Annotated in this window: 94 protein-coding genes and 2 pseudogenes (2 of these 96 cut by a window edge); 43 read left to right on the top strand and 53 right to left on the bottom strand. The window is 70.9% G+C overall.

Annotated features, from left to right (window positions below):
* The 3 genes and pseudogenes from ACFY0U_RS19660 to ACFY0U_RS19650 all read left to right on the top strand — a co-directional run.
* Positions 1–950: the 3' portion of a glycosyltransferase family 4 protein gene (locus tag ACFY0U_RS19660; RefSeq protein WP_388637049.1), read on the top strand. It extends 241 nt beyond the left edge of the window; only the last 950 of its 1,191 coding nucleotides appear in the window; its start codon lies off the left edge, out of view; it ends in the stop codon at positions 948–950.
* On the top strand, positions 947–1,987 hold the full coding sequence (locus ACFY0U_RS19655) for a class I SAM-dependent methyltransferase (RefSeq protein WP_388637046.1): 1,041 nt from the start codon (positions 947–949) through the stop codon (positions 1,985–1,987). The genes ACFY0U_RS19660 and ACFY0U_RS19655 overlap by 4 nt, the downstream gene beginning before the upstream one ends.
* Positions 1,984–3,180 (top strand): annotated as a pseudogene (locus ACFY0U_RS19650) (lysylphosphatidylglycerol synthase transmembrane domain-containing protein); the annotation flags it as partial. The gene ACFY0U_RS19655 and the pseudogene ACFY0U_RS19650, both read left to right, overlap by 4 nt.
* A gap of 86 nt (positions 3,181–3,266) precedes the next feature.
* On the opposite strand, the gene ACFY0U_RS19645 reads toward ACFY0U_RS19650, so the two are convergent.
* The gene (locus tag ACFY0U_RS19645) at positions 3,267–4,037 is read right to left on the bottom strand and encodes a creatininase family protein (protein WP_388637043.1); all 771 of its coding nucleotides are present in this window, start codon (positions 4,035–4,037) and stop codon (positions 3,267–3,269) included.
* A gap of 41 nt (positions 4,038–4,078) precedes the next feature.
* Here ACFY0U_RS19645 and ribA point away from each other — a divergent pair, with 41 nt between their 5' ends.
* The 4 genes from ribA (at position 4,079) to ACFY0U_RS19625 (ending at position 8,153) form a co-directional block, all read left to right on the top strand.
* Complete coding sequence (gene ribA / locus ACFY0U_RS19640) at positions 4,079–4,738, top strand: GTP cyclohydrolase II (RefSeq protein WP_365411134.1); 660 nt, start codon at positions 4,079–4,081, stop codon at positions 4,736–4,738.
* A 64-nt stretch (positions 4,739–4,802) separates the two neighbouring features.
* A complete protein-coding gene (locus tag ACFY0U_RS19635) occupies positions 4,803–5,948 on the top strand; it encodes an NAD(P)/FAD-dependent oxidoreductase (RefSeq protein ID WP_388637039.1) in 1,146 nt (381 codons plus the stop codon).
* On the top strand, positions 5,945–7,006 hold the full coding sequence (locus ACFY0U_RS19630; RefSeq protein WP_388637036.1) for a saccharopine dehydrogenase: 1,062 nt from the start codon (positions 5,945–5,947) through the stop codon (positions 7,004–7,006). Before ACFY0U_RS19635 ends, ACFY0U_RS19630 begins: the two co-directional genes overlap by 4 nt.
* Positions 6,999–8,153 (top strand): saccharopine dehydrogenase family protein, encoded by a 1,155-nt coding sequence (locus ACFY0U_RS19625; protein WP_388637033.1) that lies wholly within the window; start codon positions 6,999–7,001, stop codon positions 8,151–8,153. Before ACFY0U_RS19630 ends, ACFY0U_RS19625 begins: the two co-directional genes overlap by 8 nt.
* Here the strand turns inward: ACFY0U_RS19625 and ACFY0U_RS19620 are convergent, their stop codons facing one another.
* Entirely contained in the window at positions 8,154–9,380 is a 1,227-nt protein-coding gene (locus ACFY0U_RS19620) for a serine hydrolase domain-containing protein (protein ID WP_388637030.1), read from the bottom strand. It abuts the gene before it with no gap.
* Between the two features lie 482 nt (positions 9,381–9,862).
* On the opposite strand from ACFY0U_RS19620, the gene ACFY0U_RS19615 reads away from it, so the two are divergent.
* On the top strand, positions 9,863–10,312 hold the full coding sequence (locus ACFY0U_RS19615; RefSeq protein WP_388637028.1) for a PPOX class F420-dependent oxidoreductase: 450 nt from the start codon (positions 9,863–9,865) through the stop codon (positions 10,310–10,312).
* A 70-nt stretch (positions 10,313–10,382) separates the two neighbouring features.
* On the opposite strand, the gene ACFY0U_RS19610 is transcribed toward ACFY0U_RS19615, so the two are convergent.
* The gene (locus ACFY0U_RS19610; RefSeq protein WP_388637025.1) at positions 10,383–11,573 is read right to left on the bottom strand and encodes an MFS transporter; all 1,191 of its coding nucleotides are present in this window, start codon (positions 11,571–11,573) and stop codon (positions 10,383–10,385) included.
* A gap of 318 nt (positions 11,574–11,891) precedes the next feature.
* Here ACFY0U_RS19610 and ACFY0U_RS19605 point away from each other — a divergent pair, with 318 nt between their 5' ends.
* Positions 11,892–12,302 carry a VOC family protein gene (locus ACFY0U_RS19605; RefSeq protein WP_388637022.1) on the top strand — a complete coding sequence of 137 codons (411 nt, stop codon included), beginning with the start codon at positions 11,892–11,894 and terminating at the stop codon, positions 12,300–12,302.
* A gap of 69 nt (positions 12,303–12,371) precedes the next feature.
* Here the strand turns inward: ACFY0U_RS19605 and ACFY0U_RS19600 are convergent, their stop codons facing one another.
* From ACFY0U_RS19600 to ACFY0U_RS19585, 4 genes are all read right to left on the bottom strand, one after another.
* Positions 12,372–14,759, bottom strand: a complete 2,388-nt coding sequence (locus ACFY0U_RS19600; protein ID WP_388637019.1) for an ATP-binding cassette domain-containing protein — start codon at positions 14,757–14,759, stop codon at positions 12,372–12,374.
* A 100-nt stretch (positions 14,760–14,859) separates the two neighbouring features.
* Entirely contained in the window at positions 14,860–15,267 is a 408-nt protein-coding gene (locus ACFY0U_RS19595; protein WP_388637016.1) for a VOC family protein, read from the bottom strand.
* A 264-nt stretch (positions 15,268–15,531) separates the two neighbouring features.
* Positions 15,532–16,872 (bottom strand): MFS transporter, encoded by a 1,341-nt coding sequence (locus tag ACFY0U_RS19590; RefSeq protein ID WP_388637013.1) that lies wholly within the window; start codon positions 16,870–16,872, stop codon positions 15,532–15,534.
* Positions 16,873–17,070: 198 nt separating this feature from the next.
* Positions 17,071–17,736, bottom strand: a complete 666-nt coding sequence (locus ACFY0U_RS19585) for a TetR/AcrR family transcriptional regulator (protein ID WP_388637010.1) — start codon at positions 17,734–17,736, stop codon at positions 17,071–17,073.
* A gap of 146 nt (positions 17,737–17,882) precedes the next feature.
* On the opposite strand from ACFY0U_RS19585, the gene ACFY0U_RS19580 reads away from it, so the two are divergent.
* A complete protein-coding gene (locus ACFY0U_RS19580; RefSeq protein ID WP_388637008.1) occupies positions 17,883–18,758 on the top strand; it encodes a shikimate dehydrogenase in 876 nt (291 codons plus the stop codon).
* 14 nt (positions 18,759–18,772) lie between these two features.
* Entirely contained in the window at positions 18,773–20,557 is a 1,785-nt protein-coding gene (locus ACFY0U_RS19575; protein WP_388637005.1) for a bifunctional sugar phosphate isomerase/epimerase/4-hydroxyphenylpyruvate dioxygenase family protein, read from the top strand.
* Here ACFY0U_RS19575 and ACFY0U_RS19570 read toward each other — a convergent pair.
* The 8 genes and pseudogenes from ACFY0U_RS19570 to tkt all read right to left on the bottom strand — a co-directional run.
* Positions 20,544–21,440 (bottom strand): annotated as a pseudogene (locus ACFY0U_RS19570) (membrane-associated oxidoreductase); the annotation flags it as partial. The gene ACFY0U_RS19575 and the pseudogene ACFY0U_RS19570 overlap by 14 nt on opposite strands.
* Before the next feature lie 64 nt (positions 21,441–21,504).
* Positions 21,505–22,092 carry a histidine phosphatase family protein gene (locus tag ACFY0U_RS19565; protein ID WP_388637002.1) on the bottom strand — a complete coding sequence of 196 codons (588 nt, stop codon included), beginning with the start codon at positions 22,090–22,092 and terminating at the stop codon, positions 21,505–21,507.
* 6 nt (positions 22,093–22,098) lie between these two features.
* Positions 22,099–22,977: a phosphogluconate dehydrogenase (NAD(+)-dependent, decarboxylating) gene (gene gnd / locus ACFY0U_RS19560; protein WP_388636999.1), complete on the bottom strand. Its 879-nt coding sequence runs from the start codon at positions 22,975–22,977 to the stop codon at positions 22,099–22,101.
* A 1-nt stretch (position 22,978) separates the two neighbouring features.
* Positions 22,979–24,625 carry a glucose-6-phosphate isomerase gene (pgi, locus tag ACFY0U_RS19555; RefSeq protein WP_388636996.1) on the bottom strand — a complete coding sequence of 549 codons (1,647 nt, stop codon included), beginning with the start codon at positions 24,623–24,625 and terminating at the stop codon, positions 22,979–22,981.
* Positions 24,625–25,551 (bottom strand): glucose-6-phosphate dehydrogenase assembly protein OpcA, encoded by a 927-nt coding sequence (gene opcA, locus ACFY0U_RS19550; protein WP_388636993.1) that lies wholly within the window; start codon positions 25,549–25,551, stop codon positions 24,625–24,627. Before opcA ends, pgi begins: the two co-directional genes overlap by 1 nt.
* On the bottom strand, positions 25,548–27,188 hold the full coding sequence (gene zwf / locus ACFY0U_RS19545) for a glucose-6-phosphate dehydrogenase (RefSeq protein ID WP_388636990.1): 1,641 nt from the start codon (positions 27,186–27,188) through the stop codon (positions 25,548–25,550). Before zwf ends, opcA begins: the two co-directional genes overlap by 4 nt.
* Positions 27,185–28,330: a transaldolase gene (gene tal / locus ACFY0U_RS19540; RefSeq protein WP_388636987.1), complete on the bottom strand. Its 1,146-nt coding sequence runs from the start codon at positions 28,328–28,330 to the stop codon at positions 27,185–27,187. The genes zwf and tal overlap by 4 nt, the downstream gene beginning before the upstream one ends.
* Before the next feature lie 19 nt (positions 28,331–28,349).
* Positions 28,350–30,425 (bottom strand): transketolase, encoded by a 2,076-nt coding sequence (gene tkt / locus ACFY0U_RS19535; RefSeq protein WP_388636984.1) that lies wholly within the window; start codon positions 30,423–30,425, stop codon positions 28,350–28,352.
* A 146-nt stretch (positions 30,426–30,571) separates the two neighbouring features.
* Here tkt and ACFY0U_RS19530 point away from each other — a divergent pair, with 146 nt between their 5' ends.
* On the top strand, positions 30,572–31,465 hold the full coding sequence (locus ACFY0U_RS19530; RefSeq protein ID WP_388636981.1) for a helix-turn-helix domain-containing protein: 894 nt from the start codon (positions 30,572–30,574) through the stop codon (positions 31,463–31,465).
* Positions 31,466–31,504: 39 nt separating this feature from the next.
* Here ACFY0U_RS19530 and ACFY0U_RS19525 read toward each other — a convergent pair whose 3' ends face one another.
* The 3 genes from ACFY0U_RS19525 to ACFY0U_RS19515 all read right to left on the bottom strand — a co-directional run bounded on the left by ACFY0U_RS19525 (position 31,505) and on the right by ACFY0U_RS19515 (position 36,811).
* Positions 31,505–32,890 carry a glycoside hydrolase family 16 protein gene (locus ACFY0U_RS19525; protein WP_388636978.1) on the bottom strand — a complete coding sequence of 462 codons (1,386 nt, stop codon included), beginning with the start codon at positions 32,888–32,890 and terminating at the stop codon, positions 31,505–31,507.
* Between the two features lie 229 nt (positions 32,891–33,119).
* Positions 33,120–34,355, bottom strand: a complete 1,236-nt coding sequence (locus ACFY0U_RS19520; RefSeq protein ID WP_388636975.1) for an Ig-like domain-containing protein — start codon at positions 34,353–34,355, stop codon at positions 33,120–33,122.
* A 353-nt stretch (positions 34,356–34,708) separates the two neighbouring features.
* Positions 34,709–36,811 carry an MMPL family transporter gene (locus tag ACFY0U_RS19515; RefSeq protein WP_388637211.1) on the bottom strand — a complete coding sequence of 701 codons (2,103 nt, stop codon included), beginning with the start codon at positions 36,809–36,811 and terminating at the stop codon, positions 34,709–34,711.
* Between the two features lie 199 nt (positions 36,812–37,010).
* On the opposite strand from ACFY0U_RS19515, the gene ACFY0U_RS19510 reads away from it, so the two are divergent.
* Complete coding sequence (locus ACFY0U_RS19510; RefSeq protein ID WP_365397296.1) at positions 37,011–37,421, top strand: VOC family protein; 411 nt, start codon at positions 37,011–37,013, stop codon at positions 37,419–37,421.
* Here ACFY0U_RS19510 and ACFY0U_RS19505 read toward each other — a convergent pair.
* The 5 genes from ACFY0U_RS19505 to ACFY0U_RS19485 form a co-directional block, all read right to left on the bottom strand.
* Complete coding sequence (locus ACFY0U_RS19505; protein ID WP_388636972.1) at positions 37,418–38,086, bottom strand: response regulator; 669 nt, start codon at positions 38,084–38,086, stop codon at positions 37,418–37,420. The genes ACFY0U_RS19510 and ACFY0U_RS19505 overlap by 4 nt on opposite strands.
* Positions 38,083–39,264 carry a sensor histidine kinase gene (locus ACFY0U_RS19500; RefSeq protein WP_388636969.1) on the bottom strand — a complete coding sequence of 394 codons (1,182 nt, stop codon included), beginning with the start codon at positions 39,262–39,264 and terminating at the stop codon, positions 38,083–38,085. Before ACFY0U_RS19500 ends, ACFY0U_RS19505 begins: the two co-directional genes overlap by 4 nt.
* 115 nt (positions 39,265–39,379) lie before the next feature.
* Complete coding sequence (locus tag ACFY0U_RS19495; RefSeq protein WP_388636966.1) at positions 39,380–40,138, bottom strand: IclR family transcriptional regulator; 759 nt, start codon at positions 40,136–40,138, stop codon at positions 39,380–39,382.
* Positions 40,135–41,508 carry an alpha/beta hydrolase family protein gene (locus ACFY0U_RS19490; RefSeq protein ID WP_388636963.1) on the bottom strand — a complete coding sequence of 458 codons (1,374 nt, stop codon included), beginning with the start codon at positions 41,506–41,508 and terminating at the stop codon, positions 40,135–40,137. The genes ACFY0U_RS19495 and ACFY0U_RS19490 overlap by 4 nt, the downstream gene beginning before the upstream one ends.
* 89 nt (positions 41,509–41,597) lie before the next feature.
* Positions 41,598–42,023 (bottom strand): MarR family winged helix-turn-helix transcriptional regulator, encoded by a 426-nt coding sequence (locus ACFY0U_RS19485; protein ID WP_388636961.1) that lies wholly within the window; start codon positions 42,021–42,023, stop codon positions 41,598–41,600.
* 219 nt (positions 42,024–42,242) lie between these two features.
* Here ACFY0U_RS19485 and ACFY0U_RS19480 point away from each other — a divergent pair, with 219 nt between their 5' ends.
* Genes ACFY0U_RS19480 through ACFY0U_RS19465 form a run of 4 tightly spaced genes read left to right on the top strand, consistent with a single transcriptional unit; the run spans position 42,243 to position 46,024 of the window.
* Positions 42,243–43,160: an SDR family NAD(P)-dependent oxidoreductase gene (locus tag ACFY0U_RS19480; protein ID WP_388636958.1), complete on the top strand. Its 918-nt coding sequence runs from the start codon at positions 42,243–42,245 to the stop codon at positions 43,158–43,160.
* A 2-nt stretch (positions 43,161–43,162) separates the two neighbouring features.
* Positions 43,163–44,047, top strand: a complete 885-nt coding sequence (locus ACFY0U_RS19475; RefSeq protein ID WP_388636955.1) for an amidohydrolase family protein — start codon at positions 43,163–43,165, stop codon at positions 44,045–44,047.
* 10 nt (positions 44,048–44,057) lie between these two features.
* The gene (locus ACFY0U_RS19470; protein WP_388636952.1) at positions 44,058–45,572 is read left to right on the top strand and encodes a long-chain fatty acid--CoA ligase; all 1,515 of its coding nucleotides are present in this window, start codon (positions 44,058–44,060) and stop codon (positions 45,570–45,572) included.
* Positions 45,569–46,024, top strand: a complete 456-nt coding sequence (locus ACFY0U_RS19465; protein ID WP_388636949.1) for a MaoC family dehydratase — start codon at positions 45,569–45,571, stop codon at positions 46,022–46,024. The genes ACFY0U_RS19470 and ACFY0U_RS19465 overlap by 4 nt, the downstream gene beginning before the upstream one ends.
* On the opposite strand, the gene ACFY0U_RS19460 is transcribed toward ACFY0U_RS19465, so the two are convergent.
* Genes ACFY0U_RS19460 through ACFY0U_RS19420 form a run of 9 tightly spaced genes read right to left on the bottom strand, consistent with a single transcriptional unit; the run spans position 46,015 to position 58,383 of the window.
* A complete protein-coding gene (locus ACFY0U_RS19460; protein WP_388636946.1) occupies positions 46,015–46,845 on the bottom strand; it encodes a PaaX family transcriptional regulator C-terminal domain-containing protein in 831 nt (276 codons plus the stop codon). The genes ACFY0U_RS19465 and ACFY0U_RS19460 overlap by 10 nt on opposite strands.
* A gap of 23 nt (positions 46,846–46,868) precedes the next feature.
* Complete coding sequence (locus ACFY0U_RS19455; RefSeq protein ID WP_388636943.1) at positions 46,869–47,720, bottom strand: hypothetical protein; 852 nt, start codon at positions 47,718–47,720, stop codon at positions 46,869–46,871.
* The gene (locus ACFY0U_RS19450) at positions 47,720–49,396 is read right to left on the bottom strand and encodes a PHP domain-containing protein (RefSeq protein WP_388636940.1); all 1,677 of its coding nucleotides are present in this window, start codon (positions 49,394–49,396) and stop codon (positions 47,720–47,722) included. Before ACFY0U_RS19450 ends, ACFY0U_RS19455 begins: the two co-directional genes overlap by 1 nt.
* A 20-nt stretch (positions 49,397–49,416) precedes the next feature.
* A complete protein-coding gene (locus ACFY0U_RS19445; protein WP_388636937.1) occupies positions 49,417–51,240 on the bottom strand; it encodes a LamG-like jellyroll fold domain-containing protein in 1,824 nt (607 codons plus the stop codon).
* A 35-nt stretch (positions 51,241–51,275) separates the two neighbouring features.
* Positions 51,276–54,200, bottom strand: coding sequence for a glycoside hydrolase family 2 TIM barrel-domain containing protein (locus ACFY0U_RS19440; protein WP_388636935.1), 2,925 nt, complete (start codon positions 54,198–54,200; stop codon positions 51,276–51,278).
* Positions 54,197–55,036, bottom strand: coding sequence for a carbohydrate ABC transporter permease (locus ACFY0U_RS19435; protein WP_388636931.1), 840 nt, complete (start codon positions 55,034–55,036; stop codon positions 54,197–54,199). Before ACFY0U_RS19435 ends, ACFY0U_RS19440 begins: the two co-directional genes overlap by 4 nt.
* A gap of 12 nt (positions 55,037–55,048) precedes the next feature.
* Positions 55,049–55,999 carry a carbohydrate ABC transporter permease gene (locus tag ACFY0U_RS19430; RefSeq protein WP_388636928.1) on the bottom strand — a complete coding sequence of 317 codons (951 nt, stop codon included), beginning with the start codon at positions 55,997–55,999 and terminating at the stop codon, positions 55,049–55,051.
* On the bottom strand, positions 55,999–57,285 hold the full coding sequence (locus ACFY0U_RS19425) for an extracellular solute-binding protein (protein ID WP_388636926.1): 1,287 nt from the start codon (positions 57,283–57,285) through the stop codon (positions 55,999–56,001). Before ACFY0U_RS19425 ends, ACFY0U_RS19430 begins: the two co-directional genes overlap by 1 nt.
* Before the next feature lie 51 nt (positions 57,286–57,336).
* Positions 57,337–58,383 carry a carbohydrate kinase family protein gene (locus ACFY0U_RS19420; protein ID WP_388636923.1) on the bottom strand — a complete coding sequence of 349 codons (1,047 nt, stop codon included), beginning with the start codon at positions 58,381–58,383 and terminating at the stop codon, positions 57,337–57,339.
* Positions 58,384–58,534: 151 nt separating this feature from the next.
* Here ACFY0U_RS19420 and ACFY0U_RS19415 point away from each other — a divergent pair, with 151 nt between their 5' ends.
* From ACFY0U_RS19415 to ACFY0U_RS19400, 4 genes are all read left to right on the top strand, one after another.
* Entirely contained in the window at positions 58,535–59,299 is a 765-nt protein-coding gene (locus tag ACFY0U_RS19415; RefSeq protein WP_388636920.1) for a DeoR/GlpR family DNA-binding transcription regulator, read from the top strand.
* Complete coding sequence (locus ACFY0U_RS19410; RefSeq protein WP_388636917.1) at positions 59,296–60,633, top strand: 6-phospho-beta-glucosidase; 1,338 nt, start codon at positions 59,296–59,298, stop codon at positions 60,631–60,633. Before ACFY0U_RS19415 ends, ACFY0U_RS19410 begins: the two co-directional genes overlap by 4 nt.
* A 94-nt stretch (positions 60,634–60,727) precedes the next feature.
* Positions 60,728–63,781 carry an alpha-mannosidase gene (locus tag ACFY0U_RS19405; protein WP_388636914.1) on the top strand — a complete coding sequence of 1,018 codons (3,054 nt, stop codon included), beginning with the start codon at positions 60,728–60,730 and terminating at the stop codon, positions 63,779–63,781.
* Between the two features lie 3 nt (positions 63,782–63,784).
* Entirely contained in the window at positions 63,785–65,035 is a 1,251-nt protein-coding gene (locus tag ACFY0U_RS19400) for an alpha-L-fucosidase (protein ID WP_388636911.1), read from the top strand.
* 193 nt (positions 65,036–65,228) lie between these two features.
* Here ACFY0U_RS19400 and ACFY0U_RS19395 read toward each other — a convergent pair whose 3' ends face one another.
* A complete protein-coding gene (locus tag ACFY0U_RS19395; RefSeq protein WP_388636908.1) occupies positions 65,229–66,908 on the bottom strand; it encodes a carbohydrate binding domain-containing protein in 1,680 nt (559 codons plus the stop codon).
* A 135-nt stretch (positions 66,909–67,043) separates the two neighbouring features.
* Positions 67,044–68,177 (bottom strand): ATP-grasp domain-containing protein, encoded by a 1,134-nt coding sequence (locus ACFY0U_RS19390; RefSeq protein ID WP_388636905.1) that lies wholly within the window; start codon positions 68,175–68,177, stop codon positions 67,044–67,046.
* Between the two features lie 269 nt (positions 68,178–68,446).
* Here ACFY0U_RS19390 and ACFY0U_RS19385 point away from each other — a divergent pair, with 269 nt between their 5' ends.
* On the top strand, positions 68,447–69,355 hold the full coding sequence (locus tag ACFY0U_RS19385) for a metallophosphoesterase family protein (RefSeq protein ID WP_388636902.1): 909 nt from the start codon (positions 68,447–68,449) through the stop codon (positions 69,353–69,355).
* Positions 69,303–69,977 carry a 4'-phosphopantetheinyl transferase gene (locus ACFY0U_RS19380; protein WP_388636899.1) on the top strand — a complete coding sequence of 225 codons (675 nt, stop codon included), beginning with the start codon at positions 69,303–69,305 and terminating at the stop codon, positions 69,975–69,977. The genes ACFY0U_RS19385 and ACFY0U_RS19380 overlap by 53 nt, the downstream gene beginning before the upstream one ends.
* A 9-nt stretch (positions 69,978–69,986) precedes the next feature.
* Here the strand turns inward: ACFY0U_RS19380 and ACFY0U_RS19375 are convergent, their stop codons facing one another.
* A complete protein-coding gene (locus ACFY0U_RS19375) occupies positions 69,987–70,214 on the bottom strand; it encodes a hypothetical protein (protein ID WP_388637208.1) in 228 nt (75 codons plus the stop codon).
* Positions 70,215–70,434: 220 nt separating this feature from the next.
* Between ACFY0U_RS19375 and ACFY0U_RS19370 the strand changes: the two genes are divergently transcribed.
* Positions 70,435–71,457 (top strand): alpha/beta fold hydrolase, encoded by a 1,023-nt coding sequence (locus ACFY0U_RS19370; protein WP_388636897.1) that lies wholly within the window; start codon positions 70,435–70,437, stop codon positions 71,455–71,457.
* Positions 71,458–71,467: 10 nt separating this feature from the next.
* On the opposite strand, the gene ACFY0U_RS19365 is transcribed toward ACFY0U_RS19370, so the two are convergent.
* Both ACFY0U_RS19365 and ACFY0U_RS19360 read right to left on the bottom strand, forming a co-directional pair.
* Complete coding sequence (locus tag ACFY0U_RS19365; RefSeq protein ID WP_388637205.1) at positions 71,468–71,998, bottom strand: toxin-antitoxin system, toxin component; 531 nt, start codon at positions 71,996–71,998, stop codon at positions 71,468–71,470.
* A gap of 32 nt (positions 71,999–72,030) precedes the next feature.
* The gene (locus ACFY0U_RS19360; protein WP_388636894.1) at positions 72,031–72,687 is read right to left on the bottom strand and encodes a helix-turn-helix domain-containing protein; all 657 of its coding nucleotides are present in this window, start codon (positions 72,685–72,687) and stop codon (positions 72,031–72,033) included.
* 237 nt (positions 72,688–72,924) lie between these two features.
* Here ACFY0U_RS19360 and ACFY0U_RS19355 point away from each other — a divergent pair, with 237 nt between their 5' ends.
* The 13 genes from ACFY0U_RS19355 (at position 72,925) to ACFY0U_RS19295 (ending at position 87,659) form a co-directional block, all read left to right on the top strand.
* Positions 72,925–73,584, top strand: a complete 660-nt coding sequence (locus ACFY0U_RS19355; RefSeq protein ID WP_388636891.1) for a hypothetical protein — start codon at positions 72,925–72,927, stop codon at positions 73,582–73,584.
* Positions 73,585–73,734: 150 nt separating this feature from the next.
* Positions 73,735–74,895 carry an NAD(P)/FAD-dependent oxidoreductase gene (locus ACFY0U_RS19350; protein ID WP_388636888.1) on the top strand — a complete coding sequence of 387 codons (1,161 nt, stop codon included), beginning with the start codon at positions 73,735–73,737 and terminating at the stop codon, positions 74,893–74,895.
* A complete protein-coding gene (locus ACFY0U_RS19345; protein WP_388636886.1) occupies positions 74,892–75,194 on the top strand; it encodes a (2Fe-2S)-binding protein in 303 nt (100 codons plus the stop codon). The genes ACFY0U_RS19350 and ACFY0U_RS19345 overlap by 4 nt, the downstream gene beginning before the upstream one ends.
* Positions 75,187–76,578 (top strand): FAD-dependent oxidoreductase, encoded by a 1,392-nt coding sequence (locus ACFY0U_RS19340; RefSeq protein ID WP_388636883.1) that lies wholly within the window; start codon positions 75,187–75,189, stop codon positions 76,576–76,578. Before ACFY0U_RS19345 ends, ACFY0U_RS19340 begins: the two co-directional genes overlap by 8 nt.
* 71 nt (positions 76,579–76,649) lie before the next feature.
* Positions 76,650–77,555 carry a dihydrodipicolinate synthase family protein gene (locus ACFY0U_RS19335; protein WP_388636880.1) on the top strand — a complete coding sequence of 302 codons (906 nt, stop codon included), beginning with the start codon at positions 76,650–76,652 and terminating at the stop codon, positions 77,553–77,555.
* A 36-nt stretch (positions 77,556–77,591) separates the two neighbouring features.
* Positions 77,592–78,593 (top strand): proline racemase family protein, encoded by a 1,002-nt coding sequence (locus ACFY0U_RS19330; protein WP_388636877.1) that lies wholly within the window; start codon positions 77,592–77,594, stop codon positions 78,591–78,593.
* A 105-nt stretch (positions 78,594–78,698) separates the two neighbouring features.
* Entirely contained in the window at positions 78,699–79,394 is a 696-nt protein-coding gene (locus tag ACFY0U_RS19325) for a GntR family transcriptional regulator (RefSeq protein ID WP_388636874.1), read from the top strand.
* Positions 79,395–79,545: 151 nt separating this feature from the next.
* Positions 79,546–80,541 (top strand): LacI family DNA-binding transcriptional regulator, encoded by a 996-nt coding sequence (locus tag ACFY0U_RS19320; protein WP_388636871.1) that lies wholly within the window; start codon positions 79,546–79,548, stop codon positions 80,539–80,541.
* A 110-nt stretch (positions 80,542–80,651) separates the two neighbouring features.
* A complete protein-coding gene (locus ACFY0U_RS19315; RefSeq protein ID WP_388636868.1) occupies positions 80,652–81,998 on the top strand; it encodes an ABC transporter substrate-binding protein in 1,347 nt (448 codons plus the stop codon).
* Positions 81,999–82,003: 5 nt separating this feature from the next.
* A complete protein-coding gene (locus ACFY0U_RS19310; protein ID WP_388636865.1) occupies positions 82,004–82,963 on the top strand; it encodes a carbohydrate ABC transporter permease in 960 nt (319 codons plus the stop codon).
* Positions 82,960–83,820: a carbohydrate ABC transporter permease gene (locus ACFY0U_RS19305; protein WP_388636862.1), complete on the top strand. Its 861-nt coding sequence runs from the start codon at positions 82,960–82,962 to the stop codon at positions 83,818–83,820. The genes ACFY0U_RS19310 and ACFY0U_RS19305 overlap by 4 nt, the downstream gene beginning before the upstream one ends.
* A 33-nt stretch (positions 83,821–83,853) precedes the next feature.
* A complete protein-coding gene (locus ACFY0U_RS19300) occupies positions 83,854–85,437 on the top strand; it encodes a glycoside hydrolase family 13 protein (RefSeq protein WP_388636859.1) in 1,584 nt (527 codons plus the stop codon).
* Positions 85,438–85,517: 80 nt separating this feature from the next.
* Positions 85,518–87,659: a discoidin domain-containing protein gene (locus ACFY0U_RS19295; RefSeq protein WP_388636856.1), complete on the top strand. Its 2,142-nt coding sequence runs from the start codon at positions 85,518–85,520 to the stop codon at positions 87,657–87,659.
* Here ACFY0U_RS19295 and ACFY0U_RS19290 read toward each other — a convergent pair.
* From ACFY0U_RS19290 to ACFY0U_RS19275, 4 genes are read right to left on the bottom strand one after another with little or no spacing between them, the layout of a single operon-like run.
* Positions 87,628–88,440 carry an ABC transporter ATP-binding protein gene (locus ACFY0U_RS19290; RefSeq protein WP_388636853.1) on the bottom strand — a complete coding sequence of 271 codons (813 nt, stop codon included), beginning with the start codon at positions 88,438–88,440 and terminating at the stop codon, positions 87,628–87,630. The genes ACFY0U_RS19295 and ACFY0U_RS19290 overlap by 32 nt on opposite strands.
* 20 nt (positions 88,441–88,460) lie before the next feature.
* On the bottom strand, positions 88,461–89,240 hold the full coding sequence (locus tag ACFY0U_RS19285; protein ID WP_388636850.1) for an ABC transporter permease: 780 nt from the start codon (positions 89,238–89,240) through the stop codon (positions 88,461–88,463).
* Positions 89,237–90,010 (bottom strand): ABC transporter permease, encoded by a 774-nt coding sequence (locus ACFY0U_RS19280; protein ID WP_388636847.1) that lies wholly within the window; start codon positions 90,008–90,010, stop codon positions 89,237–89,239. The genes ACFY0U_RS19285 and ACFY0U_RS19280 overlap by 4 nt, the downstream gene beginning before the upstream one ends.
* The gene (locus tag ACFY0U_RS19275) at positions 90,007–90,978 is read right to left on the bottom strand and encodes an ABC transporter substrate-binding protein (RefSeq protein ID WP_388636844.1); all 972 of its coding nucleotides are present in this window, start codon (positions 90,976–90,978) and stop codon (positions 90,007–90,009) included. The genes ACFY0U_RS19280 and ACFY0U_RS19275 overlap by 4 nt, the downstream gene beginning before the upstream one ends.
* 146 nt (positions 90,979–91,124) lie before the next feature.
* On the opposite strand from ACFY0U_RS19275, the gene ACFY0U_RS19270 reads away from it, so the two are divergent.
* On the top strand, positions 91,125–91,979 hold the full coding sequence (locus ACFY0U_RS19270; RefSeq protein WP_388636841.1) for an IclR family transcriptional regulator C-terminal domain-containing protein: 855 nt from the start codon (positions 91,125–91,127) through the stop codon (positions 91,977–91,979).
* On the opposite strand, the gene ACFY0U_RS19265 is transcribed toward ACFY0U_RS19270, so the two are convergent.
* The 4 genes from ACFY0U_RS19265 to ACFY0U_RS19250 all read right to left on the bottom strand — a co-directional run bounded on the left by ACFY0U_RS19265 (position 91,894) and on the right by ACFY0U_RS19250 (position 97,242).
* Complete coding sequence (locus ACFY0U_RS19265) at positions 91,894–92,832, bottom strand: PDR/VanB family oxidoreductase (RefSeq protein WP_388636838.1); 939 nt, start codon at positions 92,830–92,832, stop codon at positions 91,894–91,896. The genes ACFY0U_RS19270 and ACFY0U_RS19265 overlap by 86 nt on opposite strands.
* Positions 92,829–92,999, bottom strand: a complete 171-nt coding sequence (locus tag ACFY0U_RS19260) for a hypothetical protein (RefSeq protein ID WP_388636835.1) — start codon at positions 92,997–92,999, stop codon at positions 92,829–92,831. Before ACFY0U_RS19260 ends, ACFY0U_RS19265 begins: the two co-directional genes overlap by 4 nt.
* Positions 92,996–94,069, bottom strand: a complete 1,074-nt coding sequence (locus ACFY0U_RS19255; protein WP_388636832.1) for a Rieske 2Fe-2S domain-containing protein — start codon at positions 94,067–94,069, stop codon at positions 92,996–92,998. Before ACFY0U_RS19255 ends, ACFY0U_RS19260 begins: the two co-directional genes overlap by 4 nt.
* A gap of 185 nt (positions 94,070–94,254) precedes the next feature.
* Entirely contained in the window at positions 94,255–97,242 is a 2,988-nt protein-coding gene (locus ACFY0U_RS19250; RefSeq protein ID WP_388636830.1) for an AAA family ATPase, read from the bottom strand.
* A gap of 513 nt (positions 97,243–97,755) precedes the next feature.
* Here ACFY0U_RS19250 and ACFY0U_RS19245 point away from each other — a divergent pair.
* The 3 genes from ACFY0U_RS19245 to ACFY0U_RS19235 all read left to right on the top strand — a co-directional run bounded on the left by ACFY0U_RS19245 (position 97,756) and on the right by ACFY0U_RS19235 (position 103,766).
* Positions 97,756–99,438 carry a heme peroxidase family protein gene (locus ACFY0U_RS19245; protein ID WP_388636827.1) on the top strand — a complete coding sequence of 561 codons (1,683 nt, stop codon included), beginning with the start codon at positions 97,756–97,758 and terminating at the stop codon, positions 99,436–99,438.
* Positions 99,439–99,576: 138 nt separating this feature from the next.
* Positions 99,577–101,550: a trypsin-like serine peptidase gene (locus ACFY0U_RS19240; protein WP_388636824.1), complete on the top strand. Its 1,974-nt coding sequence runs from the start codon at positions 99,577–99,579 to the stop codon at positions 101,548–101,550.
* A 164-nt stretch (positions 101,551–101,714) separates the two neighbouring features.
* Positions 101,715–103,766: a phosphocholine-specific phospholipase C gene (locus ACFY0U_RS19235; protein WP_388636821.1), complete on the top strand. Its 2,052-nt coding sequence runs from the start codon at positions 101,715–101,717 to the stop codon at positions 103,764–103,766.
* A gap of 18 nt (positions 103,767–103,784) precedes the next feature.
* Here the strand turns inward: ACFY0U_RS19235 and ACFY0U_RS19230 are convergent, their stop codons facing one another.
* Together ACFY0U_RS19230 and ACFY0U_RS19225 are read right to left on the bottom strand one after the other, a co-directional pair.
* The gene (locus ACFY0U_RS19230) at positions 103,785–104,819 is read right to left on the bottom strand and encodes a hypothetical protein (protein WP_388636818.1); all 1,035 of its coding nucleotides are present in this window, start codon (positions 104,817–104,819) and stop codon (positions 103,785–103,787) included.
* Positions 104,816–105,622: a phosphatase PAP2 family protein gene (locus ACFY0U_RS19225; protein WP_388636814.1), complete on the bottom strand. Its 807-nt coding sequence runs from the start codon at positions 105,620–105,622 to the stop codon at positions 104,816–104,818. The genes ACFY0U_RS19230 and ACFY0U_RS19225 overlap by 4 nt, the downstream gene beginning before the upstream one ends.
* 223 nt (positions 105,623–105,845) lie before the next feature.
* On the opposite strand from ACFY0U_RS19225, the gene ACFY0U_RS19220 reads away from it, so the two are divergent.
* Entirely contained in the window at positions 105,846–106,460 is a 615-nt protein-coding gene (locus tag ACFY0U_RS19220; protein ID WP_388636812.1) for a TetR/AcrR family transcriptional regulator C-terminal ligand-binding domain-containing protein, read from the top strand.
* A 147-nt stretch (positions 106,461–106,607) separates the two neighbouring features.
* On the opposite strand, the gene ACFY0U_RS19215 is transcribed toward ACFY0U_RS19220, so the two are convergent.
* The 3 genes from ACFY0U_RS19215 to ACFY0U_RS19205 are packed head-to-tail and all read right to left on the bottom strand — an operon-like array spanning position 106,608 to position 110,104.
* Positions 106,608–107,597, bottom strand: a complete 990-nt coding sequence (locus ACFY0U_RS19215) for a DUF2510 domain-containing protein (protein ID WP_388636810.1) — start codon at positions 107,595–107,597, stop codon at positions 106,608–106,610.
* 58 nt (positions 107,598–107,655) lie between these two features.
* Positions 107,656–108,810, bottom strand: coding sequence for an anhydro-N-acetylmuramic acid kinase (locus ACFY0U_RS19210; RefSeq protein ID WP_388636807.1), 1,155 nt, complete (start codon positions 108,808–108,810; stop codon positions 107,656–107,658).
* Positions 108,811–108,814: 4 nt separating this feature from the next.
* Positions 108,815–110,104, bottom strand: a complete 1,290-nt coding sequence (locus ACFY0U_RS19205; protein ID WP_388636804.1) for an MFS transporter — start codon at positions 110,102–110,104, stop codon at positions 108,815–108,817.
* A 165-nt stretch (positions 110,105–110,269) separates the two neighbouring features.
* Here ACFY0U_RS19205 and ACFY0U_RS19200 point away from each other — a divergent pair, with 165 nt between their 5' ends.
* The gene (locus ACFY0U_RS19200) at positions 110,270–112,954 is read left to right on the top strand and encodes an ATP-binding protein (RefSeq protein ID WP_388636801.1); all 2,685 of its coding nucleotides are present in this window, start codon (positions 110,270–110,272) and stop codon (positions 112,952–112,954) included.
* A gap of 81 nt (positions 112,955–113,035) precedes the next feature.
* Here ACFY0U_RS19200 and ACFY0U_RS19195 read toward each other — a convergent pair whose 3' ends face one another.
* From ACFY0U_RS19195 to pcaB, 3 genes are all read right to left on the bottom strand, one after another.
* Positions 113,036–113,827 carry an SDR family NAD(P)-dependent oxidoreductase gene (locus ACFY0U_RS19195; RefSeq protein ID WP_388636798.1) on the bottom strand — a complete coding sequence of 264 codons (792 nt, stop codon included), beginning with the start codon at positions 113,825–113,827 and terminating at the stop codon, positions 113,036–113,038.
* A gap of 64 nt (positions 113,828–113,891) precedes the next feature.
* Positions 113,892–115,010, bottom strand: coding sequence for a 3-oxoadipate enol-lactonase (pcaD, locus tag ACFY0U_RS19190; protein ID WP_388636795.1), 1,119 nt, complete (start codon positions 115,008–115,010; stop codon positions 113,892–113,894).
* On the bottom strand, positions 115,007–115,343 hold the final stretch of the coding sequence (pcaB, locus tag ACFY0U_RS19185; protein WP_388636792.1) for a 3-carboxy-cis,cis-muconate cycloisomerase. 995 nt of this gene lie beyond the right edge of the window; the window shows 337 of its 1,332 coding nt (coding positions 996–1,332); its start codon lies off the right edge, out of view; it ends in the stop codon at positions 115,007–115,009. Before pcaB ends, pcaD begins: the two co-directional genes overlap by 4 nt.

The raw sequence follows: 115,343 nt of genomic DNA, 5'->3' as shown, positions 1-115,343 counted from the left end.
GGCCCCGGCCGGGCGCCGCGGCCCGCGCGGAACTGGCGAGCGTGCTGCGGGGGTTGCCGGACGACACCGTGGTCCTCATGGACGGCCTGGTCGCCTGCGGCGTCCCGGAGATCGTCGTCCCGGAGGCGGAACGGCTGCGGCTCGTGGTCCTCGTCCACCTCCCGCTCGGTGACGAGACCGGCCTCGAACCGGTCCTGGCCGCAGAGCTGGACGCCAAGGAGCGCGCGGTGCTCCGCGCGGTCCCCGCGGTCGTCGCCACCAGCGACTGGGCGGTCCGCCGCCTGGTCTCCCATCACGGCCTCGCCCCCGACCGGGTCCATGTCGCCGCCCCCGGCGCCGACATCGCCCCCCTCGCCTCCGGCACCGACGGCCTCTCCCGGCTGCTGTGCGTCGCCGCGGTGACACCCCGCAAGGGACAGCACCGCCTGGTGGAGGCGCTGGCGGCGGTCCGGGACCTGCCGTGGAGCTGCGTGTGCGTCGGCGGCCTCGGCCACGACCCCGAGTACGTGGCCGACCTGCGGTCCCTGATCGCGAAGTACGGCCTGGAACACCGGCTGCACCTGGCCGGACCGCAGGCCGGCGCCGAACTCGACGCCAGCTACGCCGCCGCCGACCTGATGGTCCTCACCTCCTACGCCGAGACCTACGGCATGGCGGTCACCGAGGCCCTCGCCCGCGGCATCCCCGTGCTGGCCACCGACGTCGGCGGCCTGCCCGAGGCGGTCGGCCGCGCCCCCGACGGCGGTGTGCCCGGCATCCTCGTCCCGCCGGAGGACCCCGCCGCCCTCGCCGCCGAGCTGCGCGGCTGGTTCGGCGAGGCGGACGTACGACGCCGGCTCAAGGCGGCTGCCCGGGGCCGGCGGGCCGCCCTGGACGGCTGGGCGACCACGGCCCGCAGCCTGGCCGGAGTACTGGGCCGACTGCCGAGCGAACCCAGGAGGGCGGCATGAGGAAGACGGCTACGACGACACAGCGCGGGGGAAAGATCCCGGCGCAGGCGGGACCGCGGGACGTGGCAGGGATGGAGCCCAAGACGGCCGGGGAGACCCCGGCGTCCTCGAAGTCCGCCGACGCGGAGTCCGTGATCCCCGGCGCCGGCCCCGCCGTACGTCCCGGTGAGCGGCCCACCGTACGGCTGCGCGAGGACGGGCCCGAGGAGCAGCCCCGGTACGCGCCCGAGTGGCTGGAGCTGCGGGAACCCGCGGACGCGGGCGCGCGGTCGCTGGATCTGCTCGACCCGTTGCGGATCCGGCTCGCCAACCTGCCCGGCAAGGCCGGGGTGGTCGTGCACGACCTCGGGTGCGGTACCGGGTCGATGGGCCGCTGGCTCGCGCCCCGGCTCGACGGCCCCCAGCACTGGGTGCTGCACGACCGCGACCCCTACCTCCTGCACTTCGCGGCCGTCGCCTCCCCGCGGGTCGCCGCGGACGGCAGCCGGGTCACCGTGGAGACCCGGCGCGGCGACGTCGGCCGGCTGACTCCGGACGCCCTCGCGGGCGCGTCCCTGGTGACGGCCTCCGCGCTCCTGGACGTCCTCACCCGCGAGGAGATCGAGACCCTCGCCGCCGCCTGCACCGGTGCCGGCTGCCCGGCCCTGCTCACGCTCTCGGTGGCAGGCCGTGTCGACTTCACCCCGTCCGACCCGATGGACGCCGAGATCGCCGAGGCGTTCAACGCCCACCAGCGGCGCTCGGGCCTGCTCGGCCCGGACGCGATCACGGTGGCCTGCGAGGCCTTCTCCGAACTGGGCGCGACGGTACGGCTGAACCCGAGCCCCTGGCGCCTGGGCCCCGCCGAGGCCGCGCTCACGGCCCAGTGGCTGCGCGGCTGGGTCGGCGCCGCGGTGGAACAGCGCCCGGAGCTGCGCGAGCGCGCGGACCGGTACCTCCGGGCCCGTCTGGAGGCCTGCGAGGCGGGCGAGCTGAGCGTGGTCGTCCACCACACCGACCTGCTGGCACTGTCCCGGCCGACGGGCGGGGCGGCATGAGCGTGGAGACGGTACGGGCGGCCCACGCGGGCCTGCGGGGGCCGGGCCGGCGCAGGCGGTGGGCCGGGCGGGCCGCGGTGATCCGGGGGCGCGGCCGCGTCGCGGTGACGCCGGTGGACGCGACCGTGTCCGTGACGGGCGTGGCCGACTTCCCGGCCCGTACGTCGGTGGAGGAGCGGTACGCCGACACGGTGACCGGCGGGGCGCCCGCCGGGGCCGGCGCCGCCACCGTCGCCCTCCCGCCCGTCAAGGCCGTCCCGCCGCCGCCCGTCGCCGTCTCCGAGGACCGCATCGGCGTGATCGTCGCCGCGCCCCGGCCCGACACCGCTCCGGCCGCCCCCGGCGTCTCCAGCGACCCCGGCGTCTCCTGGTGGCGAAACGTTCTCGCCCGTCTCAAGTCCCCCGCCGTGCGCACCCACGTGGGCAGCGCCGTCGGCGTGGTCATCCTCGCCGTCCTGCTGTGGCGGCTCGGCACCGGCGTCTTCCTCGACGGGTTGCGCCGGATCGACGGGGCGACCCTGCTCGCCGCGCTCGGGATCGGCGTGGTCACCACCGTCTTCAGCGCCTGGCGCTGGCAGCTGGTCGCCCGGGGCCTGAGGATCCGGCTGCCGCTCGGTGCGGCCGTGGCCTCCTACTACCGGGCCCTGTTCCTCAACGCCGCCCTGCCCGGCGGCGTGCTCGGCGATGTGCACCGGGCGGTGCGGCACGGGCGCAGCACCCAGGAGCTCGGGCGCTGTGTGCGGGCCGTCGTCCTCGAACGGGTCGCCGGACAGGTCGCGTTGGCCGTCATCGGCGCCGCGGTGCTGCTGACCATGCCGTCACCGGTGCTCTCCCAGGCCCGCCATCTCGCGCCGCTGCTCATCCTCGCCACGCTGGGCGCGCTGGCCGTCGTACTCGCCCTGCGGATGAACCGGGCGCCCTCACGGGCCGGCAAGGCGCTGCGCGAGGCCCGCGAAGGTCTGCTGTCGCGGCGGAACGGGCCCGGTGTCGCGCTGTCCTCCGTCGTCGTCCTCGCCGGGCATCTCGCGATGTTCGTGCTCGCCGCCCGCGTCGCCGGTTCCGCCGCCTCCGTCGCCGTCCTGCTGCCCATCGCGGTGCTCGCCCTGCTCGCCATGGGCCTGCCGCTCAACGTCGGCGGCTGGGGTCCCCGCGAGGGCGTCACCGCCTGGGCGTTCGGCGCCGCCGGGCTGGGCGCCGGCAGCGGGCTGGCCGTCGCCGTCGTCTACGGGGTGCTCTCGCTCGCGGCCAGCCTGCCGGGCCTCGTCGTCCTGCTCGCCCGCTATCCGCGCGTCGAATCGCCGTCGGAGGTGAGCAGTGAGAAATACGCGCCGAAGGAATCCGCAAGGCTCGCGAGCAGCGCCTTGCCCTTTTCCGCCGAACCCAGCGAAGGACGGCCGATGACACCGGAATCGGTATAGGCGGACATACCGAGGGTGAGCAGATGACGTCGGTCGTCGGCGATGAAATCGGAGGTCTCATAACCGGGTCGGACGAATTCGGGATGAGCGTGCAGAAGGATGGAGGTCTCGATTTCCCCCGCATGCATGTCGGTGAGCAGCGAGGTGACCACCCCCGCCCGCTCCCGGGCCGCCTCCCAGTCCTCCGGGGCCGGGAACAGGGCCATTCGCTCACCGCGGGCGGAGGATTCCTGAACGACGTTGCCCAGTACGTAGTTTCCGCCGTGCCCGTTGACCACGACCAGGGTCTCGACGCCGGAGCGGCGGAGCGAAGACGCTATGTCCCGTATCACCGAGTGAAGGGTCACCGAGGAGATGCTGACGGTTCCCGCCCACGCCGCGTGCTCGTGCGAGCAGGAGATCGTCACGGGAGGGAGCAGGTGTACCGGGTACGCCGCGGCGATCTCCCGGGCGACGGCGCAGGCGACGAGCGTGTCGGTCGCCAGCGGAAGGAACGGGCCGTGCTGCTCGAAACTTCCGACGGGAAGGACGGCGATCTGTCGTGAGACACCCGCGCCCCGCGTCCGTACGTCTTCCGTGGTGTCCGCCGGCAACGTAGCGTGCTCCGCCGACCGCGTTTGCGAACCACTCATTCTTTCACGGCCTTTCGTCTCTTCTTAGGAACTCGAGAATCATGACAGAAAAAGTTGGCGTACTCGGCAAGAAGACTCCACAGCGCACGGGCGTGGAACGCGTTGTGAATGCTCCGCTGCCCACCGTGTACGGTGAATTCAGGGCGGTCGGTTACCTCGACCACGATCGCGGTGACGAGCAAGTCGCCCTGGTCTACGGCGAGATCGGCACGGACGAGGTCCTCACCCGGCTGCACTCGGAATGCCTGACCGGTGACGCCTTCGGTTCGAGGCACTGCGAGTGCGGCGAACAACTCGACTCGGCGCTGCGGGCCGTCGTCGCCGAGGGCAGCGGCATCGTCGTCTACCTGAGGGGCCACGAGGGCCGCGGCATCGGACTGCTCGCCAAGCTGCGCGCCATGGCCTTGCAGGCGGAGGGCCTGGACACCGTCGAGGCGAACCTCGCCCTCGGTCTGCCGGTGGACGCCCGCGACTACGGGGTCGCCGCCGGGATGCTGCACGACCTGGGCGTGCGCTCGGTGCGGCTGATGTCCAACAACCCGGACAAGCGCGAGGCGTTGGTGCGCCACGGCATCGAGGTCGCCGAGACCGTGCCGCTGCTGATAGCGCCCTGCGAGAGCAACATCACCTATCTGCGCACCAAGCGCGAACGGCTGGACCACCACCTGCCGCATCTGGACGCGGTGGCCCACCTGTCCTGATTACGGGCACCGGAGCCCGGACAGGAAGAGGGGACCGGCCCCGACACCCCTGGGAGGCTCGCCCGTGCAGACGCAGGCAAACGCCGTTGTGATCGGCGGCGGAGTGATGGGCGCGAGCATCGCCTACCACCTCGCCGCCGCCGGTGTCCGCGACGTCGTCCTCGTCGAACGCGACGAACTGGCCTCCGGGTCCACCTCGAAGGCGGCCGGAGGGGTGCGGGCCCAGTTCTCCGACAGCCTCAACGTGCAGCTCGGCGCGCGCAGCCTGGAGGCGTTCGGCCGGTTCCGGGAGGAGATCGGCCACGACATCGGCCTGCACCGCGTCGGCTATCTCTTCCTGCTGTCGACGCCCGAGGACGTGGCCTCCTTCGAGGCGGGGGTACGGCTCCAGAACTCCCTCGGCGTGCCCAGCCGCATGCTCACCCCGAAGGAGGCCCGCAGGCTCTCCCCGCTGATCGGCACCGACGGGCTGCTGGCCGCCGCGTACTCACCGGACGACGGCCACTGCACCCCCGAGGCCGTCGTCCACGGCTACGCCTCCGCCGCCCGCGCCCTGGGCGCCCGCGTCCTGCGGCACACCGAGGTCACCGGCATCACCGTGCGGGACGACATCATCAGGGCCGTCGAGACGACGCTCGGCACCATCTCCACCGACACGGTGATCTGCGCGGCCGGCGCCTGGTCGCGCGCGGTCGGGCAGATGGTCGGCGTGGACCTGCCCGTGGAGCCGCTGCGACGCCAGATCGCGGTCACCGAGCCGGTCCAGGGCCTGCCGCCCGACCTGCCGATGACCATCGACTTCAGCAGCACCCTCTACTTCCACCGCGAGGGCCCCGGCCTCCTCCTCGGCATGTCCGACCCCGACGAGCGCCCCGGCTTCGCCACCGACACCCACGACCGCTGGATCCCCCGCCTCGCCGCCGCCATGGAACACCGCGCCCCGTCCCTGCTCGACCTGCGCCGCACCGGCGGCTGGGCGGGCCTGTACGAGGTCACCCCGGACCACAACGCCCTGATCGGCGAGGCGACTTCGGTATCCCGTTTTCTGTATGCGACCGGCTTCTCCGGACATGGCTTCCTCCAGGGCCCGGCCGTCGGCGAGGTCGTCCGTGACCTGTGCCTGGGCCGCGTACCCTTCGTGGACGTCAGCCCGTTGAACGCCGGCCGTTTCGCGGCCGACGCCCCGCGCCCGGAGGCCAACTGCGTATGACCGAGCTCCACCTGTGGCTGCGCCACGAGGACCGACCCACCGAGCGGCGCACACCGGTCGTGCCGTCCGACGCCCGCAGGCTCGTCGAGAGCGGGGTGACCCTGACCGTCGAGGAGTCCCCGCAGCGGATCTTCCCCGTAGAGGCGTACGAGGCGGTCGGCGCCCGGGTCGCGCCCACGGGATCGTGGGTGTCGGCCCCGTCGGAGGCGGTCGTCCTCGGTCTGAAGGAACTCCCCGAAGAACCAGCCGAGTTGAGGCACCGGCACATCTTCTTCGGGCACGCCTACAAGCAGCAGCCGGGCGCCGAGGACCTGCTGCGCCGGTTCGCCGCCGGGGGAGGGGCACTCCTGGACCTGGAGTACCTGGTCGACGACCACGGGCGCCGGCTGGCCGCCTTCGGCTACTGGGCGGGCTATCTGGGCGCGGCTCTGGCGGTGCTCCAGCACCGGGGCCGGCTCGTCGCGCCGCTCACGCCCACCTCGAAGGAGGAGCTCGACGAGATCCTGCGGCCCGTCGCCGGGGACGAGGAGTTCACCGCGCTCGTCATCGGCGCCCTGGGCCGCAGCGGACGCGGCGCCCGCGTCGCCCTTGAGGCCGCCGGGCTCGACCCCACCTGCTGGGACCTGGAGGAGACCCGCGACCTGGACCGCCGGGCCCTGCTGGCGCACGACGCGCTGGTGAACTGCGTCCTCGCCACCACCCCGATCCCGCCGTTCCTCCGCGAGACGGACCTGGACGACCCCGCCCGCCGGTTGCGCACCGTCTCCGACGTCACCTGCGACGTCGGCTCACCCCTGAACGTGCTCCCGGTCTACGACCGCACCACCGAGTGGGACGAGCCGGTACGCCGGCTCCGCAAGGAGCCCCCGCTCGATCTCATCGCCATCGACAACCTGCCGTCCTTGCTGCCGAAGGAGTCCAGCGAGGGCTTCTCGGGGCAACTGCTGCCGTTGCTGCTGGACTTCGGGACCGGCGGCCCGTGGGGACGCTGTCTGGACCGGTTCCATGAGACCTGCCGGGAACTCGGCATCGTAGAAGGGGAGTCGCGGGATGTCTGAGCTGGTTCCGGCGAGCGGCACCGTCCACTGGATCGGCACCGGGCTGTCCACGGGCAGCGGTCTGGCCCGGGTGTGCGGCACGGCCGAGCGGGTGCGGGTGTGGCACCGCACCGAGGAGCGCGCGGCCGAGGCCCTCGACCGGCTGGGCCTCACCGGCCGCGCCGCGCCCCGTGCGTACGGCCTCCCGGCGCTGACGGCCGAACTCGCGCCCGGGGACGTCGTCGTGTCGATGCTGCCCGCCTCCGAGCACGCCGGGATCCTGGCGGCGTGTGTCGCGCAGAAGGCGCACTTCGCGTGCTCCAGTTATGTGTCGGACGCCGTGCTGGAACAGGTGCCCGCGGCCCTCGCGGCCGGGATCGTCGTCCTCACCGAGGCCGGGCTCGACCCGGGCATCGACCACCTCTTCGCGCACAGCCTCGTCGCCCGCGCCCGGGACGCGATCGGCGAGGGCACGGCGGCCTCGTACCGTCTCACCTCCTACTGCGGCGGCATCCCCGCGGTGCCCAACGACTTCCGGTACCGCTTCAGCTGGGCACCTCTCGGAGTCCTCAACGCCCTGCGCTCGCCCGCCCGTTACATCGAGGACGGTGCCGAGACCACCGCCGCACGTCCGTGGGAGGCGACCCGGCGGCATGTCGTCGACGGGGAGGGCTTCGAGGTCTATCCGAACCGCGACAGCGTGCCGTTCGTCGAGCAGTACGGGATGCCGCCCGCCTGGAAGGCGCGGTCCTTCGTGCGGGGCACCCTGCGACTGGAGGGGTGGCTGCGGGCCTGGGAGTCGGTGTTCGAGGAGCTCAAGGGCGGTGACGACGCCCGGATCGCCGCGCTGGCACGGGAGCTGGCGGCGACCTATCCGACCACGGACACCGACCGGGACCGGGTCGTCCTCGCCGTGTCGCTGGATGTGCACGGACCGGCGGGGCAGGCGTGGTCGGGCAGCTATCTGCTGGACCTGGTGGGGGACGAGGAGGAGAGCGCGATGGCCCGCTGCGTCTCGCGCACCCTCGCCCTCGGTGTGGGCCACGTCCTGGACGGCTCGCTGCCGCCCGGCCTCAACCGGGCCGCGGAGACGGCGGCCCGGTCGGAGGAATGGCTGCGCGAACTCGCTCTGGAGGGCGTGGAGTTCACACTGCGCGTCGACGCCTGATCAGTCGACCACGGCCTCGTGCACCAGCCGCCTGAGGTCCGGGTTGAGCCTCAGGGTCTTCGGCCGTACCTGGGTGTAGAACTGCACGGTCAGGTCGCGGCTCGGATCGACCCAGAAGGTCGTGGAGGCGGCTCCGCTCCAGCCGAACGTGCCCGCGCTCGTGGGCGCGAGCGTGCGGGCGGGGTCGATCACCACGGAGACGCTGAGACCGAAGCCGACCCCGTCGTTGTTGGGCTCGTCATGGGCCGGTCTGCTGCCGAAGGCGCGCAGGTCGGCGCCGCCGGGAAGGTGGTTCCTGGTCATCAGGTCCACCGTCCCGGGGGCGAGCAGACGGGTGCCGTCGAGTTCGCCGCGGCGGCGCAGCATCTCCATGAAGCGGTGCATGTCGTGCGCGGAGGCCGCCATGCCGCCGCTGCCGGAGAGGAACCGGGGCCGGCCGCGCAGCGGGAGTCCGGGGATCGGCTCGATGCCGCCGTCGTCCTTCTCGCCGTACAACTCGGAGAGTCTGACCGCCTGTTCGTCCGTGACGCTCAGGCCGGCGTCGGTCATGCCGAGCGGTCCGAAGACCCGCTCGGCGAAGAAGGCGTCCAGCGGCTGCCCGGACACCACCTCGATGACCCGGCCGAGCACATTGGAGGCGACCGAGTAGTTCCACTGCGTGCCCGGCTCGAACTGGAGCGGCAGGCTCGCGTACACGTCGACCGTCTCGGCCAGGGTGGAGCCCGGCACCACGGACGACTCCAGATCGGCCTCGCGGTACAGGGCGTCGACCGGGTGGCAGTGGTAGAAGGCGAAGGTCAGGCCTGCCGTGTGGGTCATCAAGTGCCGTATCAGCAGGGGATGTTCGGCCGGGCGAGTGACCATGTCGGCGCCCGAGCCGCTCTCGTACACCCGTGCGTCGGCGAAGGCGGGCAGATGCCGGGCGACCGGGTCGTCCAGCGACAGCTTCCCCTCCTCCATCAGGATCAGCGCGGCCACCGCGGTGACGGGCTTGGTCATCGAGTAGATCCGCCACAGGGTGTCCGCCTCGACGGGGAGCCCGGCGGCCAGGTCACGGTGACCGTGGGCCGTGAGGTGGGCGACGCGGCCGCCGCGGGCGACGGCCACGAGGAAGCCGGGCACGCGTCCCTCGTCGACGTAGTGGGCGAAGTGCTGGTCGAGGCGGTCCAGCGCCTTCACGTCCAGCCCGACCTCACCCGGGTCGACTTCCTGCCGCAGCTGTGCCATCGCTCTCCTCCGCTCGCGTTCGTCGAGGTGCGATCCGGCATACCCCGCCGCGACGACCTCAGACCTCATCGTCGCGCAGGAACCCGCGAACGATCGCCCGGTCGACCTTGATCGGTGATCGTGGCACGGAAACCCGCCGCCGGCACCGCACCCGCCTGCGCGATCACGGCGAACGTGACGAGGGACACCTCCGCGGCGGCGAGGGCCCACCCCGTGATGCTGCTCCACTGGACCTGGGCGAGGGAGGCGTCCAAGTCCCGTTGCAGGGTGGGCTGGGCGATGGTGAGGACCGTGCCGTGCAGATTCGCCTACAAGGACCCGGCGCCGAGACGGGCGTCCGCGTCCGGGCGGGCCAGGGCGACCAGCTCCACCAGGCGGCCGAAGAGCAGCAGGCTGGACGCTGTCTACCGAGCAGGAGCAGACAGCGTCCACCCGTTCCCGGTCCGGGAATGCGCGCGCCCCGGGGGCCGGTTGACCCAGGCATGACTCAGGACGCGACTCAGAACGCACTGCTCGGGCTCCTCTCCGAGGGCCACGGCGGGGTGCTGGTCACCCTCAAGCGCGACGGCCGGCCCCAGCTGTCGAACGTCAGCCACGCGTACTACCCCGACGAGCGGATCATCCGGGTCTCGATCACGGACGACCGCGCCAAGACCCGCAATCTGCGCCGCGATCCGCGGGCGTCCTACCACGTGACCGCCCCGGACCGATGGGCCTACACGGTCGCCGAGGGGACGGCCGAGCTCACTCCGGTCGCGCAGGACCCGTACGACGAGACGGTCGAGGAACTCGTCCGGCTGTACCGCGACGTCCTGGGCGAGCACCCCGACTGGGACGACTTCCGGGCCGCGATGGTCCGAGACCGGCGGGTGGTGCTGCGGCTGAAGGTGGAACGGGCGTACGGGATCCCGGCGGGGACCAACCGGGGCTGAGGCCCCGGGGTCGCGACCGGCTCGGCGTCTTGACGGCGGTCCTGCCCTCGTGGGTGGGGCAGGCTGCCCCTCACTTGCCGCCGCGCCGGTCCGAGAACCCGTGCGCACGCGCCCCCAGCACGACCGCGAACACCGGCACGAGCAGCACCAGCACGCTCCACGGGAACGCCGTCGCGCCGAACAGCCCGAGCAGCACCCCGCCGAGCGCCCCGCCGCCCGCCATCGCCGCGTTCCACAGGGTGACCAGCATCGCCTGGGCGGCGTCGGCCTGCTCACCGCCCGCGTCGGCCACCGCGGTCTGGAGCAGCGTGGGCGCGCCGCCCCAGCCCAGGCCCCACAGGGCGGCGGCGACATACACGAAGGCCTGGCTGTCGGCGAGACCGGCCAGCAGTGCGGCCGCCGCGCCGACCAGCAGGGTGCTCGCCACCGTCAGCGCCCGCAGCCGGCGGTCGATGTGCGCGCCGACGATCCAGATGCTCACCAGCGAGGCACCGCCGAACACCAGCAGCACCAGGTCCGTCGAGCCGCCGAGGCCGAACCGGTCCAGAAACGTGGCGATGTAGGCGTACAGCACCGTGTGCGCGAGCACGAACACCAGCGTCACGAAGAGGACCGGCACGACACCCGGCACCGCGAGGACCCGCGCCGTCGGGACCCGGCGGCCGGGCTCCTGGCCCGGCCGGTCCGGCACCAGCAGCGCGATCCAGCCGAGCAGCACCACGGCGATCACGCTCATCAGCGCGAACGCCGTCCGCCAGCCCAGCGCCCCGCCCAGATACGTCCCCGCGGGCACCCCCACCGACAGCGCCACCGGCACGCCGGTCATCACGACCGCGACGGCCCTGCCCTGGAGCCGGTCGGGGACGAGCCGGCGGGCGTAGCCGGCCAGCAGGGCCCAGGCGAGCCCCGCGGCCACGCCCGCGACGAACCGGGCCGCCATGGTGAGGGCGTAGTGCGCGGAGAGGGCCGTGACGGTGTTGGCCACGGCGAAGCCCGCCATCGCCGTGAGCAGCAGCCGCCTGCGCCGCCAGCCGGCCGTCGCCGCGGACAGCGGGATCGCCGTGAGCGCGGTGCCGACCGCGTAGACGGTCACCGCCTGCCCCGCCGCCGACTCGCTCACCCCGAGGTCCCCGCTCATCGCGGGCAGCAGACCCGCGGGGAGCGTCTCGGTGAGGCTGGTGACGAAGACGGCGGTGGTGAGGGCGAGGAGAGCGGGCAGCGGGAGGGACTCCGCGCGGGGGGTCGTGTCGGTGGTCGTCATGGAGCGAGGGTCGGTCCTGACACTGGTGTCAGGTTCAAGTGCGGTCCCTCGACGGGCCGTTGTCCCCGCGCGTACCGGCCGCCCCTGAATCCGGCCGGTACGCGCGGAGCCCTCCCCCCGGACCGGCTGCGCGTGACGAGAGTCTGTTCTTTTCTGCTCGTTCCGGCCGATGTTCTTGCCGAAAACGTCAACTGTCAACGGGGTGGAGCGGTTCGCACGGTCCTAGGACCCGGGGCGCAGGGCGGACGACCGATGGTTTCGCGATCACGCGGTGCCTAGGCTGGCGGAGGAGAAGCCGCAGCTCAGGAAGAGGTCACGATGCCGGTCGACGGCCGCAGCCACATCCGTATCGCCCGCCCGTCCCGCGACCTCGCCGCGGCCGAGCGATTCTGGGCCGACGGGCTCGGCCTGGCCGTCGTATGGCGGGCCCAGGGCGGCACCGAACCGGGCCACCACGACCTGCTCATGCTCGGCTGGCCCGACGCCCACTGGCACCTGGAACTCGTCCACGAGCCCGCGCATCCCGTCGCACCCCGGCCCACCGAGGAGGACCTCCTGGTCGTCTACGTCGACGGTCCCGTGCCCCAGGACCTGGTCACCCGACTCGAACAGCACGGCGGCAAGCGGGTCCCCTCGCCCAACCCCTACTGGAACGAGTGGGGCGTGACGATCGAGGACCCGGACGGATACCGGCTGGTGCTGTGCGAGCGGGCGTGGTCCAACTCGTAGGGCGACGGGACCCGCTCGTGGCGGGACCGGCCCGGTTCGAAGCGGGCCGGTCCTCACTCGTGGGCCCGGTCAGGCCCCGACATACTCCGCGAGATGCTGGCCCGTGAGCGTGGAGCGGTCCGCGACCAGCTCTGTCGGGGTGCCCTCGAAGACGATGCGGCCGCCGTCGTGGCCGGCGCCGGGGCCGAGGTCGATGATCCAGTCGGCGTGGGCCATGACCGCCTGGTGGTGCTCGATGACGATGACGGACTTGCCGGAGTCGACCAGCCGGTCCAGCAGGCCCAACAGCTGCTCCACGTCGGCGAGATGGAGTCCGGTCGTCGGCTCGTCGAGGATGTAGACCCCGCCCTTCTCGCCCATGTGCGTGGCCAGCTTCAGCCGCTGCCGCTCACCGCCGGAGAGGGTGGTCAGCGGCTGGCCGAGGGTGAGGTAGCCCAGCCCGACGTCCGCGAGCCGCTCCAGGATCTTGTGCGCGGCCGGCGTACGGGCCTCGCCCGCGCCGAAGAACTCCTCCGCCTCGGACACCGGCATCGCGAGCACCTCGCTGATGTCCCGGCCGCCGAGGTGGTACTCCAGCACGGCCGCCTGGAACCGCTTCCCCTCGCACTCCTCGCACGTGGACGCCACCCCGGCCATCATGGCCAGGTCCGTGTAGATGACGCCCGCGCCGTTGCAAGTGGGGCAGGCGCCCTCGGAGTTGGCGGAGAACAGGGCCGGCTTCACCCCGTTGGCCTTGGCGAACGCCTTGCGGATCGGCTCCAACAGCCCGGTGTACGTCGCCGGGTTGCTGCGCCGCGAGCCGCGGATCCCCGTCTGGTCGACCGTGACCACACCGTCCTGCCCGGACACCGAGCCATGGATCAGCGAGCTCTTGCCGGAACCGGCGACCCCGGTGACGACGACCAGCGCGCCCAGCGGGATGTCGACGTCGACGTCCCGGAGGTTGTTCGTGCCCGCGCCGCGCACCTCCAGCACCCCCGACGGCTCCCGCACCGAGGGCTTCAGCGAGGCCCGGTCGTCCAGGTGCCGTCCGGTGAGCGTGTCGCTGGACCGCAGCCCCTCGACGGTGCCCTCGAAGACCACCTCGCCGCCCGCGGTGCCGGCGCGCGGACCGAGGTCCACGACATGGTCGGCGATCTCGATCGCCTCCGGCTTGTGCTCCACGACCAGCACGGTGTTGCCCTTGTCGCGCAGTTGCAGCAGCAGTTCGTTCATCCGGCGGATGTCGTGCGGGTGCAGACCGATCGTCGGCTCGTCGAAGACGTACGTCACATCGGTGAGCGAGGACCCGAGGTGGCGGATCATCTTGGTGCGCTGCGCCTCACCGCCGGACAGGGTGCCCGAGGGGCGGTCGAGGCTGAGATAGCCGAGCCCGATCTCGACGAACGAGTCCAGCGAATGCCCCAGCGCGGCCAGTAGCGGAGCCACCGACGGCTCCTTCAACTCCCGGACCCAGTCGGCCAGATCGTCGATCTGCATCGCGCAGACGTCGGCGATGTTCTTCCGCTTGATCTTCGACGCCCTGGCCTCCGCGCTGAGCCGGGTGCCGTCGCACTCGGGACAGGTCTGGAAGGTCACCGCGCGCTCCACGAAGGCACGGATGTGCGGCTGGAGGGCGTCGACGTCCTTCGACAGGAAGGACTTCTGGATCTTCGGGATCAGCCCTTCGTACGTCAGGTTGATCCCCTCGACCTTGATCTTGGTCGGCTCCTTGTGGAGCAGGTCGTGCAGTTCGCGCTTGTTGTACCTGCGGATCGGCTTGTCCGGGTCGAAGAAGCCGCAGCCCCGGTAGATACGGCCGTACCAGCCGTCCATGCTGTAGCCGGGGATCGTCAGCGCGCCCTCGTTGAGCGAGAGACTGTCGTCGTACAGCGCCGACAGGTCGAAGTCACTGACCGAGCCCATGCCCTCGCAGCGCGGACACATGCCGCCCAGCCGGTGGAAGGTCGCCTTCTCCGCCTTGGTCTTGCCGCCGCGCTCCACGGTGATCGCACCGCTCGCCGACACCGAGGGCACGTTGAACGAGTACGCGTTGGGCGGGCCGATGTGCGGCTTGCCGAGCCGGCTGAAGAGGATGCGCAGCATCGCGTTGACATCGGTGACCGTGCCGACGGTCGAGCGGGCGTTGGCGCCCATCCGCTCCTGGTCGACGATGATCGCGGTCGTCAGCCCGTCCAGGACGTCGACCTCGGGCCGCGCCAGCGTCGGCATGAAGCCCTGGACGAAGGCGCTGTACGTCTCGTTGATCAGCCGCTGCGACTCCGCGGCGATGGTGTCGAACACCAGCGAGCTCTTGCCCGACCCGGAGACGCCGGTGAACACCGTCAGCCTGCGTTTGGGGATCTCGATGCTGACGTCCTTGAGATTGTTCTCGCGCGCGCCGTGCACGCGGATCAGATCGTGGCTGTCGGCGGGGTGCGACGCGGGCGGCTGGGGGGTCGTCCTCTTGGTGGCCATGCTGACTGTTCTCCATCGTTCGGCTCGATCTCACCGGCTCCGAGCATGAGAGGCTGATTCTGCTGCGGGAACCAAGCGTTCCGCGTCGTTTCGAGTCCGTTCAGTTCCGTTCCTGGATACGGACCAGATTGCCCGCGGGGTCACGGAAGGCGCAGTCACGCACGCCCCACGGCTGCTTGATCGGCTCCTGGACCACATCGGCGCTCGCCTGCAACCGGTCGAACACGGCGTCGAGGTCGGCGGTGGCCAGGACGACGCTCGCGTACGTGCCCTTGGCCATCATCGCGAAGATCGTGCGGTGCTCGTCCTCGGTGAGGTCGGCATCGACGCCGGGCGGGTGCAGGACGACCGACGTGTCGGGCTGACCGACGGGACCGACCGTGATCCAGCGCATCGAGCCCTTGCCGACATCGCCGCGCACCTCGAAACCGAGGAGATCACGGTAGAAGGCCAGCGCGGCGTCCGGGTCGTCCTGCGGGAGGAAGCTCGCGTGAAGGGTGAGGTCCATGCCCCTCACGCTAGGCGCGGTCCCGGGACGGGCGCTTCTCGAAAACTGACGGGCCGGTGGCGGTCTGGTCGTGGCGGAGTCGGAGGAGGGCTACGGCTGGTGCGGGCCGGAGCTGTCGAACGACCTGTGGTGCCGAGGCGCGCCGACCCGGGCACCCTTCCGTCCCACGTCGTCGGCGTGCCCGAGCGGCACCCCGCTCACCGGCATACCGGAGTCCCCGGAGCCCTTACGGCGTCCGGGGACTCGGGAGTCCTGGCGGAGGGATCAGGCGGTCACGGTCTCCCGCTCCGCCGCCTGCTTCGGCGTGCGCTCGCCGAGCCGCTCCGTCGGGATCTTGTGGGTCTCGCGGGCCGTGAGGGCGGCGATGACCGGCGGGACGCACAGGGCGGCGGTGAAGAAGGCGACCGCCGACCAGTCGCTGCCGTCGGGACCGGCGATCTGTGCGGCGAAGGTGACCGCGAAGCCGGCGACGGCGAAGCCGATCTGGGTGCCGATCGCCATGCCGGACAGGCGGACGCGGGTCGAGAACATCTCGCCGTAGAAGGAGGGCCACACCCCGTTCGCGGCGCTGTAGACGACACCGAAGGTGACGATGCCCAGCAGCAGGGTCAGCGGGTAGTTGCCCGTGGAGATCGCCCAGAGGTACAGGAACATCATGACCGCGCTGCCCGCGGCGCCGATCAGATAGACCGGGCGGCGGCCGATGCGGTCCGAGAGCGTGGCCCACGCCGGGATCGCGCCGAGCGCGACCAGGTTGGCCAGCGCGCCCACCCACAGCATCGAGGAACGGCTCATGCCCACCGAGTCGCTGGTGGCGTACGCCAGCGCCCAGACCGTGAAGATCGTCGAGACCGAGGCGATCAGCGCACCCGCGATCACCCGCAGGACGTCCGCCCAGTGGTTGCGGGCCAGGAACGCGAGCGGCATCTTCACGACACCCTCGGAGGCGGTCTGCTGCTCGAAGGCCGGGGTCTCCTCCAGCTTGCGGCGGATGACGTAGCCGACGACGGCGACCGCGATGCTCAGGAAGAACGGGATCCGCCAGCCCCAGGACAGCAGCTGGTCCTCGGGGAGCGCGGCGATCGGGATGAAGGCCAGCGTGGCGAGCAGCTGGCCGCCCTGGGTGCCGCTGAGGGTGAAGCTGGTGAAGAAGCCGCGCCGGTTCGACGGCGCGTGTTCGAGCGTCATGGAGTTGGCGCTCGCCTGCTCACCGGCCGCGGAGATGCCCTGGAGGATCCGGCACAGCACCAGCAGGACCGGTGCGAGCGTGCCGACCTGGTCGCGGGTGGGCAGACAGCCGATGAGGAAGGTCGACAGACCCATCAGGATCAGGGTGAAGACCATGACCTTCTTGCGGCCGACCTTGTCACCGAAGTGGCCCAGGAAGAGCGCGCCGATCGGCCGGGCCGCGTAGGCCACACCGAACGTGGCCAGCGAGAGCAGGGTCGCGGTGGCCGGGTCGGACTTGTCGAAGAAGATCTCCGGGAAGATCAGCGCGGCCGCGCTGCCGTAGATGAAGAAGTCGTAGTACTCCAGCGCGCTGCCGATCCAGGCGGCAGTGGCCGCCTTTTTCGGCTGCCCGACGGCTTCGGCGGGGACGGACACGAGCGTGCTCCTTCGAGGGAACTCCAACGTATGCGGAGTGAGCGGCGGGGGAGAAGTGCCTGAGCCCTGGGGTGCTGGGTCGGCCGCGCTGGGGTCCTCGGGGCTGCGGTTAATTAACCCACTAGGTAGTTAGTAGCGCTTGGGTAGGGATGTTGCGCCCGCGTTTCCCGCGTGTCAAGAGGTCGTGCCAAAGGATCTTCAGTCCGCGATGCGCTCCGCGGTCAGGTACGCGATCACCATGTCGCCCAGCATGTTCCGGTAGTGCTCGCGCTGCGCGGGGTCGACGAGGTCGCGGCCGAACAGGGCACCGAAGGTGTGCCGGTTGGCGACCCGGAAGAAGCAGAACGAGCTGATCATCGCGTGCAGGTCGACGGCGTCCACGTCGGCCGTGAACAGGCCGGACTTCTGGCCCGACTCCAGGATCCGGCGGATCACGTCCAGAGCGGGCGAACTGATCTTGCCGAGCTTCTCGGAGGCGGCGATGTGCTCGGCCTCGTGGATGTTCTCGATGCTGACCAGGCGGATGAAGTCGGGGTGCTGCTCGTGGTGGTCGAAGGTGACCTCGGCGAGCTTGCGGATGGCCGCGACCGGGTCCAGATGCTCGACGTCCAGCTCCTGCTCGGCCTCGCGGATCACGCCGTACGCCCGCTCCAGGACGGCCGTGAACAGCTGCTCCTTGCCGCCGAAGTAGTAATAGATCATCCGCTTCGTGGTGCTGGTGCGGGCGGCGATGTCGTCGACCCTGGCCCCCGCGAAGCCGACCCGGGCGAACTCGCGGGTCGCGACGTCCAGGATCTCGGCCTTGGTGCGCGCGGCGTCACGGGTGCGCCCGTTGGGTCGTGCCGGTTCTTCGACGCTGGTCATCGAGTTCCTTCGGGTGTGCGGCCAGTGCCGCGATTCTAGAAGCCCACCTGCCGCACGGGAGGGGTCAGGGCTTCCCAAGCGCGGTTTCCGGGTGCTATGACTAACTCACTAGTTCGTACATTAGTGAGCCGCTCAGGAGGTCCGCCGTGGCCAAGGACTCGTATCTCGTCGGACTGATCGGTGCGGGCATCGGCCCCTCGCTCAGCCCGGCCCTGCACGAGCGGGAGGCCGACCGCCAGGGTCTGCGCTATCTGTACCGGCTCATCGACATCGACGTCCTCGGCGTCGGTCCGGAGGCGGTCGGCGATCTGCTGCGGTCGGCGCGGGACACGGGCTTCGACGGGCTCAACATCACGCACCCCTGCAAGCAGCTCGTCATCGAGCACCTCGACGCGCTCTCCCCGCAGGCCGAGGCGCTCGGCGCGGTCAACACCGTCGTCTTCGAGGACGGCCGGGCCGTCGGCCACAACACCGACGTGACCGGCTTCGCCGCCTCCTTCGCCCGCGGCCTGCCCGACGTACCGCTGGAGAAGGTCGTCCAGCTGGGCGCGGGCGGCGCGGGCGCGGCCGTCGCACACGCCACGCTCACCCTCGGCGCGGGGCAGGTCACGGTCGTGGACGCGCTGGCCGACCGGGCCGCCGACCTCGCCGCCTCACTGAACCGCCACTTCGGCGACGGCCGCGCTACCCACGCGACCCCCGACCGGCTGCCGGAGCTGCTCGCGAGCGCCGACGGAATCGTCCATGCCACCCCCACCGGCATGGCCGCCCACCCGGGTCTCCCCTTCGCCGCCGAACTCCTGCACCCCGGCCTGTGGATCGCCGAGGTCGTCTACCGCCCGCTGGAGACGGAACTCCTGGGCACCGCCCGCGCGCTCGGCTGCGCCACTCTGGACGGGGGCGGGATGGCCGTCTTCCAGGCCGTGGACGCCTTCCGTCTCTTCACCGGGCGTGAGCCCGACAGCGCTCGCATGCTCGCGGACATCGCCGAGCTGGCCGGTGCCGTGGGAACCCCGAAGTAGAGAGAGGTACCGACGTGCGTACGTCCATCGCCACCGTCTCCCTCAGCGGATCCCTCACCGAGAAGCTCACGGCCGCCTCCCGGGCCGGCTTCGACGGCGTGGAGATCTTCGAGAACGACCTCCTCGCCAGCCCCCTCACCCCCGAGGAGATCCGCAGCCGCTGCGCCGACCTCGGGCTGAGCATCGACCTCTACCAGCCGATGCGGGACATGGAGGCAGTGCCCGAGGAGCAGTTCGCGGCCAATCTGCGCCGGGCCCGGCACAAGTTCGAGCTGATGGGCCGGCTCGGCACCGACACGGTCCTCGTCTGCTCCAGCGTCCACCCCCTCACGGTGGACGACGACGCCCTCGCCGCCGATCAGCTGGGCCGACTGGCCGACCTGGCCCAGGAGTTCGGGATCAAGGTCGCCTACGAGGCACTGGCCTGGGGCCGGCACGTGAGCACGTACGACCACGCCTGGCAGATCGTCCGCGCGGCCGACCACCCGGCGCTCGGCACCTGCCTGGACAGCTTCCACATCCTCTCCCGGGGTTCGGACCCCAAGGGCATCGAGGACATCCCCGGCGAGAAGATCTTCTTCCTCCAGCTCGCCGACGCCCCGCTGCTGGCGATGGACGTCCTGCAGTGGAGCCGCCACTACCGCTGCTTCCCCGGGCAGGGTGGATTCGATGTGGCGGATCTTGTACGCCGTGTATTGCATACCGGCTACAACGGCCCGCTCTCCCTCGAAGTCTTCAACGACGTCTACCGCCAGGCCGAGGCCGGACCGACGGCCGTGGACGCGCACCGCTCGCTGCTGGCGCTCCAGGAGACGGTCGGCGTCGCACCCCTGCCCGAGCCCGTCGTCCCCACCGGCGTGGCGTTCGCCGAGCTGGTCACCCCCGACGCCGGGCCGGTCACGGCGGTGCTCGGTGCGCTGGGCTTCGCCCGCACGGCACGCCATCGCACCAAGCCGGTGGACCTGTGGCAGCAGGGCGAGGCACGACTGCTCGTCAACACCGGCCCGGCCGGCCGCCGCGACGGCACGGGCCTCGCCGCGATCGGACTGGAGTCACCGGACCCGGCGGGCGCGGCCCGTCGCGCGGAGTCCCTCCTGGCCCCCGTGCTGCCGCGCCGGCGCGCCGCCGAGGACGCCCCGCTGGACGCCGTCGCGGCGCCCGACGGCACCGAACTCTTCTTCTGCGCGACCGGCCGTCCCGAACTGCCCAACTGGCGGGCCGACTTCGAGGACGTCGCACACCCGCCGGGTGCGGCGGGCGTGCGGCGCATCGACCATCTGGCGCTCGTCCAGCCCTGGCACCAGTTCGACGAGGCGGCGCTGTTCCACCGCAGCGTGCTCGGGCTGCACGCGCAGGAGAGCGTGGACGTCGCCGACCCGTACGGGCTGATGCGCAGCCGGGCGGTGACGAACCCGGACGGCAGCGTCCGGATCGCGCTGAGCGTCGGCGCGGCACCCACGGACGACACGGTGCACGCCCAGCACATCGCGTTCGCCACGGACGACGTCGTCACCGCGGTACGCCGCTTCCGGGACGCGGGCGGTCGCGTCCTGCCGATCCCCGCGAACTACTACGACGACCTCGCCGCCCGCTTCGACTTCGCCGACGGCGAGCTGGAGACGTACCGCGAGCTCGGCATCCTCTACGACCGGGACGCGTACGGAACCTTCCGCCACTGCTACACCCGCACCGTCGGCCGCGTCTTCTTCGAACTCGTCCAGCGCGACGGCTACCGCGGCTACGGCGCCCAGAACGCGCCGGTGCGGCTGGCCGCGCAGCACGGGGTCACTGGCGGCTGACCGCCCGGGTCACACCGGTCACCACCGTCGTCGCCAGGATCCAGCCGGTGATCACCAGGGTGTAGGCGAGCGCCTGGTACCCGCCCTTCGGGGCGAACGCGCCCTCCTGCCCGAAGGAGATCACCGGCAGGAGCAGGTCCAGGGTGAAGAACACCGGGTTGAAGTCCGGGTGTTCGGAGGCCTTCAGCGGGGGCGGCTCGTGGAGGGCGAACACGAGGGAGCCGACGGCCAGCAGGGAGAGCAGCCAGGCGCAGGCGCGCAGCGGGCGGAAGCCGTAGCCGACGGTGACGTCCTGGAGGTAGCCCCACAGGCGGCCGTGCCAGGCACGGGTGCGTCTGAGCCTGCGCTGCTTGGCCAGTTGGACCTGACGGGCGGCGTAGTCGTCGCCGACGCGCAGGTAGGCGGCGGTCAACTGCTCGTAGGCGTACGGGACATAGCCGTCCACGTCCCGTTCCAGCACGGGCAGCATGCGCTCGGCGGGCACGTGCGGAGACAGCGTGCTGTAGGTCAGGCCGTTCAGCCGCACGACGGAGGGCAGGGTCTCCGGTGCCATGCGCAGGTGCTCGATCTGGGCGCGGCGCAGATTGATCGAACCGTCCAGCGGTTCGGCCCCGTTGAGCCACAACTCCCCGATCGCGGAGCTGCTGGCCTGCAGGGCGGTGTGGCCGGGGTTCGACAGTCTTGTGTGCGACAGATCGAGGAGGCCGGGGACGCGGATGCCACGGAGGTCGACGCGGCCGAGGGCGGTGAGGCGGCGGGCGTGCACGTCGGAGTTCACCGAGAGAGCCTCGGCGTCAATCGCCGTGCCGCCAGGGTTCTCCAGCCGGGCGTCGTTGAGGTCGACTGACGCTGCGATGGTGGCGTCGTTGATCACCATGCGGCCTTAGTCGCCCGGCGACGACGACGGCCCGGGCCACCACGTGGTGACCCGGGCCGTCGTCCGACCGCTACGGTCGGGTGTTCCACTCGGCGATGACCGGGCGGCCGTGTTCCGTGGACAACCGGCTCACCGTGGCCGTCGCCAGTTGGAACAGGCGGCCGTCCGCCGCCGGCAGGCCCAGCCGACGAGCCGTCAGCACCCGCAGGAAGTGGGCGTGCGCCACGAGGACCACGTCCCCGTCCGGGAGGGCCGCGTCCACCCGGGCCAGTACCCGGTCGGCGCGCGCCCCGACCTCGGAGGGTGACTCGCCGGGGTGGCCCTCGGGGCCGGGCGGTACGCCGTCGGTCCACAGGTACCAGTCGGGCCGGGTGCGGTGGATGTCGACGGTGGTGACGCCCTCGTAGGCGCCGTAGTCCCACTCGTGCAGGTCGTCATAGGGCAACACCCCTGACAGACCGGCGAGTTCGGCGGTGCGTATCGCGCGGCCCAGCGGACTGCTGAGCGCGAGAGCGAAGGTCCGTCCGGAGAGGAGCGGGGAGAGGGACTTGGCCTGTTCCTCGCCGTGTGCGGTGAGGGGCAGGTCGGTCCAGCTGGTGTGCTGGCCCGACACGCTCCACTCCGTCTCCCCGTGGCGGACCAGCAGGAGATCCCCCACGGTGCGCTACTCCTTCGACTCGACGGCGTGGCCGCCGAACTGGTTGCGCAGCGCCGCGATCATCTTCATCTGCGGCGAGTCGTCCTGACGGGACGCGAACCGCGCGAACAGGGACGCGGTGATCGCCGGGAGCGGTACCGCGTTGTCGATGGCCGCCTCGACGGTCCAGCGGCCCTCGCCGGAGTCCTCCGCGTAACCGCGCAGCTTGTCCAGGTGCTCGTCCTCGCCCAGGGCGTTGACCGCGAGGTCCAGCAGCCAGGAACGGATGACCGTCCCCTCCTGCCAGGACCGGAACACCTCACGGACGTCCGTGACGGAGTCGACCTTCTCCAGCAGCTCCCAGCCCTCGGCGTAGGCCTGCATCATCGCGTACTCGATGCCGTTGTGGACCATCTTCGCGAAGTGCCCGGCGCCCACCTTGCCCGCGTGGACGAAGCCGAAGTCGCCCTCGGGCTTGAGCGCGTCGAAGACCGGCTGCACCTTCGCGACGTGCTCGGCGTCGCCGCCGACCATGAGCGCGTAGCCGTTCTGAAGGCCCCACACACCGCCCGAGACACCGGCGTCGACGAACCCGATGCCCTTGGCCGCGAGCTCCCCGGCGTGCTTCTCGTCGTCCGTCCAGCGGGAGTTGCCGCCGTCGACGACCGTGTCGCCGGGGGAGAGGAGGTCGCCGAGCTCGTCGACGACGGACTGGGTCGGGGCGCCGGCCGGGACCATCACCCAGACGACGCGCGGGCCTTCGAGCTTGTCGACGAGCTCGGAAAGGCTCGCCACGTCCGAGACCTCGGGGTTGCGGTCGTAGCCGATGACGGTGTGCCCAGCGCGGCGGATCCGCTCGCGCATGTTGCCGCCCATCTTGCCGAGGCCGATGAGTCCGAGCTGCATGTCAGTGCACTTCCTTCAGTTCACGATAAGCGGCCACGAGGGCGGCGGTGGAAGCGTCGAGGCCGGGTACCTCGGCGCCTTCGGTGAGGGCGGGCTCGACCCGCTTGGCGAGCACCTTGCCCAGCTCGACACCCCACTGGTCGAAGGAGTCGATGTTCCAGACGGCGCCCTGGACGAACACCTTGTGCTCGTACAGCGCGATCAGCTGACCGAGGACCGACGGGGTCAGTTCCTTCGCCAGGATCGTCGTGGTGGGGTGGTTGCCCTGGAACGTCTTGTGGGCGACCAGTTCCTCGGGGACACCCTCGGCCCGTACCTCGTCCGGCGTCTTGCCGAACGCGAGCGCCTGCCCCTGCGCGAACAGGTTGGCCATCAACAGGTCGTGCTGCGCCTTGAGTTCGTCGCTCAGCTCGTCCACGGGCTTGGCGAAGCCGATGAAGTCCGCCGGGATCAGCTTGGTGCCCTGGTGGATCAACTGGTAGTACGCGTGCTGCCCGTTGGTACCGGGCGTGCCCCACACCACCGGTCCGGTCTGCCAGTCGACGGGCCGGCCGTCGCGCTGCACCGACTTGCCGTTGGACTCCATGTCGAGCTGCTGGAGATACGCGGTGAACTTCGACAGGTAGTGGCTGTACGGCAGCACCGCGTGCGACTGGGCGCCCAGGAAGTTGCCGTACCAGATGCCCAACAGGCCAAGGAGCAGAGGGGCGTTGTCCTCGGCGGGGGCGCTGCGGAAGTGCTCGTCGACGATACGGAAGCCGTCGAGCATCTCCCGGAAGCGGTCCGGGCCGATGGCGATCATCAGGGAGAGGCCGATCGCCGAGTCGTACGAGTAGCGGCCGCCGACCCAGTCCCAGAACTCGAACATGTTGTCCGGGTCGATACCGAACTCGGTGACCTTGCCGCCGTTCGTCGACAGCGCGACGAAGTGCTTGGCGACCGCCTTCTCGTCGCCGCCGAGGCCGTCGAGCAGCCAGGAGCGCGCCGAGGTGGCGTTGGTGATCGTCTCGATCGTGGTGAAGGTCTTGGAGGCGACGATGAACAGCGTCTCCGCCGGGTCCAGGTCGTGCACGGCCTCGTGGAGGTCGGAGCCGTCGACGTTGGAGACGAACCGGAAGGTCAACTCCCGTGCCGTGAACGCGCGCAGCGCCTCGTACGCCATCGCAGGGCCGAGGTCGGAGCCGCCGATGCCGATGTTGACGACATTGCGGATACGACGGCCGGTGTGGCCGGTCCACTCACCGGAGCGGACCCGGTTCGCGAAGCCGCCCATCTTGTCCAGCACGGCGTGCACCTGCGGCACGACGTTCTCGCCGTCGACCTCGACGACCGCGCCGGCCGGGGCCCGCAGCGCGGTGTGCAGGACCGCCCGGTCCTCGGTGAGGTTGATCTTCTCGCCGCGGAACATGGCGTCACGCAGACCGAACACGTCGGTGGCGGTGGCCAGTTCCTGGAGCAGGGCCAGCGTCTCGTCCGTGATCAGGTGCTTGGAGTAGTCGATGCGCAGATCGCCGACGCGTACGACGTACCGCTCCGCGCGCCCCGGGTCCGTCGCGAACAACTCCCGCAGCTGCGCGAGCCCTTGGGCACGGTGGTCCTCCAGGGCGGTCCACTCGGGCCGCCGGGTGAGGTTCGGGGTGTCGGACATCAGCCGTTCTCCTTGCCGGCCTCGCCCCGCAGGGCGACGGCGTACATCTCGTCCGCGTCGAGGCGCCGCAGCTCCTCGGCGATGAGTTCGGAGGTGGTGCGGACCTTCAGCGCGAGGGTGCGGGAGGGCTGGCCGGGCAGCGACAGCGTGGCCAGCGGGCCCTCGGGGCGGTCGATGACGATCTCGCCGTTCGCGGTGCCCAGGCGGACGGCCGTGACGACCGGTCCGTCGGTGACCACCCGGTCGACGGTGACGCCGAGCCGGGCCTCCAGCCAGCGGGCCAGCAGTTCGGCCGCCGGGTTCTCCTCCTCGGCCTCCACGGCCGCCGAGGTGATCTTCGCGCGGGCCTGGTCGAGGGCGGCGGCCAGCATCGAGCGCCACGGGGTGAGCCGGGTCCAGGCGAGGTCGGTGTCGCCGGGAGCGTAGGAGCGGACCCGGTCCTCCAGCACGCCGAGGGGGTTCTCCACGGCGTACAGGTCGGTGATCCGGCGCTGGGCGAGGGCGCCCAGCGGGTCCTTCGCCGGGTTCTCCGGGGCCTCCACCGGCCACCACACCACGACCGGCGCGTCCGGAAGGAGCAGCGGCAGCACGACGGAGTCGGCGTGGTCGGACACCTCGCCGTAGGTCCGCAGCACGACGGTCTCGCCGGTGCCCGCGTCGGCGCCCACCCTGACCTCGGCGTCCAGCTTGGACGACTGACGGTCGCGCGGGGTGCGGGCGTGCCGCTTGATGACGACCAGGGTGCGCGAGGGGTGCTCGTGCGAGGCCTCCTCGGCCGCCTTGATCGAGTCGTAGGCGTTCTCCTCGTCCGTGACGATGACCATCGTCAGGACCATGCCCACGGCGGGGGTGCCGATGGCGCGGCGCCCCTGCACCAGCGCCTTGTTGATCTTGCTTGCCGTGGTGTCGGTCAGGTCGATCTTCATGGCCTTCGCCAGCTCCGTCCGTCTCGTGCGAGCATCTCGTCGGCTTCCTCGGGTCCCCAGCTGCCCGAGGCGTACTGCGCGGGCCTGCCGTGCCGTGCCCAGTACGCCTCGATCGGGTCGAGGATCTTCCAGGACTCTTCCACTTCCTGGTGACGGGGGAACAGATTGGCGTCGCCCAGGAGGACATCCAGGATGAGCCGCTCGTACGCCTCGGGGCTGGACTCGGTGAACGACTCGCCGTAGGCGAAGTCCATCGACACGTCCCGGATCTCCATCGAGGTGCCCGGCACCTTGGAGCCGAACCGCACCGTCATGCCCTCGTCCGGCTGGACGCGGATGACGATCGCGTTCTGCCCGAGCTCCTCGGTGGCCGTGGAGTCGAAGGGGGAGTGCGGGGCGCGCTTGAAGACGACCGCGATCTCGGTGACCCGGCGGCCCAGCCGCTTGCCCGTGCGCAGGTAGAACGGGATGCCCGCCCAGCGCCGGTTGTCGACCTCCAGCTTGATGGCCGCGTAGGTGTCGGTCTTCGACTGCGGGTCGATGCCCTCCTCCTGGAGGTACCCGGCCACCTTCGCGCCGCCCTGCCAGCCCTCGGCGTACTGCGCCAGCACCGTGTGCTCGCCGATCTTCTCCGGCAGCCGCACCGACTTCAGCACCTTGAGCTTCTCGGTGAGCAGCGACTCGGCGTCGAAGGCGATCGGCTCCTCCATGGCGGTGAGGGCCATGAGCTGGAGGAGGTGGTTCTGGATGACGTCACGGGCGGCGCCGATGCCGTCGTAGTAGCCGGCGCGGCCGCCGATGCCGATGTCCTCGGCCATCGTGATCTGTACGTGGTCCACGTACGACCGGTTCCAGATCGGCTCGTACATCTGGTTGGCGAAGCGCAGCGCCAGGATGTTCTGGACGGTCTCCTTGCCCAGGTAGTGGTCGATCCGGAACACCTGCTCCGGGTCGAACACGTCGTGCACGAGCGCGTTGAGCTCGCGCGCGCTGGCCAGGTCGCTGCCGAACGGCTTCTCGATCACCGCGCGCCGCCAGGAGCCCTCCGGGGCCTTGGCCAGTCCGTGCTTCTTCAGCTGCTGGACGACCTTGGGGAAGAACTTCGGCGGTACGGAGAGATAGAAGGCGTAGTTGCCGCTGGTGCCCCGGGAGGCGTCCAACTCGTCGACCGCGGACCGCAGTTGCTTGAAGGCGGTGTCGTCGTCGAAGTCGCCGGGGATGAACCGCATGCCCTCGGCGAGCTGCTGCCAGACCTCCTCACGGAACTCCGTGCGCGCGTGCTCGCGCACCGAGTCGTGCACGACCTGCGCGAAGTCCTGGTCCTCCCAGTCCCGCCGGGCGAACCCGACGAGGGAGAAGCCCGGCGGCAGCATGCCGCGGTTGGCCAGGTCGTACACGGCCGGCATCAGCTTCTTGCGGGACAGGTCACCGGTGACACCGAAGATGACGAGCCCGGAGGGTCCCGCGATACGGGGGAGCCGACGGTCCTGGGGATGGCGGAGCGGGTTCTCCCACTCGGAAGCCTCGGAAGCCTCGGAAGCACCGGTGGCCGCGGTCGCCTCGGTGGCCGCGACGGTCTCGGCTGCCGCGGCGAGGGCCTCGGCGGGAGAAGTCTCGACGGCGGGAGTCCCGGTCATTCCGCGTCCACCCCCTTGCTGTCCAGCGACTTGGCGACGGCGGTCAGCAGGTCGTTCCACGCCACCTCGAACTTGGCGACGCCCTCGTCCTCCAGCCGCTGCACGACCTCGTCGTACGAGATCCCGAGAGCCTCCACGGCGGCCAGGTCGGCGCGCGCCTGGGCGTAGCCGCCGGTGACGGTGTCGCCGGTGATCTCGCCATGGTCGGCGGTGGCGTCGAGGGTCGCCTCCGGCATGGTGTTGACCGTGCCGGGCGCGACCAGCTCGTCGACGTACAGCGTGTCCTTGTACGCCGGGTCCTTCACGCCGGTCGAGGCCCACAGCGGACGCTGCTTGTTGGCCTTGGCGCCGGCGAGAGCGGTGAACCGCTCACCGGCGAAGACCTCCTCGTACGCCTCGTAGGCGAGCCGGGCGTTGGCGAGCGCTGCCTTGCCCTTGAGGGCGAGGGCCCCGTCCGCGCCGAGGACCGTCAGCCGCTTGTCGATCTCGGAGTCGACGCGGGAGACGAAGAAGGAGGCCACGGAGTGGATGGTGGAGAGGTCGACGCCGTTGGCGGCGGCCTTCTCCAGACCGGCCAGGTAGGCGTCCATGACCTCGCGGTAGCGCTCCAGCGAGAAGATCAGCGTGACGTTGACGCTGATGCCGAGGCCGATGACCTCGGTGATCGCCGGGAGGCCGGCCTTCGTCGCCGGGATCTTGATCATCACGTTGGGGCGGTCGACGAGCCAGGCCAGCTGCTTGGCCTCGGCGATGGTCGCCTGAGTGTTGTGGGCGAGGCGGGGGTCGACCTCGATGGAGACCCGGCCGTCACGGCCGTTCGACGATGTGTATACAGAATCCAGGATATCGGCGGCGGCACGCACATCGGCCGTCGTCAGCATCCGTACGGCCTCGTCGACCGTGACGCCCCGCAGCGCGAGGTCGGTCAGCTGCTCCTCGTAGCCCTCTCCGGAGCCGATGGCGGCCTGGAAGATGGACGGGTTCGTGGTGACACCCACGACGTTCTTGTCCGCGATGAGTTCGGCGAGGTTCCCGGACTCGATCCGCCGTCGCGACAGGTCGTCCAGCCAGATGGAGACGCCCTCGTCGGACAGGCGCTTGAGTGCTCCCGCGGTAGCGGTTGCTTCGGTCACAGTGATCATCTTCTTTCTGGCGATCGGATCAACCGCGCGCGGCGGCAAGGGATTCCCGCGCTGCCGCGGCGACGTTCTCGGCGGTGAAGCCGAACTCGGCGAAGAGGGTCTCGGCATCGGCGGAGGCGCCGAAGTGTTCGAGGGAGACGATGCGTCCGGCGTCACCGACGTAGCGGTACCAGGTCAGCCCGATCCCGGCCTCGACCGCGACACGCGCCTTGACGGCCGGGGGCAGCACGCTCTCGCGGTACTCGCGGGGCTGCTCCTCGAACCACTCCACGGACGGCATCGACACGACCCGCGTGCCGAGCCCCTCGGCCTCCAGCAGCTCGCGGGCGGCCACGGCGAGCTGTACCTCGGAGCCGGTGGCGATCAGCACGACGTCCGCGGTCTCGGTGGACGAGTCCTTCAGCACATACCCGCCCTTCGCCGCGTCGGGGTTCACGGGGAACGTCGGCACGCCCTGACGCGTGAGCGCGAGGCCGTGCGGGGCCGGGTTCGTGGCGTGCCTCTTCAGGATCTCGGCCCAGGCCACGGCCGTCTCGTTGGCGTCCGCCGGGCGGACGACGTTCAGGCCGGGGATGGCCCGCAGCGACGCGAGGTGCTCGACCGGCTGGTGGGTGGGCCCGTCCTCGCCGAGGCCGACGGAGTCGTGCGTCCACACGTACGTCACCGGGAGCTGCATCAGCGCGGACATCCGGACGGCGTTGCGCATGTAGTCGGAGAACACCAGGAAGGTGCCGCCGTAGATCCGCGTGTTGCCGTGCAGCGCGATGCCGTTCATCTCGGCGGCCATCGAGAACTCGCGGATGCCGAAGTGGACCGTACGGCCGTACGGGTTCGCCTCGGGCAGCGGGTTGCCCTCGGGGAGGAAGGAGGAGGTCTTGTCGATGGTGGTGTTGTTCGAGCCGGCCAGGTCGGCGGAGCCGCCCCACAGCTCGGGAAGCACGGCACCGAGCGACTGAAGGACCTTGCCGGACGCGGCCCGGGTGGCGACGGACTTGCCCTCCTCGAAGACCGGGAGCGAGGACTCCCAGCCCTCGGGGAGCTGACCGGCGACCACACGGTCGAAGAGCTCGGCCCGCTCCGGCTGGGCGCCCCGCCACTCGTCGAGCCGCTTGTCCCAGACGGCGTGCGCCTCGGCACCGCGGTCGAGAGCCGTACGGGAGTGGGCGAGGACGTCGGCGTCGACCTGGAACGACTGCTCGGGGTCGAAGCCCAGGACCCGCTTGGTGGCCGCGATCTCGTCGTCGCCGAGGGCGGAGCCGTGCGAGGCCTCGGTGTTCTGCGCGTTCGGGGCGGGCCAGGCGATGATCGTGCGCATCGCGATGATGGAGGGCCGCTCGGTCTCGGCCTGCGCCGCCTTCAGGGCCGCGTACAGGGCGGGTACGTCGATGTCGCCGCTGTCCGAGGGCTCGATGCGCTGGGTGTGCCACCCGTAGGCCTCGTAGCGCCCCAGCACGTCCTCGGAGAACGCGGTCGCGGTGTCGCCCTCGATGGAGATGTGGTTGTCGTCGTAGAGGAAGACCAGGTTGCCGAGCTTCTGGTGGCCCGCGAGGGAGGAGGCCTCGGCGGAGACGCCCTCCTCCAGGTCGCCGTCGGAGACGATCGCCCAGATGGTGTGGTCGAAGGGGGACTCGCCCTGGGGTGCCTCGGGGTCGAAGAGGCCGCGCTCGTAGCGGGCGGCCATGGCCATGCCCACGGCGTTGGCGGCGCCCTGGCCGAGCGGCCCGGTGGTGGTCTCGACGCCGGCGGTGTGCCCGTACTCGGGGTGACCGGGCGTCCTGGAACCCTGGGTCCGGAACGCCTTCAGGTCGTCGAGCTCGATCTCGTACCCGGCCAGGTAGAGCTGGGTGTAGAGGGTGAGCGAGGTGTGGCCGGGGGACAGGACGAACCGGTCACGGCCGGTCCACTCCGGGTCCGCCGGGTCGTGGCGCATCACCTTCTGAAAGAGCGTGTACGCGGCCGGGGCCAGGCTCATCGCGGTGCCCGGGTGTCCGTTCCCGACCTTCTGCACCGCGTCGGCCGCCAGCAGACGGGCGGTGTCGACGGCACGCCGGTCGAGTTCGGTCCATTCGAAGCTGTCCGGTGTCTGCGTGCTCATCTTCAAGAAGTCCTCGGTTGGAGCGGGGGAGCTGCTCTGACGCGTTCAAACTTAAAAGTCTGACTTTTAGGAGGGAAGGTCGTGGTGTGTCAGCCTGTGGTGAAAGTGGGACACGGAGCACTCCGGCTGGGCGGCACGAGAAGGACATGACGGACAGAACCCCTCAAGACGCGGGCGGCGGCGCGATCAGGACGTTCCCCTTCCCGGTCGAGTTGAGCGTCGGCGGCGTCGGCATGCAGGTCGGCCCCATGGGTCCGCACCGCACGTGGCACGCGGACGCCCCGCTGCACCGCGTCCACCGGATCGACTTCCATGTCGTGATGCTCTTCGACAAGGGCCCCGTCCGCCACATGATCGACTTCGCCGAGTACGAGGCGTACGCCGGCGACGTGCTCTGGATCCGTCCGGGCCAGGTCCACCGCTTCTCGAAGTTCAGCGGGTACCGCGGAACGGTCCTCACCATGCAACCGGGCTTTCTGCCGCGGGCGACGGTGGAGGCGACCGGGCTCTACCGCTACGACCTGCCGCCCCTGCTGCACCCCGACGCGGCGCAACTGGCGGGTCTGGGGGCGGCGCTGGCGCAGCTGCGGCGCGAGTACAAGGACACGGCGACCCTCCCCCTGAGCCTGCACACGGCCGTGCTCCGGCACTCCCTGACGGCCTTCCTGCTGCGCCTGGCCCATCTGGCGGCCAGCTCGCAGGAGGCGGCGCGGGGGCAGGCGGACACGACGTTCACCCTGTTCCGGGACGCCGTGGAGAAGGACTTCGCGACGAACCACAGCGTCAGCGCGTACGCCGACGCCCTCGGCTACTCCCGCCGCACCCTGGTCCGCGCGGTACGCGCCGCGACCGGGGAGACCCCCAAGGGCTTCATCGACAAGCGGGTCGTCCTGGAGGCGAAACGCCTCCTCGCCCACACCGACCTGCCGATCGGGCGGGTGGGAGCGGCGGTGGGTTTCCCGGACGCGGCGAACTTCTCGAAGTTCTTCCAACTGCACGCGGGGCAGACGCCGGTGGGGTTCCGGGCGGAACTGCGCTGAGGGGCCCCGCGGCGCGGAGCCCCTCGCTCAACCGATGGATCAGTGACCGAAGTTGAACCAGTTCACGTTCACGAAGTCCGCCGGCTGGCCGCTCGTGAACGTCAGATACACGTCGTGCGTGCCCGTCACCGAGCTCATGTTCGCCGGTACGGTCCGCCAGGTCTGCCAACCTCCCGTACTGGCAAGGGAGAAGCTCCCGATCGGCGCGTTGCCACGGCTGTCCAGACGGACTTCGACCAGCCCGCTCACCCCCGAGGCCGCACCGCTCGCGACCCGGGCCACGAACTGAGTGGCCGCCGTGGAACCGAAGTTGACGTTCTGGTAGAGCGCCCAGTCGCCGTTGGCCAGATGGCCGATGTTCTGGCCGCCGCCGGTGTCGGTGGTGGTCTCGGTGCTCACACCGCTCTGGCTGTTGTACGACTCGGCCTGGATCGCGGAGTAGGCGTCACGCGAGCCCGAAGGCGGCGGCGTGGTGCCGCTGCCGGTGGCCGACAGCACCTGGACGTAGTCGACGGTCATCGGCACACCGGACTGGGTGCCGCTGTCCAGGCCGCCGCCGAACGCGTCCGGGAAGGCGCCGCCCATCGCCACGTTGAGGATGATGAAGAAGCCGTGGTTGGTGGCGTTGGACCAGGTCGTCGCGTCCACCTGGCTCGCGTTGACGGAGTGGAACTGGGTGCCGTCGACGAGGAAGCGGATGGTCTCCGGAGTGACCGATCGGTCCCACTCCATGGTGTACGTGTGGAACGCCGACTGGCATGTCGAGCCCGGACAGGCGGTGTAGTTCCCCAGGCCCGTCGTCTCGTTGCACGGGCCGCCGGGGTTGGTGCCGCAGTGCATCGTGGCCCACACGCGGTTCATGCCCTGGACGTTCTCCATGATGTCCAGCTCGCCGACGCTCGGCCAGTTCTGGTAGTTGCCCCGGTAGGGCGCGCCCAGCATCCAGAACGCCGGCCAGTAGCCCTCGGCCGCCGTGCCGGTGACGTTGGGCATCTGGATGCGAGCCTCGACGCGCAGCTTGCCGCCGGACGGGGGCTGGAAGTCGGTGCGGTTGGTCTCGATACGGCCGGACGTCCACCTGCCGGCTGAGTCGCGGATCGGGGTGATGCGCAGATTGCCGTTGCCGTCGAGCGAGACGTTGGACGTGCTGGACGTCATCGTCTCGACCTCGCCGGTGCCCCAGTTGGCCGGGCCGCCCGGATAGCCGGTGCCGGTCGCGTACTGCCAGTTGGAGGTGTTGACGCCGGTGCCCGCGGTGCCGTTGAAGTCGTCGACGAAGACCTGCGTCCAACCCGTGGGAGGCGTGGGCGCGTTGGCGTTCGCGGGCAGGGTGGCGGCCGTGGCGAGGGTGGCGGCCAGACCGAGGGTGGAGAGGACGGCGATCAGGACGCGCCGGCGTCTGGATGTTCCGGAGGGTGCACTCATGGGGGTGTGCCTCTCGGGTACGGAGTGAGGTGCGCGGGTGATGCGACAGCGCGCCCAGAACCGTCTGAGAGCGCTCTCAAAGTGGGCCCAATGTGCTCTCGGTCACTCGGGTCGTCAAGAGGTGTAACCGTGAAAGTCCTTCGGGGGCGGGGGAGTTCACCCCATGAAGCCGTGAATGTGCCGAGAGGTCGCCTCGCCGGAACCCGAGGCGTCCCCGCTCTCACCGGTGCTACAGCGCGCTGCCCGCCTTCCAGTCCTCCCAGGACAGGTTCCAGCCGTTGAGGCCGTTGGCCGGATCCACGGTCTGCTCGCCGGAGTTCTTCACGATCACGACGTCGCCGAGCATGGAGCTCTCGTAGAACTCGTAGCCCGGGACCGATCTGTCGTTCGCGCCCTTGGCGTCGTGCAGCCCGACACAGCCGTGGCTGGTGTTCTGGCTGCCGAACACCGAGGCGGACGCCCAGTAGTTGCCGTGGACGAAGGTGCCGGAGGTGGTCAGGCGCTGGGCGTGCGGGACGTCGGAGATGTCGTACTCGTCGCCGAGGCCGACCGTGGAGGACTCCATCCGGGTCTCCTTGAAGCGTTCGCTGATCACCATGATCCCGGACCAGGTGGTGTGGTCGGCGTCGCCGCCGGAGACGGGGTAGGTGGCGTGGGTCGCGCCGTCCCGCTTCACCACCATCTCCTTGGCGGCCAGGTCGACCGTGCTGATCTGCTCGCGGCCGATATGGAAGGTGACGTCCTTCGACTGCGTACCGTATACACCATTCTGTCCTTCGACGTCCTTCAACCGCAGACCGAGGGTGATCGTCGTGCCGGCCGCCCAGTACGTCCGCGGCCGGAAGTCGAGCCGGGTGTCGCTGAACCAGTGCCCGACCACCTCCACGGCCGGATCCGCCGTCACCGTGATCGCCTTCTCCACGGCGGCCCGGTCGGACACGGCGTGCGTGAAGTCGATCGACACGGGCATGCCGACGCCGGAGGTCGAGTCCGCCTCGGGCGTGAAGTAGCCGACGAAGGTCTCGCCGGGCGACTTGGTGGTGAAGGTCGCGGTCTCGGCGTCCACGCCCTCGGCCTGCGCCGTGACCGTGTACTTGGTGCCCGAGTACGGGTTCCGCGTCGACGTCCACTTCGTCTTCGCGTCGTTGAACGTCCCGGCCAGCGTGGAGCCGTCGTTGCCGGTGACCTTCACGGAGGCCAGCGTGCCGTCGGTCACGGAGACCTCGACGGGTTCGCCGAACGCGGCCCTCCTGGTGCCGTCCGCGGGGCTCACCGAGACGACCGGCTTCGTCGTCGTGGCGACCTTCGCCGACGCCGACGACTTCGCCCCCTCCGTGGCGTCCGCCGACCCGCCGCACCCGGTCAGCACCGCGGCCGGAACCACGCCCAGCACGGTGAGCACCCCGCGCCGCGACCACCTCCGCGACGCCTGGTCGGACCGGTTCGATATGTGCGAGACGCCCACGGCAGGCCTTCCTGAGATATCCGCCTTTGCCCGTGCATCCTGCGCCGCGCACATGTGCTGATCCTTTGAATCCCCGGGCCGCTTCCTGAGATTCCTGTGAGGACCCGCTCGGGGGAGGCCGCTACCACGAGTCCAGGAACTCCATGACGGCGTTCAGGATCCGGTTTCTGCGGCGGTGGGACTTGCTGCAGTAGCGCCGCCGGCGCCATCGGCTTCTCGGCTGTTCGACCGGTCTGCGGCACCACTTGCACGGCCGCGTCGGCCGGTTCCCCCCGTTGCGCATGGCGGCACTGTAACCGGCGTAAGGGAGGGGACCCGGCCCTCGGGCCAGGTCCCCTGTGCGCCGACTGCTGTCAGACGTTCGTCGGCACATGCGGTGAGGGCGACGCCTCCTCGCTCAGCCCGAACCGGTCGTGCACCCGCCGCAGCGGCTTCGGCGCCCACCACGCCCGACGCCCGAGCAGCGCCATCGTCGCCGGGACGAGCAGCATGCGGACGACGGTGGCGTCGATCAGCACCGCGAGGGTGAGGCCGAGTCCGATCTGGAGGATGGGGGAGAAGCCGCCCGTCATGAAGGCCCCGAAGACCACGGCGAGCAGCAGCGCGGCGCACGTGACCACCCGGCCCGACCGGCGCAGTCCGGTGACCACGGCCTCCTGGTCGTCACCGGTGCGGCGCCGGGCCTCGCGCATCCGGGCCAGGATGAACAGTTCGTAGTCCATGGCGAGCCCGAAGGCGATCGCGATGATCAGCGGCGGCGCCGTCAGACTCAGTGCGCCCAGGCCCTCCGCGCCCAGCAGCCCGGCCAGGTGGCCGTCCTGGAAGACCCACACCACCACACCGAGCGCGGCCCCCAGGCTGAGCAGCGTCGTGGCGATCGTGCGCAGCGGGATCAGCACCGAGCCGGTGAAGGCGAACAGGAGGAGGAAGATCCCGGCCAGGACGGTCACGGCCGCCCAGGGGGCCCGGTCGGCGAGCATCTCGCGGAAGTCGACCAGCCTGGCCGCGGGGCCGGTGACCTGGACGGGCTCGGCGCCCCGGATCTCTCGTACCTGCTTCACCAGGTCCGTGGCCCCGTCGCCGTCCACGCTGCCGGGCGGCGGCAGTTCTACGACGGTGATGCCGCCCGGTACCTCCCGGGACTCGGCGCGAGGGCTGAGCGACTGTATGCGGTCGACGGTCGACCGGTCAGTGCCCGGCTTCAGGACGACCGTCACCGGTGACACCCCGGTGCCCGGCGGAAAATGGGCGTCGACGGTGTCGTACAACTGCCGTGCCTCGGTGCTCGACGGCAGTTGCTGGGCGTCCCCGAGGTTGATGCGCATACCGGTGACCGGCAGGGCGAGCACCAGCAGGGCCGGGACGATCACCGCGAGGACGGCGATCCGGTTGCGGGCGGAGAAGCGGGCCAGACGGGCGAAGACGCGGCCCTCCTCGCCCTCCGGACGGACCTTCGCCGGCGGGATCTTCCCGCCGAAGCGGGCGAGCAGCGCGGGCAGCAGGGTGAGCGCGGCCAGCATGTCGACGACGACCACCGCGGCCACCGCCAGGCCCATGCTGCGCAGGAACACGCTCGGGAAGACCAGCAGCCCGGTCAGACTGACCGCCACGGTGAGCCCGGAGAACAGCACCGTCCGCCCGGCCGCGGCGACCGTGCGGTGCACGGCCTCGGTCACGTCGTCGGTGTTCCTGCGCTCCTCGCGGAAGCGGACCAGCATCAACAGGGCGTAGTCCACGGCCAGTCCGAGGCCCAGCATGGTGGTGACCTGGATCGCGTACACGGAGATGTCCGTGACCTCGCTGAACAGGAACAGCGCGAGGAACGCGCCCGCGATGCCGCTCACCGCGATCACGAGGGGCAGCGCGGCCGAGCGCAGCCCGCCGAACACCACGAGGAGCAGGGCGAGGACGACCGGAAGGGAGATCAACTCGGCGTTCTTCACGTCCTCCTGGGCCTTCTCGCCGATCTGGAGACCGAGCAGCGGGCCGCCGCTGACGTGGACCTCGGGTGCGTCGATCTCCTTGATGCGGTCGGACGCGTCGTTGACCGTCCGTTCCTCGGCGTCGTCGTCCAGACCGCCCTCCAGGGCGACGGGGATGATGAGCGCCCGCCCGTCCTCGGCGAGCAGTCCTGGCGTCCGGTACGGATCCGGTACGGCGGCGACGCCGGCGACCTCCCGGACCTCGGCGACGGCCCGCTCGACCTGGGCGCGAAGTCCCGGGTCGGAGACGGCGGTTCCCTCGACGACGGCCGTGATCGACTCACCGGCGGGGTCGACCCGGTCGAGGTACTGCGCGGCCGCCTCCGACTCGGTGCCGGGGACCTCGGGCACGTTGTCCGACAGGCGCCCGAAGACACCCGTCCCGAGCCCGAAGCCGAGCAGCAGGAAGACCACCCAGAGCGCGATGACGGTGAGCGGACGGCGCGTGGCCGTCCGGGCGAGTGTGGAGAGCACGGTCCCTCCCGGCGGGGCATCGGTTGACATGCCCTCAGGCTCGTGCGGGAGGGGGTGGTGCCGGATCGCCGGAGGGAGCGGTTTCCGGGGCTCCGTCGCACGGGGGAGAGGGCCGTCCCTCTCCCTCCCGGGAGGGAGGAATGAACCGCACCGGTACCGGAGTTGATCACAGCACCATCCGCGATCCCGAGGAGCCGCCATGTCCGACGCACCCGCCGTCCGCGAACTCCGTCTCGTCGTCACGGCCGAGGACTACGACGAGGCCCTGCGCTTCTACCGCGACGTCCTCGGCCTGCCCGAACGCGCCGCGTTCTCCTCGCCCGACGGCCGGGTCACCATCCTGGAGGCCGGCCGGGCCACGCTGGAGATCACCGACCCGAACCACGCCGCGTTCATCGACGAGGTCGAGGTCGGGCGCCGCGTGGCCGGACCCATCCGGGTCGCCTTCGAGGTCGACGACTCCACCGCCACCACGGCGAGACTGGCCCAGGCCGGCGCCGAGGTGATCGCCGAACCGACCCGCACCCCCTGGAACTCCCTCAACTCCCGCCTGGAGGCACCGGGCGCGCTCCAGCTCACCCTCTTCACCGAGCTGGGCGACCAGGCCTAGAGCGCGCCCGGCGTCACCAGGCCGGTCTCGTACGCGCAGATCACCGCCTGCACCCGGTCCCGGAGCCCCAACTTGCTCAGCACATTGCTGACATGGGTCTTCACGGTGTGCTCGCTCACGAACAGGGCCGAAGCGATCTCGGCGTTGGACAGGCCGCGGGCGAGCATCCGCAGCGTCTCCACCTCGCGCGCGGTCAGCACGTCGAGGCGCTGCGGGGTGACGTCGGCCGCGGCCTCCTCCCGGCGCCGCTTCACGATGTCCGCGACCAGCCGCCGGGTCACCGCGGGGGCGAGCAGCGAGTCGCCGGCCGCGACCACCCGGACCGCGTGCACCAGGTCGTCGCGGCGCACGTCCTTGAGCAGGAAGCCGCTGGCACCCGCGTACAGCGCCTCGTACACGTACTCGTCCAGGTCGAAGGTGGTCAGCATGACGACCTTGCACGCGGACTGCGCGCACACCAGCCGGGCCGCATCGAGGCCGTCCATCACGGGCATGCGGATGTCGAGCAGCAGCACGTCGGGCGTGTGCCGCTGCACCGCGGCGACCGCCTCCGCGCCGTCGCCGGCCTCGGCGACCACCTCGATGTCCGCCTGCGCCTCCAGGATCATGCTGAAGCCGCTGCGGACCAGCTCCTGGTCGTCCGCGACGACCACCCGGATGCTCACCCCGGCGCCGCCTGCCGGTCCACCACGGGAAGACGTACGACGACCCGGAAACCCCCCTCGGGGCCCCGCCCGGCGCGCGCGTCACCGCCGCAGGCCGCGGCCCGCTCCCGGATACCGATCAGCCCGTGCCCACCGCCCGGCACCGCGGGACCCCGTCCGTCGTCCGTCACCGTCAGCGTCAAGGCATCCTCCGTCCAGTCGAGTTCGACGGTCGCGCAGGAAGCGTACGCGTGCTTGACCGTGTTGGTGAGGGCCTCCTGGATCACGCGGTAGACGGCGATGTCGCTGTCCGGCGGCAGCGGCCGCGGCGCGCCCTCGGTACTCAACTCGACGCGCAGGCCGGTCGATTCACGGACCTGCCGGACGAGTGCGGGCAGCGCCTTGATGCCCGGCTGGGGTGAAGTGCCGTTGCGCTGCTCTTCCTTGAGGACGCCGAGGATCCGCCGCAGCTGCGACATGGCGTCCCGTCCGGCCGCCGCGATCGCCTCGAAAGCGGCCTCCGCGCGCGCCGGATCACTGCGCACCACGACCGGCCCGGCCTCGGCCTGCACCACCATCAGGCTCACCGCGTGCGCCAGGATGTCGTGCATGTCCCGGGCGATCCGGGCCCGTTCCTGCGCGGTCGCCCGTGCGGTGTCCGCGGCCCGCTCCCGCTCCAACCGCCGGGCCCGGTCCTCCAGTTCGGCGGTGTAGGCGCGCTGGACACGGGCCAGCATCCCGAGGGCGTACGCGCAGGCGACGCTCAGCAGCTGGAAGGCGTACTCGAAGGGCTGTGCGCCCTCCTTGTGGAGCATGGTGACCGAGACGCCGATCGCCCAGCCCACCAGCATGAAGCGCCGCTGCCAGGGCGTACCCCGGGCGGCCATGGTGTAGAGGACGACGAGCCCGCCGTACATCACGTCCGGCGGCGGGGCGTGGTGGACGGCCTGGGCGGGGGTGGCCACCGACACCGCGCACGCCGTCACGAACGGGGCGCGGCTGCGCCACACCAGCGGGAGGGCCGTGGCCGCGCCGAGCAGCCAGCCGAGCGGGGTGAGCCGGTCGTCCCCCTCGTCGGGGAAGATCCATTGCAGCGAGACGGCGAACAGGACGAGCGCGGCGAGCGCCGTGTCGACGACGTACGGATTCGTCGTACGCAGCCGTGCGGCGACCGGCGCGAACCAGGACTGGGCGGACATGAGCGGCTCCTCGGGGCAAGGGCCGTACCAGTATCGCGACGGGTGCCGGGCCCTGCCTCGCCGGTGAGAGGGATATCCGGGGCTGGTCAGCGGAGCACCGTCGGGGCGTTCTCGGTCAACCGCTGAGCGAGGACGGCCGCCACCCCAGCGCCCGCGATATGCCCCGCGCCGCGACCCGCACCGCCGGCACCAGCACCGGCACCTGCGCGTCGACCTGCGGTACCACGACCGACACGGCGGCCACCACCGCCCCGCCCGTCCCGCGTACGGGGGCGGCCACCGACAGTGCGTCGTCGGTGACCTGACGGTCGCTCACCGCCACCCCCGTGCGCCGTACGTCGGCCAGGGCCCGGCGCAACCGTGCCGGGTCGGTGATGGTGTACGGGGTGAAGGAGGCCAACGGGCCCGCGCAGTACCGCTCCTGGAACTCCGGGGTCTCGTGCGCGAGCAGGGCGAGGCCGACACCGGTGGCGTGCAGCGGCCAGCGGGCGCCGACGCGGATGTGCACGCCGACCGCCGAACGGCCCGACAGCCACTCGATGTAGACGACCTCGGCACCGTCCCGCACGGCCAACTGCACGTTCTCGTGGCTGGCTTCGTACAGGTCCTCCAGGTACGGCAGCGCGATCTGGCGCAGCGCGAGCCCGCGCGGGGCGAGCGCCGCGACCTCCCACAGCCGCAGTCCGACGTGGTACACACCGGACTCGTCCCGCTCCAGGGCGCCCCAGTCGGTGAGGGCGCCCACGAGCCGGTGGGCGGTGGTCAGGGTCAGCCCGGCCCGCCGGCTGATGTCCGTCAGGCTCAGTGCCGGGTGTTCGTGGTCGAACGCGGCGAGCACGGACAGCAGTCGGTCGGGCGCGGAGCGGACGGTCATGGCCGGGCGTCTCCCGGGTGGGCGAGGTCGTACGGGCGGGGGTAGGCGGTGGGCCGGTAGCTCACGTATCGGGGTTCCGTCGTGGAATCCTCCTGTGCGGCACGGGTGTTGAGGGCCTGCGGCGAGGCGTCCCAGCGGCCGGTGTCCAGGCGGTCTTCCAGGGTGTGCAGGGCGCCGATCATCTCACCGGTGGTGAAGGTGCAGTGGCCGGGCCCGTCGACGTAGGCCTGGCTGAGCAGCTTGCCCGAGTGCGCCGCCGTGGCCGCCCGTCGGTAGGCGCTCTCGGCCTGGACGGGGATCAGGGCGTCGCCGGTGGTGTGGATGTTCAGCTGGGGGTCGGTGAGCCGGCCCGAGAGCGCGCTGGTCTGCCGCATCCACCGAACGGCCTTGGTGTCGGCGGAGATCCGGGGTGCGCGGTTGAGGGCCTCGAGGTCGGCGCGCAGGGCGAGGCCCGCCTCCTTGTAGAGCTCCGTCACCTCTTTGAACAGCGGGGACCGGGCGAGCATCGCCGAGTAGTCGACGCCGGTGTTCCAGGACATGTTGCCGCCTGCCCGGCTCTCCGCCTCCTGCCGCCAGCTGAAGGCGGGGAGCCTCAACAGGCCGGAGACGGCCGCGTACTGGTTGGCCTGCTGGGCGTTCCAGTCGGTGGGGGCGGGTTCGGTCTGGGAGGGGTCGTTGTAGCCGGGGATGTTGTGCAAGGCGGCGGCCAGCGCGATACGGGCCCGGCCCGCGGGGGTCTGCTGGGCGTCGGTGACCTTCGCGGAGAGCGCGTTCGCGGCACCGACGGCCGCCGACTGGTCGGCGAAACCGGCGAGGGGGATGTCGGCGTCCGGCGCGAGCAGCGTCTTGAGCGCGAACACCGGGTCAAGGGTGCTGTTCCAGTTCGCGACACCGCCCTGCACCAGACCGCACATCGACAGCGAGCCGTCGAACCGGTCGGCGTGCCGCTCGGCGAGCGTCGTCGTGACGAAACCGCCGTACGACGTGCCCCAGGCGATCGTCTCCCGGGCCTTACCGAACTTCTCCGTGAACAGGTCCAACGTGGCCAGTTGGTCCGGCACGGCGTCCGTGATCGCCCAGCCGTTCGCCGCGTACGAGGAGCCGATGAGTGCGTAGCCCTCGTCGAGGAGCTCGGAGAGGGTGGCCGAACTGGGTGCGTTCTGCGCGGAGATGGGGGCCGCGGCGGGGCGGTAGCCGTGGCTGTAGAGCAGCACGGTGCCGTTCCAGTCGGCGGGGACGTCCATCAAGTACTTGGCACCCGAGGGGAGTTGTCCTTCGAGGTGGGTGTCCGTGGCGGTGGCCTGCGCGGGCACGGCGACGGCTGCGCACAGGGTCGCGGTCAGTACGGCGAGAGCGGTGGGGGTTCTCAACACGAGGTCCCTTCCGATGCGGGGGCGGGGGTGTGGGACGCGAGTGAAGTTAGGCAATTCTCATATCGCCGTCAATCATTTGCACAACATCAGTTGAGCCCGTCCTCCGCGATCCGCAGCAGCAGCCCGTGCAGGGCCTCCCGCTCGGTGGCGTCCAGTGGGTCCAGGAGCTCGTTCGTCACCCGCAGGCCCGCCTCGTCGGTGTCGCGCAGGAATCCGCGGCCGTCCTCGGTCAGGACCACGATCCGGCTGCGGCGGTCGTCGGGGGAGGGGCGCCGCTCGGCGAAGCCCAGCTTCTCCAGGTCGTCGACCAGGCCGACGATCGCGCTCGGGTCGTAGCCGAGCCGATTGCTCAGCTCGCGCTGGAGCGCGCCGTCGGCACCGGCGAGGAAGCGCAGCACCGCGTAGTGGCGCAGCCGCAGCCCCGACTCCTGGAGGAACGTGTTGAACAGCTGCCCCGAGCGCAGCCCCAGGCGGTACAGCAGATAGCCGGTGTCGGCGTGCAGCCCGCGCATCCATGGCTCGTCCGCGTCGATCGGGTTCGGGTTCGTGACGTGCTGGCGTGTGATGGCGGGCTCCCTGGGTCGGTCTGTCGTGCAGATTCCAGCATGACCCACCCGTAGGTCATCAACAACTATTGACGTCAACAATTATTGCTCTTAGCTTCGATCTCGGCAGCGGAGCCGCACGGCGGCCTCGCGCCCCCCGCATCAGCTCGTGAAGGGACTTCCCCCGTGCCCAGCATCGATCTCTCCGGCAAGGTCGCCGTCGTCACCGGCAGCGGCCGGGGCCTCGGCCTCGCCTACGCGCACGCCCTCGCCGCCCACGGAGCGTCCGTGGTGATCAACGACGTCGACGAGGCGGTGGCCGAGGCGGCCGTGAAGTCCATCACCGAGGCCGGCGGCACGGCCGTCGCCGAAGTCGTCCCCGTCGGCACCACCGAGGCCGCCGAGCGACTCGTGAACCGGGCCGTCGAGGAGTTCGGACGGATCGACATCCTGGTCACCAACGCCGGCATCCTGCGCGACAAGGTGCTCTGGAAGATGTCCGACGACGACTTCGACGCGGTGATCACCACCCACCTCAAGGGCACCTTCACCTGCGCCCGCGCCGCCGCCGTCCGGATGCGCGAGCAGGGCGAGGGCGGCTCCCTGATCCTGGTCGGCTCCCCGGCCGGACAGCGCGGCAACTTCGGGCAGACGAACTACGCCGCCGCCAAGGCCGGCATCGCCGCCTTCGCCCGCACCTGGTCCATGGAGCTGGGCCGCGTCGGCATCACCGTCAACGCGATCGTGCCGGTCGCCGCGACCGCGATGACCGAGACCATCCCCGCCTTCGCCCCGTACATCGAGGCCATGAAGAACGGCGAGCCGCTCCCCGACTTCCTCCGCAAGGGCGAGGGCTTCGGCACCCCCGAGGACTGCGCGGCCCTCGTCCCCTTCCTCGCCTCCGAGGCCGCCCGCTCCATCACCGGCCAGGCCATCGGCATCGGCGGCGACAAGGTGGCACTCTGGTCCCACCCGCAGGAGATCAAGACGGCCTACGCCGACGGCGGCTGGACCCCCGACACGCTCGCCGACGCCTTCCCGACGTCGGTCGGCGCCGAACTCCAGTCCGTCGGCATCCCGGCGCCGAAGCTTCCGGAGGCGTGACCATGGCGAACCTCAACGTCGAGGAACTCGTCGCGATCGACGTCCACACCCACGCGGAGGTCTCCTCCAAGGGCCACTCCTCCCTGGACGACGACCTGCACGACGCCTCCTCCGCCTACTTCAAGGTCGAGGGCAAGCGGAAGCCGACGCTGGAGGAGACGGCCGCCTACTACCGCGAGCGGAAGATGGCCGCGGTCATCTTCACGGTGGACGCGGAATCCGCGACCGGCACCGCGCCCGTCCCCAACGAGGAGGTGGCGGAGGCGGCGGCCGCCAACTCGGACGTCCTCATCCCCTTCGCCTCCATCGACCCCTTCCGGGGCAAGGCCGGGGTCAAGCAGGCCCGCCGGCTGGTCGAGGAGTACGGGGTGAAGGGCTTCAAGTTCCACCCCAGCATCCAGGGCTTCTTCCCCAACGACCGCTCGGTGGCCTACGACCTGTACGAGGTCATCGAGGAGACGGGCACGATCGCCCTCTTCCACACCGGCCAGACGGGCATCGGCGCGGGCGTGCCGGGCGGCGGCGGGATCCGGCTGAAGTACAGCAACCCCCTCCACGTCGACGACGTGGCCGCCGACTTCCCGCACCTCAAGATCATCCTGGCCCACCCGTCCTTCCCCTGGCAGGACGAGGCGCTCGCCGTCGCCACCCACAAGCCGGGCGTCCACATCGACCTGTCCGGCTGGTCGCCGAAGTACTTCCCGCCGCAGCTCGTGCAGTACGCGAACACCCTGCTCAAGGACAAGGTCCTCTTCGGCTCCGACTTCCCCGTCCTCACCCCCGACCGCTGGCTCGCCGACTTCGAGAAGCTGTCGATCAAGGACGAGGTCAAGCCGAAGATCCTCAAGGAGAACGCCGCCCGTCTGCTCGGGCTGACGAAGCCGTAAGGGGCCCTACATGCGCAACGAGGGACTGGGGTCATGGCCCGCACGCCGGGCCCGCAAGACCCCGCACCGCACGGCTCTGGTCCACGGCGAACAGTCGACCGACTACCGCACATTGCATACACGCACCACGCGCCTGGCCCACGCCCTGCGCGCCAGGGGTGTCCGCCGCGGCGACCGGATCGCCTACCTCGGCCCGAACCACCCCTCCTACCTGGAGACCCTGTTCGCGGCCGGCACCCTCGGCGCGGTCTTCGTCCCGCTCAACACCCGGCTGGCGGGCCCGGAGATCGCCTACCAGCTCGCCGACTCCGGGGCGAAGGCGCTCGTCTACGGCCCGTCGCACGCCGGGCTGGTCGCCGGCCTGCCGGGCAGCACCGACGTACGGACGTACGTCGAGGTCGGCCCCGAGTACGAGGAGGCGCTGGCGGCGGCCTCCGACGAGCCGATCGACGAACCGGTCGCCCCGGACGACACCTGCATCATCATGTACACCTCGGGGACGACCGGACGCCCCAAGGGCGCCATGCTCACCCACGCCAACCTGACCTGGAACGCGATCAACGTCCTCGTCGACACCGACCTGATCGCCGACGAACGCGCCCTGGTCTCCGCCCCGTTGTTCCACACGGCCGGCCTGAACATGCTGACGCTCCCGGTGCTGCTGAAGGGCGGCACCTGTGTCCTGGTCGAGGCCTTCGACCCGGCGGCCACCTTCGACCTGATCGAACGGCACCGGATCACCTTCATGTTCGGGGTGCCGACGATGTTCGAGCAGGTGGCCCGGCATCCGCGCTGGGCCGGCGCCGACCTCACCTCCCTGCGGATCCTGACCTGCGGCGGCTCCCCGGTGTCCACACCGCTGATCGCCGCGTACCAGGAGCGGGGGCTGACCTTCCTCCAGGGCTACGGCATGACGGAGGCGAGCCCCGGCACGCTGTTCCTGGACGCGGAGCACGCGATCAGCAAGGCGGGCTCGGCGGGCGTACCGCACTTCTTCAGCGACGTACGGGTGGTGCGGCCCGACCTCACCCCCGTCGACGTCGGCGAGACCGGCGAGGTCCATGTCCGCGGACCGCATGTCATGCCCGGCTACTGGGGGCTGCCGGAGGAGACCGCCGCCTCCTTCGCGGACGGCTGGTTCCGCAGCGGGGACGCCGCCCGGATCGACGAGGACGGTTACGTGCACATCGTCGACCGCATCAAGGACATGATCATCTCCGGTGGTGAGAACGTCTACCCCGCCGAGATCGAGGACCTGCTCCTCTCCCACCCCGACATCGTCGAGTGCGCGGTCATCGGCGTGCCGGACGACAAGTGGGGCGAGGTGCCGCGCGCGGTCGTCGTGCCCCGCGAGGGTGCCTCGCTCGACGCCGACGAGGTGCTGGCCGCCCTGTCCGGCCGCCTCGCCAAGTACAAGATCCCGAAGTCGGTGGTCATCGCGGACGAACTCCCGCGCACCGCCTCCGGGAAGCTCCTCAAGTCCCGTGTCCGTACCCGGTACGGCAACAGTGAAGGAACCTCATGAGCATCACCGTCAACGGCATCGACGAACTCAAGAAGCTCGCGGGCAGCGACCTCGGCACCAGCGAGTGGATCGAGGTCACCCAGGAGCGCATCAACACCTTCGCCGACGCCACGGGCGACCACCAGTGGATCCACGTGGACCCGGAGAAGGCGGCCGAGGGCCCCTTCGGCGCCCCGATAGCCCACGGCTACCTCACCCTCTCCCTCTTCATCCCGCTCTTCACCGAGCTGCTGGATGTCCAGGGCGTCACGACGAAGGTCAACTACGGCCTGAACAAGGTCCGTTTCCCCTCGCCGGTGAAGGTCGGCTCACGCATCCGCCTGGCCGGGAAGCTGGCCGAGGTCGAGGACGTGGCGGGCGGGGTGCAGATCACCGTCGACGGCACGATCGAGATCGAGGGCGGGGCGAAGCCGGCCGCCGTGCTCCAGAGCCTGTCGCGCTTCTACGCCTGATCAGGGCGTACGGGCACCAGGTCGAGGAGACGTTCCGAGGCGTCCCGCGCCAGCGGGGTGAGCCGCTCGTGCACCGCGCGGAACGTCTTCTCGGCCTGCTCGGCCGGCCAGTCGTCCGGCAGGTGCTTGACCGGCAGCCGGGGGTCGCGGCGGATGACCCGCAGCCACTCCGCCTGGAGGAGCAGCCGCTGGGCCAGGGCCTCGTCGGCCTCCGGTGCCCGGGTCTCCCACGGTTGCCAGCGTCGTACGAACTGCTCGTAGCGCTCGGCCAGTTCGGCCAGCTCCCAGGTCTCCTCGATCATCGCGCCGATGTCCATGCCGATGTCGGCGTGGGCGCGGAAGACCTTCACATGGGCGGACAGGCCCAGGTCGGCGACGAGTTCCGCCACGTCGACCTCGCCGGGCGCGATCCACAGACCGCTGAACAGCGGGCCGAAGCCGCTCCAGGTGAGCTTGGAGCGCAGGTCGTGGCGCTGGCGCTGCCAGGACTCGGGCAGGGAGAAGCCGAGCAGGGTCCAGGTGCCGTCCCACTGCCGGTTGACGGCGCCGGTCTGCCAGATGCGCCGCTCGCCGTCGCGCAGGACGGCCGCCGAGTGCTCGGTCAGCCCGAAGTACATGCGGCGGCCCTCGCGCTGGCGGCGCAGCAGACCGCGGTTCACCATGCGGGTCAGCGTCGAGCGCGTCGCCTGCTCGCCGATCCCGGCGCGGGCGAACACGTCGATGACGCTGCCCGAGTACACGCAGACGTCACGCCCGAGTACCTGGTCGCCCAGGAACGTGAGCATGAGGGACTGGGGCCGCAGCGACTCTTCCGTGGTCACGCGGCCACCGTACCTCGCTCCGATCAGCCTGTGACCTGGCGGTACGAGTACACGGCCGTCGCCAGTGCGCAGGCGCCCGGCGGAATCATCTCCGCTCGGAGCGTGCCGCTGTGCACGTCGTAGTCCACGCCCTCCGTCTCGAAGGTGCCCGTGCACGTGCTGCGCTGCGGCAGCGCGAACAGGCTTTTCACCGCACCCGTGATCGGCTGCCCGTCCAGTTCGCGCGGCAGGTCGACCTGGAGGAGCGGACGGATCTCGGGGAACAGCGCCCCCGTCGCGTCGTTCGAGGCGCACACCAGGCGGGTGTCCGTCACGAAGTCGCAGCCCTGGATGTCGCGCACGGGCTTGTCCAGGGTGATCTGCCAGGCCTCCTTCAGCGCCCCGCCGGTGGGCGGGGTGGCCGGGTTGAGCAGGGGAGCGGGGAAGACCTGGAGTCGGTTCTGGTCGCCCCACTCGCCCGACACCAGCCACTGCCCGTCCGGCGAGACGGTCGCGAAGGAGTTGTTCAGCTTCTCGCCCGGGTTCAGCTGATGGACGTACTCGTAGCGCTTCCTGGCCGGTGTGATGACCGCGAACATCTTCGAGGTGGCCGTGTCCGGGCCCTGGTAGGCGTCGAACGTGTACCCGCGCGCGATGTCCGGGTCACCGACGTGGTTCCAGCCCTTGAGCCTGAGGTCCAGCGGGATGTCGGTGAGCCCGCGGTACAGCAGCGAGCCGTCCGCGCGGCTCGCCAGTCCCTGTCCGCCGCCGAGCGTGTCCGTGTAGGCGGTGCCGGTCTCCACCCAGCGCGGTTCACCGGTCGCCGACGCCGTGCCGGCCGTGCCCAGCACCAGCGACCCCAGTAAGCAGCCCAGGGTGAGGAGATGACGCTTCATCAGGCACCTGCCACGTCGATGAATACGGGGTTGGAATAGAACCACGTATCCGCCCACGGGTCACCGTTCCCGGGCTCGTGCGGGATCGGCCCGTTCGGGTCGACCGAGGCCCCGAGGTAGCCCGCACCATGGCGGTTGCCGTCACTGCCGCGCAGCCGGACGTAGAAGGACTCGTCCCCCGCGGTCAGTGGGATGCGCAGGGTGTACGTCCCCTTGCGGCCGCCGACGTCCTTCGTGTGTACCACCTTGGTGTCAGGTGCCTTCCAGCTGTCCCGGTCGGTGACCGCGCCGCGTACCGCGCCCCGGATCACGTCGACGTGCTGGAGCTCGGGCAGGATGCCCTGTGCGTTGGGGCGGGAGGCGGTCGTGACGGTGACGTACAGGCTGATCCGCTCGCCCTTGCGGACCCTCAGCCGGCCGCCCAGGGTGACGCCACGGCCGGCGTCGCAGTCCCGCTTGACCCGGACGTCCAGCCCGTCGAGCAGATGCCCGTGGTCCAGCCAGACGCGGCCCGCGCGCAGGCCCGCCATGACCGCGCGGTAGCCGTAGCGGGTGACACCGACGTGGGTGCGGCTGAACTGGCCGGGCCAGAAGTCGCTGCCGGGCTGCGGGGTGTCGGTGTTCACCGGGTCGGGGAGCCTGCCGGTGTTGTCGAAGTTCTGGCCGGTCGGCCAGTCGCCGTTCTTCCAGGTGTCGAAGACGGTGCGGTGGTTGTCGGAGTTGGTGGTGATCGAGAACAGCCGGCCCTCGGCCAGCAGCGCGTCCCACAGCCCGCCGACGGTCGCCGTCGCCCAGTCGAAGCCGCCGTAGGTGAGATAGGCGTCCGCCGGATAGCCGGACCAGGACTGGGCGGACGGCTTGTTCTCGTACTCGCCGCGGATCGAGGTCGCGCCGCGCCAGCCGGGGATGGCGGCGCCCTGGGCGCCCGGTGCGCCCTCCATGCCGATCATGATCTCGGGGGCCGCGTCCCGCCAGTTGCGCATCTCGTGCGGGGAGTCGATGCCGAGCCGCAGCGGGTGGTTGGCGAGGACGAGGACGTCGTCGACATAACCCGAACGGCGCTGCTCCGCGAGCCACTTGATCGCCTTGACGGCGTGCGCCTCGTTGCGCGCGGTGTCCGTCGCGCCGGCCGAACCCTCGGTGTAGCCGAGCAGCTTGCCGTCGTAGGCGAGCTCGAACTGCGTGAGGAGATCGACCTCGTGGGGGCCGGGCGCCGCGAACACCGTGCAGTGCTCGGCGGCCGGGATGTACCACTCAAGACCCTGGAAGATCAGCTGACGCGGGTTCTCCGCGCGGGCCTTGAGGATCTCCTGGTGCTCCAGCTTCGCGCCGTAGGAGGCGTGTCCGAAGTTGGAGTGCTCGTTGAACACCATCCAGTCCAGGCCGTACTTGGCGGCCGCCTTCGCCTGCTGGGAGAACGTGTACTTGGCGTCGTGGCTGTAGACGGAGTGGACGTGGTGGTCGCCCACCAGATACGCCAGACGCGGGTCGTCGCCGCCGAAGCGCTGCGGGGAGGCGGCGGAGGCGGTGGCGGGCACGGCGGTCGAGCCGAGGGTGAAGGCGGCGCCGAACAGGCCCGCGCGGCGCAGGAGTCCGCGTCTGGACAGGCCCTGCGGATCGAGTGCGGCGGGCGAGACGGAGGGGTCGGCCCAGTCGGGCAGCTGCTGCTCGGTCATGGTGATCCTCGTGAAGGGGGTCAGTGCGACATGAAGGAGGTGACGGGCAGCGCCCGTTCGACGATGCGGACGTCTCCGAGGCGTCCGTGCAGGATCTGGTCGATCTTCCCGCCGTACTCGTAACCGCCCAGCAGCCAGGGGAGTCCGACGGAGGTGATGCCGATCGAGGTCGCCTTCGGGTTGCGCACCACGGGGCAGCCCTCGACGTAGAGCGTGGTGTGCCTGCCGTCGTTGACGACCGCGAGGTGCCACCAGGTCTCCAGCGGGGTCTCCTGGCCCCAGTTGGTGGCGATGCCCTCCTGGTTGAGCGGGCGCATCGCCCACTGCGGCTCACGGTCGTTGGACAGCGACAGCGTGGCCAGCGGCTCGTCGGGGTCGTCGCCCGTCTTGCCGGCGGCGCCGCCCGTGCCGGTGCGGCTGACGATCCCGGACCAGGCGTGGTGGGAGGGGTCCCAGTCGGCGGGGAGGCGGTAGAAGGCCTCGATGGTGTAACCGGCCTTGAAGGTCGCCGAGTTGAGCGGGGCCCCGTCGACCGTGCGCAGGTAGGCGCCCTTCAGGGGGGACTTGTAGCCCTGGAACTCCAGGCTGCCGTGCCCGGGTTGGTCGGGGTGGTGGTCGGCGGACCAGCCCAGTGTGCCGCCGCCGACGGTGACCAGGGAGAGGTCGTTGCCGCGGCCGGACAGGTCGCGGACGGTGTCCTTCGGCGCCGACTCGAAGCGCCAGTAGGCCACCGTGCCCGGTATCAGCAGCCGCGACACCGGCCGCTCCGCCCGCGCGGGCACCGGCGCGAAGCCGGAGAACCGCTCGGCGAAGTCGACCTCGACCGTGAACCGGTCGGCGTCACCGCTGAGTTCGATCTCCTGCCGCTCCAGCTCGTTGAGGCCCTTGCCGGCCCGGCCCAGGATCCACGGTGAGACCGTCTCGACGTCGATGACGTTCCGGTCGAGGTCGAAACGGTAGAGGCGGATCATCGCCGCTCCGCCGAAGTAGCGGTTCTGGTAGTTCGTCAGATGGAGGTGGACGTCATGTCCCGCCGCGTTCTTGCGGGTTGCCCGGCCGGCGGGCCAGTAGTGGCCGTTGAGGGTGAGGAAGATCTGGTCGTGGTCCTCGATCAGCTGGTCCCACAGCTGCTGACCGTATGCCGACAGGGCGTCGTCCTCGACGACCAGTTCATGGGTGGTGAGGATGACGGGTGTCTTCGGGTGCCGGGCGAGGACGTCCTTGGCCCACGCGTACCCCTTCGCCGACAGCCGCCAGTCCAGCGCCAGGACCATCCACTCGCGGCCCGCGGCCGTGAAGAGGTGGAAGGTGTTGTAACCGTCCGAAGAGGCGCCGCCGTAGGTGGACCTGCCCTTGAACCGGTCCGGCCCGAAGGCCTCCAGGTACGGCGTCGAGCCGCGCTGGTCGTCCGTCGACGACTTCACGTCATGGTTGCCGGCGAGGACGCTGTAGCCGACACCGCGCCGGTCCAGCAGCTTGAACGCCTCGCTGATCGCGGCGACTTCGGCCGCCGCGCCGTTCTGGGTGAGGTCGCCCAGGTGGGACAGGAAGACGAGGTTCTCGTCCTTGCCGTGCTCCAGGAGATAGCGCAAGGACGCCTCCACGGGCGCCTTGTCGATGCTCGGGCCGTCGAAGAGGTACTGCGTGTCGGGCATCACCGCGAGGGTGAAGCGCCGGCTGTCGGTGTCGGGCCGCCAACGGCTCTGCGCGGCGGCCTCGGCCACGCCCGGCAGTGCGACGCCGGCCGTGGCGGCGGCACCGAGCAGCGCGGTGGCCCTCAGGAAACTGCGGCGTCCGGCGCCCGCCTGGGCATGCTCGGACCCGTGCTCATGCGAAGTGCACACGTGTGCTCCGTAAAAGGGGTGAAAACCGGTGGAGTTCAGAGAGTGCGCAGGGTCCAGCTCCAGCGGTGGACACCCGGTGCGACCAGACAGGAGGGGAAGGTGTCGGGGCCGCACGAAGCCGTGCCGAGACCCCGGTGGGCCGCGTCGAGGTGCACCACGCACCCGGCACGCGGCACCAGTTGGTCGTGATGGGTGGCGGAGGTGAGGTCCTCGGCCCGGTAGCGGGTCACCGAGACCTGCCGTGGCTCGTCGAGCGCGACCGTCAGCCCGGTCGCGTCCGGCGCCGACAGGGTGAAGTGCCGTACGCCGCTTCGGCCGCCGCTCTCCTGCGGACGCAGATAGGGGGTGAACAACTCGTCGACCGGGACGGAGTGATGGCCCACGGGTGCGCCCGCGCTGCGGTCGGGATACGACTCCCAGGGCCCCTGCCCGAACCACTCCAGCAGGTCCAGGCCCGCCACCGTCTCGAACACCGACCCGACCCGCGCCACATCGTCGAACTCCGCAGGCAGCTCGGCCTCCTCGTCGATCCGGACGCCGCCCTCGACCGGCGTCAGCACCTGCCGGTGCCGCACGACGCCGAGGGTGCCGGCGTACTCCGCGACCACGGTCACCCGACCGTCGTCCTCCCGCACCGACACCGCCTTGCGCACGAGCGAGTCGAGGCCCCACGTCCGCCAGCGCAGCGCCATGCCGCCCAGCTCGTCGTTGTCGGTGGGCGCCCGCCACAGGGACAGGGTGGGGGCGGCGGTGAGCAGGGGATGGACCAGCAGCCCGTCGGCGTCGACCTCGACAGAACGATTCTCCAACAAGACCGGCACCGGAACCGCTTCTCGCAGCCGCACCCGCGGCAGACACACCACGGTGCCCCGCGGCGCCCACGTCTCGTCCCGCGCGGTCGTCACCCGCAAGGTCAGCCAGGCCTCGCCGCCCTCCCGCGGTACCTCGAAGGGCAGTGGCACGACCGCCGTCTCACCGGGCCGCAGATCCGGCAGCCCGGCGGGCGCGGTCACCGTGTCGCCGTCGGCGAGCGACAGCTCCCACTCGCCGGCCAGCCAGTCCAGGCCGCGGAAGTGCTGATGGTTGCCGAGCACGATGCCCTCGTGCTTGAAGCACTCGATACGCACCGGCGCCGCGATCTCCCGGTGCTCGTACAGCGCGGGCTTGGGCGTGCGGTCCGGGAAGACGACGCCGTCCGCGATGAACGCGCCGTCGTGGATCGTCTCGCCGAAGTCGCCGCCGTACGCCCAGCGATGGCCGGGCGCGGCGACACCGTTGTCATAGAGCCCGGCGCCCCCACGCCCGACCGGTCTTCCGTCGTTCACACGTTGGAGGATGCCGTGGTCCCAGAACTCCCAGATGAACCCGCCCTGAAGACCTGGCGTGGACTCGATGGCCGCCCAATGGTCCGCGAGCGTGCCGTTGCTGTTGCCCATGGCGTGCGAGTACTCGCACTGGATGAGGGGCCTGGTCTGCTCACCGGACAGGGCGTGGGCGACACAGTCCTCCAGCGGCGCGTACATCGGGCAGGCGATGTCGGAGGCGTCGTCCGTCGCCGCCCAGTCGAGCTTGGCGGCGCCCTCGTACTGGATCGGGCGTGTCGGATCGTGCCGGCGCACCCAGCCCGCCGCGGCGTCGTGGTTGGCGCCGTAGTCGGACTCGTTGCCCAGCGACCAGATGATCACCGACGGGTGGTTCTTGTCGCGGAGCACCATCCGCGAGACGCGGTCCACGAAGGCGTTCAGATAGCGCGGGTCGTCGGCGATCTCGTGGGCGTGGTCGTGGGACTCGATGTCCGCCTCGTCGACGACGTAGAAACCGAGCTCGTCGGCGAGGTCGTACAGTCCGGGGTCGTTCGGGTAGTGGGCGGTACGGATCGCGTTGAAGCCGAACCGCTTCAGCAGGACGAGATCCGCGCGCATGTCGTCGTACGACACCGTCCGGCCCGTCAGCGGATGGAAGTCGTGCCGGTTCACGCCGCGGATGTACACCCGCTCGCCGTTGACGAGGAGGTTGCGGCCGACGATCTCGACGTCGCGGAAGCCGATGCGGTGGTACGAGGTGTCGGCGACCGTTCCGTCGGCGCGGTGCAGCCGGACGGTCAGGCCGTACAGCTCGGGCGTCTCGGCGTTCCAGGTGCGCACCTCGGCGACGGTGGTGTGCAGCCGTACCTCGCCGAGGAAGCCGGAGACCCGCTCGTCCTCGACGTTGGCGCGGTCGAACTCCGCGTCCTGGGCGATGGGGCGGCCGTCCAGCTCGCCGGTGACGTACCACCCGTCGGGCAGCGCGCCGCCCGCGTCCCGTACCCGGCAGTCGACCCGCAGCTCACCGCTGTACGCCGCCCGCACGGTCACATCCGCGAGGTACAGGGGGTCGGTGGCGTACAGCAGCACCGAGCGGGTGATCCCGCCGTGCCACCACTGGTCCTGGTCCTCGATGTGCGAGGCGTCGGACCACTTGACGACGGTGAGGCGCACGGTGGCGCGCTCGCCGGGCCGGACGAAGGGCGTGAGGTCGAACTCGGCGGCGAGGTGGGAGTCCTTGGAGATGCCGACGGAGCGCCCGTCCACCCGCACGAGCAGCACGCTCTCGGCGGCGCCGACCTGGAGGACGATCCGGCGGCCGGCCCACTCGGCGGGGATGTCGACCGAGCGCTCGTACACACCCGTCGGGTTTCTGTATACAGGCGACAGGGGCGGGAATTCCGCATACGGCATACGGACGTTCGTGTACTGCGGCAGGTCGTCGGTGTCCTGCATGGTCCAGACGCCCGGCACGTACGCCGTCGACCACGGACCGCCGACCGGCGCGTCCGGAGCTGGCAGCAACTGGAAATTCCAGTCACCGTCCAGGGGGAGTGCTCCGGTGCGCCGGTCGACGGCGTTCATGGGCAGTCGTCCCCAGGAGGTCACCTCGGGTGCCTCCCAGGGGCGCAGGGCGAGCAGGGGATCGCTCGTCATCCGCGCACGGCTCCCTTCGCGAGGTCGCCGATGATCTGCTTGGCGCCGACCGCGAACACGATCAGCAGCGGGATGAGGGCGAGCAGGGCGCCGGTCATCACGATGCCGTAGTCGGTGGTGCCGTGCGTGCCGTTGAGCTGGGACAGCGCGACCTGGAGCGTCACGTTGTCCGGGTTGGTGAGGGCGATCAGGGGCCAGGCGAAGTCGTTCCACTGGCCCATGAAGGTGAAGATGCCGAGGAAGGCGAGACCGGGGCGGACCACCGGGAGCGCCACGTGCCAGTACTGGCGCAGGAAGTTCGCGCCGTCGAGCTTGGAGGCGTCGAGCAGCTCGTCGTGGATGGCGGTCTTCATGTACTGGCGCATCCAGAAGATGCCGAAGGCGTTGGCCGCGGCCGGCACGATCAGCGCGGTCATCGAGCCGATCCAGCCGATCTTCGCCATGATCACGAACTGCGGGATGACGGACAGCTGCGCCGGCACCATGAAGATGACCATGAGCAGCCCGAACAGCACGTTCTTGCCCGGGAACTCGAACTTGGCGAAGACGAAGGCCGCGAGCGAGTCGAAGAGCAGGACCAGGAAGGTCACCGACGCCGCGACCAGCAGCGAGTTCCACATCGACCCGAAGAAGTCGATGGCGTCGAAGAGATTGCGGACGTTCTCCAGGAAGTGCGTGCCCGGCAGCAGCTTCGGCGGGTACGAGAAGATCTCCGACGAGCTGTGCGTCGACATGATCACGGCCCAGTAGAACGGGAAGGCCGAGATCAGCGTGCCGAGGATCAGCGGGAGGTGCAGCGCGATCCCTCTGCGGCGGGACCCCTTGATGGATGACATGGCGCGCCCTTCCTAGTCGCCCCGGCGCTGCACGAGGCGCCAGTTGATGATCGAGAAGAGGACGACGACGAGGAAGATGCCCCACGCCACGGCGGCGCCGTACCCGAAGTCGTTGTTGTCGAAGGTCTGCTGGAAGAAGTAGAGGACCATCGTCTGGCCGGAGTGGCCCGGACCGCCCGCGAACGTCGAGTCGTTGGACGAGGTCTGGAGCAGGACCTGTGGCTCGGAGAAGCTCTGCAGACCGGTGACGGTCGAGACGACCAGCACGAAGAGCAGCGTGGGACGCAGCAGCGGGAGCGTGATCCGGAAGAAGGTCTGGATCGGCCCGGCGCCGTCCATGCGCGCGGCCTCGTACAGGTCGCTCGGGATGGTCTGGAGGCCGGCGAGGAAGATGATGGCGTTGTAGCCGGTCCACTGCCAGGTCATCAGGGCCGCGATGGTGACCTTGATGCCCCAGGGCGTGTTCAGCCAGGCCACCTGGTCGAGCCCCACCGCGTTGAAGACGGCGTTCACCATGCCGTTGTTGGTGGCGAAGATCGAGCCGAAGACGATCGCGATGGCGACGACCGAGGTGACGTTCGGCAGGAAGTACGCGACGCGGTACAGGCTCTTGAACCGCACCGCGGAGTTGAGCATCACGGCCGTGACCATCGCCAGGAGGATCATGGGGAAGGTGGCCAGCGCCCAGATGATGATCGTGTTGCCGATCGAGTTCCAGAAGTCGCTGTCGCTCAGCAGGTACTGGTACTGCGAGAGCCCGGCCCACTCCATCGAGCCGAGGCCGTCCCAGCGGTGGAAGGACAGGTAGAGCGAGAAGCCGACCGGGAACAGGCCGAAGCCCAGGAAGATCAGATAGAAGGGGGAGATCGCGGCATACAGGTGCCAGTACTTGCGGATGCCCTTCTTCGGCTGGGACGGCGAGGGCTGCGCGACAGCGGGCGGGGTCTGTTCGAGGACGGCCATCAGTAGCTCACCCCCAGGTGCTTCGCGATGCGGCGGCACTTGCTCATGGCGTCACTCCAGGCCTTCTTCGGGTCCTTGCCGAGGACGCCGACGTTCTTGATCTCGTCCTTGATGGGCTGCCCGAGAGCGACGTCGAACGGGCTGTTGTAGGCGACGACGATCTTCTGCGCGGCGGGTCCGAAGACGTCGGTGGTGACCTGGCCGCCGAAGAAGTCGTCCGGCTCCTGCATCTGCTTGAGGTCGTAGGAGGCGGGCGTGGAGGGGAAGAGGCCCGCGTCGACGTAACCTTGCGCCTGGTTGGTGGAGTTGAGCATCCAGGTGATGATCTGGAAGGCCTGCTCGGGCTCCCGGCACGCCTTGGTGATCGACAGGAACGAACCGCCGTTGTTGGCGGGCCGCACCGGCATGTCGGCCACCCGCCACTTGCCCTTGGTCTTCGGCACGCCGTTCTTGATGTCGAAGCTGGCCCAGGAGGCGCCCAGTTGGCTCGGCAGCGTGCCGTCCTGGATGGCGGAGAGCTGGTCCGGGGTGCCGCTGACCAGGTCCGAGACGATCCCGCGCCGCTTGGCCTCGACGGCCAACGCCCAGGCGTCGCGGACATGTTGCTGGTCGCCGATGAAGCGGCGGTCCTTGTCGACGTACCGCTTCGCGCCCTGCTGCACGACGTTCTCGAAGACGGAGTTGACGTCGGTGAGCAGCTTGGCCCCCGAGACCCGCTTGCCCAGTTGCCCGCCCGCGTCGAAGAACTTCTCCCAGGTGTCGAGCTCCTTGGACACGTCCTCGGGTTCGTACGGCAGCCCCGCCTCGCGGAACACCTCGTACTGGTAGTAGTGCGCGACCGGCCCGCAGTCGATCGGGAAGCCGACCATCGTGCCGTCGTCGGCGATGCCCTGGTCCCACTTCCAGGGCAGGTACTGGTCCTTGTACTTCTCCGCGCCCAGCGTCCGCAGATCGATGAACTGGTCCGCGTTGGGGAGGTACGCGGCCATGTCCTCGCCCTTGAGCCCCGCGATGTCGGGGATGTGGGCCTTGCCGGTGATCGTGGTGATCAGCTTGGAGCGGTACTGGCCGCCGATCTGGATGGCCTGGAGGTCGACCGAAGTGTCGTAGCGGGCCTTGGCGTTCTTGACGACGGTGTCGCTCAGACCGCCGCTCCAGTACCACAGGACCATGTTCCGGCCGGTCGAGCCGGTCGGAACGGCACAGCCGGACGCCAGGCCGCCGAGCGCCGTGGCGGCCGTACCGGCCAGGCCCGCGCGCAGCAGGCCTCTTCGTGAGAGCCGCACAGCTCCCACCGCCTTTCGGGGGTTTTCGGGTCTTCGCATATGTACGGGGGGTCAGAACTGCCGTGCGGGGGGAGTGACGGGGGCGTACTGGACGGGAGGCCCGGGGTCGGCCGGGATCCGGTCGGACAGAAAACCGTATGCGGTCTTCAGTTCACGGTCGGCCGACGACAGGTCGCGGTCGGCCTTCGACAGCGACCGCCACCAGCGGTCGACGCCGTACCATCCGGGTGCGGCCAGCGCCCCACCCGGATGCCGGACGGACAGCCCGGCCGCGAGCACCGCGAACCGCAGCCGTTCCGCCAGCGGCCAGCCGCCGAGCGAGGCCGCGACGAAGCTCGCGCCGAACACGTCCCCGGCGCCCGTCGCGTCCAGGACATCGATGTCGAGGGCGGGGACGTCCGCGTACTCGCCCGTGGTCTGGTCCACGGCCACCGCGCCGTCCCCGCCCCGCGTGACCACCGCGACCGGCACCAGCTCGGAGAGCGTGCCGAGCGCCGCGACCGCGCTGTCGGTACGGGTGTAGGCCATCGCCTCGGTCTCGTTGGGGAGGAAGGCGTGGCACAGCTTCAGCTGGTCCAGCAGGTCCGTGGACCACTGCTGGGTGGGGTCCCAGCCGACGTCGGCGTAGATGTGGGTGCCGTTGGCGGCGGCCTTGGCGATCCACTCGCGGGGTTCGGCCTCGAGGTGGACGAGGGCGGTGCGCGCCTCGGGCGGGTCGCCCATCAGCGTGTCCTGCGAGTACGGGGGTTCCTGGCCGTGGGTGACCAGGGCGCGGTCGTCGCCGTGCGCCAGGGAGACGGTGACGGGGGTGGGCCAGCCGTCCGCGGTGCGGGAGAGCGAGAGGTCGACGCCCTCCTGGTCGTCGAGGACGTCCCGGCAGTACTCGCCGTAGAAGTCGTCGCCGAAGACCGTGGCCAGGGAGGTCCGCAGGCCGAAGCGGGACGCGGCGACCGCCAGGTTGGCGATGCCGCCGGGGCCGCAGCCCATGCCGGCCGTCCAGATCTCCTCGCCCGGCGTGGGCGGCCTGCCCAGCCCCGTGAGGACGAGGTCGTAGAAGAGCAGCCCGGTCAGCAGCACATCGGGCCGGTCGTCGTCCACGCGCACATCCTCTCGTCCGGCACCCAGGGGGGAGCTCGTCAAAACTCTTCAAATTCGATGACCGGAATCGTGCGCCGCTCAGCGACATTGGTCAATACCCGAGCAGAAGTGAGCATGGAAATGATTGGCAATGACGAGTACTGTTCACGTCGTGCTGGCAGAACGACGACATCAACTCATCCTGCGGGCCCTGCGCTCCGGCGGTCCCGCGGCCGTGACCGACCTCTCCGAGCAGCTGGGTGTGAGCCCCGCCACGATCAGGCGTGACCTGGTCAAACTCGAGGAGGACGGGCTGCTCACCCGTGTCCACGGCGGCGCCCGCGCCGAGGAGGGCGACCAGCCCTTCGCCGAGGTCGCCGAGGTGCGCGTGGCCGAGAAGGACGTCATAGCCGCGCATGCGGCTTCGATGATCAAAGATGGTCAGTCGGTGCTGCTCGACATCGGCACCACCGCCTACCGCCTGGCCCGCCAGCTGCACGGCCGCCGTCTCACCGTGATCACCAGCAACCTGGTGGTCTACGAGGAACTCGCCGACGACGAGGGCATCGAGCTGGTCCTGCTCGGCGGCATGGTCCGCCGCGAGTACCGCTCCCTGGTCGGCTTCCTCACCGAGGACAACCTCCGCCAGCTGCACGCCGACTGGCTCTTCCTCGGCACCAGTGGAGTGCGCCCCGGTGGGCAGGTGATGGACACGACGGTCGTCGAGGTGCCGGTCAAGCGCGCCATGATCAAGGCGAGCGACAAGATCGTGCTGCTCGCCGACGCGGCGAAGTTCCCGGGTACGGGGATGGCGAAGGTCTGCGGTCCCGAGGACCTGGACGTGGTGGTGACGAACGCGCCGGTGAACACGGCGACGCGGGCCTCCCTGGAGGAGGCGGGCGTGGCGGTGGTCGTGGCAGGAAAGGTTCAAGCGTGAAGTTGACGATTCTGGGCGGCGGCGGATTCCGTGTGCCGCTCGTGTACGGGGCGCTCCTGGGGGACCGGGGCGAGGGGCGGGTCACGGAAGTCGTTCTGCATGATCTGGACGACAGCCGACTGTATGCAGTCGCCCGTGTACTGGCTGAACAGGCGTCGACCGTCGCCGACGCCCCCACGGTCACCGCCACCACCGACCTCGACGAGGCGCTGCGCGGCGCCGACTTCATCTTCTCCGCGATCCGCGTCGGCGGCCTGGAGGGCCGTGCCGACGACGAGCGGGTGGCCCTCGCCGAAGGCGTCCTCGGCCAGGAGACGGTCGGCGCCGGAGGCATCGCCTACGGCCTGCGCACGGTCCCCGTGGCCGTCGACATCGCCCAGCGGGTGGCCCGGCTCGCCCCCGACGCCTGGGTCATCAACTTCACCAACCCGGCGGGCCTCGTCACCGAGGCCATGTCCCGCCACCTCGGCAACCGCGTCATCGGCATCTGCGACTCACCGGTCGGCCTCGGCCGCCGTATCGCCCGGGTGCTCGGCGCGAACCCGAAGGAGGCGTGGATCGACTACGTCGGCCTCAACCACCTCGGCTGGGTCCGCGGCCTGCGCATCGCGGGCCGCGACGAACTCCCGCGGCTGCTGGCCGACCCCGAACTCCTCGGCTCCTTCGAGGAGGGCAAGCTCTTCGGCGTCGACTGGCTCCAGTCGCTCGGCGCGATCCCCAACGAATACCTGCACTACTACTACTTCAACCGCGAGGCCGTCCGCGCCTACCAGCAGGCCGAGAAGACCCGCGGCGCCTTCCTCGCCGACCAGCAGGCCGCCTTCTACGAGGAGATGCGCCGCCCGGACGCGGCCGCCCTCACCGCCTGGGACCGCACCCGCGCCGAGCGCGAGGCCACCTACATGTCCGAGAACCGCGAGAGTGCCGGCGCCGGTGAGCGCGACGCCGACGACCTGTCCGGCGGCTACGAGAAGGTCGCCCTCGCCCTGATGCGGGCCATCGCCCGCGACGAGCGCACCACCCTGATCCTCAACGTCCGCAACGAGGGCACGCTCTCGGTGCTCGACAACGATGCCGTGATCGAGGTGCCGTGCCTCGTCGACGCCAACGGCGCCCACCCGGTCGCCGTCGCCCCGCTGCCCGACCACGCGAGCGGCCTGGTCTGCTCGGTCAAGGCGGTCGAGCGCGAGGTGCTGGCCGCCGCCGACTCCGGGTCCCGTACGACGGCGGTGAAGGCCTTCGCGCTGCACCCGCTGGTCGACTCCGTGAACGTCGCCCGTCGGCTGGTGGAGGGGTACACCGAGGTCCATCCGGGCCTGGCGTACCTTAAGTGAGCACACGAGGGGAAAGCGCTTTCCCTCTCGTCATGCCCCGCCCCGCCCACCGCCCTCCGCTTCCACCCCCTCGCTCCCTTCCTGGAGACCCCTCATGCACGACGAACGCCGCCGGATCGAGGAACGCGTAGAGCGCCTCCACAACCAGCGCATCAAGCCCGCGATCTACGCGGCCACCGTCCCCTTCGAGGTCGAGGCCTGGCAGGCGCCGGGAGAGCCGGTCTCCTTCGAGGAGGCCGCGGCGGCCCGCTACACGCCCTTCGCGATGGACACCCCCTGGGGCCCGCCCTGGGGCACCACCTGGTTCCGGATGCGGGGCGAGGTGCCCGCCGAGTTCGCGGGCAAGCGCGTCGAGGCGGTCATCGACCTCGGCTTCGTGGGCGACTGGCCCGGCAACCAGGCCGAGGCGCTGGTCCACCTGCCCGACGGCCGCCCCCTGAAGGCGGTCAACCCGCTCAACCAGTACGTGCCGATCGCCAACCCGGCGACGGGCGGCGAGCAGATCGACTACCTGGTCGAGGCGGCCTCCAACCCCGACATCCTGGCGAACAACTTCGAGGCCCCGACGCTGCTCGGCGATGTACTGACGGCAGGCGACCGTCCACTGTATACATTCCAGCGCGCCGACATCGCCGTCCTCGACGAGGAGGTCTGGCACCTCGACCTGGACCTCCAGGTGCTGCTCGGCGTCATGGTCCACCTCGGCGAGCACGAGCCGCGCCGCCACGAGATCATGCACGCCCTGGACCGGGCCATGGACGTCCTCGACCTCGACGACATCTCCGGCAGCGCGGCGGCGGTCCGCGAGGTGCTCGCCCCCGTGCTGGCGAAGCCCGCCCACGCCAGCGCGCACACGGTCTCCGGCGTGGGTCACGCCCACATCGACTCCGCCTGGCTGTGGCCCATCCGCGAGACCAAGCGCAAGACGTCCCGCACCTTCTCCAACGTCACCTCGCTCGCCGACGAGTACGACGACTTCATCTTCGCCTGCTCCCAGGCCCAGCAGTACGAGTGGGTGCGCGACAACTACCCGCACGTGTGGGCCCGTATCCAGGAGTCCGTGAAGAAGGGCCAGTGGGCCCCGGTCGGCGGCATGTGGGTCGAATCCGACGGCAACCTGCCCGGCGGCGAGGCCATCGCCCGCCAGCTCATCCACGGCAAGCGGTTCTTCATCGAGCACTTCGGCATCGAGACCAAGGGCGTCTGGCTGCCGGACTCCTTCGGCTACAACGCCGCCTACCCGCAGCTCGCCAAGCTCGCCGGCAACGAGTGGTTCCTGACCCAGAAGATCTCCTGGAACCAGACCAACAAGTTCCCCCACCACACCTTCTGGTGGGAGGGCATCGACGGCACCCGCATCTTCACCCACTTCCCGCCCGTCGACACCTACAACGCCCGCTTCAGCGGCGAGGAGATGGACCGCGCCGTCCGCAACTACGCGGAGAAGGGCGCCGGTACGCGCTCGCTGGCCCCCTTCGGCTGGGGTGACGGCGGTGGCGGCCCCACCCGTGAGATCATGGAACGCGCCCGCCGCCTCGCCGACCTGGAGGGCTCGCCCAAGGTCGTCGTCGAGCACCCCGACGAGTTCTTCGCCAAGGCCCGCGCCGAGTACGCGGACGCCCCCGTCTGGAACGGTGAGCTCTACCTGGAGCTGCACCGCGCCACCTACACCTCCCAGGCCCGCACCAAGCAGGGCAACCGCCGCAGCGAACACAAGCTCCGCGAGGCCGAGTTGTGGGCGACGACCGCCGCGCTGCACGCGCCGGGCTACGCCTACCCGTACGAGAAGCTCGACCGCCTCTGGAAGACGGTCCTGCTCCACCAGTTCCACGACATCCTGCCGGGGTCGTCCATCGCCTGGGTGCACCGCGAGGCGGAGGCCGAATACGCCCGGGTGGCCGAGGAGTTGGAGGCACTGACCGGCGAGGCGATCGCCGCGCTGGGCGGCGGGGAGCCGCGGGTGTTCAACACCAGCCCGTTCGAGCGGCGCGAGGTGGTGCGCCGCGGTGACGGCACGACCGCCTGGGTCCAGGTCCCGGCGAACGGCAGCGCCGCCGTGGACAACGCCGTGCCCGACGACCTCGTCGTCGTCGAGGACCGCGCCCTCGACAACGGCTACGTCCGCGTCGAACTGGCCGAGGACGGCACCCTGGCCTCCGTCTTCGACCGGCGTGCCAAGCGTGAGGTCCTCGCGGACAAGGGCAACCTGCTCCGCCTCCACACGGACCTGCCCAACTACTGGGACGCCTGGGACATCGACAAGCACTACAGGAACCGCTACTCGGACCTCGTGGACATCGAGTCCGTGCAGGTCGTGGAGCGGGACGCGCTGGTCGGCTCGATCCGCGTCACGCGCGCCTTCGGCAAGGGCTCGAAGATCACCCAGACCATCACCCTGCGCTCCGGCAGCCCCCGCATCGACTTCGAGACCGAGATCGACTGGCACGAGGCCGAGAAGATCCTCAAGGCGGGCTTCCCGATCGACATCCGTGCCCCGCACTCCTCGGCGGAGATCCAGTTCGGCCACATCCAGCGCCCCACGCACACCAACACCAGCTGGGAGGCGGCCCGTTTCGAGGTCTCAGGGCACCGCTGGGTGCATGTCGCGGAGCCCGGCTACGGCGTCGCGGTCATCAACGACTCGACGTACGGCCACGACGTGACCCGCACGGTCCGTGAGGACGGCGGTACCACGACGAAGGTCAGCCTCAGCCTGGTCCGCGCCCCGCGCGTCCCGGACCCGGAGGCCGACCAGGGCAAGCACCGCTTCACCTACTCCCTGCTGCCCGGCGCGAGCATCGAGGACGCGGTCGCCGAGGGGTACGCCCTCAACCTGCCGCTGCGCGTGGCCGATGCGGCGGGCGAGCCCGAGCCGGTCGTCTCCGTCGACGGCGAGGGCATCACCGTCGAGGCCGTCAAGCTCGCCGACGACGCCTCGGGCGATGTGGTGGTACGGCTCTACGAGTCCCGCGGCGGCCGCGCCCAGGGCGTCCTGCGCACCGGCTTCCCGCTCGCCGGGGCCAAGGTGACCGACCTGCTGGAGCGACCGCTGACCGAGGACGAGGCCGCCGTCGACGGCACGGTCCCCGTGACGCTGCGCCCCTTCCAGATCCTGACCCTGCGACTCGAGCGTGCCGAGGTGAGCTGACCCGTGCCCATGCAACCCTGGTTCACCGACGCCAAGTTGGGGATTTTCGTCCACTGGGGCATCTACGCCGTCGACGGCGTCCAGGAGTCCTGGTCGTTCTACGACGACATCGTCCCGCACGACCAGTACATGACCCAGCTGGACCGCTTCACCGGCGCCAAGTACGACCCTCGCGCGTGGGCCGACCTCTTCGCCCGCGCCGGCGCCAGGTACGCCGTCCTGACGACCCGTCACCACGACGGAGTCGCCCTGTGGGACACGGAGTTCGGCGACCTCAACCTCGGCAAGGACTACATCGGTCCCTACGCCGAGGCGCTGCGCGAGAAGGACCTCAAGGTCGGCTTCTACTACTCGCACTCCGACTGGAGCCACCCCGACTACGCCACCACGCGCAAGCCGGGCCGCCCGCCGGAGCAGGAGGACAACCGCTACTCCGAGTGCTCCGCCGAGGACGAGGACCTGGCGGCCTGGGAGAGGTTCATCGCCTACCGGGACGGTCAGATCCGCGAGCTGTCCTCCCGCTACCGGCCCGACCTGATGTGGTTCGACGGCGAATGGGACCGCAGCGAGGAGCAGTGGCGCATCCCCGAACTCGCCGCGCTCATACGCTCGTACAACCCCGACGTCGTCTTCAACGCCCGCATGCTCAGCGAGGGCGACTACGCCACCCCCGAGCAGGGCGCACCCATCGAACCGCCCAGCGGTCCCTGGGAGTTGTGCCTCACCATCAACGACTCGTGGGGCTACCAGCACCAGGACCACAACCACAAGTCGCTCACCCAGCTGATCCGCTACTTCACCGAGACCATCGGCGGGGGCGGCAACCTGCTGCTCGACGTCGGCCCGATGGAGGACGGCACCATCCCGCAGCCGCAGGTGGAGCGCCTCGAAGGGCTGGGGGAGTGGATCGCGAAGCACGCGGAGGCGGTCTACGGGACGGTGCGCGGACTGCCGGCCGGGCACCACTACGGGCCCAGCACCCTCTCCGCCGACGGCCGTACCCTCTACCTCACCCTGTTCGACATCCCCCGCGCCGAGATCGGCGTCCGCGGCCTTGCCACCCCGGTCCGCAAGGTCACCGTCCTCGGCAGCGGCACCGAACTCGCCCACCGTGTCGTCGGCGGACTGCACGAGGCCGTCGGCGTGCTGTGGATCGACCCGCCCGCCGAGGCCGACCTCGACCCGCACGCCACGGTGCTCGCCGTCGAACTCGACGGGGAACTGGAGCTGTACCGAGGCGCGGGACGGTTCTGACGACACCGCGGAGGACCGTTTCCGTCAGGAACCAAGAAGGCGGCATGTCACCAGGTCACGGCGGGTTTCCAGGCCGCCGTGACCTTTCTGGCCGCCGCCTCCCCGAAACCGTCGGCGAACTGCCCCCACGCCTGGCCGAGTTGGCCCAGGCGTGGGGGTACCCGATCGCTTGACTCAACCGGTATCGGCCGACTCAGCCGGTGAAGCCGGCCGTGATCGAGGTGAACTGCCAGTTGCTCTGGCTGATGCCGGAGCAGTTGCTGACCACGCCGCCGCCCGGGCAGGGCCGGTCGCGGTTGACGGACCAGAACGCGAGCCGCGCGATGTGGTGGGAGTTCGCCCAGTCCCGGATCGAGGTCCAGGTCGCGGTCGAGGTGAGCTCCTGCTGGTCGGAGAGCCCGTTCATACCGGAGATGCCGATGTGGGCGTAGGCCGTGGCGTCGTCCCAGCCGAAGGTCGACTTCAGCTTGGTCTTCAGCCCCTCCGTCGCGTTCACGGTGTTGCCGTACATGTCGGCACCGCCGCCGAAGTCGAACGGCATGATCGTGAACACGTCGATGCCGGCGTTGAGCGCCTTGGCCTGCTCGATGAGCCGGTTGCCCCAGTACGTCGGACCGGTCGTCGACGTCCCGAAGGTCAGGACGGTCCGCAGCCCCGGGTTGTTCGCCTTGACGATCTTCAGGGCGTTCAGGATCCGGTCCTGCACGGTCGCGTTCTCGAATTCGTCCGTGTTCTCGATGTCGACGTCGATCGCCTTGAGCCCGTAGGCGTCGATCACCTTCTGGTAGGCACCCGCCAGCGCCTCGGCGGTGGAGCAGTTCGGCCCGAGCTTGTTGCCGCTCCAGCCGCCGATCGACGGCACGATGTCCCCGCCGGCGGATCGGATGGAGTTGATGACGGTCTGGTCATTGCCGCCGGTCAGCGGCCTGCTGCCGTCCCAGGCCGGGTTGCAGCCGCCGGAGGACAGGATGAACGCCATCGTGTACCACTTGATCCCGGTCGAGCTCATCACCGAGGTGGCGCTCGGCGGATCACCCCAGCCGAGGTAGAGATAGGGCGCGGCCTGCTTGAATCCGGTACCGCCCCCGCCGCCCGCGTCCGTCGTGACGCTCACGGCGTTGGAGACCGCCGAGGAGTTCCCGGCCGCGTCCCGCGCCCGGACGGTGAACGTGTAGGCGGTACTGGCGGAGAGCCCGCTGACCGTGGCGCTCGTGCCGGAGACGCTGAGCACCTGGTTCGACCCGCTGTAGATGTCGTACGCCGTGACACCGACGTTGTCCGTCGAGGCGTTCCACGCCAGCGACACGCTCGACGACGTCTTCCCGGTGGACCGCAGACTCGCCGGCGCGGTCGGCGCCTGCGTGTCCGAACCGCCGCCCGGGCCGTCGAGGTTGATGTCGTCGGCGTAGTAGGTGCCCTGCGCGTACCACCCGTGGGTGTAGACGGTCGCGCTCGTCTGCGAGGCACCGGTCGTGAAGGACACGCTGAGCTGGCTGTACGCCGACGGCGACGAGGTCCACGTGGACGAACCCCCGTCCACACCGAGGTAGACGTAACTGCCGCGCACCCAACCGCTCAGCGTGTACGCGGTGTTCGGCCGCACGGCGACGGTCTGGCTGCACTTGGCGATGTCACTCGAACTCACCGCCCCGGCCAGCGCCCTGGAGCCGCTGCGCACGGGGGAGGAGACGACCGACCCGAGATTGCCGGTGCAGGACCAGGGGCTCAGGGCCCCGGACTCGAATCCGGGATTGGTCAGAACATTGGCCGCTTGGGCCGTACCGGGCAGAGCGACGGCCCCGGTCAGTGCGAGAGCCGCGGTGCCCAGGAGAGCGAAGAGACGTCTGGGACGCCGTAGGGGTGGAGTGCGCACGTGATCTCCCTGAAGAAATGGGGGTGTTCGGGAGGACAGGGAAGTGCGCAACACAAGTTGGTATGGACCAATCCGCCTGTCAAGGGTGAGGGAGGGAATTGGTCCATACCGGTGGGTGGGGGATGCCCCGACGATCTAGAGCGGCAGTACCTGACCCGCGGCCGAGACGGAGTCGACGGCAACCGGCTCGGGCGCCGCAGGCGCCGGCAGCGGTTCCGGCATCTCCGCCCTCTGATGCGGAATCGCCACCGGTCGAAGCTGACGCGGCCCCGACACCACCGTGTAGTCCTGCCCCAGGAACGGCGGAGTCATCTCACCCGGGTCCTCACCCAGCGCCAACTGCACAGCGGCCCAAGGCGCGTTGACCCCGCACAGCGACAGCTGGTGCAGCCCGCCCGCGGGCCGCGTGTTGACATCCATCAGCACCGGCGTGTCCCCGAACATCCGGAACTGGATGTTGGACAGGTAGTGCAGCCCGAAGCCCTCCGCGATCATCCGCGCCGGCTCCAACCACTGCTCGTGCAGCGTGAACCCACGACGGCGCCCGTTCTTGGTGCGGCCCACCGCCAGCCGGATCCGGTTGTCGGGACCCGTGAGGCAGTCGACCGAGACCTCCGGCTGCTCCAGACGCGGCATGACCAGCCAGTCCACCGGCTCGTCGGCCTGCGTCAGCGCCTCCACGACCGTGTCCAGCGGTACGTACGGGCTGGGAAAGCCGTTGAGGTGAACGAGCGAGAAGGGGGCGCGCGTGATCACGCGGAAGCCCACCCCGCCCGCACCGGACGCCGGCTTGAAGCACGCCTTGTGCCCGTCCGCCTCCAACTCCTCGACGGCGACGACGAGTTCCTCGGCGGTCCGCACCCGGTACCACGGTGGCACAGGCACCCCGATGGCCTGTACGGCCTCGTAGGCGATCACCTTGTCGTGGAAGACGGCCACCGCCTCCGGCGGCGGCGCGAGGAGTGCCGTACCGGCCGCCTCGAAGTCCGCGCGGTGCGCCACGATCGCCGACTGGTGCAGCCGGGGTACGAAGACGTCGATGCCGCGGCGCGTGCACTGGTCGAGCGCGTACTCGACGTACGCGGCGGGGGACAGGCCCTCCGGCTCCAGCTCGGCGGTGTCGGCGGCGGCCAGTACGGGGGAGTCCGCGTCGCCGTGCGTCGCATGGATCTCGACGGCCCGATCACTGGGATTTCGGCGCAGCTGATCCATGAAGAACACGTTCTCCGCGTACGTGCGGTTGAGCCAGACGCGTACGCGAGAGATCATGCAGGCCGCCTTTCGGGGTTTTCGGGCACGGCGAAGCAGGCCGAGCCCGGCCAGGGTGTGAGGAGGGTCACCAAACCGCCCTGCGCGAAGGGAAGTTCATGGCGGTGGTGTTGGGGCGATCATACGGCTTCCGGAGGGTCCCGCGTGCAACGCGCGTGTTACGGATTATTCGATCTTGAACGATGCCTCTTCGCGCCGTGCCGGGCCGCTTGTCCGGGCGCGGTGAATGTGCTGTCGTGGTCCCATTCGTGTGCTCGAAGGGGGCGAGGGTGACGTCGAGGGCCGGTGGTTCCGGACAGCTGCTGGCCATCAGCGACCTGCACGTCGGCTATCCGGAGAACCGCGCCCTCGTCGAGGAGATGCGCCCCGGGACGGACGAGGACTGGCTTCTCGTGGCCGGTGACGTCGCCGAGACGGTCTCCGCGATCCGCTGGACCCTGCAGACCCTCGCCGGCCGCTTCCGCAAGGTCGTCTGGGTCCCCGGCAACCACGAGCTGTGGACCCACCCCGACGACGAGGTCACCCTGCGCGGCGTCGAGCGCTACGAACACCTCGTCGCGCTCTGCCGCGAGCTCGGTGTCATCACCCCCGAGGACCCCTATCCCGTCTGGGAGGGCCCCGGCGGCCCGGTCGCCGTCGCCCCGCTCTTCCTGCTGTACGACTACTCCTTCCTGCCGCCCGGCTGCTCGACCAAGGAGGAGGGGCTGGAGTACGCGTACGGCACCGGCATCGTCTGCAACGACGAGCATCTGCTGCATCCCGACCCCTATCCGAGCCGCGAGGCCTGGTGCCGGGCCCGGGTCGAGGCGACGGCCCGCAGACTCGCCGAGCTGCCCGACGACCTGCCCACCGTGCTCGTCAACCACTACCCCCTGGACCGGCACCCGACCGAGGTGCTCTGGTACCCCGAGTTCGCCATGTGGTGCGGCACCCGGCTCACCGCGGACTGGCACCGCAGGTTCCGCGTCGAGACCATGGTCTACGGTCATCTGCACATCCCGCGGACCACCTGGCACGACGGTGTCCGCTTCGAAGAGGTGTCGGTCGGATACCCCCGGGAGTGGCGCGAACGCCCCGACCCGCCGGGCCGGCTGCGCCGCATCCTGCCCAAGGAGGTCGGACCTCGTGATCGAGGAGCTGCTGCCGGACACGGTGGTGGCCGTGGAGACGTACGGTGACGACGAGAGCGCGCCGCTGTACCCCGAGGAAGCGGCGGTCGTGGCGCGGGCGGCGGACAAGCGCCGGCGCGAGTTCGCCGCGGTGCGCTCCTGTGCCCGGCGCGCCATGGAGAAGCTCGGCGTCCCGCCCCGGCCCGTCCTGCCCGGCGCCAGCGGTGCCCCGCAGTGGCCCGCCGGCCTGGCCGGCAGCATGACCCACTGCGACGGCTACCGCGCCGCCGCCCTGGTCCGCGCCGCCGACCTGGCCTCCCTCGGCATCGACGCCGAGCCCCACGAGCCGCTCCCCGACGGAGTCCTCGCCGTCACCTCCCTGCCCGCCGAGGCGGACCGGCTGCGCCGGCTGGCCGAGGAGCGGCCCGACATCCACTGGGACCGGCTGCTGTTCAGCGCCAAGGAGTCCGTCTACAAGGCGTGGTTCCCGCTCACCGGGAAGTGGCTCGACTTCAGCGAGGCCGACATCGAGCTCTTCGCCCACCCCGGCGAACGGCTCGGCGGCGGCCTCAGCGCCGAACTCCTCGTACCCGGACCGACGGTGGGCGGCCGGCGGCTGAACCGCTTCGAGGGCCGCTGGACCGTGCGGCGCGGGCTGGTCGCGACGGCCGTCGTGGTGCCGCACACCTGAGCCGGGCCCTCACGGACGCGGGAACCAGCTCTGGAGCAGCCGGAAGAACTCCTCCTCGTTGCCCACGAGGCCCGCGTCCGCCAGAGCCTGCTCCGCCTCCGCGAGCACGGCGGGCGGCACGACGGGTGGTCGCCGAGCGTCCGGCGGACCGTCGAAGGCGGCGCGCACGGTGTGCAGAAGCCGCAGGTAGGCCTGGACGGCGGTGCGCTCGCGGTCGGTCAGTACGGCGGTGTGCATCGGTCGGCTCTCCCCAAGTCGGCTCATCGGTCGCGCACCCTCACAAGGGGTGCGACTCCAGCTTGCCGCCCACCACTGACAATGGGGCCCGGCCACTCCTCGGTTCGCCCGCTTAGCGGAGGCGAAACCTCAGCGAAATCACCGGTGGGAATGGAGTTCTACGCTGGAGTGCAAGGGCTTTCGGCCGCTGTCCGGCGGCCAGGGAACGGGAGGCACGTGCGTGGTCGACGTCCCGCACCGGCGCCCCGCGCGCACCGTACGGCTGCGCTCGGTGGGCGACGGTGAACTCGAGTTGCAGTACCGGGTGGTGCACGGCTACCGCCGGGCCTTCCGGATGGCCGGCGAGGGGCCCGCGCTGGTCCTCATCCACGGCATCGGGGACTCCTCCGCCACCTGGGCCGAGCTGATCCCCGACCTCGCCCGCACCCACACCGTCATCGCCCCCGACCTGTTGGGCCACGGCGCCTCGGACAAACCGCGCGCCGACTACTCGGTGGCCGCGTACGCCAACGGGGTGCGCGATCTGCTGACCACCCTCGGCATCGAGTCGGCGACGCTCGTCGGGCACTCGCTGGGCGGTGGCGTGGCGATGCAGTTCGCCTATCAGTTCCCCGAGCGCACCGAGCGGCTCATCCTGGTCAGCGCGGGCGGGGTGGGGCGTGAGGTGAATCCCGTACTGCGGATGGTGTCGCTGCCCGGGGCCGACCTGATGCTGTCGTCGTTGCGGCTGCCCGGGATGCGGTGGCAAGTGGGCCTGGCCGTACGGCTGATGAAGCTGCTCGACACCGATCTCGGACAGGACGCCCCCGACTTGCTGAACCTCGTGGACGCGTTGCCGGACGAGACCTCGCGCAACGCCTTCATCCGCACGTTGCGCGCGGTGGTCGACTGGCGGGGGCAGGTGGTGACCATGCTCGACCGGTGCTATCTGACCGAGGGCATGCCGACGATGCTGCTGTGGGGCGACCGGGACAGTGTGGTGCCGGTGCGGCACGCGTTCGGGGCGCACGAGGCGATGCCGGGGAGCCGGCTGGAGATCTTCGAGGGGGCGGGACACTTTCCGTTCCACGCCGATCCGGGGCGGTTCGTCTCCCTGGTCGAGGAGTTCACCGCGACCACGGCTCCGGCGGACTGGAGCCGTGAGCACTGGCGCGAGCTGCTGTGCGAGGGCCGGCCCGGCCTCCCGCTGAGCCGGGCCACCGAACGCGACCTGCGCGAGGCGAGCGAACGCAGCGCGACCTGAACGGCGCCACTCAGCTCTGTGGACCGAGGTACCCCAGCGACGCCTCGATACGGCCCGCGAGGCGGTCGCGCTGCACCGGCCCGCGTGCCGACGAACCGTCCAGCCAGGTACGGCACTTGCTGGCGAGCAGCAGGCCGAAGCGCTCGGCCTCCTTCTCGTCGGCCTGGTCGAACCGGCTGCGGGCGGCGACCTTCAGGACGGTGGCCCGCAGGTCGGCGTCGTCGCTGAGCATGCGGGCCGCGACCGCGGCGCCCTCGACATGGTGACTGCAGTGCCCGGCCTTCATGTGCCACAGCTCGTGGCCGAGGATGACCAACTGGTGCCCGGGAGCGGTGCGTTCCTCCACGACGACGAGGTCCTGGTCGGCCATGTCGAGCCACAGCCCGCTCGCCGTGTCGGGCGGGAACGCGGCCGTGCGGAAGTGGACCGGGCGGCCGCGGCGCCGGCTCATCGCCTCGCACAGTTCGGTGTACAGGTCCGCCGGGCGCGCCGGTGCGGGGAGGGTGAGTTCCGCTACCAGCTCGCCGCACAGGCGGCGCATTTCCCTACCGATGCCCACAGTTATCCCCCGGCTCACGACTCGGGCCGTTTGACGCTCTCCAGAAGCATGTCCAGCCATTCGGCGACCTTGTCGCGGTGTTGGTCGGTGGGCAGCTGCGCGGCCCGCCAGGCGATCCCGCGGACGCCGTGGTCCTGAAGCAGCCGCTCCAGCGGATCGCCGGCCGCCGCCGTCGCCTCCTTCTCACGGTCGGCCAGCTTCTGGAGCAGCTCCTGCTCGGTGCGCTGGAGAGCCCCGGCGAGCGCCTCGGGGTCCTCGGCCGTGAGGAAACCGGCGTGCACGCGGAAGAAGCGCTGGATGGCGTCGCAGTGCTCCATGGTGGGACGCCGGTCGCCGTTGATGAGGGCACCCGCCTGCTGCCGCGACATGAAGGCGCCGTCGGCGATCTCCTGCTGGGTGTACTTGCGGCCGTTGGGCTTGAGCCGGGTGCGGCGCAGCAGGTCCAGGCGCTGGAGGAAACGGGCCTGTACGTCGGGCTCGCCCGCGGGGCGGCCGCTCAGCAGGGACTTGACCACGGGCTCGGGAACGCCGGAGGCCACCGACAGGCGGCCGATGTGCAGGACCTCCGCGTGCGGCACACCGAGCCGGTCGGCGAGCGCGGTGACCCGGGCGACGACGCCCGGCAGCGCAGCCGTCACCGCGGTGGCCGGACTCGCGAAGCCATCCGTCACCGACAGATCTCCTACGTCTCTCACTGGCTTCTCACAGGACGATCATCACAAGCAGTTGCCGTGAACTCCGGGGAGAGTAGCCCCTCGTTCGAACTTACATCCAGGTCTCGCCACAACTGTGGCCAATTTCAGCCGTCAACAGGCATGAAATGCCACGATAGTTGACACGACTCGCGCCCGGGCAGCAGGATCGGGGCGCCGCGTGAAGGCCGCATAGGCAAGAGGGGTGACCTCCCGATGGCACAACAGGCAGGAGGGCAGCGGCCGCAGCCGCGGCCCGTCCCCGAGAGTCTTGAGGCCCGGGCGTATCTGCAGGACTACGCCACCCTCCTGGACGCGGTCCCCTTTCCCTCGGTCGTCCTCGACCACCGGTGGGACGTCGTGCTGTCGAACACCGCTTTCGAGACACTTTTCCGTGGTGTGGGCCCGCATCCCACCGCCATGCCCGACGACAACTTCCTCCGGTTCGTCCTGTTCCACCCGGACGCGGGCACGGTGCTCGGTGAGCACGAGTCCAGCTGGTGCCTGCCGATGCTCGCCCACTTCGCGGCGGCCGTGGAGCGCGACGGCCATGACCAGGGGATTCAGTCGATCCGCCGGGACATCGCGCAGGACCCCATCATGGAGGCCGCCTACCGGCACGGTCTGCCGCACTGGATCCGCGCGGTGGGCGAGCGGGCCTTCGCCCACGACGGCGCGGTCCGCCCGGTCCTGCACCCCGATCCGCGCTGGGGCGCCACCGACTGCCGAGTCGTCGACGAGACGCCCACCACCCTCCGGGAGCTGGGCTACACCCGCCTGACCCTCGTACTGCGCGAGACGCGCCCCGCGCCGGCCAGGTCCCGCGGCACACGCCGCTCCGCCGCCCACCTGAGGGTGGTCCCCACGGCGGAGTGACGATCGCGGTCACCGAGCGGTCACCAGCACCAGGGTCACCCCGTCGCTCAGCGGCTGCCGTCCGACATGGCCACCGGGAGCCGGTGCTGACGAGACCTTCTCCCGCGCGGTGGCATTCCCAGCGAATGAGGTATGTGACATAGTACTGCCGTGAGCAAGCGACTGACCTGCGATGTCGTGGTCGTCGGAGCCGGAATGATGGGCGCGGCCTGCGCCCTGTACGCGGCCCGGGCGGGCCTCGACGTGATCATCGTGGACCGTGGTCCGGTGGCCGGCGGCACGACCGGGGCTGGTGAGGGCAACCTCCTCGTCTCCGACAAGGAGCCCGGCCCGGAACTGGACCTGGCCCTGCTGTCGGGGCGCCTGTGGGCGGACCTCGCCGAGGAGTGCGGGGCGGCTGTCGAGTACGAGGCCAAAGGCGGTGTGGTCGTCGCCTCGACGCCGGACGGGCTCGCCGCGCTCGAACGGTTCGCCGACGGGCAGCGCGGCGCCGGGGTCGCAGCCGAAACCGTCGTAGGAGACGGACTGTACGACCTCGAACCCCACCTCGCCCCCGGTCTGCCCGGCGGGGTGCTGTATCCGCAGGACTGCCAGGTCATGCCCGCGCTGGCCGCCGCCCACCTCGTCCGCGCCTCGGGCGCGCGGCTGTTCACCGGCCGGACCGTCACCGACGTACTGCTCACCCCGGACGGCGCGGTGCGCGGCGTCCGCACGGACATGGGTGACATCCATGCCCCGGCGGTCGTCAACGCGGCCGGCACCTGGGGCGCCGAACTGGCCGCACTCGCCGGAACCCGCCTGCCCGTCCTCCCACGGCGCGGCTTCGTCCTGGTCACCGAACCCCTTCCGCGCATGGTCCGGCACAAGGTGTACGCCGCCGACTACGTGGCCGACGTGGCCAGCGACTCGGCCGCGCTCCAGACCTCGCCGGTCGTCGAAGGGACCGCCGCGGGGCCCGTGTTGATCGGCGCGAGCCGGGAACGGGTCGGTTTCGACCGGTCGTTCTCGCTGCCGGTCATGCGGGCGCTGGCGGCGGGCGCGACGCGGCTGTTCCCGTTCCTGGCCGACGTCCGGGCCATGCGCGCCTACCTCGGATTCCGCCCGTACATGCCCGACCACCTCCCCGCGATCGGCCCCGATCCGCGCGTCCCCGGTCTGCACCACGCCTGCGGGCACGAGGGCGCGGGCATCGGACTGGCCACCGGTACCGGGCACTTGATCGCACAGGCACTCACCGAGAAGACGCCCGAGCTGGACCTGGCGCCCTATCGCCCCGACCGCTTTCCCACCGAGCAGGAGGAGACCGCGTGAAGTCCCCGCTCGAACTGGCCGACGCCCGGCCGGACCCGGCCTTCACGGTCACCCTCGACGGCCGCGAGATCGAGGCCCTGCCCGGCCAGACCGTCGCCGCCGCACTCTGGTCGGCCGGTGTCACCTCCTGGCGCAGCACCCGCGGCGAGGGACGACCGCGTGGCGTCTTCTGCGGGATCGGCGTCTGCTTCGACTGCCTGGTGACCGTCAACGGCCGTCCCAACCAACGGGCTTGCCTGGTGCCCGTGCATCCAGGGGACGCGATCCGTACGCAGGAGGGGACGGGCCACCATGACTGACCGGCCGCACCTCGCCGTGATCGGCGCGGGCCCCGCCGGGCTCGCCGCCGCCGTCGCCGCGGCCTCCCGGGGCGTACGGGTCACCTTGGTCGACTCGGCCGCGGAAGCCGGCGGCCAGTTCTACCGTCAGCCCGCCGCAGGCCTGCGCGCTCGGCGCCCGCAGGCCCTGCACCACCAGTGGCGCACCTGGGAGCGGCTGAGGGACGGACTGCGCAGCCACGTAAAGGCAGGCACCGTACGGCATGTGACGGGCCATCATGTGTGGTTCGTCGAGCGGCTGGACGCCGGCTTCACCGTGCACGCCCTCCTCGGACCCGAGCAGGAGCGGCCCGTCGCGGTCCGCGCCGACGCCGTCCTCCTCGCCACCGGCGGTTACGAGAAGGTCCTGCCCTTCCCCGGCTGGACCCTCCCCGGCGTCGTCACCGCGGGCGGCGCCCAGGCCATGCTCAAGGGCACCCTCGCCGTGTCCGGACGCACCGCCGTGGTCGCCGGCACCGGCCCGCTGCTGCTCCCCGTCGCGACCGGCCTCGCCGCGGCCGGGGTCAAGGTGGCCGCGCTGGTCGAGTCCGCCGACCCGAAGGGCTTCGTACGACAGGCCCGAGCCTTCGCCGCCCAGCCCGGCAAAGTCGCCGAAGGCGCGCAATACGCCGGTGAGTTGATCCGGCACCGGGTGCGCGCCCTCGCCCGCCACACCGTCGTCGAGGCGCACGGCGCCGAGCGGCTGGAGGCGGTCACGGTGGCCGCTCTCGACGCCGACGGGCGGGTCAGGCCCGGCACCGAGCGCCGTATCGCCTGCGACACCCTCGCCGTCGGCCACGGCATGCTTCCGCACACCGACCTCGCGGACGCGCTGGGCTGCCGACTCGACGGCATGGCCGTGCACGTCGACGGCGAGCAGCGCACCGACGTCCCCGGCGTATGGGCCGCGGGCGAGACCACCGGTATCGGTGGCTCCGGCCTCTCCCTCGCCGAGGGGCACATCGCGGGCCGGTCGATCGCGGCGCGCCTGCACGGCACCGTGCCCGACCCGGGCGAGTGGGCGGCGGCAGCGAGGACCCGTACCCGACTGCGCGCGTTCTTCGCCGCGCTCGACGCCGTCTACGCACCGCCAGCCCACTGGACCGAGCGGATCACCGACGACACCGTCGTCTGCCGCTGCGAGGAGGTCACGGGCGGCGCGATCCGCGAGGCGCTCGACGAGCTCGGCGCCGGGGACGTGCGGACCGTGAAGCTGCTGACGCGGGCCGGGATGGGCTGGTGTCAGGGGCGGGTGTGCGGACCTGCGGTCGCGGGGCTCGCCGGGTGCGCGCTCACGCCCTCGCGCCGGCCGTTCGCCGGACCCGTGCCCCTCGGCGTCCTGGCCGGTGAACCCGAGGGTGACTGAGCGGGCGATGGCTGTCCGCTCCCTCCTCGTACCAGTAAAATGTCACACCCTATTGATAGACGGGATCTCAGATGACCAGCACCGAGAACACCGGCAACCGCCCCTGGCGCGGCGTCCTCGTCGCCACCGCCCTTCCGCTCGACGACGACCTCTCCGTCGACTACGACAAGTTCGCCGAGCACTGCGCCTGGCTGGTCGACAACGGTTGCGACGGCGTCGTCCCCAACGGCTCCCTCGGCGAGTACCAGGTCCTCACCCCCGAGGAGCGCACGAAGGTCGTCGAGACGGCCGTCGCCGCCATCGGCGGCGAGCGTGTGATGCCGGGCGTCGCCGCCTACGGCTCCGCCGAGGCCCGTCGCTGGGCCGAGCAGGCCAGGGACGCCGGCTGCGCCTCCGTGATGCTGCTGCCGCCCAACGCCTACCGCGCCGACGAGCGGTCCGTGCTGGCCCACTACGCCGAGGTCGCGAAGGCGGGCGTCCCGGTCGTGGCGTACAACAACCCCATCGACACCAAAGTCGACCTGGTCCCGGAGCTGCTGGCGAAGCTGCACGCCGAGGGCCACATCCACGCGGTCAAGGAGTTCTCCGGCGACGTCCGCCGCGCCTACCGGATCGCCGAACTCGCCCCCGGCCTCGACCTGTTGATCGGCGCCGACGACGTCCTCCTGGAGCTGGCGATCGCCGGCGCCAAGGGCTGGGTGGCGGGCTACCCGAACGCCCTGCCCCGCGCGAGCGTCGAGCTCTACAAGGCGGCCCTCGCCGGTGACCTCGGCACGGCGAAGAAGCTGTACGAGCAGCTGCACCCCTTGCTGCGCTGGGACTCCAAGGTCGAGTTCGTCCAGGCCATCAAGCTGTCCATGGACATCGTCGGCCGGCACGGCGGCCCCGTCCGTCCGCCGCGCGTCCCGCTGCTGCCCGAGCAGGAGGCCGCGGTGCGCGCCGCCACCGAGCGGGCGGTCGCCGCCGGACTCGCGTAACCGTCCCATCGGATCCCTCAGTTCATCAGGAGCGTCATGCGCAGCAAACTCGTCCTGCACGCCGTCGACTCGCACACCGAGGGCATGCCCACCCGCGTGATCACGGGTGGCATCGGCACGATCCCCGGCGCGACCATGAACGAGCGGCGGCTGTACTTCCGTGAGCACCGCGACGACATCAAGCAGCTCCTGATGAACGAACCCCGGGGCCACGCGGCGATGAGCGGCGCCGTCCTCCAGCCGCCCACCCGCCCGGACTGCGACTGGGGCGTCATCTACATCGAGGTCTCCGGCTATCTGCCGATGTGCGGACACGGCACCATCGGGGTGGCCACCGTGCTGGTGGAGACCGGCATGGTCGAGGTCGTCGAGCCGGTCACCACGATCCGGCTCGACACCCCGGCGGGCCTCGTCGTCGCCGAGGTCGAGGTCGAGGACGGCGCCGCGAAGGCGGTCACCCTCAAGAACGTGCCGTCCTTCTCCGTGGGCCTCGACCGCAAGATCACACTCGCCGACGGGCGCACGGTGACATATGACCTGGCATACGGCGGCAACTTCTACGCCATCCTGCCGCTGGAGGAGTTCGGGCTGCCCTTCGACCGCGCCCGCAAGGACGACATCCTCCAGGCCGGTCTCTCCCTCATGGAGGCGATCAACGCCGAGGAGGAGCCCGTCCACCCGGAGGACCCCTCGATCCGCGGCTGCCACCACGTCCACCTGTACGCCCCCGGCGCCACCGCCCGCCACTCCCGGCACGCGATGGCGATCCACCCCGGCTGGTTCGACCGCTCACCCTGCGGCACCGGCACCAGCGCGCGCATGGCCCAGCTCCACGCGCGCGGCGAACTCCCCCTGAACACCGAGTTCGTGAACGAGTCGTTCATCGGGACCCAGTTCACCGGCCGCCTCCTCGGCACCACCGAGGTCGCCGGCCTCCCCGCCGTCCTGCCCAGCTTCACCGGCCGGGCCTGGATCACCGGCACCGCTCAGTACCTGCTCGACCCGACCGACCCCTTCCCGGCCGGGTTCGTCCTCTAGGCGTTCCGCCGGCTGCCCTAGGCGTCCAGGAAGCGTCCCGGCAGGTTCCCCGGAGGCCGATAATGACGATGTCGCGTGACATTGCACCACTAGGAGACCGCCCTCATGGCTGCCCAGCGCACCAGCGCCCCCAGCACCGCCGCTGCCCCTGCCCTGCCCGTACTGGGCGGCAAGAAGAGCAGTTACCGGGAGCGGGTCGCCGACGCCCTGCGGGCCGCGCTGGTCGCCGGTGAACTGCTGCCCGGCGAGGTGTACTCCGCGCCGACCCTCGCCGCCCGCTTCGGTGTCTCGGCGACACCGGTGCGCGAGGCCATGCTGGACCTGGCCAAGGAGGGACTGGTCGACACCGTCCCCAACAAGGGCTTCCGGGTCACCGCGGTCTCCGACAAGCAGCTCGACGAGTACAAGCACATCCGTGCGCTCATCGAGATCCCCACGGTGACGGAGCTGGCCAGGACCGCCGACCCGGTCTCCCTGGAGGCGCTGCGCCCGGCGGCCCGGGAGATCGTCCAAGCCGCCGCGGCCGGCGACCTCGTGGCGTACGTCGAGGCCGACACCCGCTTCCACCTGGGCCTGCTGGCCCTCGCCGGCAATGCCCATCTCGTCGAGGTCGTGGGCGACCTGCGCAAGCGGTCCCGGCTCTACGGGCTCACGGCACTGGTCGAGGCGGGCCGTCTGCTGGCCTCCGCCGAGGAGCACCTCGAACTCATCGACGCGCTGATCGCACGCGACGAGCAGGCGACCCGCGCGGTGATGACACGTCACCTCGGGCACGTCCGCGGTCTGTGGGCAGCGCGGTAGCGGCTTGCGGCGCGCTCGGCGTTCCAGTGTGCTCGGCGTTCCGGTGTCTCGGCATTCCAGTGCGTACGGCATTCCGGCGCGACCGGATCGAGCGCAAGAGGCGATTGACTGAACGCAAGCAGCTTGCGTTTCTTGCGCTATTCTTGCGCGCATGACGCGACGACTTGCTGAGGTGGCGAAGAAGGTCGGGGTCAGCGAGGCCACGGTCAGCCGGGTGCTCAACGGCAAGCCCGGAGTCTCCGAGGTCACCCGGCAGGCGGTGCTGAGCGCCCTGGACGTACTCGGCTACGAGCGGCCCACGCAACTGCGCGGCGAGCGCGCGCGACTCGTCGGCCTCGTGCTGCCCGAGCTCCAGAACCCGATCTTCCCGGCGTTCGCCGAGGTCATCGGCGGGGCGCTGGCCCAGCTCGGTCTGACCCCGGTGCTGTGCACCCAGACCAAGGGCGGCGTCTCCGAGGCGGACTACGTGGCGCTGCTGCTCCAGCAGCAGGTCTCCGGCGTCGTCTTCGCCGGTGGTCTCTACGCCCAGGCCGACGCCCCGCACGACCACTACCGGCAGCTGGCCGAGCGGAACATCCCGGTGGTGCTGGTCAACGCGTCCATCGCCGACCTCGGTTTCCCGGGAGTCTCCTGCGACGACGCGGTGGCGGTGGAGCAGGCCTGGCGGCATCTGGCCTCGCTGGGGCACGAGCGGATCGGGCTGGTGCTGGGGCCGGCCGACCATGTGCCCTCGGCTCGCAAGCTCGCCGCCGCGCGGGCCATGGGGGAGCTGCCCGAAGAGCATGTCGTCCGCGCGATGTTCTCGATCGAGGGCGGCCATGCGGCGGCCTCCCGGCTCATCGACCGGGGCGTCACCGGCATCATCTGCGCCAGCGACCCCCTGGCGCTCGGCGCGATCAGAGCCGCCCGCCGCAAGGGCCTGGACATCCCCTCCCAGGTATCGGTCGTCGGTTACGACGACTCGGCCTTCATGAACTGCACCGAGCCGCCGCTCACCACCGTCCGTCAGCCCATCGAGGCCATGGGCAGAGCGGCCGTGGAACTGCTGAACACGCAGATCACCGGCGGCTCCGTGACCCCCGAAGAGCTGCTGTTCGAGCCCGAGCTGGTGGTCCGGGGCTCGACAGCGCAGGCTCCTCGTTCCTGAGATCCGTATACCTGTCAAATAATTTCAGATAGAGCGCGACATCTTGCGGATGGATGTCGTCGGTGCTTGAGTGTGCCCCGCCCACCGCTCCTGCCACGAGGGGTCCACCGATGAGAAGCACCGGGTTCCGCCGTACGTTCGTCGCGCTCAGCATCTGCTCCCTCGCCCTCACCGTCTCCGCCTGCGGGTCGGACGACGACTCGGGGAGCGGCAAGACCCGCATCACGGTCAACTGCATGCCGCCCAAGAGCGCCAAGGCCGACCGGGCGTTCTTCGAGGAGGACGTCGCCGCCTTCGAGAGGCAGAACCCGGACATCGACGTCGTCGCCCACGACGCCTTCCCCTGCCAAGACCCCAAGACCTTCGACGCCAAGCTCGCCGGCGGGCAGATGGAGGACGTCTTCTACACGTACTTCACGGACGCCAAGCACGTCGTCGACATCGGCCAGGCCGCCGATCTGACGCCGTACGTCAAGGAGTTGAAGAGCTACGACACGATCCAGCAGCAGCTCAGGGACGTCTACACGGTCGACGGCAAGGTGTACGGCATCCCGCGCACCGGCTATTCCATGGGGCTGATCTACAACCGCGCCCTCTTCGAGAAGGCCGGCCTCGACCCCGACCGGCCCCCGGCCACCTGGGACGAACTCCGCGACGCCGCGAAGAAGATCGCCGCCCTCGGCGACGGCACCGTCGGCTACGCCGACTACAGCGCCCAGAACCAGGGTGGTTGGCACTTCACCGCCGAGCTGTACTCGCAGGGCGGCGACGTCGTGAGCGCCGACGGCAAGAAGGCCACCATCGACACCCCCGAGGGCCGGGCCGTCCTCCAGAACCTGCACGACATGCGCTGGACCGACGACTCGATGGGCAGCAAGCAGCTCCTCGTCATCAACGACGTCCAGCAGATGATGGGTTCGGGCAAGCTCGGCATGTATCTCTCCGCCCCCGACAACATCCCGATCCTGGTGAAGGAGAAGGGCGGCAAGTACCAGGACCTCGCCCTCGCCCCCATGCCCGGCGGCCAGGGCACACTCATCGGCGGCGACGGCTACATGTTCAGCAAGAAGGCGAGCCCCGCCCAGATCCGCGCCGGACTGAAGTGGCTCGACCACATGTTCCTCACCCCCGGAGACGGCTTCCTCGGCGACTACGCCCGCGCCAAGAAGAGCGACGCCCCGGTCGGCCTCCCCGAACCGCGGCTGTTCACCGGCGCCGCCGACACCAAGGACCAGCAGGTCAAGAAGGCCAACGCCAATGTCCCGGTGGAGAACTACCAGGCCTTCCTCGACGGCAACCAGGACCTCGACATGAAGATCGAGCCGCCGCACGCCCAGCAGATCTACTCCGTCCTCGACGGCGCCGTCTCCGCCGTCCTCACCAAGGAGGACGCCGACATCGACCAGCTCCTGAAGGACGCCTCCGCGAAGATCGACGGCATCCTGGCCCGGGGCTGACCCCGATGACCAGGACGGCCCATCGGCGACCGGTCGACACCATCACCGTACGACCGGTCCCGGCGCCGCCCCCGGCAGGGGACCGGAGGCGGCGCCGCCTCACCGACCAACTCCGCGCCCACGCCTTCCTCTTGGGCGGCCTGCTCTGCTTCGCCGTGTTCTCCTGGTACCCGGCCGTCCGTGCCATCGTGATCGCCTTCCAGAAGTACACGCCCGGCTCGTCAGCGGAATGGGTCGGCACCGACAACTTCACCCGCGTATGGCACGACCCGGAGTTCACGGCGGCCTGGCGCAACACCCTCACCTTCACCGTGCTGGCCCTGCTGATCGGCTTCGCGATCCCCTTCGTACTGGCCCTGGTGCTCAACGAGTTGAGACACGCGAAGGCGTTCTTCCGCGTCGTGGTCTATCTGCCGGTGATGATTCCGCCGGTGGTCAGCGCCCTGCTGTGGAAGTGGTTCTACGATCCTGGGGCCGGCCTCGCCAACGAGGCGCTGCGCTTCCTGCACCTGCCCACCTCCAACTGGTCCAACGGCGCTGACACAGCGCTCATCTCCCTGGTCATCGTGGCCACTTGGGCCAACATGGGCGGCACCGTGCTGATCTACCTGGCCGCGCTCCAGTCCATCCCCGGCGAGCTGTACGAGGCCGCCGAGCTCGACGGCGCGAGCCTCCTCCAGCGCGTCCGGCATGTGACGATCCCGCAGACCAGGTTCGTCATCCTCATGCTGATGCTCCTTCAGATCATCGCGACGATGCAGGTCTTCACCGAACCGTTCGTCATCACCGGCGGCGGCCCCGAGAACGCCACGGTCACCGTCCTCTACCTGATCTACAAGTACGCCTTCCTCTACAACGACTTCGGCGGCGCCTGCGCGCTGAGCGTCATGCTCCTGATCCTGCTCGGGGCTTTCTCCGCCGTATATCTGCGCCTGACCCGCTCCGGAGCGGAGGACGCCGTATGAGCACGCGAACCCTCGTCTCCCCGGCGACCCTGGCCCGCCCCCGCGGCAAGACCCTCTACTGGACCGTCTTCACGGGCGTCGTCCTGCTCTTCACGCTCGCCTTCCTCTTCCCCGTCTACTGGATGGTCACCGGCGCGGTGAAGTCCCCGGACGAGGTGGCGCGGACACCGCCCACCCTCGTACCGGAGCAGTGGCGCCTCGGGGGTTACCGCGACGCGTGGGACCTGATGCAACTGCCCACGCACTTGTGGAACACGGTGGTGCAGGCGGCCGGCGCCTGGGCGTTCCAGCTGGTCCTCTGCACGGCCGCCGCCTACGCGCTGTCCAAGCTCAAGCCGGTCTTCGGCAAGGTGATCCTCGCCGGCATCCTCGCCACCCTCATGGTCCCCGCGCAGGCGCTGGTGGTGCCGAAGTACCTGACGGTGGCCGATCTGGGCCTGCTCAACGACCCGCTCGCCATCTGGCTGCCGGCCGTCGCCAACGCCTTCAACCTCTACCTCCTCAAGCGGTTCTTCGACCAGATCCCGCGCGACGTCCTGGAGGCCGCCGAGATCGACGGCGCCGGAAAGCTGCGCATCCTGTGGTCGATCGTGCTGCCGATGTCACGGCCGGTTCTCGGAGTGGTGTCTATCTTCGCGCTGGTCGCCGTCTGGCAGGACTTCCTCTGGCCGCTGATGGTCTTCTCCGACACCGACAAGCAGCCCATCAGCGTGGCACTCGTCCAGCTGTCCCAGAACATCCAACTGACCGTGCTCATCGCCGCGATGGTGATCGCCAGCATCCCGATGGTCGCCCTGTTCCTGGTCTTCCAACGGCACATCATCGCCGGGATCAGTGCGGGCAGCACCAAGGGCTGACGCCGACGCCCCGTCTACAGAAAGGGAAGCTCAGTGGGACAGCCCAACCGTGCCCCGAAGGAGTGGTGGCGCTCCGCCGTCATCTACCAGGTCTACGTCCGCAGTTTCGCCGACGGAGACGCGGACGGCACCGGTGACCTCGCCGGCGTCCGCGCCCGGCTGCCGTATCTCGCCGAACTCGGTGTGGACGCCCTGTGGTTCAGCCCCTGGTATCTGTCCCCGATGAAGGACGGCGGCTACGACGTCGCCGATTACCGGGCGATCGACCCGGCCTTCGGCACCCTCGCGGAGGCCGAGAAGCTGATCGCCGAGGCCCGTGAACTCGGCATCCGTGTCATCGTCGACATCGTCCCCAACCATGTGTCCGACCAGCACGCCTGGTTCCGCGCCGCCCTGGCCGGCGGACCCGAACGCGAACTGTTCCACTTCCGGCGCGGGCGCGGCGGCCAGGGCGAACTCCCGCCGAACGACTGGCAGTCGGAGTTCGGCGGGCCTGCCTGGAGCCGCCTCGACGACGGCGACTGGTATCTGCATCTCTTCGCCCCCGAACAGCCCGACCTCAACTGGGGCCACCCCGCGGTCCGGCAGGAGCACGAGGACATCCTGCGCTTCTGGTTCGAGCGCGGCGTCGCCGGCGTGCGGATCGACTCGGCCGCCCTCCTGGCCAAGGACCCCCGGCTGCCGGACTTCGTCGAGGGCCGCGATCCGCACCCCTACGTCGACCGGGACGAACTCCACGAGGTCTACCGCTCCTGGCGGGCGATCGCCGACGAGTACGACGGCATCTTCGTCGGCGAGGTCTGGCTCCCCGACACCGAACGCTTCGCCCGCTATCTGCGCCCCGACGAGCTGCACACGGCCTTCAACTTCTCCTTCATGACCTGCCCCTGGGATGCGGGACGGCTGCGCTCGTCGATCGACGACACCCTCGCCGAGCACGCCCCGGTCGGCGCCCCCGCCACCTGGGTGCTGTGCAACCACGACATCACACGGACAGTGACGCGCTACGGCCGTACGGACACCGCCTTCGACTTCGCCACCAAGGCCTTCGGCACCCCGACCGACCTCGCCCTCGGCACCCGGCGCGCCCGCGCTGCCGCCCTGCTGTCCCTGGCGCTGCCCGGGGCCGTGTACCTGTACCAGGGGGAGGAGCTGGGGCTGCCCGAGGCGGAGATTCCCGTCGACCGCATACAAGATCCGATGCACTTCCGGTCGGGCGGCACCGACCCGGGACGCGACGGATGCCGGGTGCCGCTGCCGTGGACGGCCGAGGCACCGTATGCGGGATTCGGTTCGCGCGAGACTCCCTGGCTACCGCAGCCGGTCGGCTGGACATCGTATGCGGTCGACCGGCAACAGGATGATCCCTCCTCCATGCTCTCCCTCTACCGCGAGGCGATCCGCCTCCGTCCCGCACTCGGCGACGGCCCGCTCACCTGGCTCACGGCACCCGAGGGCGTCCTCACCTTCACCCGGGGCGCCGGCGTCCTGTGCGTGGTGAACCTGGCCGACGCCCCCGCCGAGCTGCCCGCCCACACCGAACTGCTCCTCGCCAGCGGTCCACTGCATACAGACGGCAGTCTGCCGAGGGACACCGCGGTCTGGCTCCGCACCTGAGCCCGGCCGTGCACGTACTCCGCTATCCCCTTGCACCCCCACTCCGAAGGGATCAGCACATGTACAGAACTGTCAGGGGCATGCCAGCCGTCATGGTGGTGGCCCTCTCCGCGGGACTGCTCACCGCCACCGCGCCCACCGCGCACGCGGCCGCCGGTGCCACGCTCCCGTTCACCTCGGTCGAGGCCGAGTCCGCGACCACGACCGGCTCGAAGATCGGCCCCGACCACACCCAGGGCACCCTCGCCTCGGAGGCGTCGGGGCGCCAAGCCGTCAGGATCACCTCCGGGCAGCGCGTGGAGTTCACCGTGCCGAGCGCGGCCAACGCGGTGAACCTCGCCTACAGCGTCCCGGACGGCCAGTCGGGCACGCTTGACGTGTACGTCAACGGCACCAGGATCTCCCGGACGCTCCCGGTCACCTCCAAGTACTCCTACGTCGACACCGGCTGGATACCGGGCGCCAAAACACACCACTTCTACGACAACGCCCGCCTGTTGCTCGGCCAGAACGTGCAGGCCGGCGACAAGGTGGCCTTCCAGTCCACGGGAACCCAAGTGACCGTGGACGTCGCCGACTTCGAGCAGGTCGCCGCGGCCGCCGCACAGCCCGCCGGGTCCGTGTCCGTCGTCTCCAAGGGCGCCGACCCGAGCGGCAGCGGTGACTCCACACAGGCCTTCCGGGACGCCATCGCGTCGGCCCAAGGGGGAGTGGTCTGGATTCCGCCCGGCGACTACCGGCTGACGTCCTCGCTCAGCGGCGTCCAGAACGTCACGCTCCAGGGCGCGGGCGGCTGGCACTCGGTCGTGCACACCTCCCGCTTCATCGACCAGTCCAGCTCGTCCGGCGGCGTGCACATCAAGAACTTCGCGGTCATCGGCGAGGTCACCGAGCGCGTCGACTCCAACCCGGACAACTTCGTCAACGGATCACTGGGACCGAACTCCAGCGTCTCCGGCATGTGGCTCCAGCACCTCAAGGTCGGCCTCTGGCTGATGGGCAACAACGACAACCTCGTCGTCGAGAACAACCGCTTCCTCGACATGACGGCCGACGGCCTCAACCTCAACGGCAACGCCCGCGGCGTCCGCGTGCGCAACAACTTCCTGCGCAACCAGGGCGACGACGCGCTCGCCATGTGGTCCCTGTACGCGCCGGACACCAACAGCAGCTTCGAGAACAACACCATCAGCCAGCCGAACCTGGCCAACGGCATCGCGATCTACGGCGGTACCGACATCGCCGTGAAGAACAACCTGATCTCCGACACCAACGCCCTCGGCAGCGGTATCGCGATCTCCAACCAGAAGTTCCTGGACCCCTTCCACCCGCTGTCCGGCACCATCACGGTCGACGGCAACACGCTGGTGCGCACCGGCGCGATGAACCCCAACTGGAACCATCCGATGGGCGCGTTGCGCGTCGACTCCTACGACAGCGCCATCAACGCGCAGATCAACATCACCAACACGACCATCACCGACAGCCCCTACAGCGCCTTCGAGTTCGTCTCCGGCGGCGGACAGGGCTACCCGGTCCGCAATGTGACCGTGGACGGCGCGACCGTGCGCAACACGGGGACGGTCGTGGTGCAGGCGGAGGCCCAGGGCGCGGCCACCTTCCGCAATGTCACGGCGACGAACGTCGGGGCGGCCGGCATCTACAACTGCCCCTATCCGGCGAGCTCCGGGACCTTCACGCTCACCGACGGCGGCGGCAACTCCGGCTGGAGCAGCACCTGGTCGGACTGCTCGACCTGGCCGCAGCCCGGCCAGGGCAACCCGGACCCCGACCCGACCCGCAACCTCGCCAAGGGCCGCCCGGCCACGGCCAGCGGATCGCAGGACGTCTACACACCGGGCAAGGCGGTCGACGGCGACGCGAACACCTACTGGGAGTCCGCCAACAACGCCTTCCCGCAGTCCTGGACCGTCGACCTGGGCTCCACGGAAGCCGTACGACGCCTGGTGCTGAAGCTGCCGCCCTCCTCCGCGTGGGGCGCCCGTACCCAGACGATCACGGTGCTGGGCAGCACCAATGGCTCGGCCTTCTCCACGGTCGTGGGGTCCGCGGGCTATCGCTTCGACCCCGCCACCGGCAACACGGCCACCGTGACCCTGCCGGCCGACACCAGCCTGCGCTATCTGCGTCTGTCCGTGAGCGCCAACACGGGCTGGCCGGCAGGTCAGTTCAGTGAGGTGGAGGCGTATCGGACTTCGTGAGCGCGTCCTGCGGGACCCCGCGCTTCGCCGCCTGGATCTGCGCGTACACATGGGTCCGGAGCTCGGCGAAGCGCGGGGCCACCCGGGTGTGCAACTGGTCGCGCTCGTCCGGGAGATCGACCTTCAGCTGCTCCTGCACGACGGTGGGGGAGGCCGACAGCACGATGACCCGCTCGCCCAGGTACACCGCCTCGTCGATGTCGTGGGTGACGAACAGGATCGTGATGCCGCGCTCCCGCCACAGCCGACGTACCAGGTCCTCCAGATCGGCGCGGGTCTGGGCGTCCACCGCCGCGAACGGCTCGTCCATCAGCAGCACTTCGGGCTCGTAGGCCAGCGCGCGGGCGATCGCCACCCGCTGCTGCATACCGCCCGACAGCTGCCAGGGATACGCCCCCGCCGCGTCCGCGAGCCCCACCGACTCCAGAGCGTCGGCGACCAGCTCCCGGCGCCGCGCCTTGCTCAAGTCCTTCTGTTTGAGCGGGAGTTCGACGTTCTCGCCGACCCTCTTCCACGGGAACAGACTGCGCCCGTACTCCTGGAACACGAACGCCATCCCGGGCGGCGGGCCGTTCACCTTCTTGCCCGAAAGCAGGACTTCACCGCCGGTCGGCGCGAGGAGGCCGCCCATGCACTTCAGCAGGGTCGTCTTGCCGCAGCCCGACGGGCCCACGAGACAGACGAGTTCGCCCGCCTCGACGGTGAAGGTGAGGTCGCGGACCGCCTCCACACGGCGCCCGGACCCCTCGTAGACCTTGTTCAGGCCGCGTACGTCGAGCATGGACCGCCCTTTCGTGAACGTCACGGGGACCGCCGGGTCGAGGCCCGCAGACCGTGGTACCAGCCGAGGACCCGTCGCTCGACCAGCTGGAAGACGACGGAGAGCACAAAGCCGAGCAGACCGAGGACGAGGATCCCGGTCCACATCTCGGGGACCGCGAAACTGCGCTGGAACTGCACGACCGTGAAGCCGAGCCCGTCGCTCGCCGCGAACATCTCGCTGATGACCATGAGGATGATGCCGATCGACAGGGCCTGTCGCAGCCCCGCGAAGATCTGCGGACTCGCCGAGCGCAGCACCACGTCCTTGAGGCGGGCGACGCCCGTGATGCCGTACGAGCGGGCCGTCTCCGCCATCACGGAGTCCACCGCGCGCACCCCCTCGACCGTGTTGAGCAGGATCGGCCAGACACAGCCGCTGGCGATCACGACGATCTTCATCGTGTCGTCGATGCCCGCGAAGAGCATGATGACCGGGACGAGGACCGGCGGCGGCACCGCCCGCAGGAACTCCAGGACCGGCTCGCACACCGCCCGCACCCGCCGGTAGGAGCCGATGACCACGCCGACGGCGACACCCACGACAGCGGCCACGGCGTAACCGGCCGAGAGCCGGAGCACGCTGGGCAGCACGTCGTCCTTGAACCGCTCGCCCGTCCAGACGTCCGGGAAGGTCTCCAGAATGGTCCGCAGCGGCGGCCAGAACACGTCGGTGCTGCCGGCGGACGCGAACCACCAGATCGTGAACAGCAGCGCGGGCAGCGCGAGTACGAAGAACAGCCGCAGCACAACGCCCTTCACACCGCCACCTCCCCGCGCACCGACTGATGCCACGCCAGGGCCCGCCGCTCCACGGTACGCGCGCCCACGTTGATGAGCAGCCCCAGAACGCCGGTCACCACGATCAGCGCGTACATCTCCGGCACCGCCTGGGAGTTCTGCGCGACGGCGATACGGGCGCCCAACCCCGGTGCGCCAATGACGAGTTCGGCGGTGATGGCGAGGATCAGGGCGACGGCCGCGGCCAGCCGGATGCCGGTCATGACGTACGGCAGCGCGGTCGGCCACAGGACGTGCCGGACCCGCGCCCAGGGGCCGAGACCGTAGGAGCGTGCCGTCTCCTCGGCGACCGGGTCGACGTCCTGGACGCCGTACAGGACCTGGATCAGCACCTGCCAGAACGAGGCGTACACGACGAGCAACAGCACCGAGCGCAGTTCGGTGCCGTACAACAGCACTGCCAGCGGGATGAGTGCGACCGAGGGGATCGGGCGCAGGAACTCGATCGTGGAGGCCGTGGCCTCGCGCAGATACGGCACCACCGCGATGGCGACGCCGATGACGATGCCGGCCGTCGAGGCGATGACCAGGCCCAGCGCCCAGCCGGTGAGGGTGTCGCCGAGCGCCGTCCAGAAGGTGTCGTCGGAGAGCTCGGTGCCGAGGGCGTCGGCGATGCGGCTGGTCGGCGGGAAGTAGGCCTCTTTGACGAGGCCGAGCCGCGGCACCGCCTCGCCCAGGGCGAGGAAGGCCGCGAGCCCTGCGGCGCCGAGCGCGATGTTGAGTCCCCTCACGGCAGCAGCTTGTCCAGGTCGGGTGCCGTCTTGAAGAGGCCGTCGTCCTGGCCGAGCTTCTCCAGCGCGTCGAGGGATGCGCGGTCCGGGTCGGCCGGCCAGGCGGGCAGAGTGACCTTCGCCAGCACGGCCGCCGGGATCTTCGTGTACGTGGTGACGATCTGGCGGGCCTCGTCCGGGTGGGCGTCCGCGTAGGCGAGCGACTCGGCGAGGGCGGCCTGGAACTTCTTCACGACGGCCGCGTTCTGCTGTTCGTACGACGTCGACGTGAAGTACATCGCCACGGTGAGGTTGGGCGCGACGTCCACGAGGGGCGAGGCGATCTCCCGGGCGCCCTGGCTCTTCACGGTCGCGAGCGCCGGCTCGACCACCATGGCCGCGTCGATCTGCCCGCTGTCCAGGGCGGCCGGCATCTGGTCGAAGGCGAGCTCGACGAACTTCACCTTGTCCGGGTCGCCGCCGGCCTTGCGCACCGACTCGCGCACCGCGGTCTCGTTGATGTTCTTCAGGGTGTTGATGGCGACCTTCTTGCCCTCCAGCTGATCGGCCGACTTGATCGAGCTGTCGCCCTTCACGGTGAGGGCGCCGAAGTCCTTGCCCTGCACGCCCGTTGAGGCGATGCCGTTGGAAACGACCTTCACCGGCACGTTGTTGGACTGGGCGATCATCAGTGAGGTCGAGTTGGAGAAGCCGAACTGGTACTGGCCGCTGGCGACGGCGGGCACGATCGCCGCGCCGCCCTGGGCGAGCGAGACCTCCAGCTCCAGACCCTGCTTCTTGAAGAAGCCCTTCTCCTGCCCCAGATACAGCGGTGCGACGTCGACGATGGGGATCACACCGACCTTGACCTTGGTGGTGCCGCCGGACGACGACGCCTTGTCCGACCCGGTGCTGTCCCCGGACGAGCCACAGGCCGACACGGTGACCAGGAATGCTCCGGCCGCTAGAGCGGCGAGCACACGACGCATGGCTCCTCCTGTGCAGACTTCATTGTTCCGACAGGGTGTGCGCACAGCGCACAATGGTGCACAGTGCGAAAGGTAGAGTTTTTGCTCCCCGCGGTCAACGCCCTTGGCTGACAATATTGTTGACAGTTGTTGAGGTGGAGGCGACGATGCCCGCAGCAGCCCGCCCCCCGCACTTCGTCCGTTCCTTCGAGCGGGGCCTCGCCGTGATCCGCGCATTCGACGCGGAACACCCGGAACTGACGCTCGCCGAGGTCGCCCGCAGCTGCGGACTGACCCGCGCCGCGGCCCGGCGCTTTCTGCTCACACTCGTCGACCTCGGATACGTGCACGCCGACGGCCGGGCGTTCCGGCTCACGCCACGCGTGCTGGAGCTCGGCTACTCCTATCTCGCGGGCTTCTCGCTGGCGCAGATCGCCGAACCGCATCTGGAGCAACTGGTCGACCGTACAAGGGAGTCGTCGTCCCTGTGCGTGCTCGACGGCGACGACATCGTGTACGTGGCGAGGGTACCCGCGCGCCGCATCATGACGGCCGCGATCACCGTCGGGACCCGCTTCCCGGCGTACGTCACGTCCGTGGGCCGGGTGATCCTCGCCCATCTGCCGGACGAGGAAAGGGAGTCGAGGCTGGCACGGGCCGACCTCCGGCCTCTGACACCGCGCACGATCACCGACGCGGACCTGCTGCGCGCCGAGCTCGACAAGGTGCGGGCCCGCGGATACGCGGTCGTCGACCAGGAGTTGGAGGAGGGGCTGCGCTCACTCGCCGCCCCGGTGCGGGACCGGGGCGGCGAGGTGGTGGCGGCGGTGAACATCCCGGTGCACGCCAGCCGCAACACGGTGACCTCGGTCCGCCGCGAGCTGCTGCCGCATCTGCTGGAGACGGTCGCCGGGATCGAGACCGACCTCAGGATGGCTACAGGTCGAGGACGAGCCGCTTCCCCCGACACCGGGACACACAGATCATCATCGTCTCGCTGGCCTCCCGCTCCGCGTCCGTGAGCACCGAGTCCCGGTGGTCCGGGGCGCCTTCGAGGACATCGGTCTCGCACGTCCCGCAGGTGCCCTCCGTGCAGGAGAACAGCACCTCCACACCGGCGCCGCGCACCGCGTCCAGCACGGAGACGTCCGCCGGCACGGTCACCGTCCGGCCGCTCTGCGCCAACTCGACCTCGAACTCGGTGTTCTCGCCGGTCTCCTGCTCCTTCGGCGTGAACCGCTCCAGGCGCAGCACCCCGGCCGGGCAGCGGGCCTCCACCGCGTCCAGCAGGGGGCCGGGACCGCAGCAGTAGACGAGGGTGCCCTCGGGGATGTCGTCGAGCACCGACGCCAGGTCGAGCAGGCCGGTCTCGTCCTGCGGCGCGACGGTGACCCGGTCGCCGTATCGCTCCAACTCCTCGGTGAACGCGATGGAGTCACGGGTGCGCCCGCCGTACAGCAGGGTCCACTGCGCGCCGCGGGACTCCGCCTCCGCCAGCATCGGCAGGATGGGCGTGATGCCGATGCCGCCCGCGATGAACCGGTAGCCGGGTGCGGGTTCGAGGGCGAAGTGATTGCGGGGCCCGCGCACCCGCACCTTGTCGCCCTGCCGCAACTGCTCGTGCACATGGGCGGATCCGCCGCGCCCGTCCGGCTCGCGCAGTACGGCGATCCGCCAGGCGGTGCGGTCGGCCGGGTCGCCGCACAGCGAGTACTGGCGTTCAAGACCGGGGCCGAGCACGACGTCGATGTGTCCGCCGGGTTCCCAGGCCGGGAGCCGCTCGCCGAGGGGGTGGCACAGGGTGAGGGCGAGCACGCCGTCGGCCGCGGACTCCCTGTGACCGACGACGAGTTCGGCTTCGTACACGTCACTCATGAAGTGCTTCCTCGCGGCTCGTGTCCTTGCGGGTGGGCGAGCATCCACTCCCACATCTCGATCGGGTCCTGCGAGGTGTGCTCGCGGCCGCAGTGACAGGTGCCGTGCAGCACGTCCGTGCCGGGCAGCCAGTCGATGCGGTAGATCTCTCCCGTCGGACTGCTCACTGGACCTTCTCCACGGGCTTGGCGCCCTCCTCGACCAGCCGGGCGAGGATACGGCGGGCGGCCAGGCCGCCGGTGTCGATGTTGATGCTCAGCTCCTGGTACCCCGTCCGCTCCGTGCCGAGCGTCTTCTGGAGCAGGTTGAGCGCGTCGACGTCCTGCATGACGACGGTGTGGTTGTTCTTCCGCAGGAACTCGGTGACCTCGTCGTCCTCGGTCGCCCAGTCGCGCGAGACCATCCAGAAGTCGTACACCTTGCCGTCGGAGGACGGCGTGATCGCGTACGTCACCTCGGTGTGGAAGCCGTTCGGGTCGCTGCCGTCCGCCTCCGGCACCACACCGACCGGGGCGACCCGGCTGTGGAGCAGATACAGACAGGGCGCGCTGTACTCGATGTCCTGCCAGCGCGTGATCCGGCCTTCTATGCCGGTGGACTTGGCGTAGAACGGCGGGCACTCGGCGTCGTCCATGTGCCGGCTCACCCGCACGATCCCCGCCCCCTCGTCGACCTCGGTCGTGATCGGCGTCTCGGCGACCTCCGGGGTCCCGATGTAACCGCCGTGCAGATACGTCTCGTGCGAGAGGTCGAGAAGGTTGTCGACGAGGAGCCCGTAGTCGGCGTCGATGGGCTCCATGCCGCGCACGGTCGTCCAGCCGGGGGAGTCCAGGTGCCGGGCCCGCGGGATGGTGTCGGGGTCGGCGAGGGCCGGGTCGCCGATCCACACCCAGATCAGGGAGTCCAGCTCGGCGATCGGGTACGAGGCGACGCGCGCGGTCCGCGGGACGCGTTTCTGCCCCGGCACGTACACACACGTGCCCGTCGTGTCGTACGTGAACCCGTGGTACCCGCACACGATCCGGTCACCGTCGAGCCGGCTCGGCTTCTCGTGCAGCGGGAACCGGCGGTGCACACACCGGTCGGCCAGCGCGACGGGCGTGCCCTCCTCCTCGGTCCGGTAGAAGACGAGCGGCTCCCCGAGGATCGTCCGGCCGAGCAGCTCCTCCCGCCCCACCTCGTGGCTGTAGGCGGCGACGTACCACTGGTTCCTGGCGAAGGCGGTCATGTGCGGCATCGTTGCGGCTCCCGTCTGTCTGAGGTGGGGCCATCGTCCGGAAGGGCGCCACCGCGACGCAACGCCTCTTCCGCCGGACGGAAGAGCTTCGGTGACGTACCTGGTCGGAGCGGGTCGGACCGTTCGGCACCGCGGACCGCGCCGAGGCCCGTCCGGCAGGCCGCGAACACCGCCTACGGCGGAGGTCAGCCGGACCCGCTCCGCGGCCCGGAACCCGTGATCCCCGCGCCGGCGAGACGGCGGGCGAGATCCGAGCGGGAGCGGACGCCCAACTTGCGGTAGACACGGGTGAGATGGGCCTCGATCGTCTTGCGGGACAGGAACAGTGACGCGGCGGCCTCGACGTTGCTGAGCCCCTCGCCGATGGCACGCGCCACCTGGAGCTCCTGAGGGGTGAGCAGGTCCACCGCCGGCTGCTCGCCGGCGGGCGCCGCGGTCCGGTGACCGCTGGCCGCGACCTCGGCGGCGGCCCGGTCCGCCCACGGCACGGCGCCCAGCGCGCCGAACGTGCGCTGCGCCAGCAGCAGGGGCTCCCGCGCCGCCGACGGCCGCCGGAACCTCCGCAGCACCTCGCCCGCGACCAGCCTGGTCCGGGCCTGCTCGAAGGCCAACTCCGGGTCGGCAGCGGCGCGTTCGGCGACGGCCAGCCAGTCGGCGGCCTCCTCGGCGGAGCGCGCCAGCAGCACCCGGCAGTGGGCGTGCGCCGCGACCGGCCAGGCCAGCCCCGTACGGGTGGCACTCTCCTGCAGCCAGTCCGCCACGGCGACGGCCCGGTCCCGCGCCCCGGTGCGCAGACAGGCCTCGGCGAGGTCCGCAAGCCACGGCATGAGAGACGGATTGACCAGCCCCATCCCGTCCGCCGCCGTGAACGCCGCTTCCAGGTGCGTGCGCGCGGCCTCCGGATCACCGGCGGCCAGCGCGGAGGTACCGAGCGCACCGCGGGCGAAGACAGCCAGGCCCTGCACCCGGCCGCCGCACGAGCGCTCGTACCGCGCCACGTGTTCCTCGCAGGCCGCGAAGTCACCCCGCAGGGCGTCCAGCCGGGCGAGCTGGACCAGGGCGTAGCCCGTCATCGCCAGATGGCCGAACTCCTCCGCCCAGCGCAGCGCCTCGGCGGCATCCGCGCGGGCCGTCGGCCAGTGCGACCACATCTCCGCCCCGCACCGGGCCAGGAGGGCGTAGGGCAGCAGCGACAGGGCGTTGTCGCGGCGGATCTCCTCGATCAGCGTGTCCAGCGTGCGGCGGGCGAGATGCCACTCCTCGGTCCAGGACAGTCCCTGGGCGATCTCCGTCGTCGCCTGGAGTTCCTCGGGACCGGTCCGGCCGCGCCCCTCCTGGAGCAGCGCGCGCAGCTCCGTACGGCTTGCGCGCACCTCACCGCCCAGGGCCCCGGCCCGCGCGCGCATGATGGCCGCGTGCCGGCGCTGCGCGTCCGGTACGTCGTCCGCCGGCGACGCACAGCGGGCGGCGATGTCGCAGGCGTCGCGTATCCGCCCGTCCATCGTGGCGGGTATCACCGCGGCCCCGTACAGGCGGCAGGCGCGTGCACGGTCCACCGGTTCCACCGCGCGGGCGGCGGCGACCAGCAGCTGGTGCGCGCGCCCGGGATCGCCGAGCCAGGTGCGGGCCTGACCGCGCAACAGCTCGATGTCCGCGGTCAGCAGCGGGTCCCGGCTGTACGACAGGGCCTGCTCGCACCACTGGGCGGCCTCCCGTGCCGTACCGCCGTGGAAGGCGTCGTGGGCGGCCTCGAACAGACGGCGGGCCGCGTCCGCGGGATCCGGGGACAGCTCGGCGGCACGGTGCCAGGCCGGGGCGGCGGCCGCCAGCGCCCCGCGTTGGCGGGCCTGCCGGGCGTCGGCCGCGAGACGCGCGGCCACCGACTCGTCCGGACCCGGGCTGGCGGCGGCCAGGTACCAGCTCCGCAGCTCGCCCGAACTGACCTCGGCCAGCCTGCGGTAGACCTCCGGCCGGCGGACCGTCGGGCACTGGCGCAGCACCAGCGGGCCCAGCACGGGATGCCGCAGCTCGCACGTGTCGTCCCGCATCCGCACCAGCCCGGCCGCCTCGGCCGGGTCCAGGTCCGCGGTGGTGAGCCCTTCGGCGGCCATCGCCCGCTGGAGCAGCGGCCAGCGCAGCGTGCGGCCGGCGGCGACGTACACCAGCGCCTCCCGGCTGCGCGGCGGCAGGGTGCGCAACTGCCCCCGCCAGGCGCGTTCCACCAGCGGCCCAGGTGCCTCCCAGGAGTCGTCCCACGGCTCGGCACCGGTCGTGCGGGCCCGGGTGAGAGCCGCCGCGTACTCCACCAGGACCAGGGGGTTGCCCTGCGCCAGCCGTACGATCCGGCCCGCCGCCGGATCCGCCCGGTCGAGCGCGTGCCGCTGGAGCAGGGTCCAGCACTCGTCGTCCGTGAGCGGTCCGAGAGCGACCTGCGGCAGGCATTCCCCGAGACCGACCTCCCCGAGACCGACCTCCCCGGGACCGTCCTCCCGGCCGCCGCGCGCGGCCATGATCAGCGCCGCCGGCTCCGTGGCCAGGCGCCGGGCCACGAACTGGAGCACCTGCCGCGACGAGGGATCGGCCCACTGGAGATCGTCGACGAGGACCAGCAGGGGCTCTGCCGCGCCGGCGGTGGCCAGCACGCCGAGGGCACCCGCGCACACGGCGTACGGGTTGGGCTCGGCCGGCTCGCCGAGCGCCAGGCAGCTCTCCACGGCCCGCCGCTGCGCCGGCGGCAGCGCGTCGAAGTGGCCGCGGAGCGGCAGCAGCACATCGGCCAGCACCGCGTACGGCAGCACGGCCTCCGACTCCACTCCCGCCGCCCACAGCACCCGGGCGCCCCCGCACCGGGCCGCCGCCTGGCGCAGCAGCGTGCTCTTGCCGATCCCGGGCTCGCCGGTCAGCAGTAGGGCACCGCCGCTGTGGGGAAGGGCCTGCGCCAGGCCGGTCACGCGCTCCTGTTCGGCGCCGCGTCCGACGAGGGCGGCCGGTAAGGGCGGGCCGGCCGGTCCGGGCCCATGGGCCGGCCCGTCGGGGCCGGGTGGGGCGGGGACCCAGCACGCCGCGTGCGCCCCACCCGCCGTCGGCTGCCTCGGCCCCGTGCACCCCGGCATGCACTCGGGTTCGCGCACCGCTGTCCCCGTCGGCGCGTCCGTCATCGCCGTCTCGTTCATGAAGCCCCCCGTATTCCGCCGGTCCCAGCGGCGGTCCGTCCACTGCCAGGGTGCCCCCACGGGGGTGATCGGCGTGTGAGGTCGCGGCTCCTGGCCAGGGTCGGCGCGCGGCACTCCCGTCACCGTGACCGCACCGGCCTTCCGATGTCACGGGAGTGCGCACGGCCGGTGCGCCTCCGCACCGCCGGAACGAGCGGCCACGGCTCCGGGGACGGTCCGTCTACGCCGCTCCCGGTACCGGCACCGCCGGTGACGGTACCGAGGGTGCCACCGCACGGACCGATCCCGTGGCCGGAGCAGACGGCGTAGGCGTCCTCACCCCCGCACCCGCCTCCGGCGGCCCGGCACGGCGGTGACACGGCGAACGACCCGTTCACGGTGAGCCGGGCCGCCGGGCACGTCCGGAGAACGAGGAGGCCGGTCCCCGCCCTTGCGGAGGCAGGGAGTTCCCCGAAGCCGGGCCCCGACCGGACGGCAATACTCGCCACTTCCAGGACTGCAAGGGGGTATGCCATGGCTGAGCAGGGACAGTTCCGGCGGGTCATCACGAACATCGCGCACGGTGGTCACGCCATTCTCGACAGCGCGGACCCGACCGCCGAGGCGGCCAAGATCCGCGACAGCGACGTGAACGCGCTGAGCTCGGTGGTCCAGGAGTCCGCCGCCGATGCCGAGCACGCGGGCAGGACGTCCTTCGGCTATCTGTTCTCCGGCCTCGCCGAGCAGTTCCCGGCGCATCACCTGCCGCAGGACGACAAGGCCCCGGACGTCGTCAAAGCCCTGCTCGCGCTCGGCGGCGCGATGATCGAGACACCGCAGGACGGGCGCGATCCGCAGCTCAACTCGCCGATCCCGCCCGTGTACACCTACTGGGGCCAGTTCCTCGACCACGACCTGACGGCGGCGACCGACCGCGATCTGGTGATCAACATCACCGATGAGCACATCGTGCCCGAGGCGCCGGACGAGGTGGTCAAGAAGCTGGTGAACCAGCGGACCCCGGAGCTCAATCTCGACTCGGTCTACGGCGACGGACCGTTCGTGACACCGACCGCGGGCTCGAAGGCCGTCCCCTACGACGGGATCAAGTTCCGGCTCGGCCTGCTCTCGCCGCTGCCGACGGGGGCGCTCATCCCCCCGGTCGACGACGACGAACGGGATCTCCCGCGCCAGGCCGGGATCCCGCTCGTCGGCGACGAACGCAACGACGAGAACCTCGTGGTGGCCCAACTGCACGTGGCCTTCCTGCGGTTCCACAACGCGGCCGTCGACTGGGTCCGCGCCAACGAGCCCGACCGGGAGACGGACGTCGAGGTCTTCCTGCGGGCCCGGGACCTCACCCGGTGGACCTACCAGTGGCTGTGCGTGCACGACTATCTGCGCACGGTGGCGCGCCCCGACGTCGTCGACCTCGTGGACACCGCGGACGAGAACCTGCTCCGGCTGGACGAACGCGGCACCTACATGCCGGTGGAGTTCTCGGTGGCGGCCTTCCGTTTCGGCCACAGCATGGTGCGCGGCGGCTACGACTGGAACCGCAACTTCGGCCGCCTCGGCAACACCGCTCCCTTCGCCTCCCTGGTGCAACTGTTCCAGTTCACCGGCAAGGGCGGACTCGGGGGTGCGCCCACCCTCCTCGCGAACTGGCCGGTGGAGTGGGACCGGTTGGTCGACAAGAGCAGTCAGTTCGCCAATCGCTTCGCGCGGCTCATCGACACCAGGCTCGCGCCACCGCTCGACGTGATGCCCAACGAGGGCAACGACGAGAACCGCCCCGACCGGATCCGGGAACTGCTCAAGCACCTCGCCCGCCGCAACCTCCTGCGCGGCTACCGGCTGGCGGTGCCCACGGGCCAGGCCGTGGCCACGGCACTGGGCGTCACACCGCTCAGCCAGGCGGAGTTGGACCAGGGCAGCAGCGAAGCGGTGAAGGCGGCCCTGGGAACGGAGGTCCTGCGCGGCCGCACCCCCCTGTGGTTCTACGTGCTGAAGGAGGCCGAGGTCAGGGAGCTCGGCCGGCGGCTGGGCGAGGTCGGCAGCCGTGTCGTCGCCGAGACGATCATCGGGCACATCCGCAACGACCGTGGCTCGTACGCCAACCAGACGAGCTGGAGCCCCGCGCAGGGCGTCCTGCTCCCGGGCGGCCGGCCGGTACGTACGATCGCGGACTTCCTGCGCTTCGCGGGCGTCCTCTGAGACCCCGGCACCGGCCGGCCCGGCCCGCCCGGTCGGCTCCCCTCCCCGCGCCCCCGTCGGTCGGTTCCGGCGGGGGCGCCCGGCACTCTGGGGAGTTCCCCGAAGCGCCGGGCGCCCCGGACCGCGGAGCATGCGCGCATGGACCTACGACAGCAGCAGCAACGCATGGTGGAGCGGTACCAGGAGACGACGGCACAGCGCGAGGACATCCGCCGCCGACAGGCGGAAGCGGGGACGCTGTTCGCCGTCGACAGCGAGGCGCAGCTGCGCGCCCGCACCGAGCGGCTGCTGAGCCAGGGTGAGGTGGAGCCGGAGCCGCCCGTGCCGCTGAGCCCCGACGGGAGCCCGGCGCGCCGCACCGTGCTGGAACGGATCCTGGGCGCGGCGAGCGAGCTCCAGAGCGTGAACTTCCTCGATCGCGGGGTGCGGGCGGCACGCGCCGTCGCGCGCGTCTCCATCGTCGAGGGCGGGCGGCGGGTCGGTTTCGGCACCGGGTTCCTCGTGGCGGAGCGGCTGCTGCTCACCAACAACCATGTGCTGCCCGACGTGGCGGCCGCCACCGGCTCCTTCGTGGAGTTCAACCTCGAACCCGATGTGGACGGTCTGCCCGAACCGGTCGACTCCTACGACCTGGACCCCCGCGCACTCTTCGTCACCGACGCCGACCTCGACTACACGCTCGTCGCCGTCGCCGTCGGCTCCCACGGGAAGCGGCCCGGGGAGGTGCACGGCAGCCTGAAGCTGATCGCACAGCAGGGGAAGATCGTCATCGGGGAACCCGTGAACATCGTCGGCCACCCGGACGGGCGGCCGAAGGAGATCGCGGTCCGCGACAACGCCCTGCTCAACCAGTTGCCGCAGTTCCTGCACTACCACACGGACACCAGGCCCGGAAACTCCGGTTCGCCCGTCTTCAACGACCAGTGGGAGGTCGTGGCGCTGCACCACGCCGGCGTGCCCGACCCCGATGGCGAGGGATGGATCGCCAACGAGGGCGCACGGGTGAGTGTCGTTCTGAGGCACCTGGCACAGGCCGAGCTGCCACCGGAACAGCGGCTGGTGCTCTCCGAGTTGGGCCCGCAGGCGGTACCGGTCGAGAGCGCGCCGGTCGCGGGGGTGCTCGACGGGACGGCGCCGGCCGGTACCGAGGCCGGTCCGGCGGCCGCCGTGTTCGAGAGGCGCGGCCTCCCCGGGCGGACCGGTGCCGGCCGGCGCGTGGTCTTCCTGCACGGCAGGGGGCAGCAGGGCCGCGATCCCGCCGCGCTGCGCTCGGCCTGGTGCCGGGCACTGGCCGACGGACTGGCGGCATCGGGCCTCGACCCGCTGGAGTCCGCCGACGTCTGGATGCCCTTCTACGGCGACACGCTGGGCGGCGCGCTGTCGGCCCGGGAGCGTTTCGCCCTCGAAACGGAGCTGACAACGGCCGAGCGCTACGAGCCCGCCGATCCCGGCGCCCAGGCGGTGTACGCCGAACTGCTCGACACCGCGGCCGTGGCCTCCGGGATGCCCGAGGGGGAACGCGCCCGCGTGGCGGAGGGCGTACCGGCCGGTCCTGACGCCGACCGGGCCCCGGAATCGGCCCTGTTCGGCAAGGCGGTTTCCGCGCTGCAACGTCCGCTGTCCTGGCTCGCGGACCGCAGCGGCCTCGACGACATCGTGATCGCGACGGTGTTCCGCGATGTCGCGACCTACCTCGACAACAGCGCGGTACGCGACGCCGTGCTCGACACCGTCCTGGACGGGATGCCCGACGACGGCGAGATCGTGCTCGTCAGCCACAGCCTCGGCACGGTCGTCGCGCTCGACCTCCTCACCCGGCTGCCCGGCGGAGCCGCGGTGCCGCTCCTCGTGACCGCGGGCAGCCCGCTCGGCCTCGACGCCGTGTACAAGAGGCTGCTCGTCCGCGGCGCGGTCCGGCCGGAGCGGGTCGGGGCGTGGGTCAACGCGTGGGCGGCGGCGGACGCCGTGGCCATCGGCTGCCCGCTCGACGACACCTGGCGCGGTGTCCGGGACGTGCTGTGCCCCAACCGCAAGGACCGGGCACACGACATCACCCAGTACCTCGCCCACACCGCGGTGGCCACCGAGATCGCCCGCGCAGCCCGGCCGTAGCCGGGCCCGGCGCCGGACCCGGCTCCTCAACCTCACGTACCCACGAGCTTCACGTCCGCGCCACCAGGCCCTTCCTTGACGTCTGTTGCCCTTGGAACACTCGCTGCGCACACCGTGCGTCCGATTCCGGTGCATCGTTGCGCAGAATGAGAGGTCCCTCACCCATGGCTGACGTCAACCGGCGCAGATTCCTTCAACTCGCGGGCGCCACCTCGGCGTTCACCGCACTGTCGAGCAGTATCCAGCGTGCCGCCGCGCTCCCGGCGAACCATCGCACGGGGTCGATCGAGGATGTCGAGCACATCGTCGTCCTGATGCAGGAGAACCGTTCGTTCGATCACTACTTCGGCGCGCTGCGGGGCGTGCGCGGCTTCGGCGACCCGCGTCCGGTGAAGCACGAGAACGGCAAGTCGATCTGGCACCAGTCCGACGGCACCAAGGACATCCTGCCCTTCCACCCGGAGGCCGACGACCTGGGCATGCAGTTCCTGGAGGGCCTGCCGCACGGCTGGACCGACGGCCAGCAGGCCTACAACGGGGGCAAGTACGACACATGGGTGCCGGCGAAGGGCACCACGACGATGGCGTACCTGACCCGCGAGGACATCCCCTTCCACTACGCCCTCGCCGACGCCTTCACCATCTGCGACGCCTACCACTGCTCGTTCATCGGCTCGACCGACCCGAACCGCTACTACATGTGGACGGGCTACACCGGCAACGACGGCACCGGCGGCGGCCCGGTCATGGGCAACGACGAGGTCGGCTACGGCTGGACGACCTACCCCGAGCGCCTGGAGCGGGCCGGCGTCTCGTGGAAGATCTACCAGGACATCGGCGACGGCCTGGACGCGGCGGGCTCCTGGGGCTGGATCGCGGACGCCTACCGGGGCAACTACGGCGACAACTCGCTGCTCTACTTCAACAAGTACCGCGACGCGAAGCCCGGCGATCCCTGGTACGACAAGGCCCGCACCGGCACCGACGTCAAGAACGGCGACGGCTACTTCGACCGCCTGAGGGCCGACGTCAAGGCCGGCACGCTGCCCCAGATCTCCTGGATCGCCGCCCCCGAGGCCTTCTCCGAGCACTCCAACTGGCCCTCGAACTACGGCGCCTGGTACATCGCGCAGGTCCTCGACGCCCTCACCTCCAACCCGGAGGTCTGGTCGAAGACGGCCCTGTTCATCACCTTCGACGAGAACGACGGCTTCTTCGACCACGTGGTGCCGCCGCTGCCGCCCAGGTCCGCGGCGCAGGGCAAGTCGACCGTCGACGTCTCGCTCGACCTCTACCCCGGCGACGCCAACCGTCCGGCGGGCCCCTACGGCCTCGGCCCCCGGGTACCGATGCTGGTCGTCTCACCGTGGAGCAAGGGCGGATACGTCAACTCCGAGACCCTGGACCACACCTCGATCCTGCGGTTCATGGAGCGCCGTTTCGGCGTCAAGGAGACGAACATCTCGCCCTGGCGCCGGGCCGTCTGCGGCGACCTCACCTCCGCCTTCGACTTCTCCCGCAAGGACAGCCGCCCCGCCGCGCTGCCGGAGACGGACGAGTACGAGCCGCAGGACCGCGAGCGGCACCCGGACTACAAGCCGACGCCGCCGGCCGACCCGGACATGCCCAAGCAGGAGCGCGGTCTGCGTCCGTCCCGCCCGCTCAAGTACGCCCCGCACGTGGACGGTGCCGTCGACGCGGCGGCAGGGAAGTTCACGCTGAGCTTCGCCTCCGGCGCCAAGGCAGGTGCCGCCTTCCACGTCACCTCCGGCAACCGCACCGACGGCCCGTGGACCTACACCACGGAGGCCGGCAAGACGATCGCGGACACCTGGAACTCGGCGTACTCGAAGGGCTCGTACGACCTGACCGTGCACGGCCCGAACGGCTTCGTGCGCTCCTTCAAGGGGGCGAACAAGAAGGCCGGACCCGAGATCACCGCACGGCACACCGGTGACGACGTCGAGCTGACCTTCACCAACAAGGGCACCGGCACGGCCCGGCTCAAGGTCACCAGCGGCTACGGCGGTCGCGCCCGCACCGTCACCGTGCGGCCCGGCAGCACGGTGAGGCACCGCGTGGACCTCGCGGCGAGCCGGCGCTGGTACGACCTGACCGTCACCTCCGACGCCGACCCGGCGTTCCTGCGGCGGTTCGCCGGGCACGTGGAGAACGGGCGGCCCGGGGTGAGCGACCCGGCGATCGCCACCGCGTAGGCAGCGGGGCCGAGCGCGTCAGAGCGGTGTGAGGTGCCCCGGGCCGGGCTGCCGGGGCATCAACACCGACTCGGGCGGCACCTTCGCGGCTTCCAGCGCCAGGACGGCCGCGACGGGGTGGTCGGCATCGGCGACCGTGATGCCGTCGCCCTGCGGCTGATCCGCCGCGACCAGGTCGTCGTACGACTGATCCGCGGCCACCGCTTCGTCGTACGCCGGGTCCACCGCCACCACCTCCGGCGCCACCCGGCTCAGCAGCACCACACCCCACGCGGAGAGGCCCGCCCCGGCCAGCGCGAGGAGGATGCCCGCCGCGCCGCCCTGGAGGCGTTCGCCCAGCAGCGACAGTCCGATGACCGCGGCCGCCACCGGATTCGCCAGGGTCACCACCGCCAGCGGAGCGCCGAGGCCGCCCCGGTAGGCGACCTGGGACAGCAGCAGACCGCCCGCCGCGAACGCCGCGACGAGCAGGGCGACGCCGATGACCTGCACGCTCAGCAGGGACTCCGAGCGGTCGGTCGCGGCCACCGTCACGGTCTGGGTGAGGGCCGAGGCGACCCCGGAGGCGAAGCCGGACGCGGAGGCGTGCCGCAGCCCGGGACGGGTGCCCCGGCGGGCCAGGAGACCGATCACCGCGGCCGTCGCACCGGCGACCGTCAGCGCCTGCGGGACGCTGAGCACGTCGTCGGGCGCGGGGCCGGACGCCGTGACGAGGATCGCGGCCAGACCGATCAGGGTGTACGCCGTCCCCCGCCACTCCGTCGCGCTGACCCGCCGCCCCGCGACCCGCGCGCCCATGGGCACCGCGGCGACCAGGGTGAGCGCGCCCAGCGGCTGGACCACGGTCAGCGGCCCGTACTTCAGGGCCACCACGTGCAGCAGCGCGGCGGAGGCGTTGAGCGCGACGGACCACCACCAGGCGCCCGAGCCCAGCAGCCGCAGCATCCCCGAACCGGGGTTGCGGGAGGCCAGCCGCTCCTGGGCGACGGCCGCGCCCGCGTAGGCGACGGCGGAGAACAGGGACAGGACGACGGCGAGGGCGGTGGCGCTCATCGGCCGGCTCCGACCAGGACGTTCTCCTCGACCGGTGCCGGGGTTTCCTGAGTTCCCCGAAGCGGATCCTCGGTCTTCGCCGTACGCCGCGGCGGGCGGACCACCGCGAGCGCGATGCCGAGCATGGCCGCCGCCACGATCGCGTCGAGCCAGTAGTGGTTCGCGGTCCCGACGATCACCAGCAGTGTCAGCAGCGGATGCAGCAGCCACAGCCCGCGCCAGCGTGACCGGGTCGCCACGATCAGGCCGATCGCCACCATCAGGGCCCAGCCGAAGTGCAGCGACGGCATCGCCGCGAACTGGTTCGACAGGTGGTCGGTCTGCGGCGGGCCGTACACCGACGGCCCGTACTCGCGGGCGGTGTCCACCAGGCCCGTCGCGGCGAGCATGCGCGGCGGGGCGAGCGGGAAGACGAGGTGCACCACGAGTGCGGCGCCGGTGACGGCGGCCAGCACCCGCCGGGACCAGACATAGTGCGCCGGCCGGCGCAGATAGAGCCAGACCAGGAAGGCCGCGGTGGCCGGGAAATGGATCGTGGCGTAGTAGGTGTTGGCGATGTGCACGAGAGAGTCGCCGTGCAGCAGCAGATTCTGTACGTCGCCCTCGCCGGGCAGGTGTACGGCTCGTTCCAGGTCCCATACGCGGTGCGCGTTGCGGAATGCTTCGCCGGTGTGGCCGGTCGCCAGCTGACGGCCGAACTTGTAGACGAGGAAGAGTCCTGCGACGAGCAGGAGCTCTCGGACGAGCGGCGGCCGCGCTATGGCGCGGGTCTCCGCTTCTGCAGGCTCGGTGCGGGCATTCATCCCCCGGCCCCTTCGCTGACGGTGGTGCGGGCTGAGCTTGTGACTCGTCTGGTGCGGCGAACTCATCGCGCTCATCGATACGGGTGCGTACCGATACGCCAGTGTACCGATACGGTCCAGTACCGGTACACTCGCGTATCGATAGACGTACGCCACACTGGAAGCAGCCCGCACCACCTTGTATGAAGTCGCTCAAGCCCCACTCGAACGAGGAGAAGAGCAGATGACGTCGCAGGCCGCGGACGGACCGGAGACGGTCGCCGCCTCGCGCCGCTCCAAAATCACGCCCGAGCGTGAGCAGGAGTTCTTCGACGCCGTGCTCGAACAGGTCCGTGAATGCGGCTACGAGGCCGTGACCATGGAGGGTGTCGCCGCGAGCACCCGGTGCAGCAAGTCCACGCTCTACCGGCAGTGGAAGACCAAGCCGCAGTTCGTGGTGGCCGCGCTGCGCTCCCGGCGCCAGTCGAAGTTCGACGGCATCGATACAGGATCGCTCGCGGAGGACTTGCGCGAGGTGGCGCGGGCTGCGGGCCGCTGGTCGAATAGTGACACCAAGCTGCTCCAGGCCCTCGGACACGCCGTCACGCAGGACCCGGAGCTGGCGCAGGCACTGCGGGAGGCGCTCGTCGACCCGGAGATCGCGTCGCTGAAGGAGATCCTCCAGCGCGGGGTCGACCGGGGCGAGGTCCCCGCCGGGCATCCGGCGCTGGAGTACATCCCGGCGCAGATGTTCGGCGTGATCCGGGCGCGGCCCGTCGTGGACGGGGAGTACGCCGACCAGAACTACCTGGTCTGCTTCGTGGAGGCCGCGGTGCTGCCCGCACTGGGGCTCACATAAGACCCAGGCCGCCGTCCACGGGATGACTGGACGGTGACCTGCTCGCGCCGCACCGTGGGGACGGGGGCGGCGCGCACCCCCCGGCCGGGTGGGGTTCCTCTTGAGCGGAGAGGCGCCCCACCCGGCCGACGGGTTTGCGGGGGAGTGTCAGACGTCCTGGCCGCTGCCGCTGCCCGTGGACACCTTGATCCCCTTGGTGATCTCGTCGATGACCGACTGCTTCTCGCCGACGTCGACACCGAAGCGCACGACGACGATCTGCTGCGCGTTCGCGGGGGAGGGGAAGGCCAGCGACTCGACGTAACCGTCGGCACCCTTGCTGGTGACCGCCTTCCAGCGGACCATGTAGCCCTTCTGCCCGGCGACGGTCACGGCCTTGGAGGCCAGCACGTCGTGCGAGGTGATCGAACCGTAGGTCTTGCCGCCGTACGACTGCTCGGCGTTGGCCTCGATGTCCGCCTTGGCGACCTGCTCGGCCGTCGAGCCGGCGGTGCCCAGCAGGGTCGCGGGGGCCGAGTACGCACCGCCCTTCGTGCAGTTCTGGGAGGTGTCGCCGGGGCACTGGTAGGAGTCGTTCGACGTGACCGACGCACCGGCCTGGATCTGCTGGCCGTACCAGCCGTCCGGGATGGGGATGCTGATCCCGCTGATCGCGTCGGTCACCGAACCGCTCTCGATCTTCGGCGCCTCGGACTGTTCGGGCGAGGGCGAGGCCCCGCCGGAACCGCCGGAGCCACCCGGGCCGCCGTTTCCGCCGGTGGATCCGTCCTGTCCACCCGGCCCGCCCTGCCCGCCGCCCGGCCCCTGCTGCGAGCTGGCGCTGCCGCCGTCCGAGTCGTTGCCGGCCAGCGCCCACACGCCCACACCGATGCTGGCGAGGACCGCGACGGCCGCCGCCACGGCTATGCCAATGCGCAGACCGCGCCGTCCGCCGGCCGGTGGCTGACCGGGATAGGCCGGATACGTGGGATACGCCCCCGCGGCGGGCGCCTGCGCCGGGGGACCCCATACGGCGGCCGACCCCGCGGGGCGGGTCTGGTCCGTCCATGCCCTGCCGTCCCACCAGCGCTCGGTGGCGGGACCGTCATTTGTCTGCCCGGGATCGGGGTACCACCCGGGAGGAGTCACCTGCGTCATGCCCCCACCGTATGAGGCGTCGGTGAAAGGCGGATGAGAGGGGCGGGCCGAATTCCGGTCACTCCAGTACGAGTCGTACAGGTTTCTCCCGCGCGGGAGGCGGCAGACGCAGTCCGTCCCGGCCGGGAGTCACCGATCCGAGCATGCGCGCGTGCCGGGCGCCGGTGCTCGCGGGGACGGTGCCGGGCAGTCCGTGCGCGGTCAGGAATCCCAGGACGGCGAAGGCGTACGCCTCCTTGGCGTCCGACGGCAGCCCCAGCTCGTCGGAGGTGCGCAGCGCGATGCCCGGCAGGGCCTCGGCCAGCAACCCCATCAGCGTCGGGTTGCGGGTCCCGCCGCCCGAGGCGATCACCTCCGTGGCGCGCACCGACCGGACCGCGTCGGCTACCGTCCGGGCGGTGAGCGCGGTCAGTGTGGCGACGACGTCCTCGGCCGACAGCGTCCCGATCCCCGCGAGGGCCTCCTGGAGATGTCCGAGGTGGAAGAGCTCCTTGCCGGTCGTCTTCGGCGGCGCCAGCGCGTAGTACGGCTCGGCGAGCAGCCGCTCCAGCAGCGCCCCGTGCACCTTCCCGCGCGCGGCCAGCGCCCCGTCGGCGTCGTACGCCAGGCGCCCGCCGCTGAACCCCCGGGCCGCCGCGTCGATCAGCGCGCATCCGGGGCCGGTGTCGAAGGCGGTCCCGTCGGGTGCGGTGAGGTTGGCGATGCCGCCCAGGTTGAGCGCGACCGGTGTGCCCGGGCGGCCGCGCAGCCACAGCAGGTCGACCAGGCTGACCAGCGGGCCGCCCTGGCCGCCGGCGGCGATGTCACGGGGCCGGAAGTCGGCGACCACGGGGAGTCCGGTCGCCTCGGCGATCCAGGCGGGCTGCCCGATCTGCAAGGTGCCGTGCACCCGGCCGTCGGCGGCCCAGTGGTACACGGTCTGCCCGTGCGAGGCGATCAACTCGGCCCGCCCGTCGCACAGTTCATGGTCGGCCCGCACGGCCGCCGCCGCGAACGCCTGCCCGATCAGGGTGTCCAGTCGGCACACCTCGGCCATCGAGGTCGGCGCCGGCGGAAGAGCCGCCGAGAGCGCCTCGCGCAGTGCGTCGTCGTACGGCGTGCTCACCATTCCCAGCGGTCTCAGGACCAGGCCGTCCCCGACGAGGTCCAGTTCGGCCGCCGCCGCGTCGATGGCGTCGTACGACGTGCCGGACATCAGACCGATCACCCGCATCCGTTCAACCCACCTTCCGCCCGGGGGACTTGGCCAGTGCCAGGACGCTCACCGCACACGTCACGGCCGCGTAGTACCCCGGGATGTCCACGTTCCCGGTCCGCTCCACCGTCTTGGTGATGATGAGCCCCGCGCAACCCGAGAACACCGCATTGGACAGGGCGTAGGCGAGTCCCAGGCCCGTGTGGCGCACGGTGGTCGGGAACAGCTCCGCCAGCATCGCCGGACCCGGCCCCGCCATCAGCCCCACCACGGCACCCGCGCCGCACACCGCCACACCCTTGACGGTATTCGAAGTCCCGCTGTCCTGAAGGAGGTTGAGCAGCGGCACCGCCAGGGCCGTCACGAGCACCGCCCCCGTCAGCATCACCGGTCGCCGCCCCACCCGGTCGCTCAGCAGTCCGGCCGGGACGATCGTCGCCGCGAAGCCCAGGTTGGCCAGCACGGTGGCGACCAGCGCCTGCCGGAAGCTCGCGTCCAGGGTGCTCTGGAGATAGGAGGGGAGCACGACGAGGAAGGTGTAACCGGCCGCCGCCCAGCCCATGATCCGTCCCGCGCCCAGCGCGACGGCGCCCGCGACCTGGCGCACCGGCGGACGCTCGACCTCGTGCTCCTCCCGGAACGCGGGCGTCTCGTCCAGCCGCAGCCGCAGCCAGAGCGCCGCGAGCCCCAGCGGCAGCGTCAGCAGGAACGGCAACCGCCAGCCCCAGTCGCCCAGTTGCCGCTCCGTGAGCACGGTGGCGAGCAGCGCTGCGGCCCCCGCACCGCCCAGCAGGCCCAGCGCCACGGTGAACGACTGCCACGACCCGTACAGCCCCCGCCGACCCGGCGGCGCGAACTCGGTCATCACCGACACCGCCCCGCCGAACTCCCCGCCTGCGGACAGCCCCTGAAGCACCCTCAGAAACGTGAGCAGCCAGGGGGCGAGCGCGCCGACCTGGGCGTACGTCGGCAGCGCGCCGATCAATGTCGTCGCGCCGGTCATCAGCACGATCACCAGGATCAGCACCGGACGCCGCCCGACACGGTCCCCGAGCCGGCCGAACAGGGCCGCGCCGACGGGCCGGAAGAAGAACGCCAGCGCGAACGACGCGTACGTCCGCACCAGCGCCTCGGCCTCGCTGCCGCCCTCCGGGGTGAAGAAGCGGGCCGCGATGATCGTGGCGAAGTAGCCGTAGACGCCGAACTCGTACCACTCGATGAAGTTGCCCACCGACCCCGCGACCAGCGCACGGCGGGAGCCGCCCGCCTTCCGATCTTGGAAAATGTGGCTCCTCCTCCGGTTTTTGACCATCAGTCAAAAAGCAATGGACAGCAGGTCACAGGCCCAGTGCGTCGACTGTCCGCAACCACCGTCACCCGTCGAGGCAACAGGTGCCCGGACCGCCCTCCACTTAGCCAATCGGACGGCTACGCTCGTGGTCTGTACGTCGTTCGGGCGACTTGGGGAGGTAATGGGATGACGGAGGAAGGGCCCACGCCGGCCGCCTCGGCCTCCCTCTGGGAGCGCGACGAGGAGGTCGCCGCCGTCGAGCGGGCTATCGACACTCTCCGCGCGGACCAATCCTCCTCGGGCAGCCTCCTGGTGTTCCGGGGCGAGGCGGGACTCGGCAAGACCGCCCTGCTCACCGAGACCCGCCGCATCGCCGAGGCCCGCGGCTGCACCGTCTGGTCGGCCCGCGGCGGCGAGACCCTCAGGTCCGTCCCCTTCAACGTCGTACGCCAACTGCTCCAGCCCGCCCTGGTCTCCCTGATGCCGGAGGAGGCACGCGAGTACCTCGGCGACTGGTACGACATCGCCGGGCCCGCCCTCGGAGTGACGGATCCCGGCGAGCGCCAGCCCGACCCGCAGGGCGTCTGCGACGGTCTGGTCGCCGCGGTACGCCGGCTCGCCCGCCGCGACTGGCCGCTCGTCCTGGTGATCGACGACGCGCACTGGGCCGACCAGGAGACCCTGCGCTGGCTCGCCGCGTTCGCCGAGCGCCTCGACGACCTCTCCGTCCTGCTCGTGGTGGCCCGCCGCCCCGGCGACGTCACCGGCGACAGCGCCCGTCACCTCGACGCGGTCGCCGCCGCCGCGGGCGGCCCCGTCGCCACGCTCAGCGCACTCACCCCGGACGCCACCGCGGGCCTCACCCGCGCCACCCTCGGCGCGCACGCCGACGCCCCGTTCTGCCGCGAGGTCTGGGCCGTCACCGGCGGCAACCCCTACGAGACCGTCGAACTCCTCGCCAAGGTCCAGGACAGCGAACTCGAACCGGTCGAGGCCCAGGCCTGCGAACTGCGCGCCCTGAACCGCTCCGCGCGCGGCGGCGGCCTCGTCGCCCGCCTGGAGGGACTCGGTATCGAGGCCACCCGGTTCGCCTGGGCGGCGGCCATCCTCGGCACCGGCATCTCCGTCGACCTCGTCGCCAAGCTCGCCACCATGGGCCGCGACGACGCGGTGCGCTGCGCCGAACTCCTGCGCAACGCCCGCATCCTCACCGACCCCGACCCGGCCGTCGTACCGGCCGACGACGGCGACCTGGAGTTCGTCCACCCGCTCATCGCCACCGCCGTCTACAACTCCATCCCCGACGCCCTGCGCACCGCCATGCACGGCATCGCCGCCCAGGTCGTCGCCGACTCCGGGCTCGGCGCCGCCATGGCCTCCCGCCACCTCCTCCAGGTACACCCGGACGACGACGAGGAACTCGTCGAGCAGCTGCGCGAGGCCGCCCGCGAACACGTCGCCGTCGGCGCCCCCGACGCGGCCCGCCGCTGCCTGGAACGGGCACTGCGCGAACCGCCCCGTCCGGAGACCCACGCGCGCGTGCTCTACGAACTCGGCTGCGCCACCCTGCTGACCGCGCCCGCCACCACCGTCGACCACCTCCAGTCCGCGCTCGCCATGCCCGGCCTGGACGGCGCCGAACGCGTGGACGCCGTCTTCCGCCTCTCCCAGGCCCTCCTCCACAACGACCAGCTGGAGGACGCCGTCCGCACCGTCGAGGCGGAGGCCGCCCGGCTCGGACCCGGGCCTGCACAACTGCGGCTCCAGGCCGTGCAGTACATGTGGGAAGGCATCCACGCGGGCGAGGCGAGCTCTCCTGGCCGCTCCGAGCGGCTCGCCGCCCTCGCCGCGACCTGCACCGGACGCGACAACTCCGAGCGCGCCCTGCTCATCCTGCGCGGCTTCGACGCCATGACCCACGGCGAGAACGCGGAGATCGTCGTCGAACTGAGCGACCGCGCCCTCGTCAACGGCCGCCTGGCACCCGGACTCGGCTGGACCGACACCGAGTGGGGCCTCGAGATCCTCATGATGCTCGCCAGCTCCTACACCTACACCGACCGGCTCGACCGCGCCGAGAGCATGTTCACCGAGGCCCTGCGCACCTACGAGTCGGCCGGCTGGAGCGGCGGCCACCTCGCCCTGGCCCACGCCTTCCTCGGCTTCGCCCACCGCCGGCGCGGCCGCCTCCGGGAGGCCGAGTCCACGCTGCGCGAGTCCCTGCGCATCGCCGAGCGCGTCGGCCGCGGACTGCCCCTGTACTGGTCGGCGACCTGCAACCTCGTCGACACGCTGCTCGCCCGCGGCCATGTCGACGAGGCCTGGGAGATCGCCGAACAGTACGGCTTCGCCCCGCCCTACCCGTCCACCATCGTGCTGCCCGACCCGCAGTCCGTACGCGGCCGTCTCCTGCTCGCCGTCGGCCGCACCCAGGACGCGGTCAACGAGCTGGAGGCCGCGGAGAAGGCGGCGACCGCGCGCGGCCACCACAACCCGGTGATGGTCCCCTGGGCGCTCGACCTCGCCCGCGCCCTCGCCGTGTCGGACCCTGTCCGGGCCGCCCAACTCGCCTCCGACGCCCGGCGCCGCGCCGAGCGGTTCGGCACGGACACGGCGATCGGGGAGGCGCTGCGGTGCGCTGCCGCGCTGGAGACGGGGCAGCGGGCGGTGCGGTTGCTGTCCCAGGCGGTGACGTATCTGGAGTCGTCGCCGTGTCAGTACGAGCATGCGGCCGCGCGGGTGGAGTACGGGATCGCTGCGAGGTCTGTCGCCGAGATCAATCGGGGGCTGGCGCTTGCGCGGTCGTGTGGGGCGGATGGGCTGGTTGCGCAGGCGCGGGATGTGTTGGAGACGGGGCGGGGATTGCGCTGAAGAGCTCGGTGCGACCGGTGCATCGGCGTCTGCGGGCAGTTCGTGGCTTGCCGCGCAGTTCCCCGCGCCCCTGAAGGGGCGCTACAGCGCGAGTAGTTGGGCTGTGACCGTCTCCAAGCGCTTCTGTACCTCCCTGTCGTACGTTCCCTCGTGTGCCCGCGCCGGGCTCGTGCCGTCGAAGTAGCCTCCCGTGCCCAGGTCCTGGGTCGCGAGGGCCAGTACTCCCGGCGCGCCGTCCGCCACCGTGTTCCACGGCGTCACCCCGCCCTCGCGGACCATCGCCGTGTCCATGAAGGTCGCCGGGTGCAGGACGTTCACCGCGACGCCCGTACCGGCCAACTCCTCGGCCAGCGTGAACGTGTGGGCCGCCAGGGCGAACTTGGCGCGACGGTATGCCGCGAAGCCGTCGTAGCCGCGGCGGAACTCGATGTCGTCGAAGTCGACGGGGTCCTGGCCGACCGAGCCCACGTTGACGATCCGGGACGGGGTGTTGGCGCGCAGCACCGGGAGCAGGGCGCGGGTCAGGGTCACCGGGGCCAAGTAGTTGACGGCGAGGCGCAGTTCGTGGCCGTCGGCGCTCAGCTCGCGCCCCGCGCCCGGCGCGCCCGCTCCGACGCCGGCGTTGTTGATCAGGACGTCAAGGTCGGGACGGGCGTCGGCGACCCGCGCGCCCAGGTCCCGGACGGCGGCCAGCGAGGCCAGGTCGGCCACGAACGCCTCGGCGTCGCCCTCGGTGCGCAGTTCCTCGACGAGGCGCTCGGTACGGCCCGGATCACGGCCGTGGGCGAGGACGACATGGCCGGAGCGGACCAGCTCGAAGGCGAGATGGCGGCCGAGTCCGGAGGTGGCACCGGTGATCAGAATCGTGGACATGCCTCCACCGTAGGCCCGCGGTGGAGGCATGTGCGTGCTGCTGTGGAGGCTACGACCCGCAGGGTCACCCTTCTTCTTCCGCCAGCACGCGTTGCGCGGCGGCGAACGCCGAGTTGGCCGCCGGAACCCCGCAGTAGACGGCCGTCTGGAGCAGGACCGCGCCGATCTCCTCCGGCGTCAGACCGTTGCGCCGGGCCGCCCGGACATGCATGGCCAGCTCGTCGTAGTGGCCGTGGGCGACCAGCGCGGTCAGTGTGATCATGCTGCGCTCGCGGCGGCTGAGCGTCGGGTCGGTCCAGATCTCGCCCCACGCGTAGCGGGAGATGAAGTCCTGGAATCGCGCGGTGAAGGGCGACTGCCGGGCCTGTGCCCGGTCCACGTGCGTGTCGCCGAGCACCTCGCGCCGTACCTCCATGCCCCGCTTGGCGCCGCCGTCGAAGTGCGCGCGCAGCGCGGTCAGTACGGCCTCCGGGCACTGCGCGACCGCCAGATGCGAGGCACCCGGGATCTCGACGAGCGCGGCGCCCGGCACCGCGTCCGCGATCTCCCGCAGATGCGCCGGCGGGGTCGCCGGGTCCTGTCGGCCCGCGACGAGCAGGGTGGGCGCGGAGATCTCCGCCAGCCGCTCGCGGAGGTCGAAGGCGGCGAGCGCGTCACAGCAGGCGGCATAGGCCTCCGGGTCGGCGTCCCGGTGGTCCTGGACGAGCCGGGGCACCGTGAAGCCGGGCGTGAACCAGCGGGCGTCCGCACTCTCCAGGAGCCAGTCCATGCCCTCGGCTCGGACCCGCGCGGCCCGCTCCTCCCACGCCTTCGCACCGTTGAAGTGCGACGACGAGCAGATCACGGCGAGCGACGACACCCGCTCGGGGTGATGCACGGCCAGGTGCAGGCCCACCGCACCGCCCAGCGACACCCCCGCGTACGCGAACCGCTCGACGCCGAGCGAGTCCGCGAGCGCGAGCACCAGATCGGCGAGGTCACCGATGGTGGCGCCGCGGCCGATCAGGCCGGCCGCGCTGCCGCCGTGCCCCGGCAGATCCCAGCGGACCACCCGGTGGGTGATGGAGAGCTCGGGAGCGACCTGGTCCCACAGGGCGTACGACGTCCCGAGCGACGGCCCGAGGATCAGCGCGGGAGCCGAAGCGGGGCCCTCGGCGTGGTGGTTGAGGAGTTTCTCGGTCAACGTCGCTCCAGAGCACGATCGGTGAGGGTGGCGGCGGCCCCCGTGTAACGGGCGGGGTCGGCGAGGCTGTCGAGATCGAGGCCCTTCAACTCCGGTTCCTCCGCCAGGAGTTCGCCCAGTCTGCGCCCCTCGGCGTAGGTGCGCTTGGCCAGCTCGGTCAGCAGGGCCTTGGCGCGTGCCCGGCCCAGTACCGACGCCAGTTCGGCGGAGAGCCGCTCGGAGACGATCAACCCATGGGTGAGGTCGAGGTGTTCACGCATCACGTCCGCGTGCACCCGCAGCCCCTCGGTGAGTTCGGCGGCGTCGCGCGCGGCACCGCCGACCAGCCGGAGC

The organism is Streptomyces sp. NPDC001536, from assembly GCF_042894505.1.
In the GTDB taxonomy this organism is placed as follows: domain Bacteria; phylum Actinomycetota; class Actinomycetes; order Streptomycetales; family Streptomycetaceae; genus Streptomyces.
The sequence above is the reverse complement of the archived record's forward strand: the minus strand, read 5'-3'. Positions and strand labels throughout refer to the sequence as shown.

Bases quoted from the DNA above. Each gene is read 5' to 3' on its own strand.
- ACFY0U_RS19655 (WP_388637046.1), top strand. From the start codon at position 947: ATGAGGAAGACGGCTACGACGACACAGCGCGGGGGAAAGATCCCGGCG.
- ACFY0U_RS19390 (WP_388636905.1), bottom strand. From the start codon at position 68,177: ATGATCTCTCGCGTACGCGTCTGGCTCAACCGCACGTACGCGGAGAAC.
- ACFY0U_RS19215 (WP_388636810.1), bottom strand. From the start codon at position 107,597: ATGACGCAGGTGACTCCTCCCGGGTGGTACCCCGATCCCGGGCAGACA.
- ACFY0U_RS19335 (WP_388636880.1), top strand. From the start codon at position 76,650: ATGACCAGCACCGAGAACACCGGCAACCGCCCCTGGCGCGGCGTCCTC.
- ACFY0U_RS19210 (WP_388636807.1), bottom strand. From the start codon at position 108,810: ATGCGGGTGATCGGTCTGATGTCCGGCACGTCGTACGACGCCATCGAC.
- ACFY0U_RS19615 (WP_388637028.1), top strand. From the start codon at position 9,863: ATGACTCAGGACGCGACTCAGAACGCACTGCTCGGGCTCCTCTCCGAG.
- ACFY0U_RS19255 (WP_388636832.1), bottom strand. From the start codon at position 94,069: ATGCCGCACATGACCGCCTTCGCCAGGAACCAGTGGTACGTCGCCGCC.
- ACFY0U_RS19365 (WP_388637205.1), bottom strand. From the start codon at position 71,998: ATGCGCCGCCTGTGCGGCGAGCTGGTAGCGGAACTCACCCTCCCCGCA.
- ribA (WP_365411134.1), top strand. From the start codon at position 4,079: ATGACAGAAAAAGTTGGCGTACTCGGCAAGAAGACTCCACAGCGCACG.
- gnd (WP_388636999.1), bottom strand. From the start codon at position 22,977: ATGCAGCTCGGACTCATCGGCCTCGGCAAGATGGGCGGCAACATGCGC.
- ACFY0U_RS19465 (WP_388636949.1), top strand. From the start codon at position 45,569: ATGAGCATCACCGTCAACGGCATCGACGAACTCAAGAAGCTCGCGGGC.
- ACFY0U_RS19605 (WP_388637022.1), top strand. From the start codon at position 11,892: ATGCCGGTCGACGGCCGCAGCCACATCCGTATCGCCCGCCCGTCCCGC.
- ACFY0U_RS19235 (WP_388636821.1), top strand. From the start codon at position 101,715: ATGGCTGACGTCAACCGGCGCAGATTCCTTCAACTCGCGGGCGCCACC.
- pgi (WP_388636996.1), bottom strand. From the start codon at position 24,625: ATGTCCGACACCCCGAACCTCACCCGGCGGCCCGAGTGGACCGCCCTG.
- ACFY0U_RS19355 (WP_388636891.1), top strand. From the start codon at position 72,925: ATGGCACAACAGGCAGGAGGGCAGCGGCCGCAGCCGCGGCCCGTCCCC.
- ACFY0U_RS19225 (WP_388636814.1), bottom strand. From the start codon at position 105,622: ATGAATGCCCGCACCGAGCCTGCAGAAGCGGAGACCCGCGCCATAGCG.
- ACFY0U_RS19200 (WP_388636801.1), top strand. From the start codon at position 110,270: ATGACGGAGGAAGGGCCCACGCCGGCCGCCTCGGCCTCCCTCTGGGAG.
- ACFY0U_RS19205 (WP_388636804.1), bottom strand. From the start codon at position 110,104: ATGGTCAAAAACCGGAGGAGGAGCCACATTTTCCAAGATCGGAAGGCG.
- ACFY0U_RS19625 (WP_388637033.1), top strand. From the start codon at position 6,999: ATGTCTGAGCTGGTTCCGGCGAGCGGCACCGTCCACTGGATCGGCACC.
- ACFY0U_RS19645 (WP_388637043.1), bottom strand. From the start codon at position 4,037: ATGAGTGGTTCGCAAACGCGGTCGGCGGAGCACGCTACGTTGCCGGCG.
- ACFY0U_RS19275 (WP_388636844.1), bottom strand. From the start codon at position 90,978: ATGCGTCGTGTGCTCGCCGCTCTAGCGGCCGGAGCATTCCTGGTCACC.
- ACFY0U_RS19290 (WP_388636853.1), bottom strand. From the start codon at position 88,440: ATGCTCGACGTACGCGGCCTGAACAAGGTCTACGAGGGGTCCGGGCGC.
- ACFY0U_RS19500 (WP_388636969.1), bottom strand. From the start codon at position 39,264: ATGTCCGCCCAGTCCTGGTTCGCGCCGGTCGCCGCACGGCTGCGTACG.
- ACFY0U_RS19245 (WP_388636827.1), top strand. From the start codon at position 97,756: ATGGCTGAGCAGGGACAGTTCCGGCGGGTCATCACGAACATCGCGCAC.
- tal (WP_388636987.1), bottom strand. From the start codon at position 28,330: ATGATCACTGTGACCGAAGCAACCGCTACCGCGGGAGCACTCAAGCGC.
- ACFY0U_RS19470 (WP_388636952.1), top strand. From the start codon at position 44,058: ATGCGCAACGAGGGACTGGGGTCATGGCCCGCACGCCGGGCCCGCAAG.
- ACFY0U_RS19610 (WP_388637025.1), bottom strand. From the start codon at position 11,573: ATGACGACCACCGACACGACCCCCCGCGCGGAGTCCCTCCCGCTGCCC.
- ACFY0U_RS19450 (WP_388636940.1), bottom strand. From the start codon at position 49,396: ATGACCGAGCAGCAGCTGCCCGACTGGGCCGACCCCTCCGTCTCGCCC.
- ACFY0U_RS19600 (WP_388637019.1), bottom strand. From the start codon at position 14,759: ATGGCCACCAAGAGGACGACCCCCCAGCCGCCCGCGTCGCACCCCGCC.
- ACFY0U_RS19440 (WP_388636935.1), bottom strand. From the start codon at position 54,200: ATGACGAGCGATCCCCTGCTCGCCCTGCGCCCCTGGGAGGCACCCGAG.
- zwf (WP_388636990.1), bottom strand. From the start codon at position 27,188: ATGACCGGGACTCCCGCCGTCGAGACTTCTCCCGCCGAGGCCCTCGCC.
- ACFY0U_RS19595 (WP_388637016.1), bottom strand. From the start codon at position 15,267: ATGGACCTCACCCTTCACGCGAGCTTCCTCCCGCAGGACGACCCGGAC.
- ACFY0U_RS19630 (WP_388637036.1), top strand. From the start codon at position 5,945: ATGACCGAGCTCCACCTGTGGCTGCGCCACGAGGACCGACCCACCGAG.
- ACFY0U_RS19585 (WP_388637010.1), bottom strand. From the start codon at position 17,736: ATGACCAGCGTCGAAGAACCGGCACGACCCAACGGGCGCACCCGTGAC.
- ACFY0U_RS19315 (WP_388636868.1), top strand. From the start codon at position 80,652: ATGAGAAGCACCGGGTTCCGCCGTACGTTCGTCGCGCTCAGCATCTGC.
- ACFY0U_RS19340 (WP_388636883.1), top strand. From the start codon at position 75,187: ATGACTGACCGGCCGCACCTCGCCGTGATCGGCGCGGGCCCCGCCGGG.
- ACFY0U_RS19320 (WP_388636871.1), top strand. From the start codon at position 79,546: ATGACGCGACGACTTGCTGAGGTGGCGAAGAAGGTCGGGGTCAGCGAG.
- tkt (WP_388636984.1), bottom strand. From the start codon at position 30,425: ATGAGCACGCAGACACCGGACAGCTTCGAATGGACCGAACTCGACCGG.
- ACFY0U_RS19375 (WP_388637208.1), bottom strand. From the start codon at position 70,214: ATGCACACCGCCGTACTGACCGACCGCGAGCGCACCGCCGTCCAGGCC.
- ACFY0U_RS19495 (WP_388636966.1), bottom strand. From the start codon at position 40,138: ATGACCGTCCGCTCCGCGCCCGACCGACTGCTGTCCGTGCTCGCCGCG.
- ACFY0U_RS19270 (WP_388636841.1), top strand. From the start codon at position 91,125: ATGCCCGCAGCAGCCCGCCCCCCGCACTTCGTCCGTTCCTTCGAGCGG.
- ACFY0U_RS19195 (WP_388636798.1), bottom strand. From the start codon at position 113,827: ATGTCCACGATTCTGATCACCGGTGCCACCTCCGGACTCGGCCGCCAT.
- ACFY0U_RS19530 (WP_388636981.1), top strand. From the start codon at position 30,572: ATGACGGACAGAACCCCTCAAGACGCGGGCGGCGGCGCGATCAGGACG.
- ACFY0U_RS19430 (WP_388636928.1), bottom strand. From the start codon at position 55,999: ATGGCCGTCCTCGAACAGACCCCGCCCGCTGTCGCGCAGCCCTCGCCG.
- ACFY0U_RS19525 (WP_388636978.1), bottom strand. From the start codon at position 32,890: ATGAGTGCACCCTCCGGAACATCCAGACGCCGGCGCGTCCTGATCGCC.
- ACFY0U_RS19240 (WP_388636824.1), top strand. From the start codon at position 99,577: ATGGACCTACGACAGCAGCAGCAACGCATGGTGGAGCGGTACCAGGAG.
- ACFY0U_RS19405 (WP_388636914.1), top strand. From the start codon at position 60,728: ATGCACGACGAACGCCGCCGGATCGAGGAACGCGTAGAGCGCCTCCAC.
- ACFY0U_RS19330 (WP_388636877.1), top strand. From the start codon at position 77,592: ATGCGCAGCAAACTCGTCCTGCACGCCGTCGACTCGCACACCGAGGGC.
- ACFY0U_RS19250 (WP_388636830.1), bottom strand. From the start codon at position 97,242: ATGAACGAGACGGCGATGACGGACGCGCCGACGGGGACAGCGGTGCGC.
- ACFY0U_RS19295 (WP_388636856.1), top strand. From the start codon at position 85,518: ATGCCAGCCGTCATGGTGGTGGCCCTCTCCGCGGGACTGCTCACCGCC.
- ACFY0U_RS19510 (WP_365397296.1), top strand. From the start codon at position 37,011: ATGTCCGACGCACCCGCCGTCCGCGAACTCCGTCTCGTCGTCACGGCC.
- ACFY0U_RS19220 (WP_388636812.1), top strand. From the start codon at position 105,846: ATGACGTCGCAGGCCGCGGACGGACCGGAGACGGTCGCCGCCTCGCGC.
- ACFY0U_RS19435 (WP_388636931.1), bottom strand. From the start codon at position 55,036: ATGTCATCCATCAAGGGGTCCCGCCGCAGAGGGATCGCGCTGCACCTC.
- ACFY0U_RS19485 (WP_388636961.1), bottom strand. From the start codon at position 42,023: ATGCGCGGGCTGCACGCCGACACCGGCTATCTGCTGTACCGCCTGGGG.
- ACFY0U_RS19305 (WP_388636862.1), top strand. From the start codon at position 82,960: ATGAGCACGCGAACCCTCGTCTCCCCGGCGACCCTGGCCCGCCCCCGC.
- ACFY0U_RS19265 (WP_388636838.1), bottom strand. From the start codon at position 92,832: ATGAGTGACGTGTACGAAGCCGAACTCGTCGTCGGTCACAGGGAGTCC.
- opcA (WP_388636993.1), bottom strand. From the start codon at position 25,551: ATGAAGATCGACCTGACCGACACCACGGCAAGCAAGATCAACAAGGCG.
- ACFY0U_RS19475 (WP_388636955.1), top strand. From the start codon at position 43,163: ATGGCGAACCTCAACGTCGAGGAACTCGTCGCGATCGACGTCCACACC.
- ACFY0U_RS19310 (WP_388636865.1), top strand. From the start codon at position 82,004: ATGACCAGGACGGCCCATCGGCGACCGGTCGACACCATCACCGTACGA.
- ACFY0U_RS19620 (WP_388637030.1), bottom strand. From the start codon at position 9,380: ATGGCACAGCTGCGGCAGGAAGTCGACCCGGGTGAGGTCGGGCTGGAC.
- ACFY0U_RS19230 (WP_388636818.1), bottom strand. From the start codon at position 104,819: ATGAGCGCCACCGCCCTCGCCGTCGTCCTGTCCCTGTTCTCCGCCGTC.
- ACFY0U_RS19455 (WP_388636943.1), bottom strand. From the start codon at position 47,720: ATGAAGCGTCATCTCCTCACCCTGGGCTGCTTACTGGGGTCGCTGGTG.
- ACFY0U_RS19325 (WP_388636874.1), top strand. From the start codon at position 78,699: ATGGCTGCCCAGCGCACCAGCGCCCCCAGCACCGCCGCTGCCCCTGCC.